The 115343-nt window shown below is 69.6% G+C and carries 97 protein-coding genes, 1 tRNA gene and 2 pseudogenes (2 of these 100 running past the window's edge); 63 read left to right on the top strand and 37 right to left on the bottom strand.

The features are described 5' to 3' along the window. From A176_RS08940 to omp85 (A176_RS08970), 7 genes are all read left to right on the top strand, one after another. Window positions 1-1386, top strand: the 3' portion of a protein-coding gene (locus A176_RS08940; RefSeq protein ID WP_002634189.1) for a sigma-54-dependent Fis family transcriptional regulator. Its footprint begins 1014 nt before the window's first position; the window shows 1386 of its 2400 coding nt (coding positions 1015-2400); the start codon falls outside the window, past its left edge; its stop codon occupies window positions 1384-1386. 190 nt (window positions 1387-1576) lie between these two features. Continuing rightward, on the top strand, window positions 1577-3097 hold the full coding sequence (gene exaC / locus A176_RS08945; RefSeq protein ID WP_002634190.1) for an acetaldehyde dehydrogenase ExaC: 1521 nt from the start codon (window positions 1577-1579) through the stop codon (window positions 3095-3097). After that, a complete protein-coding gene (locus A176_RS08950; protein WP_002634191.1) occupies window positions 3097-3534 on the top strand; it encodes a DUF779 domain-containing protein in 438 nt (145 codons plus the stop codon). Before exaC ends, A176_RS08950 begins: the two co-directional genes overlap by 1 nt. A 274-nt stretch (window positions 3535-3808) precedes the next feature. Continuing rightward, window positions 3809-4879, top strand: a complete 1071-nt coding sequence (locus A176_RS08955; protein ID WP_002634193.1) for a TauD/TfdA family dioxygenase — start codon at window positions 3809-3811, stop codon at window positions 4877-4879. 45 nt (window positions 4880-4924) lie between these two features. Next, complete coding sequence (locus A176_RS08960) at window positions 4925-6244, top strand: pyridoxal phosphate-dependent decarboxylase family protein (RefSeq protein WP_226994256.1); 1320 nt, start codon at window positions 4925-4927, stop codon at window positions 6242-6244. Next, on the top strand, window positions 6241-7371 hold the full coding sequence (locus tag A176_RS08965; protein ID WP_002634195.1) for a DUF819 family protein: 1131 nt from the start codon (window positions 6241-6243) through the stop codon (window positions 7369-7371). Before A176_RS08960 ends, A176_RS08965 begins: the two co-directional genes overlap by 4 nt. 18 nt (window positions 7372-7389) lie before the next feature. Next, window positions 7390-8715 carry an Omp85 family outer membrane protein gene (gene omp85 / locus A176_RS08970; RefSeq protein WP_002634196.1) on the top strand — a complete coding sequence of 442 codons (1326 nt, stop codon included), beginning with the start codon at window positions 7390-7392 and terminating at the stop codon, window positions 8713-8715. A gap of 24 nt (window positions 8716-8739) precedes the next feature. Here omp85 (A176_RS08970) and A176_RS08975 read toward each other — a convergent pair whose 3' ends face one another. Further along, complete coding sequence (locus tag A176_RS08975; RefSeq protein WP_044890624.1) at window positions 8740-9084, bottom strand: hypothetical protein; 345 nt, start codon at window positions 9082-9084, stop codon at window positions 8740-8742. 40 nt (window positions 9085-9124) lie between these two features. On the opposite strand from A176_RS08975, the gene A176_RS08980 reads away from it, so the two are divergent. After that, window positions 9125-10450, top strand: coding sequence for a tetratricopeptide repeat protein (locus tag A176_RS08980; RefSeq protein ID WP_044890623.1), 1326 nt, complete (start codon window positions 9125-9127; stop codon window positions 10448-10450). On the opposite strand, the gene A176_RS08985 is transcribed toward A176_RS08980, so the two are convergent. Further along, window positions 10431-11762, bottom strand: a complete 1332-nt coding sequence (locus A176_RS08985; protein ID WP_002634199.1) for a M16 family metallopeptidase — start codon at window positions 11760-11762, stop codon at window positions 10431-10433. The two genes, A176_RS08980 and A176_RS08985, sit on opposite strands and share 20 nt — an antisense overlap. Continuing rightward, entirely contained in the window at window positions 11759-13306 is a 1548-nt protein-coding gene (locus A176_RS08990; protein WP_044890622.1) for a sensor histidine kinase, read from the bottom strand. Before A176_RS08990 ends, A176_RS08985 begins: the two co-directional genes overlap by 4 nt. Before the next feature lie 469 nt (window positions 13307-13775). Between A176_RS08990 and A176_RS08995 the strand changes: the two genes are divergently transcribed. Beyond that, a complete protein-coding gene (locus A176_RS08995) occupies window positions 13776-14258 on the top strand; it encodes a hypothetical protein (protein ID WP_044890621.1) in 483 nt (160 codons plus the stop codon). Window positions 14259-14346: 88 nt separating this feature from the next. Here A176_RS08995 and A176_RS09000 read toward each other — a convergent pair whose 3' ends face one another. From A176_RS09000 to A176_RS09010, 3 genes are read right to left on the bottom strand one after another with little or no spacing between them, the layout of a single operon-like run. Then, window positions 14347-17493 (bottom strand): efflux RND transporter permease subunit, encoded by a 3147-nt coding sequence (locus tag A176_RS09000; RefSeq protein ID WP_002634205.1) that lies wholly within the window; start codon window positions 17491-17493, stop codon window positions 14347-14349. Between the two features lie 22 nt (window positions 17494-17515). Further along, on the bottom strand, window positions 17516-18676 hold the full coding sequence (locus A176_RS09005; protein ID WP_002634206.1) for an efflux RND transporter periplasmic adaptor subunit: 1161 nt from the start codon (window positions 18674-18676) through the stop codon (window positions 17516-17518). After that, window positions 18664-20052 carry a TolC family protein gene (locus A176_RS09010; RefSeq protein ID WP_002634208.1) on the bottom strand — a complete coding sequence of 463 codons (1389 nt, stop codon included), beginning with the start codon at window positions 20050-20052 and terminating at the stop codon, window positions 18664-18666. The genes A176_RS09005 and A176_RS09010 overlap by 13 nt, the downstream gene beginning before the upstream one ends. A gap of 136 nt (window positions 20053-20188) precedes the next feature. Here A176_RS09010 and A176_RS09015 point away from each other — a divergent pair, with 136 nt between their 5' ends. Next, complete coding sequence (locus A176_RS09015) at window positions 20189-20626, top strand: MarR family winged helix-turn-helix transcriptional regulator (protein WP_002634210.1); 438 nt, start codon at window positions 20189-20191, stop codon at window positions 20624-20626. Window positions 20627-20707: 81 nt separating this feature from the next. Here A176_RS09015 and A176_RS09020 read toward each other — a convergent pair whose 3' ends face one another. The 4 genes and pseudogenes from A176_RS09020 to A176_RS09035 form a co-directional block, all read right to left on the bottom strand. Further along, complete coding sequence (locus A176_RS09020; protein WP_002634211.1) at window positions 20708-21760, bottom strand: coiled-coil domain-containing protein; 1053 nt, start codon at window positions 21758-21760, stop codon at window positions 20708-20710. A 160-nt stretch (window positions 21761-21920) separates the two neighbouring features. Continuing rightward, window positions 21921-22903, bottom strand: a pseudogene (locus tag A176_RS09025) (zinc metalloprotease HtpX). Between the two features lie 109 nt (window positions 22904-23012). Beyond that, window positions 23013-24458: an HTTM domain-containing protein gene (locus tag A176_RS09030; protein WP_044890619.1), complete on the bottom strand. Its 1446-nt coding sequence runs from the start codon at window positions 24456-24458 to the stop codon at window positions 23013-23015. Further along, complete coding sequence (locus A176_RS09035) at window positions 24451-25689, bottom strand: imelysin family protein (protein WP_044890618.1); 1239 nt, start codon at window positions 25687-25689, stop codon at window positions 24451-24453. The genes A176_RS09030 and A176_RS09035 overlap by 8 nt, the downstream gene beginning before the upstream one ends. 189 nt (window positions 25690-25878) lie before the next feature. Here A176_RS09035 and A176_RS09040 point away from each other — a divergent pair, with 189 nt between their 5' ends. Beyond that, window positions 25879-27366 (top strand): NHL repeat-containing protein, encoded by a 1488-nt coding sequence (locus A176_RS09040; protein WP_002634215.1) that lies wholly within the window; start codon window positions 25879-25881, stop codon window positions 27364-27366. A gap of 128 nt (window positions 27367-27494) precedes the next feature. After that, complete coding sequence (locus A176_RS09045; RefSeq protein ID WP_002634216.1) at window positions 27495-29891, top strand: TonB-dependent receptor family protein; 2397 nt, start codon at window positions 27495-27497, stop codon at window positions 29889-29891. A gap of 35 nt (window positions 29892-29926) precedes the next feature. On the opposite strand, the gene A176_RS09050 is transcribed toward A176_RS09045, so the two are convergent. After that, a complete protein-coding gene (locus A176_RS09050) occupies window positions 29927-30364 on the bottom strand; it encodes a hypothetical protein (protein WP_420811427.1) in 438 nt (145 codons plus the stop codon). 134 nt (window positions 30365-30498) lie between these two features. Between A176_RS09050 and fni the strand changes: the two genes are divergently transcribed. The 8 genes from fni to A176_RS09090 all read left to right on the top strand — a co-directional run bounded on the left by fni (window position 30499) and on the right by A176_RS09090 (window position 39600). Beyond that, window positions 30499-31557, top strand: a complete 1059-nt coding sequence (fni, locus tag A176_RS09055; protein ID WP_002634219.1) for a type 2 isopentenyl-diphosphate Delta-isomerase — start codon at window positions 30499-30501, stop codon at window positions 31555-31557. 33 nt (window positions 31558-31590) lie between these two features. Next, window positions 31591-32919, top strand: a complete 1329-nt coding sequence (locus A176_RS09060) for a hydroxymethylglutaryl-CoA reductase, degradative (protein ID WP_002634220.1) — start codon at window positions 31591-31593, stop codon at window positions 32917-32919. A gap of 4 nt (window positions 32920-32923) precedes the next feature. Continuing rightward, complete coding sequence (gene mvk / locus A176_RS09065; RefSeq protein WP_002634221.1) at window positions 32924-33856, top strand: mevalonate kinase; 933 nt, start codon at window positions 32924-32926, stop codon at window positions 33854-33856. An 8-nt stretch (window positions 33857-33864) separates the two neighbouring features. Further along, complete coding sequence (mvaD, locus tag A176_RS09070; protein WP_002634222.1) at window positions 33865-34851, top strand: diphosphomevalonate decarboxylase; 987 nt, start codon at window positions 33865-33867, stop codon at window positions 34849-34851. Next, window positions 34851-35930: a mevalonate kinase family protein gene (locus A176_RS09075; RefSeq protein ID WP_002634223.1), complete on the top strand. Its 1080-nt coding sequence runs from the start codon at window positions 34851-34853 to the stop codon at window positions 35928-35930. The genes mvaD and A176_RS09075 overlap by 1 nt, the downstream gene beginning before the upstream one ends. A gap of 147 nt (window positions 35931-36077) precedes the next feature. After that, the gene (locus A176_RS38620) at window positions 36078-36542 is read left to right on the top strand and encodes a hypothetical protein (protein WP_144429519.1); all 465 of its coding nucleotides are present in this window, start codon (window positions 36078-36080) and stop codon (window positions 36540-36542) included. 149 nt (window positions 36543-36691) lie between these two features. Next, window positions 36692-37426, top strand: coding sequence for an endonuclease/exonuclease/phosphatase family protein (locus tag A176_RS09085; protein ID WP_002634225.1), 735 nt, complete (start codon window positions 36692-36694; stop codon window positions 37424-37426). Window positions 37427-38118: 692 nt separating this feature from the next. Then, window positions 38119-39600 (top strand): glycosyltransferase family 39 protein, encoded by a 1482-nt coding sequence (locus tag A176_RS09090; RefSeq protein ID WP_226994258.1) that lies wholly within the window; start codon window positions 38119-38121, stop codon window positions 39598-39600. A gap of 3 nt (window positions 39601-39603) precedes the next feature. On the opposite strand, the gene omp85 (A176_RS09095) is transcribed toward A176_RS09090, so the two are convergent. Then, complete coding sequence (gene omp85 / locus A176_RS09095) at window positions 39604-40791, bottom strand: Omp85 family outer membrane protein (protein WP_002634228.1); 1188 nt, start codon at window positions 40789-40791, stop codon at window positions 39604-39606. Between the two features lie 104 nt (window positions 40792-40895). Here omp85 (A176_RS09095) and A176_RS09100 point away from each other — a divergent pair, with 104 nt between their 5' ends. Both A176_RS09100 and A176_RS09105 read left to right on the top strand, forming a co-directional pair. Next, complete coding sequence (locus A176_RS09100; protein WP_420811428.1) at window positions 40896-42521, top strand: alkaline phosphatase family protein; 1626 nt, start codon at window positions 40896-40898, stop codon at window positions 42519-42521. Further along, window positions 42518-43606 (top strand): lysylphosphatidylglycerol synthase transmembrane domain-containing protein, encoded by a 1089-nt coding sequence (locus A176_RS09105; protein WP_044890615.1) that lies wholly within the window; start codon window positions 42518-42520, stop codon window positions 43604-43606. Before A176_RS09100 ends, A176_RS09105 begins: the two co-directional genes overlap by 4 nt. A 56-nt stretch (window positions 43607-43662) precedes the next feature. Here A176_RS09105 and A176_RS09110 read toward each other — a convergent pair. From A176_RS09110 to A176_RS09140, 7 genes are all read right to left on the bottom strand, one after another. Then, a tRNA-Leu gene (locus tag A176_RS09110) sits at window positions 43663-43746 on the bottom strand. A gap of 83 nt (window positions 43747-43829) precedes the next feature. Continuing rightward, window positions 43830-44207, bottom strand: coding sequence for a 2Fe-2S iron-sulfur cluster-binding protein (locus tag A176_RS09115; protein WP_002634231.1), 378 nt, complete (start codon window positions 44205-44207; stop codon window positions 43830-43832). A gap of 1 nt (window position 44208) precedes the next feature. After that, window positions 44209-46056 carry a Fe-S protein assembly chaperone HscA gene (gene hscA / locus A176_RS09120; protein WP_002634232.1) on the bottom strand — a complete coding sequence of 616 codons (1848 nt, stop codon included), beginning with the start codon at window positions 46054-46056 and terminating at the stop codon, window positions 44209-44211. Beyond that, the gene (gene hscB, locus A176_RS09125) at window positions 46053-46610 is read right to left on the bottom strand and encodes a Fe-S protein assembly co-chaperone HscB (protein WP_002634233.1); all 558 of its coding nucleotides are present in this window, start codon (window positions 46608-46610) and stop codon (window positions 46053-46055) included. The genes hscA and hscB overlap by 4 nt, the downstream gene beginning before the upstream one ends. 109 nt (window positions 46611-46719) lie before the next feature. Further along, window positions 46720-47118, bottom strand: a complete 399-nt coding sequence (locus A176_RS09130) for a HesB/IscA family protein (RefSeq protein ID WP_002634234.1) — start codon at window positions 47116-47118, stop codon at window positions 46720-46722. Window positions 47119-47143: 25 nt separating this feature from the next. After that, the gene (gene iscU / locus A176_RS09135) at window positions 47144-47545 is read right to left on the bottom strand and encodes a Fe-S cluster assembly scaffold IscU (RefSeq protein ID WP_002634235.1); all 402 of its coding nucleotides are present in this window, start codon (window positions 47543-47545) and stop codon (window positions 47144-47146) included. 98 nt (window positions 47546-47643) lie between these two features. Then, a complete protein-coding gene (locus tag A176_RS09140; RefSeq protein WP_226994380.1) occupies window positions 47644-49005 on the bottom strand; it encodes an IscS subfamily cysteine desulfurase in 1362 nt (453 codons plus the stop codon). Window positions 49006-49353: 348 nt separating this feature from the next. On the opposite strand from A176_RS09140, the gene A176_RS09145 reads away from it, so the two are divergent. Both A176_RS09145 and A176_RS09150 read left to right on the top strand, forming a co-directional pair. After that, window positions 49354-51252 (top strand): SPFH domain-containing protein, encoded by a 1899-nt coding sequence (locus A176_RS09145; RefSeq protein ID WP_002634237.1) that lies wholly within the window; start codon window positions 49354-49356, stop codon window positions 51250-51252. Window positions 51253-51309: 57 nt separating this feature from the next. After that, window positions 51310-52752: a protein-disulfide reductase DsbD family protein gene (locus tag A176_RS09150; protein WP_002634238.1), complete on the top strand. Its 1443-nt coding sequence runs from the start codon at window positions 51310-51312 to the stop codon at window positions 52750-52752. 31 nt (window positions 52753-52783) lie between these two features. Here A176_RS09150 and A176_RS09155 read toward each other — a convergent pair whose 3' ends face one another. Further along, window positions 52784-53242, bottom strand: a complete 459-nt coding sequence (locus A176_RS09155; protein WP_002634239.1) for a thiol-disulfide oxidoreductase DCC family protein — start codon at window positions 53240-53242, stop codon at window positions 52784-52786. A gap of 192 nt (window positions 53243-53434) precedes the next feature. On the opposite strand from A176_RS09155, the gene A176_RS09160 reads away from it, so the two are divergent. The 3 genes from A176_RS09160 to A176_RS09170 all read left to right on the top strand — a co-directional run bounded on the left by A176_RS09160 (window position 53435) and on the right by A176_RS09170 (window position 56389). Further along, window positions 53435-54334 carry a lipase family protein gene (locus A176_RS09160; RefSeq protein ID WP_002634240.1) on the top strand — a complete coding sequence of 300 codons (900 nt, stop codon included), beginning with the start codon at window positions 53435-53437 and terminating at the stop codon, window positions 54332-54334. Between the two features lie 109 nt (window positions 54335-54443). Continuing rightward, complete coding sequence (locus A176_RS09165) at window positions 54444-55343, top strand: VanW family protein (protein ID WP_002634241.1); 900 nt, start codon at window positions 54444-54446, stop codon at window positions 55341-55343. Beyond that, complete coding sequence (locus tag A176_RS09170; protein WP_002634242.1) at window positions 55340-56389, top strand: hypothetical protein; 1050 nt, start codon at window positions 55340-55342, stop codon at window positions 56387-56389. Before A176_RS09165 ends, A176_RS09170 begins: the two co-directional genes overlap by 4 nt. A gap of 50 nt (window positions 56390-56439) precedes the next feature. Here the strand turns inward: A176_RS09170 and A176_RS09175 are convergent, their stop codons facing one another. From A176_RS09175 to A176_RS09190, 4 genes are all read right to left on the bottom strand, one after another. Then, entirely contained in the window at window positions 56440-57024 is a 585-nt protein-coding gene (locus A176_RS09175) for a tRNA-uridine aminocarboxypropyltransferase (protein WP_044890614.1), read from the bottom strand. Next, window positions 57021-57569, bottom strand: a complete 549-nt coding sequence (locus tag A176_RS09180; protein ID WP_002634244.1) for a hypothetical protein — start codon at window positions 57567-57569, stop codon at window positions 57021-57023. The genes A176_RS09175 and A176_RS09180 overlap by 4 nt, the downstream gene beginning before the upstream one ends. A gap of 101 nt (window positions 57570-57670) precedes the next feature. Then, a complete protein-coding gene (locus A176_RS09185) occupies window positions 57671-58537 on the bottom strand; it encodes a DMT family transporter (RefSeq protein ID WP_002634245.1) in 867 nt (288 codons plus the stop codon). Window positions 58538-58826: 289 nt separating this feature from the next. Beyond that, window positions 58827-59585 carry a helix-turn-helix transcriptional regulator gene (locus A176_RS09190; RefSeq protein ID WP_044890612.1) on the bottom strand — a complete coding sequence of 253 codons (759 nt, stop codon included), beginning with the start codon at window positions 59583-59585 and terminating at the stop codon, window positions 58827-58829. An 87-nt stretch (window positions 59586-59672) separates the two neighbouring features. Here A176_RS09190 and A176_RS09195 point away from each other — a divergent pair, with 87 nt between their 5' ends. The 7 genes from A176_RS09195 (at window position 59673) to A176_RS09215 (ending at window position 68189) form a co-directional block, all read left to right on the top strand. Then, window positions 59673-60431 (top strand): alpha/beta fold hydrolase, encoded by a 759-nt coding sequence (locus A176_RS09195; protein ID WP_002634247.1) that lies wholly within the window; start codon window positions 59673-59675, stop codon window positions 60429-60431. A gap of 40 nt (window positions 60432-60471) precedes the next feature. After that, on the top strand, window positions 60472-62079 hold the full coding sequence (locus A176_RS09200) for a sensor histidine kinase (RefSeq protein ID WP_002634248.1): 1608 nt from the start codon (window positions 60472-60474) through the stop codon (window positions 62077-62079). A 127-nt stretch (window positions 62080-62206) separates the two neighbouring features. Further along, window positions 62207-62812: an RNA polymerase sigma factor gene (locus tag A176_RS09205; protein WP_044890611.1), complete on the top strand. Its 606-nt coding sequence runs from the start codon at window positions 62207-62209 to the stop codon at window positions 62810-62812. Beyond that, window positions 62809-65823: a CHAT domain-containing protein gene (locus A176_RS09210; RefSeq protein WP_002634250.1), complete on the top strand. Its 3015-nt coding sequence runs from the start codon at window positions 62809-62811 to the stop codon at window positions 65821-65823. Before A176_RS09205 ends, A176_RS09210 begins: the two co-directional genes overlap by 4 nt. Window positions 65824-65919: 96 nt before the next feature. Then, entirely contained in the window at window positions 65920-66102 is a 183-nt protein-coding gene (locus tag A176_RS37850) for a hypothetical protein (protein WP_002634251.1), read from the top strand. A gap of 245 nt (window positions 66103-66347) precedes the next feature. Continuing rightward, window positions 66348-66506 (top strand): hypothetical protein, encoded by a 159-nt coding sequence (locus tag A176_RS39285; RefSeq protein WP_021781469.1) that lies wholly within the window; start codon window positions 66348-66350, stop codon window positions 66504-66506. 279 nt (window positions 66507-66785) lie between these two features. Beyond that, on the top strand, window positions 66786-68189 hold the full coding sequence (locus A176_RS09215) for a M24 family metallopeptidase (protein WP_002637523.1): 1404 nt from the start codon (window positions 66786-66788) through the stop codon (window positions 68187-68189). 9 nt (window positions 68190-68198) lie between these two features. Here A176_RS09215 and rtcR read toward each other — a convergent pair whose 3' ends face one another. Continuing rightward, on the bottom strand, window positions 68199-69833 hold the full coding sequence (rtcR, locus tag A176_RS09220) for an RNA repair transcriptional activator RtcR (protein WP_002637524.1): 1635 nt from the start codon (window positions 69831-69833) through the stop codon (window positions 68199-68201). A 145-nt stretch (window positions 69834-69978) separates the two neighbouring features. On the opposite strand from rtcR, the gene A176_RS09225 reads away from it, so the two are divergent. The 6 genes from A176_RS09225 (at window position 69979) to A176_RS09250 (ending at window position 77953) form a co-directional block, all read left to right on the top strand. Then, the gene (locus A176_RS09225) at window positions 69979-71214 is read left to right on the top strand and encodes an RtcB family protein (protein ID WP_002637525.1); all 1236 of its coding nucleotides are present in this window, start codon (window positions 69979-69981) and stop codon (window positions 71212-71214) included. Between the two features lie 160 nt (window positions 71215-71374). Further along, on the top strand, window positions 71375-72391 hold the full coding sequence (rtcA, locus tag A176_RS09230) for an RNA 3'-terminal phosphate cyclase (RefSeq protein WP_002637526.1): 1017 nt from the start codon (window positions 71375-71377) through the stop codon (window positions 72389-72391). Between the two features lie 136 nt (window positions 72392-72527). Continuing rightward, on the top strand, window positions 72528-73382 hold the full coding sequence (locus A176_RS37855) for an Fpg/Nei family DNA glycosylase (RefSeq protein WP_002637527.1): 855 nt from the start codon (window positions 72528-72530) through the stop codon (window positions 73380-73382). A gap of 358 nt (window positions 73383-73740) precedes the next feature. Further along, window positions 73741-76257: a CARDB domain-containing protein gene (locus A176_RS09240; protein ID WP_002637528.1), complete on the top strand. Its 2517-nt coding sequence runs from the start codon at window positions 73741-73743 to the stop codon at window positions 76255-76257. A 24-nt stretch (window positions 76258-76281) separates the two neighbouring features. Then, a complete protein-coding gene (locus A176_RS09245) occupies window positions 76282-76560 on the top strand; it encodes a hypothetical protein (RefSeq protein ID WP_002637529.1) in 279 nt (92 codons plus the stop codon). A 16-nt stretch (window positions 76561-76576) separates the two neighbouring features. After that, the gene (locus A176_RS09250; RefSeq protein WP_002637530.1) at window positions 76577-77953 is read left to right on the top strand and encodes a sigma-54-dependent transcriptional regulator; all 1377 of its coding nucleotides are present in this window, start codon (window positions 76577-76579) and stop codon (window positions 77951-77953) included. Window position 77954: 1 nt separating this feature from the next. On the opposite strand, the gene A176_RS09255 is transcribed toward A176_RS09250, so the two are convergent. Continuing rightward, entirely contained in the window at window positions 77955-78677 is a 723-nt protein-coding gene (locus A176_RS09255; RefSeq protein ID WP_044890651.1) for a hypothetical protein, read from the bottom strand. A 201-nt stretch (window positions 78678-78878) separates the two neighbouring features. Between A176_RS09255 and A176_RS09260 the strand changes: the two genes are divergently transcribed. The 5 genes from A176_RS09260 to A176_RS09280 all read left to right on the top strand — a co-directional run bounded on the left by A176_RS09260 (window position 78879) and on the right by A176_RS09280 (window position 83880). Beyond that, a complete protein-coding gene (locus A176_RS09260) occupies window positions 78879-80042 on the top strand; it encodes a response regulator (protein WP_002637532.1) in 1164 nt (387 codons plus the stop codon). 85 nt (window positions 80043-80127) lie between these two features. Further along, a complete protein-coding gene (locus A176_RS09265; RefSeq protein WP_002637533.1) occupies window positions 80128-80877 on the top strand; it encodes a YebC/PmpR family DNA-binding transcriptional regulator in 750 nt (249 codons plus the stop codon). 24 nt (window positions 80878-80901) lie between these two features. After that, window positions 80902-81477, top strand: coding sequence for a crossover junction endodeoxyribonuclease RuvC (gene ruvC, locus A176_RS09270; protein WP_044890609.1), 576 nt, complete (start codon window positions 80902-80904; stop codon window positions 81475-81477). Further along, a complete protein-coding gene (gene ruvA / locus A176_RS09275; RefSeq protein ID WP_002637535.1) occupies window positions 81474-82082 on the top strand; it encodes a Holliday junction branch migration protein RuvA in 609 nt (202 codons plus the stop codon). Before ruvC ends, ruvA begins: the two co-directional genes overlap by 4 nt. Window positions 82083-82353: 271 nt before the next feature. Continuing rightward, complete coding sequence (locus A176_RS09280) at window positions 82354-83880, top strand: ELWxxDGT repeat protein (RefSeq protein ID WP_044890608.1); 1527 nt, start codon at window positions 82354-82356, stop codon at window positions 83878-83880. 9 nt (window positions 83881-83889) lie between these two features. Here the strand turns inward: A176_RS09280 and A176_RS09285 are convergent, their stop codons facing one another. Further along, on the bottom strand, window positions 83890-84969 hold the full coding sequence (locus A176_RS09285; protein WP_002637537.1) for an MBL fold metallo-hydrolase: 1080 nt from the start codon (window positions 84967-84969) through the stop codon (window positions 83890-83892). A 201-nt stretch (window positions 84970-85170) separates the two neighbouring features. Here A176_RS09285 and ruvB point away from each other — a divergent pair, with 201 nt between their 5' ends. From ruvB to A176_RS09315, 6 genes are all read left to right on the top strand, one after another. Then, a complete protein-coding gene (gene ruvB / locus A176_RS09290; RefSeq protein WP_002637538.1) occupies window positions 85171-86202 on the top strand; it encodes a Holliday junction branch migration DNA helicase RuvB in 1032 nt (343 codons plus the stop codon). A 6-nt stretch (window positions 86203-86208) separates the two neighbouring features. Further along, the gene (locus A176_RS09295) at window positions 86209-87684 is read left to right on the top strand and encodes a hypothetical protein (protein ID WP_002637539.1); all 1476 of its coding nucleotides are present in this window, start codon (window positions 86209-86211) and stop codon (window positions 87682-87684) included. 471 nt (window positions 87685-88155) lie between these two features. Beyond that, the gene (gene lpxC / locus A176_RS09300) at window positions 88156-89100 is read left to right on the top strand and encodes a UDP-3-O-acyl-N-acetylglucosamine deacetylase (protein WP_044890607.1); all 945 of its coding nucleotides are present in this window, start codon (window positions 88156-88158) and stop codon (window positions 89098-89100) included. A 47-nt stretch (window positions 89101-89147) separates the two neighbouring features. After that, window positions 89148-90230 (top strand): thioredoxin domain-containing protein, encoded by a 1083-nt coding sequence (locus A176_RS09305; RefSeq protein WP_002637541.1) that lies wholly within the window; start codon window positions 89148-89150, stop codon window positions 90228-90230. Window positions 90231-90257: 27 nt separating this feature from the next. Then, a complete protein-coding gene (locus A176_RS09310) occupies window positions 90258-91493 on the top strand; it encodes a DUF4388 domain-containing protein (RefSeq protein WP_002637542.1) in 1236 nt (411 codons plus the stop codon). A 54-nt stretch (window positions 91494-91547) separates the two neighbouring features. Then, window positions 91548-92165 carry a hypothetical protein gene (locus A176_RS09315; protein WP_002637543.1) on the top strand — a complete coding sequence of 206 codons (618 nt, stop codon included), beginning with the start codon at window positions 91548-91550 and terminating at the stop codon, window positions 92163-92165. A gap of 41 nt (window positions 92166-92206) precedes the next feature. On the opposite strand, the gene A176_RS09320 is transcribed toward A176_RS09315, so the two are convergent. After that, window positions 92207-93802: a leucyl aminopeptidase gene (locus A176_RS09320; RefSeq protein ID WP_002637544.1), complete on the bottom strand. Its 1596-nt coding sequence runs from the start codon at window positions 93800-93802 to the stop codon at window positions 92207-92209. 135 nt (window positions 93803-93937) lie between these two features. Between A176_RS09320 and A176_RS09325 the strand changes: the two genes are divergently transcribed. The 3 genes and pseudogenes from A176_RS09325 (at window position 93938) to A176_RS09335 (ending at window position 96179) form a co-directional block, all read left to right on the top strand. Next, window positions 93938-94831, top strand: a complete 894-nt coding sequence (locus A176_RS09325) for a hypothetical protein (protein WP_002637545.1) — start codon at window positions 93938-93940, stop codon at window positions 94829-94831. A gap of 90 nt (window positions 94832-94921) precedes the next feature. After that, a pseudogene (locus A176_RS09330) lies at window positions 94922-95703 on the top strand (sulfite exporter TauE/SafE family protein). After that, on the top strand, window positions 95700-96179 hold the full coding sequence (locus A176_RS09335) for a DUF1634 domain-containing protein (protein ID WP_044890605.1): 480 nt from the start codon (window positions 95700-95702) through the stop codon (window positions 96177-96179). Before A176_RS09330 ends, A176_RS09335 begins: the two are co-directional and overlap by 4 nt. 44 nt (window positions 96180-96223) lie before the next feature. On the opposite strand, the gene A176_RS09340 is transcribed toward A176_RS09335, so the two are convergent. The 3 genes from A176_RS09340 to fabF form a co-directional block, all read right to left on the bottom strand. Beyond that, window positions 96224-97099 carry a tetratricopeptide repeat protein gene (locus A176_RS09340; protein ID WP_002637548.1) on the bottom strand — a complete coding sequence of 292 codons (876 nt, stop codon included), beginning with the start codon at window positions 97097-97099 and terminating at the stop codon, window positions 96224-96226. Between the two features lie 8 nt (window positions 97100-97107). Then, window positions 97108-98751 carry a helix-turn-helix domain-containing protein gene (locus A176_RS09345; protein WP_002637549.1) on the bottom strand — a complete coding sequence of 548 codons (1644 nt, stop codon included), beginning with the start codon at window positions 98749-98751 and terminating at the stop codon, window positions 97108-97110. A gap of 310 nt (window positions 98752-99061) precedes the next feature. Beyond that, the gene (gene fabF, locus A176_RS09350; RefSeq protein WP_002637551.1) at window positions 99062-100324 is read right to left on the bottom strand and encodes a beta-ketoacyl-ACP synthase II; all 1263 of its coding nucleotides are present in this window, start codon (window positions 100322-100324) and stop codon (window positions 99062-99064) included. 183 nt (window positions 100325-100507) lie between these two features. Here fabF and A176_RS09355 point away from each other — a divergent pair, with 183 nt between their 5' ends. From A176_RS09355 to A176_RS09380, 6 genes are all read left to right on the top strand, one after another. After that, complete coding sequence (locus A176_RS09355; protein WP_002637552.1) at window positions 100508-101032, top strand: PaaI family thioesterase; 525 nt, start codon at window positions 100508-100510, stop codon at window positions 101030-101032. 15 nt (window positions 101033-101047) lie between these two features. Then, window positions 101048-101668: a TetR/AcrR family transcriptional regulator gene (locus tag A176_RS09360; protein WP_002637553.1), complete on the top strand. Its 621-nt coding sequence runs from the start codon at window positions 101048-101050 to the stop codon at window positions 101666-101668. Between the two features lie 127 nt (window positions 101669-101795). Beyond that, window positions 101796-103208: a M61 metallopeptidase family protein gene (locus A176_RS09365; RefSeq protein WP_002637554.1), complete on the top strand. Its 1413-nt coding sequence runs from the start codon at window positions 101796-101798 to the stop codon at window positions 103206-103208. Window positions 103209-103262: 54 nt separating this feature from the next. After that, complete coding sequence (locus A176_RS09370; RefSeq protein WP_002637555.1) at window positions 103263-103508, top strand: hypothetical protein; 246 nt, start codon at window positions 103263-103265, stop codon at window positions 103506-103508. Window positions 103509-103597: 89 nt separating this feature from the next. Then, entirely contained in the window at window positions 103598-104446 is an 849-nt protein-coding gene (gene bufB, locus A176_RS09375) for an MNIO family bufferin maturase (RefSeq protein WP_002637556.1), read from the top strand. After that, a complete protein-coding gene (locus A176_RS09380; RefSeq protein ID WP_002637557.1) occupies window positions 104443-105177 on the top strand; it encodes an HvfC/BufC N-terminal domain-containing protein in 735 nt (244 codons plus the stop codon). Before bufB ends, A176_RS09380 begins: the two co-directional genes overlap by 4 nt. Window positions 105178-105195: 18 nt before the next feature. On the opposite strand, the gene A176_RS09385 is transcribed toward A176_RS09380, so the two are convergent. The 5 genes from A176_RS09385 to A176_RS09405 are packed head-to-tail and all read right to left on the bottom strand — an operon-like array spanning window position 105196 to window position 112150. After that, on the bottom strand, window positions 105196-107985 hold the full coding sequence (locus A176_RS09385; protein WP_002637558.1) for a hypothetical protein: 2790 nt from the start codon (window positions 107983-107985) through the stop codon (window positions 105196-105198). 4 nt (window positions 107986-107989) lie between these two features. Beyond that, on the bottom strand, window positions 107990-109114 hold the full coding sequence (locus A176_RS09390) for a carboxypeptidase-like regulatory domain-containing protein (RefSeq protein ID WP_002637559.1): 1125 nt from the start codon (window positions 109112-109114) through the stop codon (window positions 107990-107992). Beyond that, on the bottom strand, window positions 109114-110754 hold the full coding sequence (locus A176_RS09395; RefSeq protein WP_021781467.1) for a caspase family protein: 1641 nt from the start codon (window positions 110752-110754) through the stop codon (window positions 109114-109116). Before A176_RS09395 ends, A176_RS09390 begins: the two co-directional genes overlap by 1 nt. 10 nt (window positions 110755-110764) lie before the next feature. Next, window positions 110765-111568, bottom strand: a complete 804-nt coding sequence (locus A176_RS09400) for a hypothetical protein (protein WP_002637561.1) — start codon at window positions 111566-111568, stop codon at window positions 110765-110767. 6 nt (window positions 111569-111574) lie between these two features. Beyond that, window positions 111575-112150, bottom strand: a complete 576-nt coding sequence (locus A176_RS09405) for an RNA polymerase sigma factor (RefSeq protein ID WP_002637562.1) — start codon at window positions 112148-112150, stop codon at window positions 111575-111577. 158 nt (window positions 112151-112308) lie between these two features. Between A176_RS09405 and serC the strand changes: the two genes are divergently transcribed. The 3 genes from serC (at window position 112309) to A176_RS09420 (ending at window position 114425) form a co-directional block, all read left to right on the top strand. Beyond that, a complete protein-coding gene (gene serC, locus A176_RS09410) occupies window positions 112309-113397 on the top strand; it encodes a 3-phosphoserine/phosphohydroxythreonine transaminase (RefSeq protein WP_002637563.1) in 1089 nt (362 codons plus the stop codon). A 41-nt stretch (window positions 113398-113438) separates the two neighbouring features. Further along, window positions 113439-113996 carry a chalcone isomerase family protein gene (locus tag A176_RS09415; RefSeq protein WP_002637564.1) on the top strand — a complete coding sequence of 186 codons (558 nt, stop codon included), beginning with the start codon at window positions 113439-113441 and terminating at the stop codon, window positions 113994-113996. 180 nt (window positions 113997-114176) lie between these two features. Next, the gene (locus tag A176_RS09420; RefSeq protein ID WP_002637565.1) at window positions 114177-114425 is read left to right on the top strand and encodes a GlsB/YeaQ/YmgE family stress response membrane protein; all 249 of its coding nucleotides are present in this window, start codon (window positions 114177-114179) and stop codon (window positions 114423-114425) included. Between the two features lie 21 nt (window positions 114426-114446). Here the strand turns inward: A176_RS09420 and A176_RS09425 are convergent, their stop codons facing one another. Next, a protein-coding gene (locus A176_RS09425; protein WP_002637566.1) for a PA0069 family radical SAM protein crosses the window boundary here: on the bottom strand, window positions 114447-115343 show its 3' portion. 141 nt of this gene lie beyond the right edge of the window; the window shows 897 of its 1038 coding nt (coding positions 142-1038); its start codon lies beyond the right edge, outside the window; its stop codon occupies window positions 114447-114449.

The raw sequence follows: 115343 nt of genomic DNA on the forward strand, positions 1-115343 counted from the left end.
GTGGAGCGTGGGGAGGATACGCTTGGCGCGGCTGCTTCGCAGCGTCCTCCGTACGACGCGCTCGGCGCAGGTGCTCCGTCGCCTTTGCTGCATGACGCGCTCGGCGTAGGTGGTCCGTCGCCTTCGCTGACTGAATCGCTCGGCGCGGCTGCTTCGCAGCGGCCACCGCGTCAGGGCGAAGGTCCATGGGCGCCGCTCCAACAGGGGCGCGAGGCGCCGCATCGAAAGACTCCCTCGTTGATCGGACCCTGGGCCTCGCTTGTCCCGGGCCGCGACGTTGCACACGGTTCTTCATCGAGCGGCCCGGGTCGTGCGCCCACCCAAGGTCACGACGCGCGCTCCCGCTCCACGCCGCTATCGGAAGCGCCGTGGCGAGCGCTCACGGGCAACGACGCGCAGCACCGCGCCACGCTGCGAGAAGCGGAGCGCTTCTCTCCCACGAGCCTGCCCGTGCTGCTGTTGTCGGAGACGGGCACTGGCAAGGAGTTGCTCGCTCGCGCCATTCACGCTGCCAGCACCGTCGCCACGGGCCCGTTCGTCGCGGTGAACTGCGGCGCGCTGTCTCCGGCGCTGCTGGAGAGTGAGCTGTTCGGTCATGCCCCCGGCGCCTTCACCGGGGCGCGGATGGGCGGCGCGGATGGGAAGCTCGCGGCGGCGGATGGCGGGACGCTCTTCCTGGACGAACTGGCGGAGATGCCGCCCGCGCTCCAGGTCCTTCTGCTGCGCGTCTTGGAGGACGGCAGCTACTCGCGCGTGGGCGAGTCCCGCGTGCGCCGCAGTCGCTTCCGTTTGGTGGGGGCCACCTGCCGGGACCTCGATGCCGCCGTGCGCAGCGGCGCCTTCCGTTCCGACCTCTACTTCCGGCTCCAGGGTGCCGTGCTGCGGCTGCCACCGCTGCGTGAGCGCACCGACCTTCCAGAGCTCGCCCAGGCACTGCTGGCCCGACTGGCGGAAGAAGAAGGACTGCCGCCGCCCGTCCTCACCGCCACCGCGCTGGCCCGCCTCGCCACGCATCGCTGGCCCGGCAACGTGCGCGAACTGAAGACCGTGCTGCGACTCTCCCTGATTCGCGCTGGCGGAGCGCCGCTGCTGGACGCGGACGCGCTCCCGCCGAACCTCGGCACTGTCTCCATGACCTCGCCGCACGTCGCGGCGTCGCGAGCCCCGGGCGCGCTGTTCCCTCTGGAAGGAACGCCCTCCATCCCACGGGGCGAGAGCGGACCGACTGCCCGTCCGCTCCGTGAGCTGGAAGCGCACGCCATCCAGGAAGCCCTGGCGCTCAGTGGTGGCAACGTGGCGCAGGCCGCCCGCCGGCTGGGCATCGCCCGGAGCACGCTCTACCGGATGGCGGAGCGCTTCGGGCTCGTGCTGCCCTCGCGTGGTTGAACCGTTCACTCCCTGACGGTGTCCGCGTTGCGACGGACGTGTCGCGCCCTGCACCACCCGGGTTCGGACACGTGTCGCAGAGCGCGACACGACGCGCCGCGCCGTCGACGGAAGCGGGCCGTGGCACGCGTGCTGCTGTGGAGGTGCCGAGTCCACATCGCAAGCACCCCACTCACCGAAGGAGAGCGCAGTGATCTACGCCGCCCCCAATCAGTCCGGCTCCAAGGTCCAGTTCAAGCCCCGGTATCAGAACTTCATCGGAGGACGCTGGGTCGAGCCCGCGCGCGGGCAGTACTTCGAGAACATCAGCCCCGTGACGGGCAAGCCCTTCTGTGAAGTGGCGCGCTCCACGGCCGAGGACATCGAGAAGGCGTTGGATGCGGCCCACGCGGCGCGGCTGTCGTGGGGACGCACCTCGCCCACCGTCCGGGCGAACATCCTCAACAAGATCGCCGACCGGATGGAGCAGAACCTGGAGATGCTCGCCGTCGCGGAGACGTGGGACAACGGCAAGCCCGTGCGCGAGACGCTCGCCGCGGACGTCCCGCTGGCCATCGACCACTTCCGTTACTTCGCCGGCTGCATCCGCGCGCAGGAAGGCGGCGTGAGCGAGCTGGACCACGACACTGTCGCGTACCACTTCCACGAGCCGCTCGGCGTCGTGGGGCAGATCATCCCCTGGAACTTCCCACTGCTGATGGCGGCGTGGAAGCTGGCGCCAGCGCTGGCCGCGGGCAACTGCGTGGTTCTCAAGCCCGCGGAGCAGACGCCCGCGAGCATCCTGCTGTGGACCGAGCTCATCCAGGACCTGCTGCCGGAGGGCGTGCTCAACGTCGTCAACGGCTTCGGCGTCGAGGCGGGCAAGCCGCTGGCCAGCAGCCCTCGCATCGCGAAGGTGGCCTTCACCGGTGAGACGAGCACGGGCCGGCTCATCATGCAGTACGCCAGTGAGAACCTCATCCCCGTCACGCTGGAGCTGGGCGGCAAGAGCCCCAACATCTTCTTCGAAGACATCATGGCGCAGGACGACGACTTCCTGGACAAGTCGTTGGAGGGCTTCGCCATGTTCGCCCTCAACCAGGGCGAGGTCTGCACCTGCCCCTCGCGCTCCCTCATCAGCGAGCGCATCTACGGCCAGTTCATCGAGCGCGCGCTGGAGCGCGTCCGCAAGGTGAAGCCGGGCAACCCGCTGGACACTGACACCAAGGTCGGCGCGCAGGCGTCCAACGACCAGCTCGAGAAGATCCTCAGCTACATCGACATCGGCAAGAAGGAGGGCGCCAAGGTCCTCATCGGCGGTGAGCGTGTGGAGCTCGCCGGCGACTTGAAGGGCGGCTACTACGTGGCGCCCACGGTGTTCCAGGGCCACAACCGGATGCGCGTCTTCCAGGAGGAGATCTTCGGTCCCGTGGTGAGCGTGGCGACGTTCAAGGACTTCGACGACGCCATTCGCCAGGCCAACGACACGCTGTATGGCCTGGGCGCCGGGGTGTGGACGCGAGACGGCAACACCGCCTACCGGGCGGGGCGCTCCATCGAGGCGGGCCGCGTGTGGACCAACTGCTACCACCTCTATCCCGCGCACGCGGCGTTCGGCGGCTACAAGCAGTCGGGCATCGGGCGTGAGAACCACCGGAAGATGCTGGACCACTACCAGCAGACGAAGAACCTGCTCGTCAGCTACAGCCCCAAGGCCATGGGCTTCTTCTGATGAGCGGCGCCGGTGCCGGCTCCGGCACGGGCGGGCAGGCCGAGACGGCGGGGGTGGCCCGGGTGGACGTGACGCCCGAAGCCGCCGCCGTCATCCGCCAGCTCCGCGCCACGCACGGACCGCTGATGTTCCATCAGTCGGGTGGCTGCTGCGACGGCAGCGCGCCCATGTGCTACCCGGTGGGGGAGTTCCGCGTGGGCCAGCGGGACGTCTTCCTCGGCGACGTGGAGGGCTGCCCCGTCTACATCGGCGGTGCGCAGTTCGAGCTTTGGCAGCACACGCACCTCACCCTGGACGTGGTGAAGGGGCGGGGCGCGGGCTTCAGCCTGGAGTCGCCGCTGGGCGTGCGCTTCCTCACCCGCAGCCGCATCTTCACGGATGACGAATACGCACGCATGAAGAACGCACCGCCACCCCGGCGCGGACCTCCGGAGTAGCGAGCGACAGACGGGCCCGGCATGCCAGACGGCGCGCCGGGCCCGGTGTGTTTCACGCGGCCGTGCCTGACATTGACGCGTCCCGGCACAGTCAGTAGCCTCACCCTCAATGCGTTCTACGTGCGACCGGTTCCTGACCACCGCCTGCGGCCTCTGTTGCCGCGGCGAGTGTTGTTAGTCGAGCCGCCGCCCGCCTGAAGCCAGCACCCGAGCACTGACGCCCGCCTGAGTCGCGGTGCGCACGTCCTTGTCCGTTGCCGTCCGGAGTCCCTTCATGACGATTCACCGACTCGAGTCGCACGCCGACTTCGTGCGCGTCCACTTCCATCCCGGCTCGGGCCCGCGTCACGCGGACTTCCACTGGTTCTGGCTCCGCCACAACTCGGAGCTGGACCGGCACCCGCTGACCCACGAGCGCATCGTCTGTTCCTCCGAGCTCCCCTTCGAGCTGCGCCCCAGGGACGTGCGTGTCACCTCGGACGCGACGGCCTTGGAGGTCGACTGGGGAGACCGCGCGGACGGGCAGGTGAGCCGTTACGACAGCCAGTGGCTCCAGACGCATGCCTATGCGATGGGACGCAGCCCGGCTCCGGCGCCGCCTTCCGATGTCTCCGCGCTGGCCGTCGACCCGAAGCGCCTCGACGGGCCGCTGGGTCGCGCGGTGCTGCAAAGGCTCCAGGACACGGGCGCCGCCGTGGTGCGTGGCTTTGGCAATGACACGGAGGCGCTCATCGAGGCCTTCGGCCGCGAAGGTCTCTCCGTCATCGAGACGCACTTCGGCCGTATCGAGGACTTGCGCACCGACAACACCACGAACCTCCACACGGACCAGTTGGGGTACACGGACAGCGCCGTGCAGCTCCACACGGACCAGCCCTTCCTGGAGCGGCCGCCGCGCTACCAGTTGCTGCACTGCCAACGGCCCGCGGAGGTGGGCGGCGAGAACAGCGTGGTGGATGGGCTCGCCGCCGCGCTGCATCTGGCGGACGTGGACTCGCACGCGTTCGACCTGCTGCGCACGGTGCCGGTGACGTTCCATCGCAAGCAGCGGGACTTCGAGAGGGTGCTCACCGCTCCACTGCTGGACTTCGCCGCGCCAGGGGGCTTTCGCATCCGCTACAGCTACTTCACGCTGGCACCGCACCGCGTGCCCTTCGCGGAGATGGAGGCGTGGTACCGCGCCTACAACCGCTTCGCGAAGCTGGTGCGCGACGAGCATCACCAGTACCGCTTCCGGCTCGGAGAGGGGGACCTCCTCGTCTACGACAACTGGCGGATGCTGCATGCGCGGACCGCATTCTCGGGGGCGCGGTGGTTGAGAGGGGTGTACTTCGACGCGGAGTAGGCGACTCTCTCTTCCCGGGCCGCTCCAGGCCCCATCACAGGAGCCATGATGCCGAAGACGCCCCGTCTGACCTCTCAGGGAATGAGCCACCAGGACGTGCTCGCGAAGATGCGCGAGCTGCGCGCGGATGACGCGAACTGGAGGGAAGGGCGGACGTGGAGTCTTGTCTATAACGCGGGCGAGGACATCCGCCGGTTGCTCGCGGAGGCCTATACGGAGTTCATGTCGGAGAACGGCCTGAGCCCGCTGGCCTTCCCCAGCCTGCGCACCTTCGAGTCCGAGGTGCTCGCCATCGCCGCGGAGCTGTTCCAGGGCGAGACGGCCGCGGGCACGATGACGTCGGGTGGCACCGAGTCCATCCTCATGGCCGTGAAGACGGCCCGTGACTTCGCGCGCGCGGAGAAGGGCATCACCGCGCCGGAGATGGTGCTCCCGGCCTCTGTCCACCCGGCCTTCCAGAAGGCCGCGCACTACTTCGACGTGAAGCCCATCAATGTCCCGCTCGCGGCGGACTTCCGCGCGGACGTGGCCGCCATGCGCGCGGCGGTGGGCCCGAACACCGTGCTCGTGGTGGGTTCGGCGCCCGCGTATCCGCACGGCGTGGTGGACCCCATCACCGAGCTGGCCGCCATGGCACAGGAGAAGGGAGTCCTCTTCCACGTGGACGCCTGTCTCGGCGGCTTCCTGTTGCCCTTTGCCCGCAAGCTCGGCCACGACGTGCCCCCGTTCGACTTCGCCGTGCCGGGCGTCACCAGCATGTCCGCGGACCTTCACAAGTATGGCTATGCGGCCAAGGGCGCGTCGTTGGTGCTCTACCGGTCGGCGGAGCTGCGCCGGTATCAGTTCTTCACCTATGCGGACTGGTGCGGCGGCATCTATGCGTCGCCGTCCATGGCGGGCACGCGGCCGGGTGGGGCCATCGCCGCCGCGTGGGCCATCCTCAAGTACCTGGGCGAGGAGGGCTACCTGAAGCTCGCGGGCACGGTGCTGGACACCGCGCGCACGCTGCGCGAGGGCATCGCCGCCGTTCCGGGCCTGAAGCTGCTGGGCGAGCCGAAGCTCAGCGTCTTCGCCTTCTCCTCCGACACGTTGGACATCTACGCGTTGGGCGACGCGATGGAAGCCCGGGGCTGGAAGCTGGACCGGCAGATGGGGCCCCCGGCGTTGCACCTGATGGTGACGCCCGCGCACGCGAAGGTGGCCGAGCCCTTCCTGGCGGACCTGCGGGAGTGCGCGGCCAGTCTGGCCAGCGGCGCCCCCGCGCCCGAGGGCAGCGCGGCCATGTACGGCATGCTGGGCGCCATGCCGGACCGCCGTGAAGCGGCTGACTTCATCCGCCAGTTCATGGACGCCATCTACGAATGATGACGCTCATCCAGGTCCTGGTCCTGGTGGGCATCCCGGGCCTCACCCTGCTGGCGGCGCGGTACGTGAAGCCCGTGGCCTGGGTGGGGCCGGTGGTGGTGTGCTACGCGGCGGGCATCGTGCTGGCGAACCTGCCCGGCGTGCCCTTTGTCCCGGGGGTGAGCCTCTCGGTGAGCGAGGCCGCCGTGCCGCTGGCCATTCCGCTGCTGCTCTTCACCACGGACGTGCCCCGGTGGATGCGGCTGGCGCGCTCCACGCTGCTGTCCTTCGTGCTGGCCTGCGTCTCCGCCATGGTGAGCGCGGTGGTGGTGGGCTACGCCGTCGCGGAGCACTCGGACGAGTGGTGGAAGATGGCGGGCATGTTGACGGGCGTCTTCACGGGCGGCACCGCCAACATGAACGCGGTGGGCCTGGCGCTGGGCGTGCGCGAGGAGACCTTCGTGCTCCTCAACACGGCGGACATCGTCGTGGGCGCGGTGTACCTGCTCTTCCTGGTGACGGTGGCGCAGCGGCTGGCGCTCCTCTTCCTGCCGCGCTTCCAGAACACGGCGGGCTGGGATGAGCACGGCACGCCGGGGGAGGGCACCACGCTCCGGCCCACCTGGGCCCAGGTGCGAGGCGGCGCCCTGGCCTTGCTGTTGGCCGTGTCCATCGCGGGCCTGTCCGCGGGCGCCTCGGTAGGGCTTCTGGGTCGGCTGGATGTGACGCTGGTACTGCTGCTCATCACCACATTGGCGCTGGCGGCCTCGTTCCAGCCGGCGGTCCGCGGGTTGCCGGGCAGCTACGCGCTGGGGGACTATGCGCTGCTCGTCTTCTGCGTGGCGGTGGGCACCCTGGCGGATGCGAGCCGGTTGCAGGCGGCGGGGGTGTTCGTCTTCGCCTTCTGCGCTGCGGTGATGGTGCTGGCCGTGGTGCTCCACTTCGGGCTGGGGGCGCTGTTTCGCATCGACGCGGACACGGTGCTCATCACGTCCACGGCGACCATCTTCGGGCCCGCCTTCATCGGTCCAGTGGCCCGTGCATTGCGCAACCGGGAGCTGATGGTGTCTGGTGTCACCACCGGCATCATGGGGTTCGCGCTGGGAACCTACCTCGGCCTGGCCGTGGCCTGGTTCCTACGTCCCTGAGACGCCCCGGAGACAGGCATGTACGCGATTCGGACAACGTGGGCCGTGGTGCTGGCAGTGCTGTTGGGTGGAGTGACCGCGCGGGCGCAAGAGGGGCTTCCTCCTCCCACGCCCGGGCCCCCGGTGCAGCCGCCGGCCAAGACGGGCTGGCGCATCCAGGGGCTCCCGCTGCTCAACTTCAACAGCGACGAGGGCCTGGGGTATGGCGCGCGGTTGATGCTGGTGGACGCGGGGGATGGAACGCAGGCGCCCTACCGTCACGCCATCATCGCGCAGTTCTTCCAGACGACGCGCGGCAACGCGGTGCACCGGTTCATGTTCGATGCGCCCACGTTCCTCGACTCGCAATGGCGGCTCGGTCTGGACGTGAGCCTGCTCAACGACCGCTTCTCCCCGTACTACGGCGTGGGCGGCGGGGCGGAGTTCAACCAGGACTTCTCGGCGTGTGACGACCGGAGCGCCCTGGAAAACGCCCCGGACGTCTGCCCCGGCAACCCGTCCTTCCGCGGCTTGCGCTACTACAACTTCGAGCAGCGCACGTTGCCCAGCGTGGTGCTGAACGCGCGCCGGCCGGTGAAGGGGCCCTTGCAGGTGGCCATGGGGTACCGCTTCCGCGCGACGCGGGTGGGCACCCGCTACGCCCCGGACGACCTGGGCCAGTCACGGGCCTCGCGGCTGGAGGAGGACGTCCAGGCGGGGCGGCTCAATGACGGCGGTCCCGTGACGGGGACGTTCCGCACGGCGGAGCTGACGGCCGGGCTGTTGTTGGACATGCGGGACAACGAGCCCGCGCCCATTCGCGGCATGTTTCATGAGCTGGCGGTGCGCGGCGCGGCGGGCGCGACGGGCAGCTCGTTCAACTACTGGGGCGCGACGGCGAACTTCCGCTTCTATCACCCGCTGGGGAGCGAGCGGCTGGTGGCCGCGTTGCGCATCATGGGCGACGCGATGGGCGGCGATGTGCCGTTCTTCCTGCTCAGCTCGTTCGGCGGCGTGGAGTGGCGTGACGGGTGGGGCGGCGTCGGTGGCGTCTTCACCGCGCGGGGCATCCTGAAGCACCGGCTCCAGGGCGAGGTGAAGGCCCTGGTCAACGGCGAGGTGCGCTGGCAGTTCCTCTCCGTGATGCCGTGGAAGCAGCGCCTGGACTTCACGGCGGTGGCCTTCCTGGACGCGGGGCGGGCGTGGTCGGACCTGTCCTTCCAGGACAGCGGCATGGGCCGTTATGCCGGCGGCGGCGGACTGCGGGTCGCCTGGGAGAAGAACTTCATCGTCCGCATGGACTACGGCGTCAGCCCCCAGGACGGGACGACGGGCTTCTACCTGGACTTCAACCATCTGTTCTGAGCCGGGGCGCCGGGCTCGGCGGGGCTAGGCCGCTTCGTCGAGCACTTCCAGCGCGTCACGCACGCCGGGCAACGCGGTGAGCAGCTCGAACTCATCGGACTGGAGCAGGGACATGCGGCGGCCGGAGAGCCGCTCCATGAGCAGCTCGATGCGGCACTCGCCCTTCCCACTCGCCCGCCGGAAGATGCGCGCGCGATAGCCCTCGGCGTGGCACGCCAGGATGTCCTTCTGCAGGCTGCGCAGGCGGCGGACCACCTTCAACGCCGCTCGACCCTCGGGGGTGTCGAACGTGTGGAAGTGCCGGTTCCGGGACAGTGGCTGGCTGGGGTCATGGAGCCTCTCCACGAGGCGCCGAACGAATGGGTCCATCGACGAAGGAGGATAACATCCGGTACCCTGCCGCTCAGCGATGCATCGTCTTTTTCGAATCAGACCGTGGACCCTGGCGCTCCTCCCTCTGCTTGCTTGCAAGGAGCCGGAAGTAGCTGCCGCGGAGAATCAAGCCAAACGGGCCCAGGCCGCGTTGACAGAGGCCCGTGGCCATCTGTCCAGCGGCCAGGCCAGTGCCGCGCTTGGCGCACTGCGCAGAGCCGCCACCGCCGCTCCCGACAATCCAGAGCCGCACCTGCTCATGGCGCAGGCGCACCGCATGGCGGGAAACCAGGGGGCGGCCATCCTCGCGCTGAAGCAGGCCGCGTCGATGGCGTCGTCGACAGACCCGACGATTCAGCGCCAGTTGGCCGACATCTACCTTCAGCAGGGCCTCACCAAGGACGCGCTCGCGGCGCTCATCACCATGCGAGACGCGGGCAACCTGCCGGACGCGGACGTCCTCCGGCTGGCCCGGCTCCAGGCGCGCGAGGGGCAGATTGATGCCGCCTTCAAGACGCTGGAGAGCATCCTTCGGGAGAACCCCGACGACGCCGAGGCCAAGTCCGTGGAGGCCGAGGTGCTCTGGCTCAAGGGCGACGAGCTGCTCGCCGCCAACCTCATGGACCGGCTCCTCACGCAGGACCCGTCGCTGGCGTCCGCGCGGCTGCTGCGGGCTCGGTACTTCCTGGTCAGCGGCTTTCCGGACCTGGCCGAGGCCGACCTGAACGCCGTGAAGGGCGAAGAAGGGGAGCGCTCCGACGCCGTGACGCTGCGGGCGCGGGTGCTCCTGGCGCTGAGCCGCCCCCAGGACGCGGAGGAGGCCCTCCGCAAGCTGGTGGACGCCCAGCCGCAGAACGCCGACGCGTTGGCCTGGCTGGCGGAGACGGTGCTGCTTCAGGGCCGGCGGACGGACGCGCAAGCGCTGGTGGATCAGGCGCTCCAGCTCAACCCCCGGCTCGCCCGCGCGCTGTACGTGCGGGGCCGCTCCCTGGAAGAGCAGGGTGACCGCCGCGGCGCCGAGGAGGCCTACCGGTTCGCGCTGTCCGCCGAGCCCCGCTTCGCTCCGGTGCACTCGCGGATGTGGCGCATCCACCTGAAGGCGGACCGCGCCACGGATGCCCAGGAGTCACTGGAGCGGCTGCTCGGCCTGAGCGAGGCCACCCTGGAAGAGAAGGCCCAGCTCGCGGCGCTCTACGCGCGGATGCAGACGAAGGTGACGCAGGGCCTCAAGCTCATCGAAGAGGCCCTGAAGCGGGAGCCGGAGAACGCGGACTACCTCCGCACCCAGAAGACGCTCACCGGACTGTTGCCCAAGCCCAAGAAGAAGCCCTCGGGCCCGGTCATCATCCGCGGCCGCCGTTGACGGCCGCCGGCGCGGGAGCCTCGGGCGCGGGAAGGCCCGGGGCTTCCGCCACCACGCGCTCCAGCGCCTTGAGGCCCTTGCGCTGGCCCACCGCCACCACCGTGAGGTTCTCCCGGTTGAGGTAGCGCCGGGCCACCTCGCGCACGCGGGCGGCGGACTGGGAGTCCACCAGGTCGGCGCGGTGGTTGAAGGACTCGGGCGTGCGGAACAGCTCCGTGCCGCCGAACCACCCGGCCAGCTCGCCCGGCGAGTCCTGGGAGAACTCCAACAGCATGCGGTGCCGGCGCTTGGCGCGGGCCAGCTCCTCGTCGCCCACCAGGTCGTCGCAGAGCGTGGCAATCACGCGGAGGCACTCGGTGACGACCGTCGCCGCCTTCTCCGGGGCGCTGGCCGCCTCAATCTCGAGCAGGCCCGCGTCGTGGTACGCGTCCAGCGACGCACTGACGGAGTAGGCCAGGCCGCGCTTCTCCACGATTTCGAAGGGCAGCCGCGAGGACAGGCCGTCATCCAGCACGCGCCGGATGATTTGCAGCGCGGGGTAGTCCTCGTGCTGCTCGGGGACGCCGCGGAAGTTGAGGCGGAACTCCGTCTGGGATTCGTCGTGGTTGACGAAGTGGAGACGGGGGCCGGGCGGGGTGAGGGGCGGCGGCGCCTCGATGCTGGCCGGGCCCTTCGGGAGCCGGGCGAAGGCGCGCTCGGACATCTCCAGGACCTCGGAGTGCTTCACCCGGCCCGCGGCGGTGACGACGATGTTGCCGGCGACGTAGTGCTGGACGAAGTGCTTCAGAATCTGGTCGTGGGTGAGGTTCGTCACCGACTCCCGCGTCCCGGCGATTTTCAAGGCCAGCGGGTGGCCGGGGAAGAGGATGTGCTTGGACAGGTTGTCCAGGTCGATGTCCCGGCCCTTCTCATCCACCTCGTCGAGCATCTCCTCGAGGATGATCTGCCGCTCCACCTCCATGTCGGTGAGGCGGGGGCGGGTGAGCATGTCGCCGATGATGTCCAGGCCCACGCGCAGGTGCGCGGGGTGGATGGGCGTGTAGTAGTACCCGTGGTCCCGGGTGGTGACGCCGTTCAGGTTGCCGCCGACTTCCTCGACGGCGGCGTTCATCTTCACCGTGTCCGGCCAGCCTTCGCTGCCGCGGAAGAAGAGGTGCTCCAGGTAGTGGCTGACGCCGTTGCTGACCAGCGTCTCGTGGCGGCTGCCCGTCCGGACGTAGACAGCCAGCAGGGCCGTGTGGAGGTGGGGCGTCTCGACGGTCACGACGCGCAGCCCCGAGGGCAGCACGTCCCGGTACGTAGTGAAGCTCATGCGCGAGGAAGCCTTAACACGAAGGCCGTGCCCTGGCCGGGAATACTCTGGCAGGCGAGCGAGCCGCCGTGCGCCTGGAGGATTTGCTGACTCACGGCCAGTCCCAGGCCCGTGCCGCCTTCCTTGGTGGTGAAAAAGGGCTCGAAGAGGTGCCGCCGGACCTCCTCCGTCATGCCCTGTCCTGTATCCTGCACGGTGACCTCCACCGCGTCCTCCAGCGGACGGGTGCCGACGGTGAGCCGGCCCCCGGAGGGCATGGCCTCGCGGCTGTTGCGCAGGAGGTTGAGGAAGACCTGGCGAAGCTGGCCCTCGTCCGCGAGGACGGGAGGAGTGTCCGGTGCGAAATTCCGCACCACGTCCACGCCCGCGCGCTCCAGCTCTTCCCGGGTGAAGTCCAGCACGGTGTCCAGCACGGCGACGACGTCGCGCGGGTCCAGGTCCGGGTTGGGGGGCCGGGCCATGCGCAGGTACTGCTCGGTGACGTCGGCCAGTCGGTCCACTTCCTGGGTGACGGCGGAGATGAGGTCCTTCACCTCGGCGGCGTCCTCGGGGGTGGCGAAGCGGGCGTGCTCCAGGCCGTCCTGGAGCAGCTCCACGTTGAGGCCAATGGAGGACAGGGGGTTGCGCACCTCGTGGACGATTTGCGCGGAGATGCGGCCCACGGCGGCGAGCTGCTCGGCGCGCATGAGGGCCTCGGCCTGGGCCTTGAGCTGGGCCTCGCGGGCCTGGAGCGAGCGCGCCATCTGGTCGAACTCACGGGCGAGCACGGCCACCTCGTCGTCGCCGCGCACGCCCAACTGGGCGTTGTAGTCACCCCGGCCAATGCGGGACACGCCCTTGATGAGGTTGCGCATGGGGCGCAGGGTGCGGGCGGACCAGGCGGTGGCGCCCACGCCCACGGCGATGGCGGCCACGGAGAAGCCGATGATGAACAGGCCGGTGGTGCGCTCGCGCTCCTCGGCGCCGTCCACGCGTTCCCGGATGCGGTTGGAGAGGGCGGCGCGCAGCACGCGAATCTCGCGGCCGATGGAGTTCTCTAACTGCCGCAGCTCGGCGGTGGCTTGGGCGACCCTGTCCCGGTTGGGGATTTCGGCGGACAGGGCTTCATAGACGGCCTCGGCGGCGCGGCCGTAGTCGCGGTAGCGGGCCTGGAGCTCGCCGAAGCGCGTCTCCAGGCCGCGGATGAAGGGCACCTCGCTGTCGGGGGCGGAGTTCAGCACCTCATGGGCCTTGGCCTGGGCGGCGGCGAGCCGCTGGGACATGAGGGGCGGGTTGTAGAGCCGGGCGAGCCGGATGAAGGCGCGGCGGGCCTCGACGCTGCCTTCCTGGAGGAGGCGCTCGGTGTCCTTCTCCTGGGTGGCGTGGAAGGTCTCCAGCTCCGCGGCGTCCTGGGAGAGCTGGAGGTAGCCCTGGCTGACCAGCCGGATTTCGAGCCGGTTGCGGTGCAGCTCCGTCACGCTGAACAGGGACACCAGGCCAAAGGTGCCGAGCACCACGGCGTAGCCCAGGAAGATGCGCGTCGCGAGGGAGAGCTTCACGGGCATTCCTCGCTATGGGGCGGGCCATCCAACCGCAAGTCTCGTCTCCAGGGGGCGCGGACGCCTGCTCGGGGGCCGCCGAGAGGAGGGGATACCTCCGGTGGGCCCAGCGTACTCCAGAGGGGCCCTTTGGACACGGCTCTGCGGCCCCGCCGCCACCGCCTGTCAGGTCGGGCGTGCTTCGGTGGAATGCGGAACCTGTTCAGGACCCGGTCGCGGTGGGACGTCGCCTCGTGAAGGCACGGGCGGGTGCGAGTCTTTGGCGTGCCTTGGCGTCGTGCGAGTTTGAATTGATGGCTTGTCAGGCATTGTTCGCGAATTGCGTAGGGATTGGGCGTTCGCGGGCCGGGGCGGAACGGCGGTGCGCTTCGCTGCACTTTTGGAGTGTTTGTGAAAGGCGCTGGGGCGTTTGTCTTTTGAGTCAAGGGTCCGCTGCCCATGCGTCTATCAACGCGAGCTTGTTCAAAGGAGGAGCATGATGAATCTCAAGAGTTGGGTCGGTGCGGTCGTGACGGTGTTGATGGTGGGCTGCGGGCCGATGGAGGCCGCGTCCGTCGATGAGGGGGCCCAGGTGTCCCCGCTCTCGCAGGAGGAGTTGGCGAAGCTGCAGGCGTCGATTCCGGTGCCTGACGCGGAGATGCTCCAGTCGCTGCGGGCGGCGTGCGGCACCCCGCTGGAAGGCGCCTGTGTCGCCGCCGGGTACGGTGCGTGTACGGGCTGGTCGGCTGTCGTGGACTGCGGCGCCATCAGCGCGTGCGACCCCGACGACATCACCTGCAAGCAGCGCGTCTGCAACCCCGAGCGTCCGAACGACTGCGAGTGGTACACGCGCGGCACGCAGTACCAGGCCAGCAACCAGTACCGCGTCTGCTCCAACACGCTGGGCCAGTCGTGCACGGAGTACCGCCAGACCAGCCGCTTCATCTGCGGCTGCGGCGGCAACGGCATCCCGTTCTGAGCGCGCCGTCCTCGTCCCTGAAAATCACTCGGCCCGGCTCCTCGCATGAGGGGCCGGGCCGTTTTCATTCATCCGCTGAGCGACGTCCTCAGTGGGACGCGGCGGGCGCGGGCACCACTTCGTCCTCGCCCGTGGACCGCTTCGCGTCACCGCGCAGCTTCTGCATCAGCACGTAGAGCCCGGGGATGAACACGAAGTTCACCACCGTGGACACCAGCATGCCGCCGAACACCGCGGTGCCCAGCGAGTTGCGCGAGGCCGCGCCAGCGCCCGACGCCGTCATCAGGGGCACCACGCCCAGGAGGAAGGCGATGGACGTCATCAGGATGGGGCGCAGGCGGACCTCCGCCGCCTCCACCACCGCGTCGACGGCGCTCTTGCCGCCCTCCCGGAGCTGCTCGGCGAACTCCACGATGAGGATGGCGTTCTTGCTGGCGAGACCCACCAGCATGACGAGCCCCACCTGGCAGAACACGTCGTTGGCGAACCCACGCGCCAACTGCAGCCCCAGCGCGCCCATGATGGCCAGGGGCACCGAGAAGATGATGACCAGCGGCAGGCTGAAGCTCTCGTACTGGGCCGCGAGCACCAGGAAGACGAAGAGCAGCCCCAGCGCGAAGATGATGGCCGTCTGACCGCCGCTCTCCTTCTGCTCCAGGCTGATGCCCGTCCACTCCGCGCTCATGCCCTGGGGCAGGTGCTGGCTGGCCAGCGCCTCCATGGCCTCCAGCGCCTGGCCGGAGGACACGTCCGGCGCCGGCTGGCCGTTGATTTCCGCCGCGCGGAACAGGTTGTAGTGGCGGATGACCTGGGCGGAGACGGTGGGCTCCACCTTCACCAGCGACTCCAGCGGAATCATGTCCCCGGTGTCGCTGCGCACGTAGAAGGCGCCGATGTCCGACGGGCTGTCGCGGAACTGCTGCTCGGCCTGCACGTACACGCGGTAGGTGCGGTTGGCGTAGTTGAAGTCGTTGACGTACTGGCTGCCCATGTAGACCTGCATGGTGCCGAACACCTGTTCAATCGGGATGCCGAGCGCCTTGGCCTTCTGCCGGTCCACTTCCACGTCGAGCAGCGGCGTGTCCGCGTTGAAGGTGGTGAAGACGCCGCGAAGCTGCCCGTCCTCGTTGCCCTTGGCCACCAGCATCTGGGTGGCGGCGGCCAGGTCGTCCAGCGACTTGGTCCCGTCGATGTCCTCGACGATGTACTGGAAGCCGCCCACGCTGCCGACGCCGCGGATGGCGGGGGGCTGGAAGGGCAGCACTCGCGCGCCGCCAATGCCACTCAGCGGGGCGCGCAGCCGCTCCACCAGCGCGGCCACGGACTGGCCCTTGCCCGTGCGCTCCTCCCAGGGCTTCAGGGACGAGAAGATGGTGGCCATGTTGGGGCCGCTGCCCTGCATGGAGAAGCCGCCGATGGCGAACATGGCGCGCACCTCCGGCTGTGCCTGGAGGATGGCCTCCGCCTCCGCCAGAACCTTCTCCGTCTGGGCCAGCGACATGCCCTCGGGGCCCTGGATGGAGATGATGATGTAGCCCTGGTCTTCATCGGGGATGAAGCCCGTGGGGGCGGCACGGAAGAGCATCACCGTTCCGCCGATGCACATCAGGAAGGCGAGCAGGACCAGGGCCGGGTATTTCAGCATCCGGCGCAGGCCCCGGCCATAGAGGGACTTCGTCCCGTCCAGGACCTTGTCCACCCAGCGGAAGAAGATCCACTTCTCGCCCGCGTGGTGCTTCAGCAGCTTCGCGCTGAGCGCGGGGGTGAGCGTGAGGGCGCAGAAGGTGGACAGCGCCACGGAGGCGGCGATGGTCAGCGCGAACTGGCGGTAGATGGCGCCGGTGGTGCCCGGGAAGAGCGCCACCGGGACGAACACCGCCACCAGCACGACGGAGATGGCGATGACGGCGCCCGTCACTTCCTTCATGCCCTCGCGCGCGGCCTTCGCGGGGGAGAGGTGCCGCTCCACCATCAACCGTTCGATGTTCTCGATGACGACGATGGCGTCGTCCACCACCAGACCCGTGGCCAGCGTGAGGCCGAAGAGGGTGAGGGTGTTGATGGAGAAGCCCATCAAGTAGACGAAGGCGAAGGTGCCCACCAGCGAGACGGGGAGGGTGAAGGCGGTGATGAGCACGCTGCGCCAGCCGTGCAGGAACACGAAGATGACGAGGATGACGAGGATGACGGCTTCCACCAGCGTCTGGACGACCTCGTTGATGGAGGCGCGGACGGCCAGCGTGGTGTCGGTGCCCGTCTCGAACCGCATGCCGGGGGGGAACTGCTTCGACAGCCGCTCGAGCTCGGAGTACACGCCGTCGCGCACGTCCAGGGCGTTGGCGGTGGGGAGCTGGAAGATGCCCAGGCCCACGCCTGTCTTGCCGTTGAAGCGCAGGACGGTGCCGTAGTTCTCCGCGCCCAGCTCCACGCGGCCCACGTCCTTCACCCGGACGCTGGTGCCGTCCGTGGCCCGCAGCAGGACGATGTCGCCAAACTCCTCTGGCTCCACCAGCCGGCCCCGGGCCCGCACGGCAATCTGGTAGGGCTGGTCATCGGTGGAGGGCGGCTGGCCGACCTGTCCCGCGGCCACCTGGAGGTTCTGCTCCTGGAGCGCGCGCGTCACGTCCTGGGGCGTGAGCTTGCGGCGCGCCAGCTCCGTGGGATCCAGCCACAGGCGCATGGAGAATTTGCGCTCGCCGAAGATGCGCACGTCGCCCACGCCGGGCACGCGCTTGATGGCGTCCTTCAGGCTCACGTCGGCGTAGTTGCTGAGGAACTTGGCGTCGTAGCGGTTGTCCGGGCTGAACAGACCCACCGTCAGCAGCATCTGGTTGGAGGCCTTGTTGACGACGATGCCCGTCTGGTTCACCTGCGAGGGCAGGCGCGCCGCGGCGCGGCTGACGCGGTTCTGCACGTCGACGGCGGCCACCTCGATGTCGCGCGTGGCGTCGAAGGTGATGGTGATTTGGCTGGTGCCGTCGTTGCTGCTGGTGGAGGTGATGTAGCGCATGCCCTCCACGCCGTTGAGCTCCTGCTCCAACGGGATGGTGACGGCGCTCTCCACCACCTCGGCGCTCGCGCCCACGTAGGTGCTCGTCACGGTGACTTGTGGCGGCGCCAGGTCCGGGTACTGCGAGATGGGCAGCGTGGGGATGGCAATCAGGCCCACCAGCGTCAGCAAGATGGAGCAGACGATGGCGAAGACGGGCCTACGGATGAAGAAGTCGACGAACATGGTGCTGTATCCGGCCCTTCGTTCAGCGGCTCCCGCCGACAGTGCCGCCGCCATTGCCAGAGGCCCGGGGCGGGCCACTGCCAGTCGGCGCGGAGGGGACGTTGGACTGCTTGGGCGTCACGGCGGTGCCATCGCGCAGGGCCTGAAGCGAGGACACGGCGACCTGGTCACCGGACTGCAGCCCCTTCTCCACCACGTAGGCCATCTCTCCCAGCGCGCCCAGGGTGATGGGGCGGCGCTCCACCACCGTCTTCCCATCCTTCGCCTGGACCACCATCGCGAAGGGCTGGCCGCTCTGACGAATCACGGCGAGCGCGGGAATCTGCAGCGCGTCCCGGGCCGAGTAGACGAGCCGCGAGCGCACCAGCTCACTGGGCCGCAGCCCCACGGTGTTGCGGAAGGCCGCCTTCACCTCCACCAACTGCGTGCGCGGGTCCGCCTGGGGCGCGACATAGAAGACGTTGCTGGTGAGAATCACCTTGCCCGCGCCGTCGAGGATTTCGAGCGCGGTGTCCGGCTTCATCGACCGGGCCCGCGTCGACGGCACGGACACGCTCACCTCGAGCACGTCCGCCTGGGCCACGCTGGTCAGCGGCGTCGCCAGGCCCACGTAGTCGCCCAGCCGCACCAGCACGTCGCCCACGGTGCCGGCGAAGGGCGCGCGCACCAGGTGGTACTGCAACTGCACCTGACGCTGCGTCACCTGCGCGGCGGACGAACGCGCCGCAGCCTGCGCGGCCTCCACCTGCGCGCGGCCCTGCTCCAGCTCCTGGGCGCTCGCGAGGCCTTCCTTGTACAGCGCCTCGGTGCGCTCCAGCGTGCGGCGCGCGAGCTGCAAGTTCACCTGGGTGGAGCTGAGCTGCGCCTGCGCGCTGTCGAGCGCGGCGGTGCCTTCACGCGAGTCCACCTCGAGGAGCGGCGCTCCCTGCTCCACCTTGTCACCGGGGCGCACGTGAATCTTGCGCACGTAGCCCACCACCTGCGGCAGCACGCTGACGCTCTGCCGCGACAGCAGTGAACCCAGGTACTCGCCGGTGTCCCGCACCTCGCGGGGCGTGAGCGTCACCACCTCGATTTCGCGCGGCGGCGGCGCCGGCGGGGCGGCCTTCTGCCCCGAACAACCCGCCACCGTCGCCAGCAGGGTGACCCCCCACATCGCCTTCATCGGATTCACCAGTCGCACCGCGCCTCCGTCAGGAATGCGTCCAGGCGCGCCTGGACGAGCTCGAATTCACGCAGCACCAGGTTCAGCTCCGCCTGGCGCAGGGCCGCTCCGCTCTGCACCAGCTCGAGGCTGCTGCCGCGGCCCACTTCAAAGGAACGTCGCGTGAGGCGGTCGGTCCGGTCCGCGAGTTCGCGGGACGCCACCGCCGTCGCCACCAGGGCCTCGGCCACCTCCACGCCGCGCCGGGCCTGGGCCACCTGGATGGACACATTGCGCCGGATGTTCTCCAGCGTCTGCTCCGCCTGGCGCTCCACGCCTTCGCGCTCGCGGATGAGACCGCCGCGCAGACCGCCCTCCCAGATGGGGACGGAGAGCACCGCGGACACGCTCCAGATGGCCACGCGGCCAAAGCCCGGGTCCGTGGTGAGGCCAATGGCGGTGCTCGACAGGCCCAGCGTGGGCAGGTAGCCGGCGGTGGCCTGCTGGCGGCTGTCGCGCGCCGACTCCACCTGCGCGCGCGAGGCCACCAGGTCCGGGCGCTCGCTCACGTCCTTCAAGGGGACGCAGGCCTGCCGCGTCTCCTCGACCAGCCCCTGGAGGTTGAAGTCCCGGGTGACGCCCACCGCGGCGTCGAAGCCCACCGCGAGCCCCAGCGCCTCGCGGCTGCGGCGCAGTTGCTCATCGCCGGCGACGAGCGCGCCACGCGCCACCGCCACGTCCTGCTCCACGCGCACCACGTCGAGCTGGTTGCCCGCGCCCAGTTCATAGGTGCGCTGGGCGAGCGCGAAGCGCTCCAGGGCCTGGCGCAGACCCACGCGGTTGATCTCCGCGGCCCGCTCCGCCGCCACGGTGGAGACCAGCACCTGCGCCAGTCCGCGCGTGAGCAGCCGCCGCGTCTCGGAGAGCGTCGCCACCGCGCTCTTCTCGGCGGCCACGGCGGAGGCGCGGCCACGCCAGGCGCTCACGTCCACCAGGGACTGCGACAGGTTCGCGTTGGCCGTGACGAGCGGCGAGGAGGGGCCGCCGTTTTCGCCCCCACCAATGCCGAACAGGGGCATGCCACCCGCGCCGACGGGCAGGTCGGGGTTGAGGAGGTCCATGCCGACACTGGACGACAGCCGCGCATTGGGGAGCAGCGCGGACAGGGCCTGCCGGGAGCGGCCCGTGGCGCGCTCGACGCCGGCTTCGGCGGACCGGAGGTCGGTGGAGCGCTGTTTGAGGAGGACGAGCGCTTCGTCCCAGGACGTCACCTGCCGTGCGGCGGGGGCGACCGGGGTGAGCATCGCGTCCTCCACCTTCGGCTGGAAGGGGACGGGCGCAGGAATGGACGATGACGGCTCGGCCAGCGTCGACGCCGCGACGAGCGCCATGAGGATGACGGAAGGGGATGCCATACCAGGAGGAAGAGTTGGGTGAACCGCGTGTGGGCTGAAAACTTCCCCCCGTTGCGACGAATCGCGTCGAGTCGATGTAATTGACAACAGTTGTAGTCTGCAACCATCTTTAGGTGAGATGACTGTTCCGGAGCAAATGGCCTCTCTGCGCCGCGCGATTCGCCGCCTCATCACCGAGCGACTGGGCGAGCAGACGGGCAGGCCGTTCATGCAACTGTTGGCCTTGAAGGCGATTTCCGACGGAGTGCGGAGTCAGTCCGCCATCGCGGAGCGCCTCTTCGTGGACGCACCCGCGGTGAGCCGGCTGGTGGCGCGTCTGGAAGAAGATGGGCTGGTGAGCCGAGGCACCAGCGATGACCGCCGGTGTGTGCGCCTGGAGCTGTCCGCCGCGGGGCGGGACGAGCTGGGGCTCCTGGACGACGCGCTCGTGTGGACGGACGAGGAGATTCTCCGTCACATCACGGGCGCGGAGATGGCGGAGTTCAAGCGCATCATGGAGAAGCTCCAGACAGGGCTCATCCAGGCCCGCGGTCCGCTTCCCGTGGACGGCTGCGGCGTCGCCCCCGAATCCTGAAGCGGTGAAACGGCGAAGGGCCCGGCCCTGGAATCTCCAGGAAGCCGAGCCCCTCGTCCTACCCGTGGACGGGTGATTGCGTCAGGCCTGCGCGGGCTTCGACTCGGTGTCGGCCGGCGCGTTCTCCGGGGCCTGCTCGGCGTCCGGCGTGGACTCGGGCTGCTGCGGGGCGGCGGCCTGGGCCTCCACCTCGGCGCGCACGCGCGAGGTCTCCTCGGTCCGCTGGTCGCTGGCGGCCACTTCTTCCGGCGTCAGCTCGGTGCGGTCGGCCAGCATGCCCGTCTTCTTCTCCAGGTCCTTGATGGCCCGGCGAAGCAGGTCGCGCTCCAGCAGCGTGCGGTTGAGGCGCTTCTCCAGGGCCTTGTACTTGTCGCGGCTCAGGTCGAGGTCGTGCTTGGTGGCCGTGTAGACGCGCTGCTGCGTCTCCTGGCGGCCCTTCACCCGGCGCAGCTCCTTCTCGGCCTCCGCCGCGCGGTTGCGGTCCTTGTTCGCCGAGTGCTCCAGCCGCTCCATCTTCTCTCGGTCGGCGTCGTTCAGCTCGCGGAAGCGGCGCTGGCCACGCTCCTGGGGCACCGTCTCCGTGGCGGTGGGCACCACCGGCACGACGGCGGCGATGACGGACTCGCCCTCCTGCGCGGGGGCGGCCACCTGCGCGGCGGGCTCGGGCACGGCGGGAGCGACCGGCGCGGGCGCCACGGGCGCGGGCTGCGGACGGCGGCCCTTGTTCTCCACTTCGGCCTTCAGCCGCTGGTTCTCCACCAGCGCGTGGGACAGCTCCTCGCGGGTCCGCTCGAGCTGCGTGGAGGCGCTGCGCTCCACCTCGGCGCGGGCCTTGGCCAGCTCCTGGGCGCCCTTGTCGGTCTCCTTCTGCTCGTAGAGCTTGCGCTTGGCCTGCTTCAGTTGCTCCTTCACGTCCTGGAGCTGATTGCGTTGCTCATCCAGTTCCTTCTGCTTGCGCTGGACCTCCGCTTCGGCCTTGGCGCGTGCCTGCGAATCCGTCACCAGCTCGGCGCGGGGCGCGGACGAAGACGACGCGGCATGCGAGGGGAGCGCGGCGGCCTTGGGGCCGGCGAAGAGATTGAAATAGAGCGAGATGGCGAGCCCGACAGCAAGGGCGAGGACCAGGACCAGCACGGGAACGACCTCCACGGGGAAATGCAAAAAGCGGGGCAGCCTACCGTCAGCCCCCGGCGCGTCAAGGGTCCACTGCTGGACGTGCTCCGCTTCACTCTGTGAATCCCACGGGCTGGCCCGGGCGGCGGCCCGGCGGACGGCCCGGTGTCCGGCGGCCCCCTCAGTACCCGGACTCCCAGCCGCCACGCCCCGCGCCGCGAGCCCCCCGCTGTGCGCCCATCTGCCGCAGCCGCCGCACCCGTTCCGGGATGGGCGGGTGGGTGGAGAACAGCGCCATCACCCCGCCATGGTGGAGCGGGTTGACGATGAAGAGGTGGGAGGTGGCGGGGGCCTTGTCATAGGGGATGGCCTCGGCGCCCCGCTCCAGCTTCAGCAGGGCATCCGCGAGCGCATCCGGATCACCGGCCAGCTCGGCGCCCGTCTGGTCCGCGCCGTACTCCCGGGAGCGGCTGACCGCCAACTGCAGCAAGGTGGCGGCGATGGGGCCACCAGCAGCAGGCCCAGGTTGGCGAAGGCGCTGCCCAGGCCGCCCCGGTTGTCGTTGTCGCCGCGGCTCAGCATGGAGCCGCCGAACCAGAACAGCATCTGCGCGGCGTAGCTGATGATGCCCGCCAGGGTGGCCGCCACCGTTCCAATCAGGGTGTCCCGGTTGCGCACGTGGCCCAACTCGTGGGCCAGCACGCCCTCCAGCTCGCGCCGGTCGAGGATGTCCAGGATGCCCGCTGTCACCGCGATGGCCGCGTGGCTGGGGTTGCGGCCGGTGGCGAACGCGTTGGGGGCGGCCGTGGGCAGGATGTAGACCTTGGGTTTGGGCATTCCCGCTCGGGCCGCCAGCCGCTCCACCATCTCGTGCAGCCAGGGGGCCTGTTCACGGGGCAGCGGCTTCGCGCCATGGATGGCCAACGCGATGCGGTCGCTGAACCAGTACGAGCCGAAGTTCATCACCACGGCGAAGAGGACCGCGAACATCAAGCCCTGGGGGCCGCCCAAGCGGTCGCCGATGACGAGCACCAACGCCGTCAGGCCCGCCAGCAGCACCGTGGTCTTCAGGGCGTTGCCCAGCCGGTGCCACCCGCCGCCGCCGTGCAGCGCCGGGCGGCTTTCGCCAACGTGGGGTGCGTCAAAGGTGTCTGTGCTCGCCATGGCCGCCTCGCCTCCAGGCCCCGAGTGGGACCTTCCACCCGGAAACGTAAACAGGCGTGCGGCCGCGGCAATGAAGGCGCCCCCCGGTGGGACTGCACCGGGGAGGCGGCTAGGGTCGCTCGGCCGTCGCGGAGCGCAGGGGAGAGCGCAGGCGGATGGGCGGCGAGTCGGGCGCCGGGCGAATCCAGCGCTTGGGCGCAAGCCCGTCCACTTCGCGAGCCAGGTCCACGTCCGGGTCCAGCAGCAACTCCGCCGGGCGGCCGTTGAGGGAAACGATGGCCTCCGCGTGGACCGTCACGGCCCCCTTGCCCTGGGCCTCGAAGTCCCGGGCGATGTGCCGCGCGAGCTGGAGGATGAGGTCGGGCTGCACGGACATCTCCCGCTCCTGCAGGCGCGTGAGGTACTGGCTGGGTGACACGTGCCACTCGTGGTCCGACGCCGGGGCGCGGACGATGAACGTCACGCTGCCGTTCTTCTCCCGTGCCATCACCCGCCAGGAGAAGCGCATGCCCTGCTCGTGCCAGAGCACGTTGCCACCATAGAGGTGCGTGCGGAGGGGCACGGCGACCTGCACGACGGCGTAGGCCACGGCCAGTCCGAGCGCGGCCCGGCCCTTCCAGCCCGGCGGCGTCACCTCGGAGGTGGCGGGCACGGACGCGGGCGGAGCGGTGTTCCTCGCGAGGCGCGCGCGCAGTCCATGGATCAGCCGCCGCGGCCACGAGGCCTCGAAGAACACGAGCGCGCCGGTCACCATGATGACGGGGAACATGCCAATGGGGAACAGCGCGGAGGTGGCCGCGTGGAACCCGAGCACGACCACGTAGGCGAAGGGCCGCAGCTTCCGCGTGAGCAGGAAGGCGACGATGGTGGTGTCGAAGAGGAAGCCCGACCAGGCCGCGACGTAGGCGACCCACGGCGCGTCGAGCCAGGGCCCTACGACGGGCAGGCTCGTCCGCGCCGACAGCCAGATGCTCAGCGGCTGCGCGTGCAGCAGCCAGTCGCTGGTCAACTTCGCGAGCCCCGCGAAGACGTAGACGACGCCGACCTGGAAGCGCAGCAGCCACGTACACCACGCGGGAAGCGCGTCACCGCGCAGCGCGGGCTTGCGCCACGCGTCCACCGAGAAGGCCCGGTGCGTGGGCACGAAGAACATGAGCCCCAGCAGCAGGCTCACCAGGTAGTAGTGGTTGAGGTAGTTGCTGACGTCCACCAACTGGACGTAGCTGAAGGCGACGAACAGCAGGGCCACCGTCACCCGGTAGAACAGCCCCACCGCCATGCACAGCCCGAGCACCGCGAGCAGCGCGAAGACCCCGTGCATCCACGGCGCGGGCAGCGCGGGCACCCAGCCGAAGCCCCAGTAGGTGAAGTGGAAGCGGGGGCCGGTGAACAGCACGTCCACCCACCCATAGGCGAGGAACCGCACCGCCGACACGAAGACGAGCAGTCCCAGCGCCACGCGGAACGCCACCAGCGCCGCGATGTCTCGCGGCGCCAGCAGCGCCTTCCAGAGGCGCCCGGACGCGGGGCGCTCGCCGGTCGCCACTTCAGTCATTGTCCCCCTCGACGGACTGGGGCAGCTCCAGGTCCAGCACCGTGACGAGCTCCGTCTTGAGCACGTCCGTCACGCCCTTGACGGACTCGTACATCGCCCGCACCGCGGCCTTGTCCTGCGCCAGCACCGTGGTGACGTCTTCACCCGGCAGCGCCTCGATGCCCGCCGCCGCCGCCACGTTGCGCTCGCGCAGCTTCGTCGCCAGCGCGTTGGCGCCCGAGGCCTCGAGCAAATCGTCGAAGCCCGTGCCGGAGAAGTTCTCGCCGCAGCCCTCGGTGATGCGCCGGTAGCCCGTCAGGTTGGCCCGGATGTTGGCCTTGGAGCGCGCCGCGAACTGCGACTCCAGGTGCTCGGGGCAGGTGGACGTGGTGCAGTCCCGCATCCCCAGGGGACGCGCCAGCTTGAGGTCCTTCACCTCGCGCTCGAAGTAGAAGATGGCGTCGCTGATGGAGTTCAGCGCCGCCTGCGTCGACGGGTACACGGCATTGCCCGAGCCCGCCGTCGTCAGCGTCTGGGTGAAGTTGCCCTGGTCCGCGGCCCACGCGTTCACCAGCGCGTCCGCGCGGCGGTGGACGTCGGCGGCCACCACGGCGGCGTAGGCCCGCTTGCGCGCGGCCCGCTCATCCGCGGAGAGCGCCGCCCAGGTGCCCTGGGCCACGATGGCGGAGGTGCTGGGGCACGCGGTGTCGTTGCCCTCGAAGAAGAGCAGGTACTCCAGCGCGTACAGGCCGCGGCGGCTCACCAGCGCGTTCTCGAAACCCGCGGACTCGTAGCTGCGGTTGACGATCTGCTCCTCGACGGCGCACCGGCTGACCAGGGGCCACGAGTAGATGTTGTCGCGAATCTCCGCGCCGCCCGACACGCTGCGGGGCGCGGCCGGACCGAACTGCATCACCTCCGCCACCTGCCACGCGTCCATGGCCTCGTGGAACGCCGCGCGCGCCGCGTCCCGCGTGGTGGCATCCGGCGTGGCCGCGTGGGCCGCCACGGCGGTCTCCAGCGCGGTGGCCTCGGTCTGGAACTCACGCGACGTCTGCAGCACACAGGCGGCGGACGACGCCAGCAGCGCGGCCCGCGTGGTGGCCACCGGGTTGTCCGGCGTGTCGGTGCCCGCATCCGGAGGCTTCGGGCTGTCTGACTTGCAGGCCGACAGCGAGAGGAGGGCGGGGACCACGAACGCGAAGGCGCTCGCACGCAGGACGAAAAGGGGGCGCGAAGACACTGTGTTCATGGCCGGGCTCGGTAACACGGCGATGTTGTTAATGACAATCAACTTCAAAATTTTCCCCGTATAACGTGCAGGCCAGCACAGCTTGGGTGTTGACCCACGGTGCGAATCCGGAGTAGGAGGCTGCCACGTCGAAACTGATAACGATTATCGTTTGCAGTTAGAGATGATCCCGAGGAGGGGAAGAACATCATGTTGAAGACGGTGAAGAACCGCGGCTTCCTGGTGCGTGGAGCGGCCCTGGCCCTCACGCTGGCGTGCATGACGGGTTGTGGCGACGACGAGCCTACCCCCACGCCGATTCCGGATGCGGGCACCAACACGGACGCGGGTACGGACCCGGTTCCGGACTCGGGCACGGACCCCATCCCCGACGCGGGCACGGGCACGGGCGGCCTGGACAGCGACATCGCGGTGGTGCGGTTCAACGAGGACGGCACGCAGGACACGACGTTCGGCGCCGGCGGCGTCACGCACGTGGACTTCGGCACCGGCCGCGACGGCACGCGTGACTCCCTGTGGGATGTGCGCGTGGACGGCTCGGACCGCATCGTGCTGTTCGGTAACAAGCGCGCGGATGGTGCGCGTGCGGACACCGACCGCGTGGTGGCGCGGCTGACGGCGGCGGGCGCCCTGGACACGACGTTCGGTACGGGTGCGACGCCCAACGGCATGAGCATCCTCAACATGTCCAACCTGAACGACAGCATCCGCTACGGCATCGTTCAGCCGGACGGGAAGATCCTGGCGTCCGGTTACGCGTCCATGCCCACGGGCGTGGGTGCGCAGGGTGCCAACCGCATCGTGCTGCAGCGCCTGAACGACGACGGCTCTTCGGACGCCACGTTCGGCTGGCAGGGCGTCGTGACGTCCGCGCCGTTCCAGGCCCAGAGCGAGACCAACCCGGAGTGGGGCATGGTCGAGGCCTACGCCGTGGGTCTGCAGTCCAACGGCAGCTACGTGACGACCGGCTACGGCCGCACGGCTTCCTCCGGCACGGTGGACCTGGTGTCCTTCCGCTACACCGCCACGGGCGAGCTCGACCCGACGTGGGGCACGGGCGGCTCCGTGGTACTGGACCTGGCCGGTGACAACGACCGCGGCCGCAACCTGGTCGCGCTGAACGACGACCGCCTGCTGCACGTGGGCAGCTCGACGCTGGGCGCGCAGAACACCCAGGCGCTCCTGCTGATGCACACGCCCAACGGCCAGCCGGACACGACCTTCGCGCCGGAAGGCTACAAGACGTACAACCTGGAGCGCCCGGACCAGGCCTTCTTCGGCGTGGCCAAGTCGGCGGACGGCAACTGGGCCGCGGCGGTGGGTTACCGCGCCGGTGGCAACCAGAACGATGACGCCATCCTGGCCATCGTCCCGACGGGCGGCACGGGCACGGAGGTGGTCAAGGCCACCCCCATCTCCACCACGGAGAACGACCGCTTCTGGTCCGTCACCTTCGACTCGCAGAACCGCATCTACGCCGCGGGCTTCGTGACCGAGGCGGGCGACAACCGCATGGTGGTCGCGCGCTTCACCACCGACGGCAACCTCGACCCGACCTTCGGCGAGGCCGGTATCGCGAAGATCAACGTCGCGGTCGGCGCGACCGAGGAGACCGCTCGCGGCATCGCCATCCAGACGGATGGCAAGATCGTCATCGGCGGTCCTGTCGAGAAGTAGTCTTCACGGAAGTCGTGTAGGAGCAGGAGCCGGGGAGGGCGGTCCGCGCGCGGGCGGGCCTCCATCCCCGGCTCCTGGCTTTTTCAATCGTCGAACATCCCGGTCGAAACAAGGTCGAAACGCTTCAGATGGCACTGTTCGAGCACAAGAAGATGCGGGCGCGGAGCTGGACGCTTCCAGCGCTCTTGCTGGCATGGGCATCCCCTGCCGCGGCGCAGACCGAGTCGTCCCAGGCCCCCGAGGCCGCCACGGTCCCCGAGGCGCAGGACGCGGCTCCGGCGCAGGACGCCGGCGCGGAGGTCCAGGCGCCCACGGAACCGGCCGCCGAGTCCGTGACGGGCACCGAAGCGCCCCTGGCGGGTGATGCACCCCTGGCCACCGGAACCCCCACGGGCGCGCCGCTCGTGCTGGAGCCCTCGCCGGAGGCCGTCGAGAAGAAATTCGAAAGCGTGGTGGTGGGCACGTCGGAGGCGCGCACGAGCGGCTCCATCCACGTGCTGAAGCCCGCGCAGTTGGAGCGCTTCGAGCGGGATGACCCCGAGGCCATCCTGCGGACGGTTCCCGGCGTCTACGCGCGAGGCGAGGACGGCTTCGGCTTGCGGCCGAACGTAGGTCTGCGCGGCGTGAACCCGGACCGCAGCAAGAAGGTCACGCTCCTGGAGGATGGCATCCTCTTTGGTCCCGCGCCGTACTCGGCGCCCGCGGCCTACTACTTCCCGCTCGCCACGCGCATGCAGGGCATCCGCGTCCTCAAGGGCCCCTCGGCCATCCAGCAGGGGCCGCAGACGGTGGGCGGCTCCGTGGAGTTCCTCACCCGGGACATCCCCGCGTCGGAGTCCATCTGGCTGGACGTTGCGGGCGGCGGGTACCTCTACGGCAAGGCGCACGGCGTCTTCGGCGCGAGCACCGAGCGCGCGGGCTTCCTGCTCGAAGGCGTCCACCTGCGCAGCAACGGCTTCAAGGAGCTGGACACGATTGGCGGCAACACGGGCTTCAACCGCAACGAGTGGATGGCCAAGGGCCGCTACCTGCTCGTCCCGGAAGGTCCGGTCCGCCAGACGCTCAACGTCAAGCTGGGCTACTCCGACGAGGACTCGAACGAGACCTACCTGGGGCTCAGTGATGCGGACTTCGCGGCGAATCCGCTGCGCCGCTACGTCTCCAGCGCGCTGGACCACATGAAGTGGCACCGCACGCAGGTCGTCCTCAGCCACGAGCTGGAGGCGGGCTCCCTGGCGGTGACGACCTCCGTGTACCGTCACGACCTGACGCGCGCCTGGCGCAAGGTGAACCGCTTCCGCGGCACGTCCGTCGCCAGCGTGTTGGCGGACCCGACGAGCGCGCGCAACGCCATCTATTACGGCGTGCTCACCGGTGAGCTCGACAGCTCGTCCACGCAGGACGCGCTGATGATTGGTCCCAATGACCGGACCTACGTGTCCCAGGGACTCCAGAGCGTGGCCCGCTGGAGCGGCACCACGGGGCCGCTGAGTCACAACGTCGAGTTCGGCGCGCGCTACCACTTCGACAGCATCGACCGCCTGCACACCGAGGACGCGTTCCTCATGCAGGGCGGCCGGCTGGTTCACGCGAACGAGCCCACGTACACCACCGCCAACAACAAGGACTCCACGAACGCCTTCGCCCTGCACGCGACGGACGCCATCGGCTGGGGGCCGCTGGTCCTGACGCCGGGCGTCCGGATGGAGATCATCCGCTCGCACTCCGTGAACCGCCTGACGGACACGGAGTCGCGCGGCGCGGTCGAGGTGCTGATGCCCGGCATGGGCGTCTATGGCGCGCTCACGCGGGAGCTGGGCCTGTTCGCGGGCGCCTATCGCGGCTTCTCGCCTCCGGCGCCCGGTCAGCCCGACACGGTGCTCCCCGAGAAGAGCATCAACTACGAGGCGGGCGCCCGGTGGACGCGGCGGGGCGAGCGGTTGGAGGCGGTGGGCTTCTTCAACGACTACTCGAACCTCACCGACATCTGCACGTTCTCCAGCGGCTGCCTCAACGACGACCTCGACCGGCAGACGGACGCGGGCAAGGCGTACATCTATGGCCTGGAGGTCTTCGGCGAGAAGACGTTCCGCCCGGGCGGCGGGCTGACGTTCCCCACCTCGCTGTCGTACACGTTCACCCGCACGCGGCTGCGCGAGGACTTCCAGTCCGCGGATCCGCAGTTCGGCAACGTGCGCGCGGGCGACGAGCTGCCCTATGTGCCGCGGCACCAGCTCTACGCCACCGCGGGCGTGGAGACGTCCTTCGGCGGCCTGTTCCTGAGCGCCCTTTACGTGGACTCCATGCGCGAGCGCGCGGGGCAGGGTGAGGCGGCTCCGGGGGATTTGACGGACGCGATGCTCACGTTCGACGCCAACGCGAACTGGAACTTCTCGCGCTGGGGCCAGGTGTACCTGAGCGTGCGCAACATCCTGGACGAGCAGGTCGTCCTGTCCCGCCGTCCGTACGGTGCGCGGCCCAACGCGCCTCGCACCTTCATCCTGGGCTTCAAGCTGAACGTGTGACGCCGGGAAGGCCACCGTGGGCGGCGGCCGCTTCGTCAGAGGTAGAAGCGGTCCGTCACGCCCGCGGTGCGCTGGAGGATGGCGCTCCAGCCCAGCCACAGGGGAATGCCGCTCGCGTCCGCGCGGGCCTCGGCACCCAGGGCGCCCAGGGAGCCCGTGCACCCGGCGAGCGTGAACAAGCCGGAGTCGTCCAAGTGTGCGAGCAGCGCGCGCAACGTGGGCATGCCTCGGGCTTCAAAGCGGTCCGTGACGTCATCGCGACCCATGAAGTCCGGTTCATCCAGCGCGTCATCGAGGAAGCGCTCCAGGGCCCACCAGAAGAGGTAGACCTCGACCCGCCGGCCTGATGCCACTGTTGCCGCGGCGATGGACAATCCCTGGTGCACGCGGTCGTAGTCGCCGCTGTGCAGGAAGACAACCACGTGGGTCAGGGAGGCGCTCACGCGGGGCTCATACCGCTCAAAAGGAGGCATCGTCCACCCACATGGCGGAGGCGACCGTCCGGGCCCTTTGGCTTGCACCTCGGCCGCTCAGCTTGCTAGGAAACTCCGGTCATTCAGGTACTTACGAGCCTTGCCACCACGGGGGCGGACCGGACTTCAGCGAGATGGGCGACGACCTCACAGCCAGACGCAAGGACGCGCATCTCGACCTTTGCAGCACCGGCGACGTCGAGCCCGCGGGCAACAACACCCTGCTCGAGTGTGTGAAACTGGTCCACTGCGCCATGCCAGAGATGGCGGCGGATGATGTCGACCTGTCCACCCCTTTCCTGGGCAAGCGGCTGCGCTACCCCTTGCTCGTCACCGGGATGACCGGCGGCACGGAGCGCGCGGGCGCGGTGAATTGCGACCTGGCGCGGCTCGCGGAGAAGCACGGCCTGGCCTTTGGCGTGGGCAGTCAGCGCGCCATGTCCGAGGACGCCTCCCGGGCCGCGTCGTTCCAGGTCCGGCAGGTGGCGCCCACGGTGGCGCTGCTGGGCAACATCGGCATGTTCCAGGCCATCTCGCTGGGCGTGGATGGCACGCGCCGTTTGGTGGATGGCATTGGCGCGGACGGCCTGGCCTTGCACCTCAACGCGGGGCAGGAGCTCACGCAGCCCGAGGGCGACCGGGACTTCCGGGGCGGCTACCAGGTGGTGGAGCTGCTGGTGCGCGCCTTTGGGGACCGGCTGCTCGTGAAGGAGACGGGGTGCGGCATTGGCCCGGACGTCGCCCGGCGGCTGGCGGACCTGGGCGTGCGGAACATCGACGTGTCCGGTCTGGGCGGGACGTCCTGGGTGCGCGTGGAACAACTTCGCGCGTCGGGCGTACAAGCTCAATTGGGTGCGGAATTCAGTGCGTGGGGCATCCCCACGGCGGCGGCGGTGGCCTCCGTGCGGCGGGCGGTGGGCTCGGGCGTTCAGTTGGTGGCGAGCGGAGGGCTCCGGACGGGCCTGGACGCGGCCAAGGCGCTGGCGTTGGGGGCGGACGTGGCGGGGTTGGCGTTGCCGTTGTTCCGCGCGCAGCAGGCGGGCGGATTCGAAGGGGCGGAGGCGGCACTGGAGCTGCTCCTGGGCGGGCTGCGGCAGGCGCTCATCCTGACGGGAAGCAGAAGCTGCGCTGAATTGAGGCAGCGGCCCCGGGTGGTCACCGGAGAGTTGAAGGATTGGTTGGCGGCGCTGTAGAGGGTGGCCTCGCCGAAGTTTGGAAGGAAGAACATGTCTGACACCGTGACGTCCCGGCTCCCCGGGTTCCACAAGCTTCCGATGGAGGAGCGCCACGCGCACCTCTCCCGCATGTTCCGGCTCACGCCCGAGGACGTGCAGCAGCTCCTGGGCTCGGAGGCGCTGCAGCCCGTCCTGGCGAACCAGATGATCGAGAACGCGGTGGGGACCTTCTCCCTGCCGCTCGGCCTGGGGCTCAACCTCCAGGTCAACGGGCGCGACTACCTGGTGCCCATGGCGGTGGAGGAGCCCTCCGTCGTGGCGGCGGTGTCCTTCGCGGCGAAGATCGTCCGCGAGGCGGGCGGCTTCATCGGCGAGGCGGACGCGTCGCTGATGATTGGCCAGGTGCAGGTGTCCCGGTACGGCGACCCCACGGTGGCCACCGAGCGCATCCTGGCGCACAAGGAGCAGCTCCTCGCGCTGGCCAACAGCTTCCACCCGGCCATGGTGGCGCGTGGCGGCGGGGCGAAGGACGTCGAGGTTCGCGTGCTGCCGGCCCCCGAGGGCCCGCGCGGCGAGCCGCTGCTCATCGTCCACCTCATCATCGACGCCCAGGAGGCGATGGGGGCCAACCTCATCAACACCATGGCGGAGGGCGTGGCGCCGCTCGTCGAGCAGATCACCGGCGGCAAGGTGTACCTGCGCATCCTCTCCAACCTGGCGGACCGCCGGCTGGCGCGCGCCATGTGCCGCATCCCCGTCCCGCTGCTGGCGGACTTCGAGATGCCGGCCGAGGAGATCGCCGAAGGCATCACCCAGGCCAGCCGCTTCGCGGAGGCCGACCCGTACCGCGCCGCCACGCACAACAAGGGCGTGATGAACGGCATCGACTCGGTGGCCATCGCCACGGGGCAGGACTGGCGCGCCATTGAAGCGGGCGCGCACGCGTTCGCCTGCCGCAACGGTCAGTACCGGCCGCTGTCCACCTGGTACCTGGAAGAGGGCCACCTGGTGGGCCGCATCGAGCTGCCCATGGCGCTGGGCACGGTGGGCGGGCCCATCAAGATCCACCCGGGCGTGCAGATGGCGCTCAAGCTGATGCAGACCACCAGCGTGCGTGAGCTGGCCATGGTGTTCGCGGCGGTGGGACTGGCGCAGAACTTCGCGGCGCTCCGAGCGCTGGGCAGCGTGGGCATCCAGAAGGGCCACATGGCCATGCACGCGCGCTGCGTGGCGGTGACGGCGGGTGCTCGCGGCGACTGGGTGGAGAAGATCGCCAACCTGCTCGTGAAGGCGGGACACGTGAAGGTGGAGAAGGCCCGCGAGCTGCTGGCCAGCCTCCCCGCCGAGGATGCCGCGGCCGCGACCGGCACCACGGTTTGACGCCGTGGCCCCTTCTTCTGAATCCCTGTCGGCCTTTGGCGCCGGCAAGGTCATCCTGCTGGGCGAGCACAGCGTCGTGTACGGACACCCGGCCCTGGCCGGGCCGCTGTCCCAGGGCGTGACGGCGCGCGCCGTGCCGTCGAAGTCCTGCCAGCTCGCGTTGCCCGCCAGGCTCAACCGGTTGCAGCGCGAGCAGCTCACGGCGGCGTTCGCCCGCGCGGCCGAGGCCACGGGGGCGCCCCCGGTGAAGGTGTCCCTGGAGGCGGACCTGCCGCTGGCGGTGGGGCTGGGCAGCTCGGCCGCGTTGTCGGTGGCGTGCTCGCGGCTGTTGCTCCAGGCGGCGGGGAAGGCGCCCTCGTCGAAGGACGCGGTGCGCGTGGCGTGGGCCATGGAGCAGGAGTTCCACGGCTCGCCCTCGGGCCTGGACCACACCACCAGCGCGATGGAGCAGCTCGTCCTCTACCGGCGCAAGCCGGGGGCGGCCAAGGGGACGGGGCAGGTGGTGGACAGTCCCCGGCCGCTGCACGTGGTGGTGACGCTCGCGGGTGAGCGCAGCCCCACGAAGAAGACGGTGGGTGCGCTGCGGGAGCGGCAGGCCCGCTGGCCCGCGCGCTATGAGCGCTTGTTCACGGAGATTGGACGGGTGTCCGCCGAAGGCGCGAAGGCGGTGTCCGCGGGCGACCTGGAGGCGTTGGGTGACGCGATGAACGTCAACCAGGGACTCCTGGCGGCGCTGGGCCTGTCGTCGCCGCCGTTGGAAGAGATGATCTACCGGCTGCGGGAGCTGGGGGCGCTGGGCGCCAAGCTCACCGGCGCGGGTGGAGATGGTGGGGCCGTCATTGGCCTGTTCCTCGAGCCCAAGCCGGTGGTGACGAAGCTCACCCGGATGGGCGTGCGCTGCTTCAGCAGCCAGCTCGCGGGTCCGCGGGCGTCGTGAGTCTTCCCATGAAAGCCACAGCTCTGGCGCATCCCAACATCGCCCTGGTGAAGTACTGGGGGAAGCGGGACGACGCGCTGATTCTTCCGCACCAGTCCAGCCTGTCCCTCACGCTGTCCCCGCTGTCGGTGACGACGACGGTGGAGTTTGGCGTGGCGAGCGACCAGGTGGAGCTCAACGGACACACCGCGAAGGGCAGCGAGCGCGACCGCGTGCTGCGCCTCTTGGATGTGATTCGGACGCAGTCGAAGGCGGAGCTGGGCCCGTCCAAGGTGGTGTCGCGCGGCGACTTCCCCATGGCCGCGGGCCTGGCCAGCAGCGCGGCGGGTTTCGCGGCGCTGGCGGTGGCGGGACGCGCGGCGGCGGGCCTGTCGTCGGAGCCTCGCGAGGCGAGCATCCTGGCGCGGTTGGGCAGTGGCTCCGCGTGCCGCAGCGTGCAGGGTGGTTTTTGCGAGTGGCAGCGCGGCGAGCGTCCGGATGGTGAGGACAGCTTCGCGGTGCAGCGCTTCGACGCGGCCCATTGGCCGGACCTGCGCATGGTGGTGGCGATTCTCGACCGCGGCGAGAAAGAGGTGAAGTCGCGGGATGGGATGAAGCTCACGGTGGACACCAGCCCGTACTACCCGGCGTGGGTGAAGGACGCCGAGGCGGAGGTGGTCCAGTCCCGTGCGCTCATCGCCCAGCGAGATTTGCAGGGCCTGGGCGAGCTGTGCGAGCGCAACGCCTGGCGCATGCACGCGACGTCCTTCGCCGCCAATCCGCCGCTGAGCTACATGAACGCCGGCACGCTGGGGCTCATCCAGCACCTGAAGGAGCAGCGCAAGAAGGGCATTCCGGTGTGGTTCACGCTGGACGCGGGCCCGAACCCGGTGCTGCTGACGGACGCCGCGCACGAGGTCGCCGCGGAGGCGCTGGCTCGCGCGTGCGGCGCGGTGGATGTGATTCGGTGCACGCCCGGTGGTGACGCGGTGCTGAAGCAGGAGCACCTGTTCTGATGGAGCGCGCGCTCTCCGCGCCGGGCAAGCTGTTCCTCTCCGGTGAGTACGCCGTGCTGTGGGGCGGCGTGGCGAGGCTGGCGGCGGTGGCGCCGCGCACGGCCGCGTATGTCCGCCGACGCGCGGATGCCCGCGTGCACGTGTGCCTGGAGGAGGGGACGCTGGCGGGGAGCACTACGCCGCTGGGCGTGCGCTGGGAGCGCGAGGTCCCGGCCGGGTTCTCCTTCGTGGCGCGGGCGCTGGACGAGGCGCTTCGAGCGCATGGCCGCGCGAGCGCGGGTTTCGACCTGGCCGTGGCGCCGTCCGCGGTGGGACCGAATGGTCAGAAGCTGGGCATGGGTGGCAGTGCGTGCGCGACGGTGCTGGCGGCCGAGGGCGCGCGCTACGTGCTGGAGGAGCGCTACGACGCGCTGAAGCTGGCGTTGCTGGCGCACACGGCAGGGCAGGGCGGCAAGGGCAGCGGCGGGGATGTGGCGACGAGCTTCGCGGGGAGTGTGCTGCGCTACCGGCGCTACGACGTGGCGCCGCTGATTGAGGCGAGCAACACCGGACGGCTGCGCGCGGCCCTGGCGGAGTCGCCCTCCGTGGATGTGTGGCGACTGCCTTCGCCCCGGGTGTCCATGGCGTATGCCTTCACGGGTGAGAGCGCCTCGACGCGGGTGCTGATTGGCCAGGTGGAGGCACGGCTGGAGGCCTCGGGGCGGCAGCACTTCGTGGAGCGCTCTGATTTGCTGGGGCACGCCATCGAGGATGGGCTCGCGGGCGGTGACTTCCGGGCCTTCTCCGAGGCGGTGAAGGCGCAGCACGCGCTGCTGTTGGAGCTGGGGCCGCTGGAGACGGAGGGCATGCGCCGCGTGCTGGCCCTGGCGGCGAGCTACGGCGCGGCGGGGAAGCTGTCCGGCGCGGGTGGCGGCGACGGCTGCATCCTGTTCGCTCCGGATGCCCAGGTCCGTGCGGAGATGTGCAAGGGATTGGAAGCCCGGGGCTTCCACACCTTGCCGCTGGATGCCGAGCCCGGCGTTCGCGGTGAAGCCCAGGCGGAGCCTCGCCTGCGGACGTGGGTTGACGCGCTGAGCTGATTGCCTGTCTGTCGCGGCGGGAAAAGCACAGGAACAGTGTCTGTGATTTCGTAAGGCAGTCATCAGTTGCCGTGTCATTCCGGACGCAGCTATCGCGCCTCTCGCAACGCCGACATACTCGCGCCTCCCAACAAGGAGGCTTCCCGAATGCAACGACTTGCACGGCGTGCCTGGGTTCCAGTGGTGGCTGCGGGTGTCTTGATGACCGCCTGTGGTGGGGCGGAGTCAGACGACCTCGTCGCGCATTCTGCCGAAGACGCCCAGTCGCAAGCTATCGCGCCGCCTTCGGTGGATGCGGCGCTGTCGACTCCAGTCGTTTCTGTCTCGTGTGCCAGGACTACGGTTGAGGGCGTTTCCTGTACGACGAACGTTACTGGCGGCGTTCCTCCCTATTCCTACTACTGGGGAGTGCGCCTGTTCCTCCACTGGAACAACCGGACGTACGACTCCAGCTTCAATCCCGGCGGGGCCACCAGGTTTTCCTACTGCCACGAACCGGGCGAGGGAATACCCGCCTCGGAAGACATCAAGCCCAAGGTGTACGTCACCGACGCGACGGGCGCTCGGTCGAACACCGCGGACAACATTCACTGGTTCTCGTGCGCATTGTGACCGGCCGCGCCGTCTAGGGGACATCTCGGCAGCCGAACGCCTGGGTGCCCTCGTGGGCCTGTCACATGGGCGGGATGTAGGGCGCCAATGCGGCAGGGCTCACGTGAGCTTGCTTCATTCAACGTCGTTCATTCTTGCGTGAGAAGCCCGTGTTCAAGCTCGTATCCTCTGTCGTCCTCAGCTTCCTGGTCTCCATTGGCGTCTTCTCTCCCGACGAGGTAGAGAGGGTGTCGCTCGTCGCCACGACCACCACCGTCGCGACGCACAACACCCTGCGCGGGGAGGCGAACTTCAGGCCACTCGCGGACGTCATTGGTTGGCAGGAGGTGAGCACAGCGGAAGGACACTCCAAGCTCGAGGCGCTGGAGTACTACGACCACTATCGGCCCGGCGCGGAGCGGCTCGGAGCCCGGAACTCCATCGCCATCTCGTGGCGGAAGAACAAGTACGACATGACGGGGCAGGGCTCCCGGCTCACCCACGAAGGCGAGGCAGGGGTGACGCCTTCGCGGTTCGTCAATTGGGTCGTGCTGAAGAACAAGCAGTCCGGCGCGAAGCTGGCATTCATCAACACCCACTACATCTCCGGCGCATGGAATGGTCAGCACCCCGAGCGTCAGGCGCGTTGGCATACGCACAACGCAGTGGTGCGAGAGGTGGTCCAGGAGTTGCGCGGCCGAGGGCTCCCTGTCGTGCTGGTGGGTGACTTCAACCGTGCGGTGTCTCAGGACATCGCCGGCATGAACCACCTGCGCACGGCGGGCGTTTCCGGAGTGCCCATCGATCAAATCTACGTCAGTCAGGGCATCGGCACCGGCCCCGCCGAGCGCCTGGAGAAGTACGGCTCCGACCACTTCGCCTACTCCGCGACCGTGAGCTACTGAGTGAATGGCTGCATCTCCCCACGTTGAGGATGCTCTCTTATGCGAATGTTTTTACGTCGTGCCTTGCTGCCGGTTGCGTTCGCGGTTTCGATGACCACTGCCTGCGGAGGCTCGGAGATCGACGGTGGCGTCAACGCTCCCTCCGAAGACGCTCAGGAACACGCTGTCGCGCTGTCTTCCGTTGAATCGGACCTTGCCGTTCCGGTTGTCTCTATTTCCTGCGTCCGAACGTGGGTGACAGACCTGAGCTGTACCGCGAGTGTCACCGGAGGCGTTCCGCCCTATTCCTACTCCTGGGGCGACCGTACGTATTTGATAGAAAACCGCCAGACGTATGAGTCCAGCTTCAGTCCTGGCGGCGATACGGAGGGCTATTATTGCTTCAGGCCGACACGGGATCGCCCCATCGTTGAGCACCTTACGCCCAAGGTCTACGTCGTTGATGCCCTGGGGACTCCATCAGCCATTGTCTACAACGCAAGTTGGTTCCCCTGTACATAGCCCGCCGCAGGGGCCTCGGCGTTTCAACTCCACCCTGCCGCAGCCGGGACAACGCGCCTCGGCACGAAGCATCTGAACGTTGGCCTGCTCCGGTAAGTGGTCCGGGGCAGGCCTCGCTCGCATGTTCTCACCACGATTGACGGCGTCTGGTGCATGCTGGCGCGGTGAGCACCGGCGACCGCTTGACTCCCGTGACAACCATTTTGCGGCATCCCTGGGCGCCCTTGCTCCTCGTGGGCGTGGGGGCGTGGCTCCTTCGCGTCGCGGCGTTCTTCAACCGGAACGGGGCGCTGGGCTACCCGGTGGACTTCGACGAAGGGGTCTACTTCAGCGCGGCCGCGCTCCTCGCGCACGGCGTGCTGCCGTACCGCGACTACTTCTTCGTCCATCCGCCCGGCATCGCCGTGCTTTGGGCTCCGGTGGCGGCGTTCGCTCGCGTCATGGACGTGGATTCGGTCCTCGCCGCGGTGCGGTGGTGTGTTCCCGCCCTGGGGGCGCTGAGCACGGTGTTGTCTGGCCGCATCGTCCAGGAGCGATGGGGAACACGCGCGGGTGTGGTGGCCGCGCTCGTCTACGCCGTCCATCCCGAGGCTTCCGCCTCGGACCGCGCCATGGTCCTGGAGCCGGTGCTCAACCTGGCGTGTCTGGGAATGGCCTGGGTGTTGTTGCGCCCAGCGGAAGGACGCGAAGCCTGGCGCCGTGATGTCGGCGCGGGCGTGCTGCTCGCGACCGCCTGTGCCGTCAAGCTGACGGCGGGCGTGTGGGTGCTGGCCACGGTGTGGGCGCTCGGAGGGGGCGGCGAGTGGCGACGGGCGCTGAGGACGGTGGGCGCCGCGGCGGTGGCCGGGCTCGTTTGGATGGGGCCTTTCCTGGTGATGGCGGCGGAGCCCCTGTTGGAAGGGCTCCTCCGGTTTCAAGTGCTGCGGCCTCCCGACGGGGTGCTGGAGCCCTCGATTCGCCTGCGCCTGCTGATGGGAGAGAGCCACTGGGGCGTTTCGGTGCTGAGCCTCTTGGGACTCGCCGTTGCCCTGGTGCGCTCCAGGCGGCGCGATGCGGTCGCGGAGCGGTTGTTCTCCGTGGCAGGGCTCCTGACGGTCGCCGTCTTCCTGTCGTCCAAGAGCTTCTTCAGCCACTACAACGCGAGCCTCGCGCCCGTGACGGCCGTGCTCTCGGGACTGGGCGCTTCGTGGGTGCTGGCCTGGGCGGACCAGCGCTCCCGGCGCTTCGCGGTGGCCGCAACGGGGGTACTGGGGCTCACCGCGCTCTCGACGTTGTCCGAGGCCATCCGTTTGTCCAAGCAGCGCGACCGTGGGCTCCTGGTCATCGGCGGTGCGATTCGCGCCGCCGTGCCGGCGGATGCCTCGCTCTGTGCCTTCGAGCCCGGGTGGGCCATCGCCGCGGGCCGCCTGCCCGGCGTGCCCTTGGGAAACCCCATCCTGGTCGACCCCTACGGCTTCATGCTGCACGGCGCGGTGGGCGCCACCGCGCGCTTCGCCACGGCGGCCGCGGCCTTCGAGGATGAAAGCACCCAGCACACCGTGAAGCCCCTGTTGGAGCGCTGCGACTACCTGGTCCTCCTCGGTCGAGGCGAATGGCAGTTGTCCGCGGCCAGCGAGCGCTGGGTGGGCGAGCGCTTCACGCGTGAAGGCGACGTGTGGAAGCGCCGCCCGTGAGCGTCAGAACATGTGGCCGAAGGTGACGTAGAAGCGCTGGCGTCCGGAGCCGGTGGACACCGCGTAGTCCGTGCGGACCACCGCCGCGCGTCGGGAGAATCGCAGGCCTCCGCCGACGCCCGGGTGCCAGTGCCACCACTTGCCGTCCGAGACTCCCGGGTGCCACACCCGGCCCAGGTCCACGAACGCCACCGCGCCCACCTTGAGCTGTTGCCCGAGCACCTGGAACCGAGCCGCCTGATAACGCAGCTCCGTGTTCATGAACGCCTTGATGTTCCCGGCGAAGCGGTTGCGCTCGATGCCGCGCACGCTGTTCATGCCACCAATGCCTTCGGACACGTTGACGCCGCCCGTGTTGCTCCATTCGTAGAACGGCACGTCGCCAAAGAGCATGTCCAACGTCATCCGGTGCGCCAGCGTCAGCCGGGGAGACAGCGCGAAGTAACGCCGCTCGCTCAGCGTGAGGCCCACGTAGTGATAGCGGTTGCCCGTGGCGTTGCCGGACACGCGCAGCGAGAACTCCTCCACGCCGCCGCGTTGGGGCTCTGATTCGGAGTCGCGCGTATCCCAGAGGAAGCCCGCGAGGAGCTGGCCCATGTTGCCGCCGTCCATGCCCAGCGGCTTCTCCATCGACAGCATGGACCGCTCGTAGGCTTCCACGCGCATGTGCCGCCAGCCGTAGCCCACGTAGGACTGGAGCGGGTGTTCGTCTCCGAAGGGGTGCCCGCGCAGCCGGAGCCAGAAGCCCGGCGTTCCCTTCTCGAAGTTGTACAGCTCGTTGTTCACGTCCCCTCGGAAGTCCGGCGCGGACTGGTTCCCCGCGCCGAAGAAGGGGCTGCGAATCTCGCGCCGGTAATCCAGGCGGCCTTCCACGCGGAGCGGGCCCAGCAGTCGAGGTCCGTCGTACTTCAGGGAGTGGTTCTGCACGCCCCGATTGCTGAAGAAGAACTGCGCGCTGATGGCGTGTGCATAGGGCTTCTTTCCCGGCGCGTAGAGGTACATGCCGCCCACGGCGCCGTAGCCAAAGCCCTGGTCCGAATTGAAGCTCACCAGCGGGATGGCAATCGCGTCGAAGCCCGTTGTCTTCACAGGCTCCAGTCCGGGCGCCACGCGTGCGCTGGCCGCAGGGGTTGCGCTCAGGCTGGCGATGAGGACGACCGCGACGGGAATGAACATGAGGGGGGCCGACATGGACGCCCCGCCACCTGTTTTTCTTCCCCGGGCCATCAGTCGTGACGCCCGCTCGGCTGCTGTCCGGGAGGGCGATGTTCACTCCAGGGCGGCTGCCCACTCACATGGCCATCTTGCCTGCCGGAGGAGGGGAGGCGACACGCGTGAGCGCTGTGATTCCACCGGCGATGCACCTTTGGGCGCATGGACTCGTGCGTCGGGTCCGAGTGCAGGTGCCACCATCGCCCGCTCGCAGGGCGAGGAAGCTGCTCATCGTCCACCTGGACGGAGTGCCCAAGGGCTTGCTCGACGAAGCGCTCGTCGCGGGCCGCATGCCGTTCTTGTCGAGGCTCATCCGCTCAGGACAGTTCCACCTGGACGAGGCCTTCTGGGGGGCGCCCACCTCCACGCCTTACTTCCAGGCAGGGCTGCTCTACGGAATGCGCCACTCCAACCTGCCGGCGTACTCATGGTTCGATCGTGAGCTGGGCCGCAAGGTCCGGATGAACACGCCGACGGACGCGCTGACCATCGACCAGCGGCTGCGTGGCGCGGGCCGTACCAGCCTGCTCGACGGCGGCGGCCACGGGTACTTCTCGCTGTTCCGCGCGGGGGCGGAGAACGCGCTCAGCATGAGCACGCTGGCCAGCTTCGAGCAGATGTCCCGCGCCTTCTCCTACGAGATGATGGGGCTGCTCAGCGCGCGCACGCGGAGCGTCTGGGACTACCTGCGCTCCCTGGGCATGGACACCTGGGCCGCCGCGCGCGAAGTCATCCACTGGGCCCGCGGGCTTCACGACTGGCGTCACGAGCCCGCGTTCCTGTTCAGCCATGTCTTCCTTCAGCGGTTGGGCTGGAGCTTCGCCTTCACCAAGGCCCTGGTGGACATGGCCCGGGGAGTGCCCGTCGTGTATCTCGTCTATGGCAACTACGACGAGGTCGCCCATCGTCGTGGGCCGCGCTCCCAGTTGGCGCAGGCGGAGCTCCACCGCGTGGACACGTACCTCGCGGAGCTCTACGCCGTCGCGGGCGCGGCGGAGCAGCCCTACGACGTCGTCATCCTCTCCGACCACGGACACGTGGACTGTCTCCCGTGGGAGCAGCGCAAGGGGCAGTCACTGACGCAGTGGCTGCTGGCGCCCCACGGCGACGGCCCACTCCATGACGACCTCGTGCAGGGCCTGTGCGAGGGACGGCCGCGCCCGGCTCCGGACTCCACCCCACGCGCCCCCTTCACGCCCGTGGCCATCGAGTGCGGCAACTTCGCCCATGTGTATCTGTCCGGTGAGCCCCGGCCCCTGGACGCCAGGGCGTTGCTCGCGCGCCATCCCGAAATCCTGGCGCGCGTGACGCGGAGCCCGGACATCGGCATCGTGGCCCTGCGCCGAGGCAACGGGGCCGTAGCGCTCGTGCGCGACGGCGTCTACACCGTGGACACGCTGGACCGGGCGCCCCTGTCCTCCGAGTTCAGCAAACGCGCGGTGGCGGACTTCCTGCGAGTCCTCCCGACGATGTCGACCGCCGGGGACCTGGTCCTCTTCGGCGAGGCGGTGCAGCGCGGAGGCACGGTGGGCTTCGCCTGGGAGTTCGGCTCACACGGCGGGCTGACGCGCACGGAGGCCAACAGCCTGGTGTGCTGGCCCGCGAAGGCGCCCGTGGACCTGTCCAATCTGTCCCACTGCGCGCAGCTCCATGAACGGCTCGCGGCGACGTACCTCGACTCCACCCCTCGACTCCGGTTGGTGCCGTGAAGGGGCGGGCGAGGCATCCCGGAGGCCGGGCGTTGCTCAAGGTGCTGCTCGCCGTCTTCGGGCTCGTGCTCTCCGTCGTCCTGCTGTCCACGGCCTTCTTCAAGTGGCATCTGGGCGGGCCGGGGCCGTTGCTCACGCCGCGCTTCCCCCTGGGGCAGTTCGTGAGGGACTTGCCCGGCCACCTCGTGTGGCTGGTGCCCTTCATGCTGCTGCAGGCCTCCCTCATCCCGCTGCGCGCCGTGCAGTGGCAGCGCACCCTCCGCCGGCCGGTGCCGTTCAAGGAGCGCTACCACCTGGTGGCCATTGGCGCCTTCGTCCACAATGCGCTGCCGGGGAAGCTGGGCGAAATCATGCGCTCGTTCCTCCTGTCCCGGACGCAGCGCATCCCCTTCCTCCGCTGCCTGGGCTCGGTGGGCGTCTGCAAACTGATGGAGTTCGCGGCGCTGATGTTGCTCGTCACGCTGTCGCTGCTGGGCCCCTTCGGCCAGACGCTGTCCCGCTTCGAGGGCGAGCTGAAGGTGGCCGTGTCACTCTGCGTGGGGCTGGTCGCTCTGGTGGTGCTGCTGGCGCACTGGTCCGGGCCGCTCGCCTTCGCCCTGCACAAGCGCCACAAGCTGCCCCGGGTGGAGGGATTCCTCCACCACGTCAGCGAAGGCCTGGGCACGGCGCGCTCCTTCACCGGCATGGCGAAGGTGTTCGTCTTCTCGGTGGGGCCGGTGCTGGCCTCCGCGCTCGCCTACGGACTGGCGCTCCACGGCATCGGCATCTCCGGGGGCCTCTTCGCGGGGGCGGTGGTGCTGGGCGCCATCTCCCTGGGGCAGTCGCTCCCGGGTGTCCCGGCGGGCATGGGCATCTACTACTTCGTGACGAGCTGGGCGGCCCGCAGTCTGGGGGCCTCGCCGGAGGACGCGGCGGCCTTCTCCACGCTCACGCACCTGGGGACCGTCATCAGCCAGGTCACGGTGGGGGCCATCTCCGTTCACCTCCGGAAGATTCGCATCCGGGATTTGCGGAAGGGCGGCAGCCTCGCGCGGGAGGCGGCGAACCACGTGGCGCATGACGCCGTGGAGCCCGCGAGACCCTGACCCCTGAAAAGCGAAAAGGGGCCCCGGTTTGAAACCGGGACCCCTTCTCAACTTCATGCCCAGGAGAGGACTCGAACCTCCATGCCCTTGCAGGCGCTAGACCCTGAATCTAGTGTGTCTACCAATTCCACCACCTGGGCGGGCGGTGCATCGCGGTGCGGCGCTGCGATGGGCCGGACGTATAGAGCCACTGCTCCGCCCCGTCAAGCACTACGTAACAACCTCACTTCTTCAGCGGCCATTTCCCCTCGGCTTCGAGGGAACGGCGCAGGACGGGGTTCTCGTCCATGAACGCGGTGAGGGACTCCTCGGTGATTTCGACGAGGATGTCCTGGCTGCCCAGCTCCGTCTGGCAGGACAGGCGGGAGTACGGCCGGACGTCGAAGCCCATGTCCAGGCGGTCCGCCTCCGCGTCCGTCTGCTCGCTCAGCGAGTCCAGGCCCTTGCGGACCCAGATGTGACAGGTGGAACAGCCGCAGACGCCGCCACAGCTATGACCCACCTGGGCGCCGCAGGCCTCGGCGGCGTCCAGCAGGGTGGTGCCGGTGGGCACGTCGGCGCTGACCTCGGCCAGGGGGCTCTTGAAAGTCACCTTCGGCACGTCAGTAGTCCTCCACGGAGTGGCCGGCCACCACCTGGGTGATGGCCTGGTTCATCACCCGCTCGATGAAGGGGCGCGACGCCTCGTCCAGCGCGTGCACGGCCTCCTTCAGCTTCAGGTGGTCCTCGCCCTTCATCCGCTCGCGCACCTGGGCGATGGCCGCGTCGATGGTGGCGCGCTCCCCGTCCTGGAGCAGGGAGCCGTGCTCCCCGAGCTGCCGGTCCGCCTCGGCCAGGACGCGCTCGGCGTCCACCCGCTGCTCGCGGACCTGCCGGGCCTGGATGTCGTCCTCGGCGTAGTCGATGGAGTCGAGCAGCATCTGCTCGATCTCCTCATCCGTGAGCCCGTGGCTGGGCTTCACGGTGATGGACTGGCTGACGCCGGTGCTCTGCTCCTGGGCGCTGACGGAGAGGATGCCGTCCGCGTCCACCTGGAAGCGGACCTCCACCCGGGCCATGCCGGCGGCCAGGGGCGGAATGCCGGAGAGGGTGAAGCGCGCCAGGCTGCGGTTGTCCTCCACCAGCTCGCGCTCGCCCTGGAGCACGTGCACGTCCAGGCCCGTCTGCCCGTCCTTGAACGTGGTGAACACCTGGCCCGCGGTGGTGGGGATGGTGGAGTTGCGCTGAATCAGCTTCTCCACGATGCCGCCCATCGTCTCCAGGCCCAGGGAGAGGGGAATCACGTCCAGCAGGAGCACGTCGTCCTGCCGGTCCGCCGTGGTGAGCAGGTTGGCCAGCACGGCCGCGCCCATGGCCACCACCTGGTCCGGGTTGATGTCGCCCAGGGGCTCGCGGCCGAACAGCTCCGCCACGTACTTGCGCACCGCGGGCACGCGCGTGGCGCCGCCCACCAGGATGACGCCGTCCAGCTCCCCGGCCGTCACGCCCGCGTCCTTCAGCGCCCGGCGGCACACCGTGCCCGTCTTCTGGACGTAGGGCTGAATCCACGCGTCGAAGTCCTCGCGCGTCACCGTGTGCGACTTGCCGCCCGCCGTCAGCTCCACGGACGCCGCGTCGGTGAGCGCCTCCTTCGCCTTGCGCGAGGCGGCCAGCACCTCGGCCACCAGCGCGGGCTCGGGCGCCTCGGAAGCGCCCAGCGCCTCCAGCACCCGCTGGGCAATCGCGCGGTCGAAGTCGTCGCCGCCCAGCGCGGAGTCGCCGCCGGTGGACTTCACCTCGAACACGCCGTCCACCAGCTTGAGGATGGAGATGTCGAAGGTGCCGCCGCCCAAATCGTAGACGGCGAAGGTGCCCTGGCTGCCCTTGTCCAGGCCGTAGGCCAGCGCGGCGGCGGTGGGCTCGTTGAGCAGCCGTAGCACCTCCAACCCGGCGAGCCGGCCCGCGTCCTTGGTGGCCTGACGCTGGGCGTCGTCGAAGTAGGCCGGCACGGTGATGACGGCTTGCTCCACCTTGGTGGAGAAGTGGGCCTCGGCCCGTCGCTTGAGGGCGCGCAGCACCTCGCCGGAGACCTCGATGGGCGTCACCGGCGTGCCGCCGGCCACATCGAAGCGCACCACCTTGGCGCCGGGCACGAACTTGTAGTGCCCCAGCTTGCGCGTCTCCGCGTCGTCCGGGCTGCGGCCCATGAAGCGCTTCACGGAGGCGATGGTGTCGGTGGGGTGCTCGGGCGCGAGCTTCCGGGCCCGGCTGCCCACCACCACGCCGCCGTCCTTGGCGTAGTGGACCACGGAGGGCAGCAGCAGCGAGTCGCCTTCGTCCACCGGGACGCAGACGGGCTGGTCCTTGACCACCGCCGCCACCAGCGAGTTCGTCGTGCCCAGGTCGATGCCCACCGCCTGCCCCTTGGGCTTCAGCGGGTCGTGAATCTGAAGGTATCCGTTCTTGCTCACGCCTGAATCTCCTCCTCGAACGCGTCCACCTGCTCGAGGAAGCGCGTGAAGTAGCGCACCCGCCCTAGCGCGTGCGATGCCTTTCTCACCTCATCCTGCCCGCCAGACCCCGGCTCGCTGGCCTCCAGGGTGCGGAGCACCCCGGCTGCCTCCGTGAGCGCCGCCTTCTTCCGGGCCTCCACGTCATCCGCCATGCTCCGGGCGCGGCCCAGGTCCTTCTTCGCCATGGCGGAATCCAGCGCCTCGCGCAGGTCCATGACCTCCTCGAGAAACGCCAGCGGCATGTCCTTCTGGGCGCCCGCGTCCTCGCGGTCCAGGTCGATGCCGTGGAGCTTGAGCAGGTAGAAGGCCCGGCGCACCGGGTCCTTCAGCGTCTTGAAGGCCTCGTTGAGGGCGGTGGTGCCTTCCAGGGCCTGCAGGCGCTCGCGCGCGCTGGCCTGTGCCACGCGGTCCGGATGGAGCTGCAACGACAGCTCGCGGTACTGCTTCTCCAGCGCCGGCACGTCCACGTCATAGGCGCGCTTCAAGCCGAAGACGTCGAAGTGGGTCCTCACGGGGGCTCTCCAATGCGGGGAGGGGACAAACGAAAAGGGCCCGGCGGCTGGCCGGGCCCGCGTGGCGGCGGCTCCACCCGAAGGGACGGGTGGAGCGCGTGCTGCCGCGTCAGACGGAGAAGCTCTCTCCGCAGCCGCAGGCCGCCTTGATGTTGGGGTTGTTCAGCTTGAAGCCCGAGGCCATGAGCGTCTGCTCGAACACCAGCTCGGTGCCAATCAGGTACAGGTAGCTCTTCGGGTCCACGAAGACGCGCACGCCGTCCTTCTCGAAAATCTTGTCGCGCTCGCGGGACTTCTCCGACCACTCCATCGAGTACTGGAGGCCCGAGCAGCCGCCGCCCTTCACGGCCAGCCGCAAGCCCGCCTCGGGCGTCTGCCGCTGCTCCAGCAGCTCCTTCAGGCGGGCCACCGCGCTGTCCGCGATGGTGATGCCCTTGGGGGGCTTGGCCACGGGCGCGGTGGCAGGCGCCTGGCGCTGCGTCGTCTCCTGGGTCGCCTGCTCGCTCATGGTTCGCCTCTCCCTTTCCCGGACGTCAGGACGCCTTGGCCTGACGCGCGGCGCGCTTCTTCTTGAAGTCCTCGATGGCCGCCTTGATGGCGTCCTCGGCCAGCACGGAGCAGTGAATCTTCACCGGCGGCAGCGACAGCTCGCGGGCCACGTCCTTGTTGGAGATGGTCATCGCCTGGTCCACCGTCTTGCCCTTCACCCACTCGGTGACGAGCGACGACGAGGCGATGGCCGACCCGCAGCCGAACGTCTTGAAGCGGGCGTCCTCGATGAGCCCGTCCTCGGAAATCTTGAGCTGGAGCCGCATCACGTCACCGCAGGCGGGCGCGCCCACCAGGCCGGTGCCCACGTTCGGGTCTTCCTTGTCGAGCGTCCCGACGTTCCGGGGGTTCTCGTAGTGCTCGATGACCTTGTCGCTGTAAGCCATGCCTGCTCCTTCAACGGATGCTTCTCACCAAAGGTTCCGGAGGGCAACGCCCACCGGGCGAGGGGGCCGGGGCCCCCCTGTCTGCCTGGGAAGGCGCGCTAATGCGCCGTCCACTCAATGCTCTTGAGGTCGATGCCTTCCTTGGCCATCTCGTAGAGCGGGCTCATGTCGCGCAGCTTGCGGACCTTGTCCACTACGAGGTTCACCACGTAGTCGACCTCTTCCTCGGTGGTGAACCGGCCCAGGCCGAAGCGGATGGAGCTGTGCGCCATCTCCTCGTCCACGCCCAGCGCGCGCAGCACGTAGGAGGGCTCCAGGGAGGCGGACGTGCACGCGGACCCGGAGGACACCGCCACGTCCTTGATGCCCATCATCAGGGACTCACCCTCCGCGTGGGCGAAAGAGATGTTGAGGTTGCCCGGCAGCCGGTGCTCCAGCGAGCCGTTGAGCGTCGTCATGTCCAGCGCGTCCGTCAGGCCCTTGCGCAGCTTCTCGCGCAGGCGAAGGATGCGCGCCGACTCCTCGGGCAGCTCCTTGCGCGCGATTTCGGCCGCCAGGCCAAAGCCGACGATGGCCGACACGTTCAGCGTGCCGGAGCGCATGCCGCGCTCATGCCCGCCGCCGTCGATGATGGGCGCGATGCGCACGCGCGGCTTGCGGCGCACGTACAGCGCGCCAATGCCCTTGGGGCCGTACATCTTGTGGGAGGTGATGGACGCCAGGTCCACCTTCATCGCCTCCACGTCGAAGGGCACCTTGCCGATGCCCTGCACCGCGTCGCAGTGGAAGAGCACGCCCTTGGAGCGGCACAGCTCGCCAATCTCCGCGACCGGCTGCACCACGCCAATCTCGTTGTTGACGAACATGATGGAGACCAGCACCGTCTTCGGGGTGATGGCCTCGGCCAGCTTGTCCAGGCTCACCCGGCCGTCGGGCTCCACATCCAGATAGGTGACGCGCGCGCCGCCGGTGGGCAGCTCGGCCCACTTGCGGTACGTCTCGTCAGAGTCCACGTCGTACTTGGACAGCAGCTCCGCCTGGTTGTCCTCGGTGACGTCCTGGCCGGCGAGCTGCCCCAGCCGCAGCAGCTTCAGCTCGTCCAGGCGCTCCTGCCGCACGCGCTCCAGGCGCTTGCAGGTGTCCAGGATGGCCTTGTGCTCCGTCTTCAGGGTGATGATGTGGTCACCCTTGGACTTGTAGTACTCGATGACCCCCTTGATGGCGAGGTTGTCGGACTCGGTGGCGCCGGACGTGAAGACGATCTCCTGCTCGGCCGCGCCGATGAGCTCCGCCACCTGCTGACGGGCCTTCTTCACCGCCGCCTCGGCCTTCCAGCCGAAGACGTGATTGCGGCTGGAGGCGTTTCCGAAGTCCTCTCGCAGGTAGGGCAGCATCGCCTCCAGCACCCGCGGGTCCAGCGGGGTGGTGGCGTGGTTGTCCATGTAGATCGGCAGCTTCACCATTGCTTCCAACACCTTCCTGGAGGGGACGTCGACCGGCGCCCTGAGAGGGCCTTTGCCGCGGGGGGCCTACACCGGCACACCTTGAATGTGGACCGGACTGGTCAAATATAAAAAGGGGCCCCTTCGGGTCAAGCGAACATCCGGAGCGCGGGCGGCGCCGGTGCGTGCTCCCAACAGGCCGTCTTAAGTAACGCTGCACCGGCACGGGGCAGTCCGCGTGCGCCGTCCTGGTGCGGGGTGCTCCGGAATGGCGCGGCCCTCCTGGCCAACCTCTTGATTTCCCGGCGAGCGCCCCTCTGGCCGGCTGCCTGCACCGGGGGGGAGGCACTACAGGGAGGCAGGCACATGAGCGCGAAGCAGACGGCCCGGTCCAAGGAAGCGCCGGAGACCCCCGAGGGGGGCGCGAGGACGCACCTGGTCCGGATGGAGGGAGGCGGCGGTTCTCTGGAGCAGCCGCGCTACGCGGAGGGTTGGCGCGCCGGGAAACCCACGGAGGACCCGGAGAAGATCAAGCGCTGGGGCCTCATCACCGCCCGGCCCAGCGAGTTCCTGGTCCACATGCGGCGCGGCCGGGTGCGGGAGATCAGCGGCCAGGGCGCGAGCTGCTTCAAGCTGCCCGGGGACTCGGTGGCCATCGTCCCCACCAGCATCCAGCGGCTCCAGTTCTCCGCGGATCAGGTGACGCAGGAGAAGGTGGGCGTGCAGGTGACGGGGCTGGCTGTGTACCGCATCGCGGATCCGCTGGTGGCCTTCCGCATGCTCAACTTCTCCTTTCCGGAGCGCGCGCAGGAGAAGCTGGCGGAGCTGCTGCGGGAGATGTTCGTCGGCGCCGCGCGGCGGCTGGTGGCGAACCTGACCGTGGAGGAGTGCCTCTCCAAGCGCAAGGAGGGCATCGCCGGGGAGCTGATGCGGGAAATCGCGCCGGTGCTGTCCGGCCGGGGCCGCCCGGAGGATTCGACGGACGCGGGGTGGGGCGTCCTCCTGGACACGATTGAAATCCAGGACGTGCGCGTCCTGTCCTCCACCGTCTTCGGCAACATGCAGGCGCGCTTCCGCCACGAGCAGGAGCGGCAGGCTCGCGAGGCGGAGCTGGCCAAGGAGCGCTTCGTCCACCGCGAGGAGACGGAGGCGGAACGGCAGCTCAGCCTCCAGCGGCTGGCGGCCGAGGAGGAGGTGCGTCAGAAGAAGCAGACGTCGGAGGAGCAGGCCCGGCTGGAGGCGCTGGCGGTGGAGGCGCGCGTGGCCGAGGCGAAGCTCGCCCAGGAGCGCACGCTGAAGCAGGAGCAGGCCAGCGTGGAGCGCGAGGTCGCGCTGGCGAAGATGGCCGCCGAGCAGGAGGTGCGCCAGAAGAAGCAGGTGGCCGACGAGCAGGCGAAGCTGGACGCGCTGTCCGCCGAGTCCCGCCTGTCCGACGCGAAAATCGTCTCCGAGCGGGCGCTGGCCGTCAGCCGCGCGCAGGTGGAGATGGAGAAGCTCCAGCGTGAACAGGACGCTGAAGTCGCCCGCCAGCGCGTGGCCCTGGAGAAGCTCAAGCGCGAGCAGGAGTCGGAGGCGGGCCGCGCGAAGCTGGAGCTGGAGAAGCTGAAGCTGGCGCAGGAGTCCGAGGCCGCGCAGGCGAAAATCGAGCTGGTGCGGCTCCAGCGCGCGCAGGAGGCGGAGAACGCCAAGGCGCAGCAGGAGCTGGCGCGGCAGCAGCGTGAGCAGGAACTGGAGCTGTCCCGGCAGCGGCACGAGCAGGAAGTGGAGCTGGCGAAGCTGCGCCGCGAGCAGGAGGCGGCCGCCGCCAAGGCCGAACTGGAGCTGGAGCGCCTGCGCCTCGAACACGAGCATGCGACCGCGTGGAACGACGTGCAGATGGCCTCGCACCAGCAGGAGGCCGCGCGGCTCCACGCGGAGCTCCAGGTGGTGCAGGCCCGGAAGGCCATCGTCGAGACGGAGGTGGCCATCGCCGAGCTGAGCGTGCGCAAGGACCAGGCGCAGCAGGAGCTGGAGCTGGGCAAGGCCCGGGCGCTGCGCGACATCGAGAACAGCGTCAGCGCGGAGGTCATCCAGATGACCCTGGCGCGGCAGTTGCCGCAGGTGGCCGCCGCGTTCCAGCAGAAGATGGGCGAGGTGCATGTCACCGCGGTGGATGGGGCCAACCCCTTTGGCTACATCGCCGCCGCGGTGGAGGGCGTCATGGGGCTGGCGCGCTCCGCCGGACTCAAGACGCCTGCCTCCCCGCCTGCTGCTCCAGCACAGTAGCCCGGGGGCCCGGGCCTGCGTATACAAGGAGGCCTGCGACCACGGAGTCACGCGCGCATGGATGCGAAGAAGCTGGGAGTGATGGCGGTGCTGGCCGGAGTGGCGGTGGCCGTGGTGCCGTGGCTGCTGCCCGCGGGCCCCACCGCCAACCTGGATGCCGCGCGGTTCCTGGAATCCGGAAGTCTCGCGGTGGGCGCGGCGGTGGTGTTCGCCGGCGGATTGCTCACCGCGATGACTCCCTGTGTCTATCCGCTCATCCCCATCACCGTGTCCGTCTTCGGCGCGCGCAAGGCGGAGGGCCGGGGGCGCGCGCTGCTCCTCACGTCGTCCTACATCGTGGGCATGGGCGTGGTGTTCAGCGCGCTGGGCGTGCTGGCCGCGAAGACGGGACAGGCGTTCGGTTCGATGCTGGGGCACCCGGCGGTGGTGACGGGGCTGGCGGTGTTCCTGCTGTTGCTGGCCACGTCCATGTTCGGCGCCTTCGAGCTGGCGCTGCCGTCGTCCTTGCAGACGAAGCTGAATGACGTGGGCGGCGCGGGTGTGGCGGGCGCGTTCTTGATGGGTAGTGTGTCGGGCTTCCTCGCCGCGCCGTGCACCGGGCCGGTGCTGACGGGCCTGCTGGCCTTCGTGGCCAAGACGGCGAACACCACGCTGGGCGCGTCACTGCTGTTCGTCTACGCGTTGGGCATCGGCGTGCCGTTCTTCCTCATCGGCGTCTTCACCGTGCGGCTGCCGCGCGGCGGCGTGTGGATGGAGTGGGTGAAGAGCGTGCTGGGCATCATGCTGGTGGCGCTGGCCTTCAGCTATCTGAAGGATGCCTTCCCCTGGGCGCGTGACGTGGTGAAGGGGCTGGGGCTTCAGGTGGGCCGGGTGCCGGGCGCCATCATCGCCGCGGTGCTGGTGACAGTGGGTGTGGCGCTGGGCGCGGTGCACCGCTCCTTCAAGGAGGGCTCGCGTGAGTTCTTTTTCAAGGCGCTGGGCGTGGTGCTCGTCGTCGGGGCGCTCGTGCTGCGCGGCGGCGCGCTGGACGGCGGGCAGGTGGGCACGTTGTGGGTGAACCTGGGGCTCGCCAAGCCGCCGCGCGCGCCGAGCTGGCAGTGGCATCACGTCATGCCGGCGAAGCAGGCCACATTCTCTCCCGAGGCCTTCGACCAGGTGCTCGCCCAGGCGAAGGAGGATGGGCGGCCGGTGCTCATCGACTTCTTCGCGGACTGGTGCGCGGCCTGCAAGGAACTGGACCGCGACACGTATCCGGCGCCGGTGGTCATCTCCGAGTCCGACGCGGGGCGCTTCCTCAACATCAAGATTGATGCGACGAACAGCGAGGACTCGTTGGACGCGCTGCTGGAGCGCTTCGGCGTCGAGGGCCTGCCCACCGTCGCGTTCATCTCGCCGGAGGGCAAGGTGCTCACGAAGCCTCGGGTCACCGGCTTCCTGGCTCCGAGTCCCTTCGCGACGGAGATGAAGAAGGCTCGCTGCGAGGACGTCAACGCCTGCTGAGGGCGCGGCCGGGGTCGTCCCGACGCGACCGTCAGGTGGACGATTCGGGGAGGAAGCGGGCCCGCAGCGCGGGCGTGGGGATGCGGCACTGCGCTTCACGGCCGAACCAGCGGTAGCGGTTGCGCGCGATGATTCGGTAGACGAGGTCGCGCAGCGGCCGGGGCACCACGATGAAGGCGTAGAGAAAACGCCACGGCCCCTTCAGCATCCGGGCGACGCGGAGCGCGGCCGTGGACCGCTCGTACAGCTTGCCGTCCTGCAGGAGGACGAAGCTGTCAGGCTCCTCCTTGGGCACGACGCCGTGGGGCGCCAGCAGCGCGGCGGCTCGCTGGGATTGCAGGGCGGTGAAGCGGATGCGCGCCTGCGGGTCCCGGTCGATGATGAAGAGGACCGTGCCGTTGCACAAGTTGCACACGCCGTCGAAGAGCACCACCGTGTCCGAGGACTGCGCGCTGGCTGCTTCGGTTCCTGAGGGAGATGCACCGGCCATGATGCGGCAAGCCTAACAGCCGGTGCTACCGGGTGCCTCCGAAGCAGCGGGGAATTCCTGGTGTCACGCTTCGCTGCCAGGCTCGTTTGGGCGTGTCTACAAACCGCGCGCCTTTTTCTCTGCCTGCTGGAAACTTTTCCCGGCTGGGTGTGACAACATTCGTAGTCCCTCCATTCCCCCCAGGAGCCACCATTGACGCAGCCCATCTCGGCCCGGACGCGTCCGAAGACGACTCCTGCCGCCCGCGCGGCCACGGAGTCGTCGGCCCCCGTGGAGGTGACGAGGGACTCGCGCTTCTCGTCGGACTTCAAGAGCTGGCTGCAGCAGAACGGCTATGGCGGCTACGCCTTCGCCCAGGGGGATGTGCCCTCCTTCGGAGGCCGCGCTCGGCCCGGCGAGAAGCTCGCGAACGAGCCTGTCGTCTTCATCCACGGCAATGGTGACAGCGCCGCCGGGTGGGAGAAGTCCATCGAGCACTTCGCGTCCCAGGGTTACAAGCCCTCGGAGATGTACGCGATGACGTGGGGGCCGCAGAATCCGATGCTCGCCAGCCAGCAGCACCACTCGCGCGAGTATAAGGAAGAGGTTCGTGCCTTCATCCAGGCGGTGAAGGAGTACACCGGGGCGGAGAAGGTGGACGTCATCGGGCACTCCATGGGCGTGACGCTCGCGCGCAAGGCCATCCAGGGCGGTGACGGCTTCGACCCCTATCCTGGAGGGGGCTCCTACGACCTCGGCGCGCCGCTGACAGGCTCCGTGGACACCTTCGTGGGCATCGCGGGCGCCAACCAGGGCCTGGCCTCGTGCGTCCTCACGGGCGACCTCCTGCCCACCTCCAACCGGCAGACGGGCCTGCATCCGCAGTCAGCGTTCCTCAAGGACCTCAACGCCGAGTCGGGCTTCGAAGGCGAGCACGTCTACAGCATCTGGTCCCAGTCGGATCAGGTCATCGGCATGGGGCTCGCGAAGTACACCTCGCCCATTCCGGGGCAGGACGGCCAGAAGGTCTACAACACCTATGGCCACTTCGGTTCGAGGGACCTGAGCGTGGAGACGCAGTTGGAGATGATCAAGGACCACAAGGTCCGCTGAGGCGCGCTCCCGCTGGGGACGACGGCGTGCCGGTCCCTCCACGGAGTGTGTCTGCGCGGCCGCAGTGCCTGCGGAATGGCCCGGCGTTGGCTTTGCATAGCGTCCGGCCATGCCCTCATCTCCCATCGCACCCCGGCTCCTGGAGTTATCCGCCCACGCGCTGCTGTGGCGGCGCAGCAAGCAGGTGATGCACCAGGCGAACCGCCTGGTGCGGTGGTCCGCGACGCCCGAGCGTTGGCCGCGCCCGGTCCTGGCGCCCATGCATGAGAAGGGCGTGCTCCTCGGCTCGCACACGGTGAATCTGGAGCGCGCGGACGCGGATGCGGATCCGGTGCTGGAAGCGGGGAAGAAGCACAACGTGCGTCTGGCGGCTCCGGCCTTTGATGGCCTCCTCCTCGCTCCGGACAGGCCCCTCTCATTCTGGCGCACGCTGGGGCGGCTGTCCGCGCGCAAGGGCTACCGACATGGGTTGGCGCTGAGCGGCGGCTGTCTCACGCCGTCCATCGGTGGCGGTATCTGTCTGTTGGCCAATGCGCTCTTCGAGCTCGCCGCGCGCCAGGGCTGGCACATCCTGGAGCGCTGGGGGCACACGATGGAGGCGGTGCCCCCGCCGCCGGGCACGCTGTGGGGAATGGATGCCACGGTGGCCTGGCCCTATGTGGACCTGGTGGTGGCTCCGCGCGAGGGGCCCGTGAGGCTCGGAGCCCGCGTCCTGGATGGGAAGCTGCGGCTGTCCCTCCACGGGGCGCATGCTCCCCGGACGCGCTCACGTCTGTGGTCCGAGGACGAGTCCCTGCTCGAACTCCCCGAGGGAACCCTTCGTATCAACCGCATCGTGCGCAGGGTCGAAGACACGGGCTCTGGTGCCGTGCTCGAGGAGCGCACCATCGCGGAGAACCGGCGACGCCTGCTGAACCCCGAAGCGCGGAAGCGGACGTGCATCACGTGCGGGGAGACCGCCTGTCACGCCCGCGTCGAGGTTCCTCGGTCGGAGGTCCCGGCGCCATGAATCTGGTGCTCGCACCGGAGCCCGCTCCCTGGCTTTCTCATCTGGAATCGCTGCTCACGCACGAGGCGGAGGTGCTGGCGCCCTGGGCACGGCCGAGACTGCCCGGTTGGGCGCCACTTCCCTCCCGTTTGCACCGTGCCTGGACTCGCCGGACGCTGCGGGTGCCCGATGGCTACCGCGTCTGGGGCCTGCCGGGCTGGGGGGCGATGGAGGTGGGGTTGCGCGTGGTGGCGCGCTCGACGGCGGCGACCTTCCAAGCCCGGTTCTCCCTGCGCAGGCGGTGGGCGCAGTCGGCCGCGGCGCTGCTCCCGGTGTCGGTGGAGACGGTGCTCGCGCCAACGCTGGGCGCCCGGGAGGTCTTCGCGGCGGCCCGCCGCCGGGGTGCGCGCTGCGTGTTGGTGGAGGACCTGCCCTCCTTGAGGGCGCTGCACGAGGACCTGGACGCCGCGGCCGTGAAGCACCCGGAGGAGGCCTTCCTGCGCAACCACCGCGCCTCGGCGGAGGACGTCGCACGGCAGGAGGTGGAGCGCGTCCTCGCGGATGAAATCTGGGTGCGGAGTGAACTCGCTTTCGAGCGGCTGAAGTGGGCCGGGCACGCTCCGGAGAAGCTCCGCAGGCTGCACTTTCCTCCGGACCGTGAGTCGACCCAGGTGGCCCAACTGCGTCGTCACCCAGGGCCTCACGTGGCGCTGCTCGCGGGGCCCGCACTCGCACGCTGCGGCGTGCGAGAAGCCTTGGCGGTGCTCGACGCCCGGCCCCAGTGGACCCTCTGGCTGCGCCCCGCGGAAGGCACGGACCCTCTGCACTTGAATCACCCGCGAGTGCGGACCGTCACCGCCGAGGTCCAGCGCACGCTCCAGCGGGTGGACGTGGTGCTCGCGCCCGCGTGGTGTGAGAGTCATGTGAGTGAGCTGGCGCACGCGCATTCACGCGGCATCCCCGTCATCGCCACGGACCGCGCCGCGGGCTTCGAGCCGTGTCGGACGATTCCTCGGGGCGATGTGCCCGCACTCATCGCGGAGCTGGACGCGCTGACGGAACGCTGAATCCCGGCGCCCCCCAGCGTGGAGGTTTCATGCCGAGGGCGTCGAGCGCTCTAGATGCTCCGGCCCCGGCTCGCCATGACGCGATCAATCATGTGTTCGTGCAGCGCATAGAGCGGCTGCGCGACGTGCTCGCCTTCGAGATGCGCGAGCGCACCGGCAATGGCCTCCAGCGTCGACATGCCATCCGGATGGGGCGGACGGCGCAGTCGCCGGGAGTCTGGGGCCGGTGGGGGCAGCTTCAATCCGGGCAGCCGTCGCAGCGCGGGGACGCGCTGCACCATTCGCCGTGCCTGTCCCCAGCTCCCATCCAACACGATGAGCCTTGAGGGAAGGGGCGCACCGGGTTCGGGCGTCTGATGCGCGTCCGGAAAGAGCAACCACGTGTCATCGCCCTCCAGCACCGAGGCATCGAAGGGCACCCCCGGCGAGCCATAGGAGACGATGCGACAACGCGGCATCGCGAGCTCCGCCATGCGCGCCGTGTTCGTCGACTTGAGCGTCTCCTTGTGGTGCCGGACGATGAGCAGCTCCGTGCGCGTGGTGATGCACGGCACGTCGGCACACAGACACAGGGACAGGGGGAGGAAGCAGCGAGGGCAACGGCCCGCGAGGTCCTCGGGCGTTCGAGACCTCATTTGCCCTGACGGTAGCGCTCCATGAGGACCTTCGCCTCGCGCAGCTTCTCCTCGACGAAGCGGTCATCCGCGTCCGGCTCGTATTCCGCGTCGGGCAGGTCGAGGTGGAAGAGGGCGGAGAGGCTCACGGGGGTGACTTCCAGCCACTCCGCGGTGCGGTTGAGCGCGGCCTGACGTCGCCCCGCGAAGGTCTCCGGCCCGTCCTCGGGGCCACAGCGACAGATGCGCGCGGAGTCCCCGGACACGTCCACGTAGAGACCCAGCACTTCCGCGTCCAGCTCCGCAGCCAGCGCGCATGTGGCCTCGCTGACGTAGGCCGCCATGGCCTGCGCGGCCGAACGCTCCGTCAGCGAGCGGACGAGAAACACCTGCCAACCGGCCTCGGTGAGCGCGCCGGCTTCCTGGAGCGGCGCCAGCTCCGCGGGCGGCGCGTGGATGCGAGAGAGCAGCCGACGCACGGGCGCCTCCAGCCGCTCGAGCCGGGCGCTCGACGCGGGACAGAAGAAGACGACGCGGTACTCACGGCTGTCGGCTGCGGTTTCCATAGGCATACGGCGTCGCCAGGAACGGTGGAAGGAGTGTGTGCGGGGACCCAAGAGGACCAAAGGACTCCCCACGCATGCAAGCGGTGATTTGGAGCGCGCCGTCAACGTGTGTCGGCAGGCACGGTGACGGGCGGGAGGGTCGCACGTCGCTCGGCCGCCACCCAGGCGCCCGCCACCAGCACCAACACGCCTCCGCCCAGCGCCAGCGGCGTCAGCGTCTCCGAGAAAAAGGCCCAGCCCACCAGCGAGGCCGTGAGCGGCTCCAGGTACGTCAGCGCCCCCGTGGCCGTGGTGGGGACGTGTCTCAGACCGGTGTGGAAGAGGATGTTTCCAATCAGGCCACAAACCACGCCACCGACGAGCACGAGGAGCGTGCCTTCATCCACCGTGGGTGGCAGTGCACGTGGACCGAAGCCGAGCAGAAGGACGCCCACGGAGATGGGCGCGTGCAGCGATGTGACGGCCATGGGGGAGTACGCCCGCGCCGCCTGTTTCGCCGCGAGGACGATGACCGCGTAGAAGCAGGCACTGCCCGCGCCCAGCAGGGCCGTCATGCCCGAGAAGTCCCGGTCCGGACGGCCGATGAGCAGCGAAAGACCCACCAGCGTCGCGGGGACCCCCACGAGGGCCCGCGTGGAGCGCTCTTCACCCAGGACCCAGGGGGCCAACAGCGCGAGCAACAAGGGCGCGAGGTAGTGCGTCAACACGGCCACCGAGACGGGCCCGCGCTCCATGGCGGCGAAGAAGAGGGCGGTGTTGGCCGCGTCCGCGAGCGCCACCACGAGCAGGGCCAGCGTGGCCCGTCGGTCACGCAGTGCGTCGCGTCGGAACAGGAACGGCGCCGGAAGCGACATGGCCGTGAGCACGAGCACGGCGTTCTGCGGTCCGGTGAACCCCGCGGGACGGAAGAAGAGCGCCCAGCACCCCCAGAGGGTGGCCCCGGCCGCGACCATGGCGAAGTACCGCACCGTGTGACTCCTGGCGACTCCGGCGCGCACTCCGGCTCCGGCGGGCGCGCAGCCTACCCGCGGACGTTGTTGGAAGCACAGTCCGGTGACGGCCTCGGTGGACGCGGCGTACGGAGAGTCTGCTCGCGCGGACGTCGCTGGACGCACGGGACACGGCGAACCGAGAGCCTCCTCGGCCCGATGCCTGACCGTGCAACGCGCTGCTCGGGCGGACAGGGGCGCCAGCGCCCTGACTTCGAGCGTCCCGTGGCCGGGGAGCGGCTCGATGGCCGGAGAAGGCCGATGGGCTTCACTTCGGCGGATTGGACGGACGGTCCTCTCGGGCATGCACGCGGGCCTGCTCACGCTGGGCCTCGACCTGCGCATGAAGCCCGTCCATGTCCGGCGTGAAGGGGCGGTCGGGGACGATGCGGGCGCGGCGGATGCGGTCCATGCGGAACATTCGCGCCGCGGACTTCTCCACGTCCCGCGCGAGCACATACCAGACGGGAGACTCGACGAGCAGGCCGTGCGGCTCCACGCAGCGTCGGCTCGAGTTGCCGTGGCGGTCGCGGTAGTCGAAGGAGAGGCACACCTGCTCGCGGAAGGCGCGTTCAAAGACGGCGAGCAGCTCCTCGGGCGGCTTGCCGACGTCCGCCAGCACCCGGGCGCTCGCGGGGCGGCTCACCACCACGCGGCGGATGAGCTCGCGCATGCCTCGGGAGCGCTCCTTGGGGACGCTGGCGAAGAGCTTCTGGAGTCCGGAGCGCGCCGCGTTGCCCCACGGAAGCGTGGAGCCGGTGGAGGAGAGACTCGCCGCCAGCCAGAGCGCGACGACTTCCTCCTGGGACAAATGCACGGCGGCCACGCCACGGTCCCTCTCGAGCCGGACGCCACCTCCCGGCCCGGTGTCACTGCTCACGGGAATGCCGCGCTGCCGGAGGGTCGCCAAATCCCGGTGAACGGTGCGCCCGCTCACGTCGAGCGCCTCGGCGATCTCCGCCACGGTCGTCGCCTCGCGGCCCCGCAGGAAGTCCATCAGACGCATCACCCGGTCGACTCGTGTCATTGCTGACAGTTTCTGTCAGGGATGGGCCGTACTCCACAAGCATCACGTCGCGGGAAACCGCGCGCTTCCAGGCCGGAGGAGGCCGTCATGATGGGGTCCCAGGGAATGCTGAATGTCGACGACGGTGGGGTGGGTGGGCTGCCGGTCGTGTTCGTCCACTCGAGTGCCGGCAACACCACGCACTGGGCGGCCCAGTTGGCGCACTTGCGCAAGCGTCGGCGGGCCGTCGCGTTGGACCTGCGCGGGCACGGCAAGTCGGAGTTGCCGCGCGATGGCGGGTTTTCGGTGGAGGACTTCGCCCAGGACGTGGGCAGCGTGGTGGAGGGGCTGGGCCTCCAGCGCTTCGTGCTGGTGGGGCACAGCCTGGGCGGCGCCGTGTGCGTGGCGTACGCGGGCGCGCACCCGGAGCGGGTCGCGGGGCTGTTCCTGCTCGACCCGGCGTCGGACGGGCGGATGATTCCGGAGGAGCAGGCCCAGGGGTGGATGGGAGTGCTCGCCACGGAAGCGTGGAGCGCGGTGGTGGAGGAGGCCTGGGCCCCGATGCTGGCGCCCTCCCGCCCCGAAGTGCGGGAGCGGGTGCTCGCCGAGATGCGAGCGACGTCGCAGGCTAGCGTTCGAGGTGGGCTCGGCGCGCTGCTGACCTTCGACCCCGTGGCGCCGCTGCGGGCCTACCGAGGTCCCCGCCTGTCCGTGGTGACGGCGTTCAACGAGGATCCCGGCTCGTACCATCGCCTCGTCCCGGCGTTGCCCCACGAGAAGGTGGAGGGCACGGGGCATTGGGTCCAGTTGGATGCGCCGGACACGGTGAACGCCTTGCTGGACGGGTTCCTCTCGACCGTTCGCTGAGCGTCGAGCGCTCGGGCCCCAGGTCTGTCACAGTGCGCGCATGGGGCCTCTGTTCGCCTACAGCCTCGTGCCGGTCCTCTCTGTCTCGTTGCTGCTGTGTTTCACGGCCGCGATTCGGGGACACAACGCTCGGGGACTGGCGCTCTACTGTCTGGCGACGGCGGTGTGGACCGCGGCGCTGCTGCTCCTCTGCATCCCATCCCTGTCCTGGGTGGGCGAGCGCTTCGTGGCGAGCGGCGCCTTCGTCGCGGCGGCGTACCTGCACTCCGCCTATGACGTGACGGAGCAGCGCTCCTATCGCCTGGTGGTGCTCGCGTACGGCGTGGCGGTGGTGGTGACGGGCATTGGCGTCTTCCTGCCCGACACCCTCCATGGGCCGCTGGCGATGCATCGAGGGCCCTTGTTCTGGCCGGCCATGGCGTTGGCCGTGGCGTCGGCGCTGGTGCCGCTGGCGCATCTGGCGCGCTCCTACCGCAACGCGGCTCCCGAGCGGCGGCCCGTCCTCCTCAGTCTGGGCATCGCGGGCTTGCTCGCGTACCTCGGTAGCATCGGCAACGCCACGCTGCTGTCGGGCGGGTATGCGTTGCCGTTCGGCATGTATCTGGTGCTGGCGGCGCTGCTGGTGCTGGTGCATGTCATCAACGCGCATCAACCCTCCGCGGACCGGAAGTTGTTGGAGCGCAGCCTCTTGTACTCCGCCATCGCGGCGGTGCTGTCCGCGGGTTTCCTCTTCGGTGTGCTGACGTTGCTCGCGGGCAGCGGGCAGCCCTTCCTGGCCGAGTACCGCGCGGGCGCCTTCTTCCTGCTGGTGCTCTCCGCGCTCGCGTTCGAGCCGGTGCGACAAGCGCTTCAGGAGTGGTTGGGCCGCCGATTCTTCAAGGACCGTGCAACGGGCACGGACCTGGCGGTGGCGCTCGCGAGGGAGGAAGCACGCGCGGACCAGGCCTCACGTCTGGCGGAGCTGGGCCAGTTCACGTCCGCCGTGGCCCACGAGGTCCGCAATCCGCTGGGCGTGCTCGCGGCGCACCTCAAGCTGCTGGAGCGGAAGGGCGGAGACCCGGACGCCGTGGCCGCCATGCGGGAGCAGATCGACCGCGCCAGTCATTTCGTGGACGAGCTGCTTCGTTATGGCCGGCCGCGTCCGCTGGACCTGCGCCACGTGGACCTCGCCGCCACCGTGGCCCTGGCCTACTCCACCGCGAAACAGGGACTGGGCGAACTGGCGCCCGAAGTTCTTTTCGATTCGGAGGGCGACACCTCCCTGACGTTGGAGGCCGACCAGTCGCAGATGTCCCAGGTGTTGGTCATCCTCATCGAGAATGCCTTGCTCGCCCTGCGTGACGTGCCCTCGCCCCGGCTGAAGGTGACGTTCGAGGCCTCGGCTGGTCGGCTGCTCGTCAGGGTGGAGGACAGCGGGCGCGGCATTCCTCCCGAGCTGCTGCCGCGTCTCTTCCAACCCTTCGTCACGGGTCGCAAGCGGGAGGGGCCTCGGCCGGGGACGGGCTTGGGGCTGGCCATCGCACGGGGAATCATCGAGCGGCATGGCGGTGATGTGCGTGCGGGGCAGTCGGACGTGCTGGGGGGCGCGGCCTTCGAAGTGACGCTGCCCCAGGCCCAGCCCGCATCGATTTCCGCCGCCGTCGCCTAGCTGGCCCGCGGGGTGGAGGCGGTGTCCGTGAGGCATCGCAACTTGACGCGATTAAGTCTGCTTCACGACGGCTTCCCAAGGATCGACACCGACCACGTTTCGAGAGGCGTGGAAGGAGGCCGGGTCGATGAGCGGCCATCGCATTGCCACAGTCATTCGTATCCCTGTGGCCTACACTACGGGTGTGCATCCCGACGGGTTCGAGGAGTTCGCGCATCGTGTCAGGCCCATGTTGTTGGCCCTGGCGAAACGGTTGTGCGGTCAGGGGGGCATTGATCCCGAAGATTTGGTGCAGGAGGCGCTCACGCGAGGACTGCTGCACCACGGTCTGCTCTCCGCGCAGCCGGAGCCCGTCTACAGGGCGTGGTTGTGTCGAGCGCTCACCAATCACTTCCTCGACCAGTGCCGCAAGCGGCGCTCCGAGTTGCTGGAGCAGGACCGCCCGGAGCTGCGGCTGGTGCGCGACGCCGTGGCGGCGCCCGAGCCGCAGGCGAAAGAGTCCTGGGAGCACATCTCCGAGCAGGACTTCCGGAACGCCATCGCTCAGCTCGCCAACCCCCGTGTTCGCGAGGCGTATTCGCTGCACGCGTCCGGGCTGCGCTACCGCGCCATCGCGCAGCGCATGGGCGTCCCCGAAGGCACGGTGGGAAGCTGGCTCTATCAGGCACGCAAGGAGTTGAAGGCGCTGCTGCTGCCGCTCATCGGGAGTGGTGATGGCGGAGGCGGCGCATGATGAGCCCGTTATGCAACCGCCTGTCCCTCTTCCTCGACGGCGAACTGGCGCCGGTGGATGAGGAGAACTTCCGACACCACCTCGCCCGTTGTGACCCCTGTGCTTCCGGCCTGCACGAGGCGATGCAGTTGGAGCTCCTGGGTTTCAACTCGATGGGCGACCCGGTGGCATTGGAGGAGGACGCAGACGAGGCCACCGCGCCCTGGGATTGGGTCCCGCTACCGCCACCGCCACCAACGGCACCCGAGCCGAGCCGTCTTCCGTCGCGCTCTCGAGGCCCATGGGCCCTGCTCGGAGCAGGGGGCGCGCTGGCGACGGCGGTGCTCCTGCTGCTCTTCTTCCGTCTGTCCGCGCGAGACGCACAGGACGCGGTGTGGCTCGCGAAGTCGCCTTCACGGCGCATCGAAGCCCGAGTCGCTTACGCGCGCGCGGATGGCCACAGGCCCTTCGTGCCACTTCGCTCCGGGGGCGTCCGTGGGGTGAGCGTGTCCGCTGTCTCGCCCGTGGTTCCGCTGCGGGCGCTGGCGAATCTGGAGGACCAGGGGGACCTGCACGGCATCGCCGCCGCGTACCTGGTGCGTGGGGACTGGCGGCAGGCCTCGGACTTTCTTCAGCGGTTGCCACCGTCGCCCGACAGGGACAGTGACCTGGCCATCATCGCGTTGGAGCAGGGCCACTCCGAGACCGCGCTGGCGCTGCTGGAAGGCGTGTTGCGGCAGGCTCCGGACCACGCCCAGGCGCAGTGGAACCGGGCCCTGGTGCTGCGGGAGATGGGGTTGACCTTGCTGGCCGCGGACGCTTTCGACGCGGTGGCGAAGCAGGGCGCGCCGGGCTGGAGCGAGGAGGCGCGAATCCGCGCGAGGGCGCTTCGGCAGCAGACGCAGGCGCGGGGCCGGGCGTGGAAGGGCGCGCGGGCGGCGGTGCGGGACCTGATGGTGGATGCCCAGGCGCGGCTGCCGTTGGACGAAGCGAAGCAGTTCCCAGGCATCGTCCGGCTGGCCTTCTACGATGCGGTGCGGGCCGCGCCCTCGCGCGAGTGGGTCGTGCGCCTGCTGCCACTGGCGGACGTGCTGGATGGCGTTCAGGGCGGTGACGTGCTCCGGCGCTACGTGCTTCGCGTGGCGGCGAAGGACTTCAGCCATCGCGGGCCGCTGGCTCGGGACTACGCGAAGCTGGTGCGTGGAGAGCTGGCCTCACCGGGGCGTTTGCTGGAGACGCTGCGCCTCTCGGGTGAGGACGACCTGTATCTCGGCGCGCTCATCAACACGGTGTCCGCCGCTCGCCACCTGGAGGACTTCACCCGGCTGTCCCAGGCGGCGGAGGACCCCTGGTTGTCCCTGCTGGCCGAGCGCGAGCTCGCGAGCGAGGACGAGCGCAATGGGGCGTGGTGGAAGGCGGAGGCCCGGCTCCGTGCGGCGGTGAATGCGTGTCAGGGCAAGGGGCTCTCGTACCGCTGCGCCACGTTGAAGAAGCGGCTGTCGGACCTGTACCTCGCGCTCAACCGTCCGGCGGAGGCCTTCGAGCAATCCTGGAGCGGCTGGCGGGCCTCGCGCGAAATGGAGGAGTGGGAGCTGGAGCAGCAGTTCCTCCAGGAGCTGGCGCACATCGCCCGTTACCGGATGGATGTCGCCAGCGCGCGTGCGTACCTGCGTGAGTCGCTGTCCCGCATGCCGGATTCCTGCGAGCAGCGGACGTACGTCCACCGCAACCTGGCGTACCTGGCCTGGTCGGAGTTCGACACGCAGGGGGCTCGGGACGCGTTGGAACTCGCACAATCCTGTGGCCGTCCGCTGGGGTTGCCCGGTGCGTTGCTCCTGTCCTACCTGGCGCGCTTCGGCGCGGACAGTCAGGACGCGGACCTGCTCCGGCGCACGCTGGCCGAGTTGCGCCGGACCGAGCCCTCCGCTGGAAAGCTCGCGCAGATGGGCTTCGCGGAGGGGCAGTTCCTCCTCGAACGCGACCGCGCGACGGGGCTGGAGCTGCTGCGGAGCGCCATCTCACAGGCGGAGGCCTTGCCCGACGACGTGGACGCCCGGAAGACGCGCATGGGCGCCTACAACGTGTTGGCACATGAGGCGGGCCGCGGTGGTGACTCGGGGGAGGCCCTGTCGCTCATGGGGGCCGCGTTGCGGGTGGACGTGCCGGACCGCTGTGTGCTGGGCGTGGCCGTGGATTACGAGCGCTCGGTGGTGGCCCTTCGTGATTCCCAAGGCGCGCTGCGAGGCCACTTCGACGCGGGCCGCAAGGCGCACCTGGGCAAGGATGCCGATGGACTGGTGCCCCCCGCGCTCCAGTCCGCGCTGCGCGGGTGCGAGCAGGTGGATGTGCTGGCGCTGCCGCCCGTTCACGGCCTGCGGGGATTGCTCCCCGCGGACCTCGCCTGGACCTACCGGGTGGGCCGTCCCCAAGTGCTTCCGCCAGGGGGCGGCTCGGGTGAGGGCCCGCATCTCGTCATCAATGGAGTGGAGGCCCCTTCGGCCCTCGGCTTGCCCCGGTTGCCTCCCTTGGCGCCGCCCTCCATGAAGGACCCTCGGCGCGTGGAGCTCTCGGGGATGCAGGCCACGCCGTCCCGCGTCCTGGCCGCCATGGAGCAGGCGAGCGAGGTGGAGATCCACGCCCACGGCGCCTTCAGTCCGGAGATGTCGGACGCTTCGTTGGTGGTGCTCGCACCTGAAACGGATGGCCGCTACGCGCTGTCCGCCGCGCAGGTGCGTGCGTTGAAGCTGGCCCAGTCCCCGCTGGTGTTGCTGGCCACGTGCAGCGCGGCGCGGGCCATGCCCTTCCTTCATGAGTCTTTCAGCCTGCCGGTGGCCTTCATCGAAGCAGGCGCCGCCACGGTGCTGGCCTCCACCGAGGAAATCCCCGACTCCGCGGGCCGTTTCTTCGAGGCGGTGCGCGAGCGCATCCGGACGGGGGCCCCCGCTGCCCTGGCGCTCCGGGATGAGCGGCGCACCTGGCTGGCCACCCAGCCCGGCGCGGACTGGGTCCACGGCATCCTCCTCTTCGAATGAGCGCCAAGGAATCCGACTCGGTGCGTTGTATCGGGCGTGGAGGCCGCGGGCAGGCATGCCGCCGGGCCCGGCCGATGCCGCACAGAGGGGGATTCGATGGTGACGAAGGGCGCGAAGCAGCCGAAGCGGGATGGCGCGGTGGTGAGCATCAATCCACATGACCCGCCGCCGGAGCCCACCCCGGGCCTGACGGGTCCACCGCCGTACTCCTCGAAGATGTCCGTCACGCTCCCTGTGAATACGCCGATGACACCGGGTGGTTCAGACGAGACACCCTGATGTCAGGCAATGCGTTTCCCAGATTCTCCTGAATCGTTACGGCGATACAGGTTTCACGGGGTGCTCTCAGTCGGGGCGCCCCGGATTTTTTTGAACAGAATACACAAGAAAAAGGGCTGGCTGCGTATTTGAGATGGGGGGGCAAGGGTGGCGCGCCTTCCCAAGGGGGAGCGATGTTTCGTGGTGACGCGCGGGGTCGTGGGGATGCGAGCGGTATCTGGGCACCTGAGGAGGGGCGGGGCGCCATGGGCGGCGGTTGGGGGGCGCGCACGGACGGGGGGGCCACGGGGGTTGGGCAGGCGGGTGGACAAGGTGATGTCGTCGAAGTGGGGGGGAACGCGGAGGACCTGGGGGGGATGGAGCTCGAGGCGTTCGACTTCGAGTTTCAAATCGCCAGCTTCTGAGGTTGGCGCGCGGGGGGAAGGCCCCGCTCTGGTGGACGGCGTTGGGGGACTGCCGTCATCTCAAGGGATGGACGCGTCGGGACCGGGGGGGACCGACGCCTTATGACTCGGGCGTTGGTGCCGAGTCCATCCAGAGGGCTGGAGCGCGGAATTCCAGGGAGGAGGGGAGGAAGCGCGCCCCAGGCCCTCCGCTTCCAGAGACTCCAAGGGCTCTGGAGGCGGAGGCCTCCTGGTGTTCCTGAGGTACGGTGGGGGCTCCTTCTTGATGGGAGTCCTCGCATGAAGTGCGTGAAGTGGGCGGCCTTGCCGCTGTTGTTTCTGGCCGCTTGTTCCACCACGGGACGCAACACCCCGGCTGCCACGATGCCGGCGCTGTTGCCCTGGTCGGCGCAAATCGCCGAACGCGAGAGCTGGCTCGAGCTGCGTCACGGCCTGCTGCTGGAGATGATGCGCCGCCACGACGTGGGCATGTGGGTGGTCGTCAACGAGGAGTTCCACGACGACCCGCTCACCCAGTTCGTGGCCCCGCCGCGGCCCTACGCCGGCAACCGGGACGTCTTCGTGTTTGTCGACGCGGGCGCGGAAGGCCTCAAGCGCGTGGCGCTCACCGGCTACTCCGAAGCCACGCTGGAGCGTTTCTTCGAGGTGCCCGCGGAGGGCCGCAAGCCGCAGGAAGTCCTCGCGGACCTGAATGCGCGCTACCAGCCCAAGACGATTGCCCTGGGCATTGGCGGCAAGCGCGGCGTGACGCGCAGCCTGACGCGGGACAGCTACGCCTTCCTGGTGGAGTCCCTGGGCGCGGAGGCGGAGGCGCGCTTCGTGAGCGCGGCGCCGCTCATCGAGGAGTACCTGGACACGCGCCTTCCCGAGGAGTGGAAGCACTACCAACTGCTGGTCCACCTGACGGACAAGGTGGTGCAGGAGGCGTTCTCACCGAAGGTGGTGGTGCCCGGGAAGACGACCGTCGGTGACGTGCGCCGGTTCCTGTACGACAGGCTGTGGGAGCTGGGCGTGGACACCTGGTTCCAGCCGGACCTGCGGGTGCAGCGCAAGGGCATGGACCGCGCCACCTCGCGTGGCTTCCTGTCGCCCTCGAAGGAGGACGTCGTCATTCAACGGGGGGACCTGCTGCACGTGGACTTCGGCATCACCTACATGGGGCTGAATTCCGACTGGCAGAAGATGGCCTACGTGTTGAACGAGGGTGAGACGGATGTGCCGGATGGCTTGAAGCGCGCGCTGGCCAACACCATGACGCTGCAGGATGCGCTCATGCTGCGCGCCTCCCGGCCGGGCCGCTCGTCGGCGGACGTCTACGAGCAGGCGATGGCGGAGATGAAGGAGAAGGGCATCGAGGCGATGATCTACAGCCACCCACTGGGCAACCAGGGCCACGCGCTGGGCGCGAGCATCGACTTCCGCGCGGCGACCCGCCAGGAGGCGCCCAAGCTGCTGCGCAAGGGCTCGTACATCTCCATCGAGCTCAACACCGCCACGGCGGTGCCGGAATGGGACGGGCAGAAGGTGTTCGTGATGATGGAGGACCCGGCCTATCTCACGGAGGACGGCTGGTTCTTCTTCGTGCCCCGGCAGGAGTCGTTCTACCTGCTCGGCGGAAAGGCCGGCGCCACCGCCGGGCCGCAGGGCAAGGGCGTGACGACGCGCGGCATGCCGATGCTGTGAAAGGCTGGCTCACACGCCAGCCGGTGCGCCGCGTCCGCTGACGTCCGTCCACGTGAGGCCGAAGCGGGCGAGGTACTTCTTCAACCGGTCCGCGTCGTTGACGCTCTTCTTCTGGGCGCGTGACTGTGCGAACAGCACGCGCCCCGCGTCCGACAGCGAGCGCGAGGCCCGGCAGACGCTCAACACATCCGCGAGCTGGACCCGGTCGAAGCGGTCCAGCTCCGCGGCGAGGTTGTCGCCCAGCAGCTCCGCGACCAGGTCCACCGTGGGGGTTCCTGCCTTCGCGCCCGCGGGACGCCACTGCTCGCGCAGGCGGTCGAGCTCCTCGTCCACCACGTCCCGGGTGATTCGCCCACCCTCCGCGAGCGTGGCCATGCGGAGCACCGCCGCGTTGAGGTCGCGGAAGTTCCCCGACCATCGCGCTTCTGGCGTCGTGGCGAAGCCGAGGAACCGCGACTGCGCCTCCTTGTTCATGGTGACGCGGGTGCCCACGGCCTCGGAGGCCTGGTCCAACTCGAAGAGGAGGTTGGGGGCGATGTCCTCCGGGCGTTCGCGCAGCGCGGGCAGCCGGAAGGTCCACAGGTTGATGCGCGCGAGCAGGTCCTCGCGGAAGCGGCCCCGCTCGACCTCGAGTTGCAGGTCGCGGTTGGTCCCCGCGATGAGCTGGAAGTCACTCTCCACCTCACGGTCGGCGCCCACGGGGAGGAAGCGCTTGTCCTCCAGCGCCCGCAGCAGCATGGCCTGCTCGTCCGCGCCCAGCTCGCCGATTTCATCCAGGAACAACACGCCGTTGTTCGCCTGTCGCAGCAGTCCGGGCCTGTCACCCAGCGCGCCCGTGAAGGCGCCCTTCACGTGGCCGAAGAGCGCGGACATGGCGCCGTCGCCGCGGAGCGTGGCGCAGTTGAGGTCCACGAAGGGGCCCTCCACGCCGCGCCGGGCCTTCTTCAGTGCGTAGATGCGGCGCGCGAGCTGGGACTTGCCCGCGCCCGTGGGGCCCGTGATGAGCAACGGCGCGCGGGACTGCACGGCCACCTGTTCGATGCGCTCGATGAGCCGGTTGAAGGCGGCGTTGTGGGTGTCGATGCCGGACTTGAGGAAGGCCAGGCCCTCGCGCTGCTCCTGTCGGAAGCGCGCCGCCAGCGTGTCGTAGCGGGACAGGTCCAGGTCGATGAGGGTATGCGTGCCCGCGCCCGCGCGCTCCCTCGGGTCGGGCGACACCTGCACCAGCCGGCCCGGGATGAGCCGGCTCTCCACCAACAGGAACATGCAGATCTGCGCGATGTGCGTGCCCGTGGTGATGTGGACCAGGTAGTCCTCCGTGTCGGGATTGAAGGGATAGCCGCGCACGTAGTCGAGCAGCGCGCCGTAGGTCTCCTCCAAATCCCAAGGGTTCCGCATGGGCAGCGGAATGCACCGCACCTCCGTCTCGGGTGACACCTGACGGATGTCGCCCGTCAGAGTGGCCGCGAGCGCCGTCGCGTTGGGCGGGTGCAGCAGCTCCAGCCGGTGCACCAGCAGGTCCTCTTGCTGGCACAGCGCCACCGTGGGCCGCCACCGCGCCCAGCGCTGCGGGCCCTGTCCGTTGTCCAACGTGGTCCCGAGCATCCCGAGGACGACCGTCTTGCGTGCTCGTGGTTTCGCCATCGAGATAGGCTTTTATCCTAAGGGATAGAGATTTCCACCTCGCCCGGCGCGCTCCCCTCGAAAGGGGGCTTGGCACGCCGGCTGCTCTACGTCCGCCACGTGACCGGGACACAGCGCCCGGCGGACGACTGGAAAGGTGGAAACGATGAGCCGCATCAACGGGAACCATGAGGTGCTGTCGGACGAGGCGGGCCGCCCCATCAAGGCGTGGACGGTGGGGGTTCCGTTCGAGGACGAGGCGAAGAAGCAGCTCCGCAACCTGCGCGGCCTCCCCTTCATCCATCAGTGGGTCGCGGTGATGCCGGACGTTCACCGCGGTTACGGCGCGACGGTCGGAAGCGTGGTCCCCACGGTGGGCGCGGTGGTGCCGGCGGCGGTGGGCGTGGACATCGGATGCGGGATGATCGCCGTGCGCACGACGCTGCGCGCGGACCAGTTGCCGGACTCGCTGCGTGGGGTGCGGTCGGCCATCGAGCGGACGGTTCCTCACGGCCGCTCGGATAACGGTGGCCGGAACGACGTGGGCGCGTGGCGTGTGGCGCCGGCGCGGCACCAGCAGGCATGGGCGCGGCTCGTGGAGGGGTACGACCGCATCGTCGCGAAGCACCCGCGCATCGGCCGTGGGCCGGAGCTGGCGCACCTGGGGACGTTGGGAACGGGGAACCACTTCATCGAGCTGTGCCTGGATGAGTCGGATGGCGTGTGGCTGATGTTGCACTCCGGTTCGCGTGGGGTGGGGAACCGCATCGGGAGCTACTTCATCGAGCTGGCGAAGGAGGACATGCGTCGCTGGTTCATCAACCTGCCCGACGGCGACCTGGCGTACCTGGCGGAGGGGACGGAGCACTTCGACGACTACGTCTTCGCGGTGAGCTGGGCGCAGGACTTCGCGGCCACGAACCGCGACCTGATGTTGCATTCCGCGGTGGAGGCGCTGCAGTCGAGCGGTGAGCTGCCGCCGTTCGAGTTGAAGGACTCGGCGGTGAACTGCCACCACAACTACATCGCCCGTGAGCACCACTTCGGGAAGAACTGCTTCGTGACGCGGAAGGGCGCGGTGCGGGCGCGCGAGGGTGACCTCGGCATCATCCCCGGAAGCATGGGGGCGCGTTCGTACATCGTCCGCGGGAAGGGGAACGCGGACAGCTTCCATTCGTGCAGCCACGGCGCGGGCCGGGTGATGTCTCGCGCGGCGGCGAAGCGGCAGTTCACGGTGGAGGACCACGCGAAGGCGACTGAGGGCGTGGAGTGCCGCAAGGACATTGACGTCATCGACGAGACGCCGGCTGCGTACAAGCCCATCGACGCGGTGATGGCGGCGCAGGCGGACCTGGTGGAAGTGGTCCACACGCTGAAGCAGGTCGTGTGTGTGAAGGGATGAAGCCAGCGAGGTGACCATGCCGGGATGAAGACACCGAGGCGCCCGTATTCCCCCAGAGGCCGAAAGGCCGCCAAGATGGGGAGTGCGGGCGCCGCTATTTTCACGAGGGTGTCAGTGCAGGCCGGGTGGTTCGTGAGTGGCGAGCAGCAAGGAGGCGGTCATGGTGCGCATCGATGGGTCGAAGGGAGAGGGCGGTGGGCAGGTGCTGCGCACCTCGCTGGCGCTGTCGCTGGTGACGGGGACGCCGTTCACCATCGAGAACATCCGCGCGGGCCGGAAGAAGCCGGGCCTGCTGCGCCAGCACCTGACGGCGGTGAAGGCCGCCGAGGCGGTGGGGGCCGCGGAGGTGTCGGGCGCGGAGCTGGGCTCGCGGGAGCTGACGTTCCGTCCCCGCGCCCTGGCCTCGGGGAACTACCGCTTCGCGGTGGGCACGGCGGGCAGCGCGACGCTGGTGTTGCAGACGGTGCTGCCCGCGCTGCTCCTTGCGGAAGGCCCGTCCACGCTGCTGCTCGAGGGGGGGACGCACAACCCGATGGCGCCGCCGTTCGATTTCCTCCAGCGCGCCTACCTGCCGTTGGTGCACCGCATGGGGCCGTCCGTGGAGGCCACGTTGACGCAGCCCGGCTTCTTCCCCGCGGGGGGAGGGAAGTTCCGTGTCGACATCAGGCCCGCTCCGCTGAAGCCGTTGCACCTGCTGGAGCGTGGGCGTGTGCTCCGCCGCGATTTGAAGGCCGTCATCGCGATGGTGCCGTTCGACGTCGCGAAGCGGGAGCTGGACGCCGCGGGCACCGCGCTGAAGTGGCGGCCCTTCGAATGCCGGACGGAAGAGTTGAAGCGTTCGGCATGCCCCGGAAACGTGCTCGTCGCCGAGGTCGAGAGCGAGCATGTGACGGAGGTCTTCACCGGCTTTGGCGAGCGCGGGAAGCGGGCGGAAATCGTGGCGGAGGAGGTGGCGGCGGAGGTGAAGCGCTATCTCGACGCGGAGGTGCCGGTGGGCGAGCACCTGTGCGACCAGTTGCTCCTCCTGCTGGCCCTGGCGAAGGTGGGCGCGTTCCGCACGTTGCCGCTGGATGGGCATGCGCGGACGCAGGTCGAGACGATGGCCCACTTCCTCGACGTGAAGGTTCAGGTCCGGGACGTGGCTCGTGACGTCTGTGAGGTGGAGGTCCGCGCGTAGGTGGCGCGGGCCTCGCGGCACGCTGGGGGAGCGGCGTGTCCTCGCCTCGGTGGGCGTCCAGGCGAGCCTCAGTGGGAACGTCTTCGTGGCGCCGCGGCCCGTCTCCGCACCATGCATGTGCGGAGGAGACGTCCGCGTGGCCGAGGTTCCCGAAGTCGAAATCATCACCCGGGATTTGCGGCAGGCCGTCGTGGGCCGTCGCTTCACCGGCGCTGAAATCTGGGTTCCATCCGTTGTCCGCTTCCCGGCGCCCGCGGCTTTTGTCGAAGCCTTGGTGGGGCGTCAGGTCACCTCCGCCTCCCGGCGGGCGAAGTTCATCCTCATGCCGTTGGATGACGGCACGGTGCTCGCGCTGCACTTCATGCTCTTTGGCGAGCTGGCGTTGCGGCCCGCGGGCAGTGAGCGTCCATCGTCGACGCTGGTGGTGCTGGGGCTGGAGGGCGGTGAGGAACTCCAGCTCACGGACACCTTGGGCTACGCGCGCATCGCGCTGGCACGGGGAGATGAACTGTCCACGCGCTTGAAGCTGGACGAATTGGGGCCCGAGGCGCTCGATGAAGGCTTCACGCCGGACGTGCTGGCCCTGCGACTGCGGCGGCGCAAGAGCCCGTTGAAGACGGTGCTCCTCAATCAGCGCGTCGTCGCGGGGCTGGGCAACCGGGACGCGGATGAGAGCCTGTGGCTCGCGGGGGTGGATCCTCGGCGCCTGGCCACATCGCTCACGCCCACGGAGAGCGTTCGGCTGACCCACGCCATTCGCGCGGTGCTCGATGAGGGCTTGCGTTTGCGCGGGACGCAGCGTGACCTCTTTGGCGTCCAAGGGCTTGCGAAACACCGTCGCAATGTCTTCGGCCGCGCGGGGGCTCCGTGTCCACGCTGCGCGACGGTCGTCGCTCATGAGCGGGTTGGCGGACGAAACACCTACTGGTGTCCCACGTGCCAGCCGGCGACGGCGCGGCCCGAGCTCCCCGCGCAGTCCTCGCTGTGGTGACGCGCAACGGTGTGACGCGTCGCGAACCCGTTGAAGCAGGAAAGTCCTCCTGCGCTTCCTGTGACGTCACGCGTGGGGCGTAGGTGACACCCACCTCCATGGGATGCATTCCATGGACGGTAGCAGCGGCGGTCATGCCCTTGTGCTAAAGCGCGTCCTGGGGCCGCCAATGTCACAGTCCGAGAGGCTTGCGTCGGACGTGCGGGGAGTCATGGCGACAGGAATCGCGTTGAAGAGGTCGTTTGCGTTGTGCGGCGTGTTGTGCGCGCTGTTTTCATGGGAAGCACTTGCCGCGCCTCCGGTCCAATTCGAGACGTGCAACCGCCCGCCTCCGGCGGCGCGTGGTGTCTCTGGGGCCGTGAGTGGAATTCGCGCGGGCGACTTGCCCGACTTCGTCATCACCGGCGTGGTCGCACCGGCGCGGGTTCACGGTGCGATGCCGTTCCAGGTGAACGTGACGGTTTGCAACGAGGGGCGCCGTGAGGCGCACTCCGATGTGACGTTGTTCATCTCTCGGGATGCCTGCTTCTCCGAGGATGACGCGCTGCTTGAAACCGTGCCGACGGGACCGTTGGCCGCGGGGGCGTGTGTCTCGGTGCCGGTCGCGGTTCAGGGCGACTTGGCTCGGACGAGCACCTGGTTTGTCGGGGCGCTGGTGGACAAGGAGGCACGGGTTCGCGAGCTGTCGGAAGTGAACAACGTCCACGACGGCGTGCCCGTGACGTTCGACTCGCCTCCGGACTACGTCGTCGAGTCACTGGTGGTGCCCTCCGTGGTTCATCCCCATGGGTTCTTCACGGCCACGGCACGTGTGTGCAACCGGGGTGGGGGCGCTGGCACGGCGCAGGTGGGGCTGTACCGATCGAACGACAGCCACGTCGATACCGAGGACACCCGGATGGGCTGGCTGTTCGGTGTCCCGCTCGAGCCAGGGGCTTGTGATCAAGTCTCGTTGGGCGCGCAGGCGGGACTGTCGGGCCGCGGGTACCTCGCGTTCATCGTGGCCTCGGCGGACGGGCGGCTCGAGGAGGACGTGACGAACAATGCCAGCGCGGTGTCAGCTCAGGTGGTGGGCATGGTTCCTGACTACGTCGTCGCCGCATTGAAGGTTCCGGCCGTGGAGCCGGGCGACGGAAACCTTCCTGTCCGAATCACGGTCTGCAATCAGGGCACGGCGCGCGCACACGCCACTCAGGTGCATTTTCAACTCCAGTCCCTCGAGTCCGCGAACCAAGGCGCGCTGAACGTCACGCATCGCAATGTCCCGGAGCTGGCCGCGAACCAGTGCACCGAATGGAGCGACGCGGTGGGCTCCTCGGGGAACGCACCGGGGCGCTGGCGATTGACGGCCACGGTGAATCCGGCGGGGGCCCAGCTCGAAGCCCATGCGGACAACAACAGCAGGTCTCAAGTGCTTCGCCTGGGGGATTGGGTGGAGCTGGGGGTCACCCGTGTCACGCCGCTGACGCATGCGTTGGTCCCTGGTGCTCCGTTCACCACGGAGGTCAAGGTCTGCAATACCGGTAGCATTCGCGCCGAGCGGTTGGCGCTCCATGTGTCGCTGTCGGACGGCCTGGACGCGGGGGCTGACACTCGCGTGGGAACCCGCGTGTTCGGGGCGCTCGAGAAGGGCTGTGTGGTGCTTCCCGTGACGGGCACGGTGCCTGCGCAAGCGATGAGTGGAAGGCTCTACGTGAAGGCAAGCACGGAGCTCATCACCCCTGCGGGGCAGGAACTCAACCTGGACGACAATGTGCTCGTGGGGCCGGAGGTGGCGATTGGCAGAGGGCTCGACCTGGTGGTCACCCATGTCCAGGCCTTGGTTCCAGTCGTCTCGGCGCGGGCGACAATGGAGGTCGCGGTCACTGTCTGCAACAAAGGCAGTATCGCCTTGCCCCACGTGCCGATACCGGTATGGGTGTCTTTCCTTCCGGAGCCGAACACCCAGGGCTTGCCGCTCCTGGTGGGCGCGCAGCCGACCGTGGAACCGCTGGGGTCAGGCGAATGCAGCACGTTGATCGCGGAGCCGATATCCCCCCCGGAGGCGGGCGCCTGGCGGCCTACGGCCTGGGTCGATGAGTCGAACACGTTTCCAGAGGTGGTGGAGTCCAACAACCTCGCACGAGGCGAGGTGTTTCATGTGGCTTCCATCACCGGGCTGCACATCACCGCCTTGCAAGCCCCCACGGTGGTTCGCGCGAACACCAGCTTCAATGCGACTGCGACGGTGTGTAACCGGAGCGCGCTGCCTCAGAATGGGCCCCAAATCAGATTCTTTTTGCGCACGGAGGATGGTTTTCCCGTGGCTGAGTTCCCGAGAAGGAGCCAGCCCGGGAGACTCATGAGTGGTGCCTGTGCGTCGGTGAGGTTGGATGGCTCCTCCGAGATTCCTTACGACACGAGCCCGTGGCAGGACGGGAGCTATCGGCTGGTGGCGGAGCTCGAAGCGCCCTGGACCTTCGGGTCCCTGGGCGAGCAGAAGGTGCTGTCATTCTCCGCTCCCCTGGGCGTGGGGCGCGGGGGCGACTTCGCTGTCACATCGGTCCGCGCTACCGACAGCGTCCCCAGGGGAGGTCTTTTCCTTCCGACGGTGCGTGTCTGCAATCAGGGCCTGACGTCCGGGGGCGCCACGCTGACAACCTACCTTTCGCGGGACGAGCACATCGAGATGCCGGGAGACATCAAGCTGCGCGAGGTCAACATGTCGCTCGGGCCCGGTTCGTGTCGTGACGTGCTGGTCGAAGCGTACGCCAACGTGGATGCTGGAGATGTCTGGTACGTGGGCGCGCAGGTGAGGGCCCTCCCCCTCTCCACCCCGGACCACGTGAAGTCGAATGACACACGGGTGGGGGGGCGTATCATCGTCACGCCCTGAGCCTCTCCCTGGCGTGCGGGACGGGTGGGCAGCGGGCACGGTGGCTGTTATGTCTCCACCGTGTCCGACGTCACCAACGCCTCGCCGCCGCCGTTCGAAGCCGCGCTGGTTCGCGCCAGCGAGGAGCTCGGCTTCCCCAGTTACTACCAGTCCTGTGTGCGGCCGTTGCTCCGCAACCCGGAAGGCCGCTGGCCGCGCTGCTGCGGCGGTGGGTGCGAGCCGTGCGCCCAGACGCTCATCCAGGTCGCGCTGCGGGCGCTGGAGCTGATGGGGACGCCGCGGCAGGCGCCGCTGCCGGACTGACGCGGGAGCGACACGCATGTCCACTCCGCACCCGTTGCTGCTCGTGGATGACGACGCCGCCTTCCGCAAAATCTACGGCGGGCTGCTGCGGGAAGCAGGCTTCGAGGTGGTGGAGGCGGCCGACCGGCCTTCCGCCCGCGCCGCGTTCAACGCCCGCGACTTCCCCCTGGTGCTGCTCGACTTGATGCTGCCTCCGGATGGCAGCGTCTCCGCGGGGCTGGAGTCGCTCGCGACGCTGCTCGGCGCGAAGCCGGGCACCAAGTTCATCGTGGTGTCCGGGGCAGGGGACACGCGGCACACGCTGGAGGCGGTGCGGCTGGGCGCCTATGACTTCCTCACCAAGCCGGTGGACCCGGACGTCCTGCTCGTCGTCGTGCAGCGGGCGCTCGCGCGGGTGACGCTGGAGCGGCAGGTGGAGACCCTGCGCACGTCGCTCACGCGCGCGGCCGGCGGTGTCTCCATGGTGGGGCAGAGCGCGCCGTTCCTCGCGGCCACGACGATGGCGGAGCGCGTGGCGGCCAGCGACCTGCCGGTGCTCATCACCGGGGAGAACGGCACCGGCAAGGAGCTGCTCGCGCGCGCCGTCCACCTCAAGAGCCGGCGTCACGCGGGGCCCTTCGTCCCCATCAACTGCGGCGCGCTGCCGGAGTCGCTGCTGGAGAGCGCCCTGTTCGGCCACGTGAAGGGCAGCTTCACCGGCGCGACGAAGGACCACCGGGGCCTCTTCGCGGAGGCCGATGGCGGCACGCTCTTCCTGGACGAGCTGGGCGACATGACCCCGTCGCTCCAGGTGAAGGTCCTCCGAGCCCTGGAGACGGGCGACATCCTCCCCGTGGGCGCGGACCTGCCTGTCCAGGTGGACGTGCGGCTCATCTCCGCCACGCATCGGGATTTGGGCCGCATGCTCCAGGAGGGCGCCTTCCGCGAGGACCTCTACTGGCGCGTGAAGGGCGTCGAAGTCCGCCTGCCACCGCTGCGCGAGCGCGCCGCGGACCTGCCGCTGCTCGCCAAGCACTTCCTCAACCAGTGCGCGCACCTGTGCCCGGACGGACGGGCCCGGCTGCTGTCGGACGCGGCGGCGGAGTCCCTGCTCGCGCACGCCTGGCCGGGGAACCTGCGAGAGCTTCGCCACGAGATGCAGCGCGCCACCGTGCTGGCCGGTGAGCGGCGCGAAATCCAGCCTGAAGACCTGTCCTTCACCGGCACCGAGCGCCCTCGGCCGAGCACCACGCCGGGCGCCGCCACGCTGGCGCAGAAGGTGGAAGCGCTGGAGCGGCGTGAAATCGAGGACGCGCTGCGGCGGCTGAATGGCAACCGCACGCACACGGCGGAGGCGCTGGGCTTGTCACGCCAGGGCCTGCTCAAGAAGCTGGAGCGCTTCGGGCTGACGTGACTCAGAACAGCCGGGCGCCCAGGCCCAGCCGCACGTTGAACCCCAGGCGCGTGTGGCTTTCGCCCGAGCGCTCCTGGAACGACTCCACGCCAAGCTGTCCCGCGGCGATCACCGACAGGCTGTTGCCCAGGTACACCTCCACGCCGCCGCCACCGAGCGCCTGGAGGCGCCGCGACTGGCCATTGGACAGGCCGATGTCCACCGGGACGTCCACCAGGCCCAGCACGGAGACCGTGTCCGCCACGCGCCAGCCCGCCACCAGTCCGGGGGACACGCGCAGCAGCACGCCGGAGAAGTTCCGGTCGTCCATGTACGTGGCGCCGGAGTTGAACACCACGCCCAGCCCCAGCGTGGGGGCCAGCGCCAGCACGCCCTGATCCAACACCTTGCGCCGCACCGCCACCTCCAGGGCCGCGGACAACTGGAACCACTGGAGCCGCACGCGGGACTCCAACTCGAAGCCGGAGATGCCTTGCCGGAAGCCCACGCCAATCTCGGGCGCTCCCACGAAGCCGTAGAGGGCCGTGGCGCCGTCGGGCAGCGTCACCGGGGCGAGCACCGCGCCCAACGGGTCCTCGCTCGTGCCTCGCAGGAGCGCCATGTCGGTGCCGCCGTCGCGCGGCGCGGCATCAACGGCCGCGGCGTCGGGGGCCTGCGCGGCGGACTCCAGGGACACCAGCAACAGCGTGGACACGAGGGGGCCAAGGCAGCCAGGACGCATCATGGGGTCCACCCTACCCCGCACGGAGGCGGGCGGACACTCAACGATTCCAGGGGCTTGGGGCCTCCTTGCGTATCTGTCTGGCTTGGCGCGAAGATTCTGAAATTCATGGCTACCGCGCTCCCACAACCTTTCAAGTGTGTCGGACTGGACGTTCCGTCCGAGCCGGTTCCGCGTCGTCGTGCGTCACGCGGCAGGACGCGGGTGCTGCTCGTGGATGCGGAGCCTGGTGGCCAGGCGGCACTGGCCGCGGCGTTGGCGGAGGCGGGTTTCGAGGTGCTGCTGGTGTCGGGCGCGCTGGCCGCGTTGGAGGCGCTGGCGGATGGGGGCATGGCGCCGCAGATGGTCATCGCCTCGGTGGAGTTGCCGGACGGTGATGGCTTCAGCCTCTGCGGTCAGGTCCGCGCGGATCCCCGGACGGCGCACCTGCCGGTGGTGTTGCTGGCGAAGCGCGAAGAGGACTTCCACCGGGACCTCGCGGGCGGGGTGGGTGCGGATGACTACCTGGCGCAGCCCGCGGACGCGCGGGACGTGGTGGCGCTCGCCCGGCTCAAGGCGGGCCGGTGCACGGGGGACGCGTCCTTCGACGCGAACACCGAACAGCTTCCGCTGACGGACGTGTCGCGCGCGTTGCTCGCGGGCGTTCGCTCGGGCCGCGTGGTGATGTCCGAGGGCCAGGGCTGGTTCGCCTTTCGGCACGGCCTGGTGGTGGATGCCGTCTTCAACGGCGAGCGCGGCAGCCTGGCCTTCCGGCGGATGCTCTGCTTCGGCGGCGGCGACTACGCGTTGGTGCTGGGCCCCGAGCTGCACAAGGGCTCGTTCTCCATGGACCGGCCCTACCTGTGTGAGACGGTGCTGCAGGGGCTGGAGCGTTTCGACGCGCTGCGTGCGCGAGGCCTGCCGCTGGCGTCGCGGCTGACGGTGGACTTCGCGCGCCTGGCGGAGGTGCTGGCCTCCCTGCCCGAGGACGTGGGCGAGGTGGTGCGCCTCTTCGATGGCCGCCGCACGCTGCGCGCCATGCTGCTGGAGTGCCCGTTCCCGGAGGCGGTGTCCTACGAGGCGTCGACGCGGCTGTTCGCGCTCGGCGTGCTCGTGCCGGCGTGCCTCGTGGAGGAGCGCGAGCGGGCCCGCTGCGGCGCGACGGTGCCGGGCTTCTTCGAGCCCGAGCCCTCCGTGGAGGCCGTGCCGGTGGATGCAGAGGGTGCCCGCGCACCCGCACCTCGTGTGGATGGTGCCGTCGAACCGTTCACGTTGGTGGGGAGCACGCAGCCGCCCGTCATCCTGGATTTTCCCAAGAAATCCCCAGGTGTTCCGAGCGTCGCGGGTGGGGCGGACGTGGCTGTCCGGTCCGACGACGCGGGCGTTTGAAGGGTTTGACTCGGCGGCCCCCGGTGGGGGACAAGGCCCGGCGCGAGCGCTCCAATCGCTGAGCGCCCTTCGAGGCACACCCACCATGTCCGGTCATAATCGGTGGTCGAAGATCAAGCGCCAGAAGGCCGCGATGGGCGCGACCAAGGGGCGGCTGTACTCCAAGGTCATCAAGGAAATCACCGTCGCCTCGCGGTTGGGCGGGGGAGAGCCTTCCGGCAATGCGCGCCTGCGGGTGGCGCTGGGCCTGGCCCGTGAAGCCAACATCCCCAAGGACACCATCGAGCGCGCCATCAAGAAGGGCACCGGTGAGCTGGAAGGGGAGAGCTACGAGGAGGTGACGTACGAGGGCTACGGCCCCGGTGGCGTCGCCATCCTGGTGGAGTGCCTCACCGACAACCGCAACCGGACCGCGGCCGACATGCGCTCCACCTTCAACGCCTATGGGGGCAACCTGGGCGCCGAGGGCGCGGTGGCCTGGATGTTCCAGAAGAAGGGCGTCATCAGCGTGAAACACGGCCCCACGGAGGACCAGTTGATGGAGCAGGCCATCGACGCGGGCGCCGAGGATGTCATCATGCTGGGGGACGAGGGCGCCGAGGTGCGCTGTGCCGCGGCCGACCTGCACACGGTGGGCAGCCGCCTCCAGGAGACGGGCCTGCCGCTGGGGCAGCAGCGGTGGGTGTTCATCCCGCAGAACACCGTGGCGCTGGACATGGACACCGCGAAGCGGCTCCTGAAGCTGCTGGACGCGCTCGAGGAGAACGACGACGTGCAGAACGTGCACGGGAACTACGAGATTGAAGACGCCGTGCTGGAGTCGTTGTTGCAGTAGCGGTGGCCTGGAACGGAGTGGAACGTGCGCGTGCTTGGCGTTGACCCGGGAAGCCGGTTCATGGGCTTCGGGGTGGTGGAGGAGAAGCGGGGCCGGCTGGTGCACGTGGGCCACGGCGTCATCAAGGGCGACCCGGCGCTGCCGCTGTCGGACCGCTTGAAGGACCTGCACGGCGCGCTGACGGCGGCCCTGGTGAGCTACCGGCCGGAAGCGGTGGCGGTGGAAGGCGTCTTCACCTTCCGCAACGCTCGCAGCGCGCTGGTGCTGGGGCACGCGCGGGGTGTCGCGCTGCTGGCCGCGGCGCAGGCGGGGTTGCCCGTCTTCGAGTACGCGCCCGCGAAGGTGAAGAAGTCGGTGGGGGCGGGCGGCGCGGGCGGCAAGGACGCGGTGGCGCGGATGGTGCGCACGTTCCTGGATTTGGATGCGTCGGTGCTGGAGCGCGCGGACGCGAGTGATGCGCTGGCGGTGGCGTTGTGCCACCTCAATCATGGACGGGCCGCGGTGCCGGCGGCGTCCGCGGCGGGCAAGAAGCGCAAGGGCGCGGCGTCGCTGCTGGCGGACCGGCTGGCGCCCGCGTACCGGCGCCCGGAGGCGAGATGATTTCGCGGTTGCGCGGGACGGTGCTGGAGAAGGACCTGGAGGACGCCACCATCGACGTGGGCGGCGTGGGCTACCGGGTGAACTTCTCCACGTTGTCGCTGGGGAAGCTGCCCATGGACGGGCAGCCGGTGGACGTGCGGGTGCGCACCGTGGTGCGCGAGGATGCCTTCGAGCTCTTCGGCTTCCTGACGAAGGGCGAGGAAGAGGTGTTCCTGCTGCTCAACAGCGTGTCGCGCGTGGGTCCCCGCCTGTCGCTGATGGTGCTGTCCGGCATGGAGGTGCCGGAGCTCGTGACGGCGCTGGCCCGGGGCGAGGTGGCCCGGCTGGCGAAGATTCACGGCGTGGGGAAGAAGACCGCCGAGCGACTGGTGTTGGAGCTCAAGGACAAGGTGAAGACGATTCACCTGGAGGCGGTGTCGCGAGGCACGGTGGCGGCGGCGCCCAGCGGCGCGCGCGACGACCTGGTCTCCGCGCTGCTCAACCTCGGCTACAAGCAGCCCCAGGCGGAGAAGGCCGCGGACCTGGCCGGCGAACGGCTGGGCGCGGACGCCAACTTCCAGGCGCTCTTCCGCGAGGCGCTCAAGGCGCTGCGCTCCGGCGGCTGATCGCACGGAAATCCGGTGTGACGGCGCTGTGACGGCGAAATCCAGCCGGGCCGCCGGTCCGTACTGGGTTCTCTCCTGTTGAGAACTTGAAGGGGTCTGGGGCCAGACGGCCCCAGTGTCACCCTGTCGGCATAAGTCGTCACGCGTCGCGTGATGCCGGACAGCAGACGCGGTTTCCTACCAGGGGCCGACGAAGGGTGTGCGGCGTGGGTGACACTTTCCAGTTCCAGCGGCGAGGGCCGGCACGGCGCCGAGGACGAGGGTTGGGTTCATGACGTCATGGCGTTCGACGCCCGTGTGGGCGGTGTTGGCCTGCGGGGTCTCGTTGGGGTGTGAGCCGTCGTTGGAAGACGCTGCGGGCTGGGAGGAAGCGCGCGTCGTTCCGGAGTCGGAGGCTTCTGTCGACGCGGTGACGGAGGGTGACGCGGCGCTGTCGCCGTGGATCTTCTCCCAGCCGTGGGCCGTCTGCAGCGACACGGCGCAGCGGGTGATGGACATCCGTCCGGGCCCGCTGGGTTCGCAGCCGCAGGGGCTGGCGCGGGCGGGTGAGGTGCTCGTCTTCAGCGCGGATGATGGCGTGAGCGGCCGTGAGTTGTGGGCGAGCGCGGCCGACGCGCGGAGCATCTCGCGTCTGCGGGACGTGCGGCCGGGGCCCGCGGGCTCGCAGCCGCGCGACCTGACGCAGGTGGGGCGGTGGGTCTACTTCGTCGCGGACGATGGCCAGCATGGCGCGGAGCTCTGGCGCACGGACGGCTCGACGGCGGGCACCGCGCTGGTGCGGGACATGCGGCCCGGGCCGGTCGGCTCGGCCCCTGAGTTCCTCACCCACGTGGACGGCACGTTGTACTTCACGGCGAATGACGGGCAGTCCGGCCGCGAGCTGTGGCGCAGCGACGGCACGGAGCGGGGGACGGTGCGGGTGCACGAGTTCCTCCCCGGGCCGGGAGACCTCGCCCTGAACCAGCTCACGGCGTGGGACGGGGGCCTGGCGCTGGTGTCGTCCGAGGCGCGGGAGACGGTGGTGTGGTGGGTGGGCCCCACGGGGGCGCCCCGGCGCGTATTCTCACGGGAAGGCGCGGGCGTGATTTTCGGGCTCACGGCGGCGGGCCGGCACCTCTTCTTCCTGTTGGATCCCGGCACGGAGGTGGGCGAGCTCTGGGTGGTGCGGGACACGTCACTGGCCGCGGAGCGGGTGCGCTCGTTCCCCGGCGATTACCCGGCGTACCTCACGCCCATGGATGACGTGCTGTACTTCATGGCGGGGGCGGCGGACTGGTACGGCAACCCCGGGGACGCCGTGCACGGCGGCGAGCTGTGGCGCAGCGATGGGAGCACGGCGGGGACGGAGCTCGTCGTGGACCTCCGGCCCGGGGCCCTGGGCTCGATGCCCAAGGACCTGGTCGTCATGGGGGACGCCTTGTACTTCTCCGCGGATGACGGCGTGCACGGCCGCGAGCTGTGGCGCAGCGATGGGCGCGCGGCGGGGACGGAGCTGGTGAGGGACCTCGAGCCGGGGCCGGTGGGAAGCGCGCCCGCGGGGCTCACGGTCGAGGAGGGCTGGCTGTTCTTCTCCGCGGAGACGGCGGGCCACGGCCGCGAGGTCTGGTACAGCGCGGGCCGACCCTGGGGAACGAGCCGGCTGGCGGACATCGCGCCCGCGGCGGCGTCATCGAACCCGTTCGACTTCGTGCGCGCGGGCTGGCGCCTCTTCTTCGTCGCCTCGGATGGGGCGCGGGACCAGGAGCTGTACTCGGTGCCGTTCCGGCCCTGGTTCTTGTGTTTCAGCAAGGACTGCTGAACGTCCGCGCTACGCCGCCCGCCGTGAGGCGGGGGTGGGCCGCACGTCTCCGAAGTTGGGCGCGGGCAGGACGACGGTGGGTGACAGCCCCGGCGCCATGACGTGCGCGGTGAGCTGCGAGGACGGGTGGAAGTTGACGAACGCGCCGTCCACCGTCGAGGTGCCCGCGAACAGCTTCTCCACGACCATGGAGGAGTACTGCGCCAGGGAGTCTTCGCGCGTGTTGCCGTTGAGGACCACCTCCCAGCCCATGTGCTCGGCGAAGCGGCGCACGCCGGGGATGGCGGACTGCAGCGGCGTGTAGCTCTCCGTGGCCACGCCGTTTTCACTGGTGACGAACACCTCGCGCGAGGTGGCCACCGCCAGCGACATGTTCCCCCGCGTGTGGCCCGGCGTGCTGAGGAGCGCCGCGCCCTGGCCCAGCCAGACGTCTCCGTCCAGGAGCACCACGCGCTCGCGGGGGATGTCGGCACCGCCGGGGACGAACCACACCGCCTGCATGGGGTGCAGGTCCATCACCACCTCCCATTCGGCGCGCTGCACCAGCAGCCGGGCCCGGGGGAAGCACGCGGGCATGCCGTCTCCGCCCAACCAGCCCCGCAGGTCCTGGATGTGGAGGTGGTCGAAGGCGAGGTAGTCCACGTCCGCGGGCGTGAGGCCCAACGCGGCCAGGTGGCTCTGGACGGAGCCATGCCGCGTGGACATCACCTTGTCGGAGACGATGGCGCCGTAGCGCTCGCGCAGCGCCCGGTAGAAGGGGGCAGAGACGCCGCGCTCGTAGTCGGACGGGTTGAAGAGCAGCGTGCGCCGCGCGCCTTCGCGGTCCACGAACTGCACCACCTGCATCCGGTTGGTCAGCATGGCGTAGGGCGCGGGCGACAGCGCGGCGCCGCTGAAGGCGAACTGTGCGGGGTAGGGGAAGGTGACGAGGTCACACGTGGCCACCGCGGCCACCGGCCCTTCCTTCACGAAGGCTTCCCGCGCGTCCAGCGCCGCCCGGCGGAGCTTCTGCAGCCGGAGTCCAGGGACGGATTCGGCGCGGGCGCCGGCGAGCGAGGGGAGGGGACGGAACGCTGGGCTCGTGTTCATGGGGTCACCTGGGCGGAATCTCGCACACGCCGGGAGCACTTCAATCGCCTCCGGGTGACTCCGCGGCCAATGTGTTGGAAACGCGAGGGGAGGCGGCCGCCTTCCCCTTCCCGTGCCCGGCTGGCTGGTGGGGCCGGTGGCTCCCGAGGTATCGCCACCAGATGTGCGGCGACAGGCGCGCCCTTCCTGTATAGGGTCCGGATGGTCATGGCGAGGAAGTCCGACACACTCTCGGAAGACGTCCTGCCCGAGGACGTCCGGCTCGAGGCCTCCCTGCGTCCGCGCTCGTTCGACGAGTACGTGGGGCAGGGGCCCGTCGTCGAAAAGCTCAAGGTGTACGTGCAGGCCGCGCGCAGCCGGGGTGAGGCGCTGGACCACTGCCTGTTCTCCGGTCCGCCGGGCCTGGGCAAGACGTCGCTGGCGCACATCATCGCGAACGAGCTGGGCGTGGGAATCCACGTCACCAGCGGCCCCGCCCTGGAGCGCAAGGGCGACCTGGCGGGCCTGCTCACCAACCTCGACGCGCGGGACGTGCTCTTCATCGATGAAATCCACCGCCTCAACGCCGCCGTGGAGGAATACCTCTACCCGGCCATGGAGGACTTCCGGCTGGACATCACCATCGACACCGGGCCCGCCGCCCGGGCGATGAAGATTGATTTGCCGCCCTTCACCCTGATTGGCGCCACCACGCGCACCGGCCTGCTCACCTCGCCGCTGCGCGACCGCTTCCAGATTCAGGAACGGCTGGAGTACTACGACGCCAAAGCATTGGAGAGCATCCTCCACCGTTCGGCGCGCATCCTCGGCATTCCCCTGGAGCGCGACGCGGCGCGCGAGGTGGCCAGCCGCTCGCGGGGCACGCCGCGCATCACCAACCGGCTGCTGCGCCGCCTGCGTGACTTCGCGCAGGTGGAGGGTGATGGCAGAATCACCCTGGCGCTGGCGAAGTCGTCGTTGGACCGGCTGGGCGTGGACGCCAGCGGGTTGGACGCCATGGACCGCAAGATCCTGCTGACCATCCTCGACAAGTTCGGCGGCGGCCCGGTGGGGGTGGAGACCATCGCGGCCAGCGTGGGCGAGCAGCGCGACACCATTGAAGACGTGTACGAGCCCTTCCTGATGCAGGAGGGCTTCCTCCAGCGCACGCCGCGTGGCCGAATGGCGACGCACCGCACGTACCAGTACTTCAAGAAGCAACCCCCGCCCACGCCGCAGGGCAGCCTCTTCTGAGATGCCATGAGCCAGGACACGTCCGCCGCCACGTCCCGCGTCCCCCGCGACTTCTACGCCGACCTGATGCGCGCCTCGCAGGCGTCGCGCGCCGGCTTCCTCGCAGAGCGCGAGCGCTGGCTGCGGGGCGTCCCGGTGGAGGGGCGTGAGGAGCTGCTCTTCGAGTTCGAGATGCTCCTGCGCGCCGTGGAGCGCTACCTCAACCTGAACACGGTGGTGGACGCCCGGGACCGGCCGCTCGTCACCCGGGACTTCCGCGAGGAGCTCGCGGACGTCCGCGACGCCATGGACCGCGCCATCCGCGTCGCGCGCCATCTTCAGGACCCGGACAGCGACCAGAAGATGGTCTTCCGCAAGTACGTGGAGACCCAGCTCGCGGACGACCGCGTCCGGCGCGCGCTCATCGAGGAGGAGCTGGACCAGGAGACGCCGCCCGAGAGCCTCTTCGTGTTGCGCGAGGCCTTCGACGCGCTCAAGAACCTGCTGGACCACCTGCTCAAGCTGCCGGCGGCGAACCTCGGCCTCTTCCAGGACGTGGGCAAGCTGTCGCTGCGGGAAATCGTCCTCAACCGCTACTTCCGTCCCTTCCGCCCCCTGGAGTTCCGCGTCGAGTACGACCGGCTCCGCTCCGTGCGGCTGTTGGACACGCTGGCCACCTTCCCGGAGGAGCAGCGCGCCGTCTTCACCACCGCGTTCCTCGGTCTCTTCCGGCTGCTGCACTACCTGGCCTACGTGGACGCCGAGGAGCAGCCGCCCTTCTCCCGGCGGGTGCGGGTGCTGCTGGCGCTGGTGCGCAGCGAGGCCAACTCACTGGCGTCGTGGATGCACTCGGAGCTGTCCCCGAAGGCTGGCTCCAAGTCGCTGCAGGCCGCCACGTTGCGCGCCGCCCGTGACATCGCGCGGGAGACGGAGCGCGTGGCGCGCGAGGTGCTCGTCAACCTGGACCGCGACGCGGAGGCCCCGCTGCGCGCCGCGTCCGCCTTCACCACGGTGCTGCGCACGCAGGTGGTGGTGCTGGTGGAGGCGCTCGCGCCCAACGGTGGCCTGTCGGACGGCGTCTTCGACGAGCTGATGAGCCCCCAGGACGGGGCGCTGCGCCTGCGCAAGGACTTGTGGGTGTACGCCCAGTTGTGCCGCGCCGCGGAGTCGCACCTGCGCGCCGAGGACGTGTCCGCCGCCGAGCGCGCGCTGGACGCCCTCAAGGTGTTCCTGGGCTACTTCCACGACGGCAGCTACCAACTGCTGCGCTACGGCGACTACGACGCCTTCGACCGCTTCACCTCGCTGCTGGTGGAGCTGCCGTGGCCGCCGGAAGGGCCTGGCATCCGCGCCCGGCTGGGAGAGGACCTGCGCCGTTTCATCCAGACGCTGGAGTCCACCTTCCACGCTGTCAGCCGGCGCACCCTCCTCCAGGGCAGGGGGTTCGATCGCCAGGATGCAGAGGCCCTGCGGGACCGCTTCCTCTCCGCCCCGGCGCGCTGATACAGCCTTTTCGCGTAGCTACTGCCCTCCCGTGCCGCCAGTCCTCCTGTGAGGGCGGCTTTCACGGGGGGTGTTTGCTTCGTTGGGTTCCTTGCGCTATGGACCCGCCCGTGTTGCATGGAAGACACGGGTTGGTGGGGATGGGGTGGAGGGGAGGGGGCATCAAGGACGGGGGTGGCGAATCCCCGACATCGGTGTCGCGGTTCGGGAGGGTTTCCGCAGCCCGCTGAAAAGGGAGGGGTGCCTGGCCGGAACCGGCACCCCTGACGACGCACGAAAAAGCCGAGTGATTCCCAAGGCTTGAAGCATGTTTTGGGGGGCTCGGAGTTGCAGGGAATGTCACGGGCAAGTGGCATGCTGCTTGCTCAAATCGCGCGTCGCATCAGACCACTGATGAACGATTCTGACCCCTCCGGCGGGGTCTGGAGCGGAAGTCCCGCAGTACCGAGCAGCCACGAGGCGACACCCACAATGCGACCGTCCTCCTACAACCAGCGCACCCTTTCGAAGACCGCCTCTCTGCAGGGCGTCGGGCTCCATTCGGGTGCCCGGGTGACGCTCACCTTGCGGCCCGCGCCCGCGGGCCACGGCATCGTCTTCGTGCGCACGGACCTGGCCCGCCCGGTGAGCATCCCCGCGCTGGCCGAGTACGTCGTGGACACGTCGCTGGCCACGACGCTGGGGCGGGACGGCGTTCGCGTGGGCACGGTGGAGCACCTGATGGCGGCGCTCGCCGGCATGGGCATCGACAACCTCCGGGTGGAGCTGGACGGTCCGGAAGTCCCCATCATGGATGGCAGCGCGGCGCCCTTCGCGGCCCTCATCCAGAGCGCGGGCGTGCGTGAGCAGGAGGCTCCCAAGGAGCTGCTCGTCATCCGCAAGGCCGTGTCCGTGGTGGACGGCGACAAGCAGGCCTCGCTCACGCCGGCGCGGCACTTCCGCATCAGTTGCACCATCGACTTCGAGCACCCCGTCATCCAGGGGCAGTCGTTCGACCTGGACTTCGGCGACCGCGACTTCGCTCGTGAGATTTCGCGCGCGCGCACCTTCGGCTTCCTGCGCGACGTGGAGAAGCTGAAGCAGCTCGGCCTGGCGCGGGGCGGCTCGCTGGAGAACGCCATCGTCGTGGACGAGGTCTCCATCCTCAACCCGGACGGGCTGCGCTTCCCGGACGAGTTCGTGCGCCACAAGATCCTGGATGCCATTGGCGACGTGTCGCTCTTTGGCCGTCCCGTCATTGGCCACATGACGGCGTACAAGACGGGCCACGCGCTCAACCACAAGCTGGTGCGCAAGGTGATGTCCGACCCGAGCTGCTACGAAATCGTTCCCGCTCGCCGTCGTGAGCTGGAGGGCATGGGATTGGGCTTCTCTGGACTGGCGGGCGCGCTGGACCTGGAGCCTCTCGTCGCCTGACGTCATTAACTTGCAGGACCGGGAAGGCTCGGCTAAGTCGGCGGGCTATGCTCAACCGTCCCACCCGCGTCATCCTCGCCGCGCTCCTGGCGGCCACCTTCACCGCCGGCTGCAACAAGGAGAAGGCGCCGGCCACCGCTCCCGTGGCGCAGCAGGCGGCCGGTGAGCCTTCGCCGGACACCGTCGTCGCCACCTTCGGCGACGGTCAGAAGATTACCTACAAGGAACTCAACGAGCGCCTCCAGGAGCCGCTGGCCAACCTGGAGAAGCAGAAGTCGCAGCTCCTGAAGCGTGGCCTGGACGGCATGGTGACGGAGAAGCTCGTGGATGCCGAGGCCAAGAAGCGCGGCATCACCCAAGAGGCGTACCTGAAGGCGGAGATCGACGACAAGGTCCCCGCGCCCTCCGACGAGCGCGTCAAGGAAGTCTACGACGGCGCCGCGGGGCAGCTCCCGGAGGGTTCCACCTTCGAGGCGATGAAGCCGCAGATCGTGGAGTTCCTGACGCAGCAGCCGAAGCAGGAGCGCGCGCAGGCCCTCTTCGAGGAGCTGCGCAAGGCCGCCAACGTCAAGGTGACGCTGCCGGAGCCGCCGCGTCCTCCCGTCGTCCGCAAGCAGGTGGCCGCCACGGGCGCCGCCAAGGGTGGCCCGGAAGGCTCGCCCATCACCATCGTCGAGTTCAGCGACTTCCAGTGCCCGTTCTGCGGCCGCGCCAACCCGGTGCTGGCGCAGGTTCAGCAGGAGTACGGCGACAAGGTCCGCATCGTCTTCCGCCACTTCCCGCTCGACTTCCACAAGGAGGCGCCGAAGGCCTCCGAGGCCTCGCTGTGCGCGCAGGACCAGGGCAAGTTCTGGGAGATGCACGACCTGCTCTTCGAGAACCAGCAGGCGCTGGGCGTGGACTCGCTCAAGAAGTACGCCGCCGACCTGAAGCTGGACACGGCGAAGTTCAACGCCTGCCTCGACTCCAACGAGAAGGCCGCCATCGTTTCGAAGGACCTGGCCGACGGCAAGGCGGCGGGCGTGTCTGGCACCCCGGCCTTCTTCATCAACGGCATCCTGCTGTCCGGCGCGCAGCCCTTCGAGGAGTTCAAGACCATCATCGACGGCGAGCTGAACGCCAAGAAGTAGTCACCGTCGTTCCCGGGGAGACGGGCAGTGGCGACACGACCCAAGGCCACGCCCCGCCTCGTGGGTGATGCGGCGACGCTCGAACTGGAGCTCCCGCTCACCCAGGGCTTGTCCCCATCCCGTCCCCTCCAGGCCTGGTTCAACGGGCCGGAGGGGATGGTGCTCCTCCAGGAGCCGCAAGGCTTCGCCGGCTTCCTGGCCGGCAGCCTGCGCACCCTGTCGATGGAGGAGGTCTTCGCCAACGTCCTGTCGGGCATCCGCAGCGGGCTGTTGGCCGTGCAGCACCCCACCGGCCGCCGCACGGTGTCCTTCCGCGACGGGCAGGTGGTGTTCGCCACCTCCACCGAGCGCTGGGAGCGGCTGGGCTCGGCGCTGCTCCGGCTGGGCCTCCTGACGCAGGTGCAGCTCACGCAGGCGCTCTCGCGCGTGACGCCGTCGCGGCGCATTGGCCAGGTGTTGACGTCCGAGGGGCTCGTCTCCGAGGCGAACCTCTACAGCGCCATGACGTACGTGGTGCGCGAGGTGGTGCTCAGCCTCTTTGAATTGGAAGAGGCCAGCTTCATGTTCGTCGAGGGCCCCGCGCCCATGGCGGACGTGGTGAAGCTGCCCGAGCGCACGAGGGACCTCGTCCTCACCGGCATCAAGCGCTCCGAGGTCGTGGCGCGCCTGCGCCGCCGCTTCCCGGACGACATGCACGCGGCCGTGGGGCCCGAGGGGGCCCTGCCTGGCGACGAGCGCCTGTTCGCCCGGCTGGCGGATGGGCTGGCCGTGTCCGCCTTGCGTGGCGCCTATGAGGGCGGACCTCACGCCTTCTACACGTGGCTGGAGGAGGCCGTTCGCGGGGGCAACGTGGCGGTTCATCCCGCGGAGCCGCCTCCCGCGAAGACGCCCGCCGTGGAAGGCATGGCCTGGGAGCTGCTCTCCGCGGAGGAGCGCTACAACCTCCTGTTGTCGCTGGTGCACCGCGCGCTGCGCGACGCGGGGAATGACACGGACCTGCTGCGCGGCTTCCTGGACGCGCCGCCGCAGGGGCTCGAGGACGCGTACGCCGGCGTGACGCTGAGCGCGGAGGGCCGCGTGGACGTGGCGCGGCTGAGGGCCAACCTCTCCTCGGGGGACGAGGCCGTGGGCCGCGCCCTCACGCTGGAGGCGCTGGACGCCTTCGTGTCGTACGCGTTGTTTTCAGCGCGCAACGTCTTGCCTCCCGACGTGGCGGAGCGCTTGTCCAACACCTACCGCACACTGCAGGGTGGACTGGCCTAGCCACGGGCCCGTGCCCACGTTCGTCCCTCTGGCAGTCGGGGGCGGGGAGTGGGCATGGGCGCGATGAGCAGGTGGGCGTGGGGACTCCTGGTGCTGTCGACGGCCTGCGCTGGCTCGCGCGCGGGAGTGAAGGACGCGGGCACCGGAGGTTCGGGAACGCAGCCGGCGGTGGAGGCCGCGAGCGCGGACAGCCGCTCCACGACACGGCGCTACGTCGACGAGGACCTCGGCTTCGAAATCGTCCGGCCCACCGCGGACTGGCAGCTCGATGAGACGAACGAGCGCACGCCGGAAGGGCTCGCGATTCCCGTCATCCTCCGCCACAACATCTCCGGCGCGCAGGTGGTGTTGCAGGTGGCGCCCGCGGTGGCCTCGCCCACGCAGTTCGCCGAGCGCCTCACCGAAGGACTCCGCCAGCACCCGGGCTTCACGACGTCGGACCCGGCGCCCATCCCGCTGTCGGACAACGCGGTGGGCTTCGACTTCCAGGTGGGGGAGGGCGTGCACGGGAAGGTCGCCGTGCGCGACGGCAGCCCGGGCCGCGTGCTGATGATGCTGGCCACGTGGCCGGCGCAGGCCGCCGCCGATGTCCCCCGGAGCGTGGACGCCCTCATCCAGGGCGTCCGTCCGCTCTCCGGCCCGGCCACGGCGTCGCGCACGCCACGGCCGTGAGGTGAGGGCGCCTGTCGAAGGCGCCCTCGGTGAGACAGGCGTTACTTCGCGCGCTTCCGGGCCGGCTTCGCCTTGGCCTTCGGAGCGGGAGCTTCCTCGGCGGCGGGCGCGGTGTCCTGCGTCTGCGAGCGCAGCCGGACCCACTCCACCAGGGTGCGCACGCCCACGCCGGTGCCGCCCTTGGAGAGGTAGCCGCGCTCCTTGGGGCTGTTGGACGGGCCCGCGATATCCAGGTGGACCCACGGCGTCTCGCCCACGAACTCGCGGAGGAAGAGCGCGGCGTTGATGGAGCCGCCCCAGCGCTCGCCGGAGTTCTTCATGTCGGCGACCTCGGAGCGCAGCGCGTCCTTCTGCAGGTCGCTGATGGGCATGCGCCACATCTCCTCGCCCGCGGTGCGCGCGGACTGGAGGACCTGCGCCATCGTGTCCTCGTGCTCGCCGAAGGCGCCGACGATGTAGTTGCCCAGCGCGACGACGCAGGCGCCGGTGAGCGTCGCCAGGTCGATGATGGCGGACGGCTGGTGCTCGTTGGCCCACGTCAGGATGTCACCCAGCACCAGGCGGCCTTCCGCGTCGGTGTTGGTGATTTCCACCGTCTTGCCCAGGCGCGAGGTGAGGATGTCACCCGGCTTGTAGGCGTTGCCCGCGGGCATGTTCTCGCACGCGCCAATGAAGGCGTGCACGGGGAAGGGCGGCTTGAGGGCGGCGATGACCTTCATGGCGCCCAGCACCGCGGCCGAGCCCGCCATGTCCGTCTTCATGTCCACCATGCCGTCCGTCGGCTTGAGCGACAGGCCGCCCGAGTCGAAGGTGACGGCCTTGCCCACCAGCGCCAGCGGCGCGCGCTTGGCGTCCCGCGCGTTCTTCGGCGTGTACGCCAGGTGGATGAGCCGGGGCTCCTCGGTGCTCCCCGCGGTGACGCCGAGGAACATGCCCATGTCGAGCTTTTCAATCTCGCGGCGGCCACCGATGGTGACCTTCATTCCGCCTTCCTTCGCGGCCTGACGGGCGGCGTCCGCCAGCACCGTGGGCGTCACCGCGTTGGGCGGCTCGTTGACCAGATCCCGGGCCCAGTTGGTGGCCTCCGCGACGCGCTGCGCCAGCGTCAGCGCATCATCCAGCTCGCGCGTGCGCTCCGTGCCCTCGGGCAGCAGCAGCGACACCTTGCCCAGCTTCGGCGCGCCCTTCTTCTCCTCGCGGGCGGACGACTTGTACTTGTCGAAGCGGTAGGCGCCCAGGCCCAGGCCTTCCACCGCGGCGCGCACCGCGTCGTGCGCGGCGTTCGTGGCGGGCAGGGTGAAGACCAGCGAGGTCACCTTGAGGCGCTGCGCCGTCTTCGCGGCGCGGCCCGCGGCCAGGCGCAGCACTTCCGGGTGGAACCGGGCGCGGTTGCCCAGGCCCAGCAGCAGCACGCGCTCCGCGGACGTGTGTCCCAGGGTGTGCATCACCAGGCTCTGGTCGGCCCGCGCCTTGAAACCCTCCTGGGTGGCGGCGCCGCGCAGGCGCCCTTCCAGTGCGCCATCCGCCGCGGTGAGGGAGGACGGAGCGCTGTCTCCCAGCTCGCCCTCGAAGAGGGGGATGACGAGCAGGTCGCCGCTCGTCCGCGTGGCATCGCCGGAGACGAAGCTGAAGTTCATGGGCCGTGGAACTCCTGAACGGAGGTAAGGGCTGCGGAAAGGGCGCGGACTGTAACGCCCGCCCTGTTACGCGCAAAGCGTTGGATTTCATTCGAGCATTGCATTGCTTCGTTGCACTGGGTAGCAGTGAGGCGAATGCCCACGCTGCTGATGCATCTGACCGCCATTGAACGGATGGCCGCCAACCCGGGGGAGCTGCCGGCGGATTGGGTGCGTGCGTTGTCAGAGGATCTGCCGTACGCGCGCTTCGGCGCGGCGCTGCCAGACCTGCCGTTGTGCGAAGGACTCCGGGGCGGGCTCTCCGCCTTCCTGCCGGAGCGGGAGCTGCCGCACTTCGCCCGGCTGTATCACGAGCGCGCGCCGGTGGGCTTCGGCTTGAAGATGGCGGAGCTCGTGGCCTCGGGCGCGCTCGTGGGCACCGAGCCAGGGCTGGCCGTCCTCGCGGGTTACTTCACGCACCTGTGCCTGGACCGGCGGCTGTATCCGGTGGTGGACAGGCTGGTGGTGCGTCACCGCCGCCGGGGCGAGCGGGCCCTGGAGGCGCACCGCGACATCGAATGGGCCCAGACGCTCTTCTACCTGCGCGAGCTGCACGGCATGGACCTGCTGGGGACGTCGCGGGTGCGTGAGAAGTGTCAGGTGGTGAAGAGCCCGGGCTTCCCATGGCGAGGCATTGGCGGCGGCCTCTACGAGCTGGTTCGTTTGTCCTCCCAGGAGCGCGTGGGCCAGGCGCCCAGCAAGGCGGACGTGGATGGCTGGGTGCGCGGCCTGTACGTCTCAGGCCTGTTCCTTTCAAGCCCCGTGGGCAGGGCGCGCGCGTTGCCAGCCTATGCGCGGCTGTCCTTCCAGGAGCTCTACCGCAACGACGCCTTCGACTTCGCGGCGGAGGTGGAAGGTGCGCTGGAGACCGCGCGTGGAGTCTTGCGTCGGTTGAATGGTTACATGGCACGAGGCACCTTCACGCCTCGGACGCGGGCCCGCTTCCTGGAAGTCTTCCCGGAAGGGACGCTGGGCGCGCGAGCGGCGTGACACCCGCAGAGCAGGCGTCCTGGCGAGCCCGGCGCTGCTTGGGGAATGACGCTGTCCGATGCGCGAGGCCGCTCCTATCCTCGAAGAGGAATGACGGTCCTCCTCCTCATCGCTGTGGGCGCGCTCGCGGGCACTCTGGGCGCGATGCTCGGCATCGGAGGCGGAATCGTGCTGGTGCCCGCGCTGGTGCTGGGGTTCGACATCCCGCTGGAGCAGGCGATTCCGGCGAGCCTCATGTGCGTGGTGGCCAGCTCGTGTTCCGCCGCCGCGGGTTACGTGCACAACCACCTGAGTGACATCCGCCTGGGTCTGTCGCTGGAGCTGGCGACGGTGCTGGGCGCCATCGCTGGCGGCATGGTGGCGGCCATGGTGGCGCCGGCCATGGTGGCGGTGGTGTTCGGGCTCTTCACGCTCTACGTGGCGCTGCAGATGCTGCTGCTGCGCTCGCCGCGCCAGGAGCCCGGGGCGCTCGACGACTACGCGCCCGCCAACTACCCGCTGGGCATCTCCGGCTCGTTCGTGGCGGGCGGCCTGTCCTCCCTGCTGGGCGTGGGCGGAGGGCCGCTCAAGGTGCCGCTGATGACGTACGGCATGCACGTGCCCTTCAAGGTGGCGAGCGCGACGAGCAACCTGATGATCGGCGTCACCGGCGCCGCGAGCGTTGCCGCGTACGCGTTGAGGGGCCATCTCAAACTGGCGCTGGTGTCGCCGCTGGTGGTGGGTGTCCTGGGGGGCGCCTACGTGGGCAGCCGGTTGATGCCGAAGGTACCGACCGTGGTGCTCAAGCGGCTGTTCGCGGTGGTGCTGCTGGTGGTCGCCGCGCAGATGCTGTGGAAGGGGGGGAGGGATTGTGGCCGAGCATTCTGAAATGAGTGAGCCCGAGGAAGCGCGAGCGGCACGCACTTCCGTATCCGTGGTGGTGGCGGCGGAACACGCCGGCGCCGTGTCCAACGTGGCGGTCTCGGGAGGGGCCGCCTCGCTGCGTTCCCAGGAAGGCCAGGCGCCCCCGGACGCGGGCCCCGCGGAGCAGGTGCAACACCATCACCGGGAACGCGCGGTGGCGGGAGACCGGTGGATCGCGCGGGTGTTGCGAATCGGCGGGGTGGTCAGCGGCGGCATGTTCGTCTTGTCGCTGGGCCTGGAGTCCCTGCCGCAATCCGAGCGTGTCCACGTCGCCATCGACTTATTGCGCAAGGGCGCCGCGTCACTGCTGCTGGTGACGCCCGTGGCGCGGCTCGCGGTGTCGGGGACGTTGCTGGGCCTGCGCGGTGAGTGGCGCTACACGATGATGGCCGCGGGCGTGCTGGGGCTGCTCGCGCTCGCCGTGGGCGCCGGCATCCAAGCGTAGGGAAGCGCGCGTGGGGCGCTCTCCCCTTCGCCTGGGAAGAGCGCTCACACGCCGCGCGCGGTGAAGTGGGCGAGCACGTTCTGCACCTTCGCGACCTCGCCCGTCTGGCCCAGGTCCTCGTAGAGCGGAAGCAGCGTCTCGAACTGCTTGCGGGCCGCCGCGTAGTCCTGCTGGTAGTAGCAGGACAGGCCCAAATCCCAGCGGGCGCGGGCTTCATACGCGTGGTCGTGCAGCTCCTGGTACAGCTCCACCGCGCGGAGCAGGTGCGGACGCGCGCCCTCATGGTTCCCCAAGAGGCCTTCCGACTCGCCCAGCAGCAGGTGCCCCAGCGCGAGCGTCTCCGCGTCGTCGCCCTGCTCCAGCAGCGGCACGGCCTCCAGGAAGCGCTTGCGCGCGGGCTCGTACTCGCCCTTCTCCATGCGGATGTCGCCGATGTCCAGGAGCAGGCGCGCCACGCGGTCCGGGTTGCGCGTCTGGCGCAGCAGGATGAGGGCCTCCTGGTACTTCTCCTCGGCGCCCTCGGGCTGGCCCAGCGAGCGCAGGGACTCACCGATGCAGGCGCGGGCCAGGGCCTCGCCCTCGCGGTCCTTGGACTCGTTGAAGAGCATGGCCGAGCGGGCAATCAGCTCGATGGCGCCGCGGTGATCCTCGAAGTTCGCCTTCACCACGCCCAGGCCCATCAGGGCCTGCGCCTGGCCGGGCTTGTACTTGGCCTCCTGGAACTTCTCGAGCGCCTCTTCGTAGAACTGCCGGCTGGCGGCGTGGTCCTCCAGCAGGCCGTGCAGCTCGGCCAGGTTCACCAGCCCATGGCCCACGTCGGTGGGCGAGCCGGTGATGCGCAGCGGCGCCAGCGCGTTCTTCTGCTTCTGGATGGCGTCGAGGATGTGGGTGCGTTGGGAGTCTTCGGGCGGGTGGTGCATGTCGAGCCTCAGGCGTCGCCACCCTTGCGGCGGCGGGAGGTCTTGTCCAACGAATCGTCCTTCTCGCTCCCGACAGTCCCGTTGGCGTGCTCGGCGCCGTTTCCGTTGCCGTGGACGGCCAGGGCGGGGACCCCGGGGGCCCGCTCCTTCTCCACCTTCTCGGCCTTCTCGTGGACGAGGATGGGCGAGAAGAAGCAGTCCTTCTTCGTGTACTCGTCGAAGGCGAAGGCGAAGCGGTAGCTGGCCGCCGCGCGCTGGTTGCAGTCGGTGCGCTCGCAGAAGCGGCAGGAGATGCCGGAGGGGATGGCGTCCTTGCGCAGGTCCGTCGTGGGCAGGCCGTAGGCCAGGTACTTCGCGTTCTCCGCGTGCGTCCCCAGGCCAATGGAGTACGCGGTGCCCTTGACGATGGAGCCTTCAATCGGCTGGAGCTGCACCTTGGCGAAGCAGAAGTACGAGGTGCCGTCCGGCATGATGGAGTACTGCCGCGTGAGCTGGGACGGGTTGAGGAAGGCCAGGTGGACGGCCCACTTGGCGCAGCTCCCGCCGCCCGAGGCGAAGCGGATGCCGGTGCCGCTGTAGCGCTTGGAGATGTTGCCGGCGATGTCCGCGCGCAGGAAGTGGAAGGGCAGCCCGGGCCGCTTCGGGTCCGACAGGTTGCACAGGCGGTGCGCCACCGTCTCGTAGGTGGAACCGAAGATGCTCGACAGAAGCTCCACGTCGTAGCGCGTGCGCTGGACCTCCTTGAAGAAGTCCCCGTAGGGCAGCATCAACGCGCCGGCGAAGTAGTTGGCCAGGTTCACCTTGATGAGCCGCTGCGTTTCGCCGTGGCGCATGCGGCCCGCGTCGAGCACGCGCTCCAGCAGCTTCTCGCGGTCCATCACCAACAGGCCAATGGACGCGGCGATTTGGAACTTCAGGGGCTGCTCGGTGAGGAAGGGCGACAGCGTCAGCGTCCGCTCCTCGGGGTCCAGGCGCCGCACCACGGACGAACCGGACGGGGACGGGTCGTCGAAGAGGACGCGGTAGCCGAAGCGCTCCTCCAGGAGCCGGATGAGCTGGCCGCTGGTGAGCTGCCGCTCCAGCCGCACGTCGCGGCGCAGCGCGTCCGCCTGCTCCTCCAGCTCCGGGAAGTAGTTGCGGTGCTTCTCCAGGAAGTCGCTGACCTCGTCGAAGGGCGAGTAGTCGAAGCGCACGCCCGGCGACATGCCGTGGACCGTGCCTCCCTGGGCGCGCGTGCGCTCCTCCACGTTGAGCTGCGCCAGCACGTTCTCCAACTGCGTGCGCGTGTTCTTGTAGAGGTTGAAGAGCGCCGCCACCGTGCCCGCGAGCTTCGGCTCCGCGGAGAGCGACTGGAGCGACTCCGGGTCGATGTCGAGGCTCTTGAGGAGCGGCTCGTCCAGCAGCTTCGCGAGCGCTTCATCCACGCGGCCTTCGCCCAGCGTGGACATGAACTGCTCGGGGTCCTGGTCGAAGTAGCGAAGGGCCTTCCAGAGCAGCGGGAAGGGCATCACCCGTTTGCCCTTCTCGATGAGGTTCAGGTACGCCGGGGAAACGCCCAGGTCCTTGGCTGCGTCCGCTTGCTTGATGTTCCGGGCAAGGCGCAGTCCTCGAAGCTTCAGGCCCACGTTGGCGTTCAGTGCGTTGTCGTTCATGGCCAGATGCAGAGGCACCTTTTGCGATCGCGAATGGCCGCGCGCGCCACGGGTGCCTCACCCACTTTGCAAATCGATTTACCGATTTGCAATGACGGATTTCGGGCCGGGGGACCCCTGTCGGCCCGGCGACGGGCCGGGTGCCCTGGAGGCGGAGAGGGCGCCTCCGGCCGCGCCAACTCCATGGAATCATTGTCCTTGCGGGCAGCCCATCGGACAGGCGGCCTCGGCGTCGCCGGGTCCTGTCAAGCATTTACTGATGCGATGCGGCATCCCCGGGTGACACTTCGGTAAACGCGGAAACGGCGGTTTACAGACCCGTCACGGGGGCGGGGCGCGATCGGCGGAATATCAGGGACACGTTCGTTCCGCCAAAGCCGAACGAGTTGTTCATGACGGCGTCCACGTGGGCGGTGCGGGCCACCTGGGGCACGCAATCCAGGTGGATGCGCGGGTCCTTCCGCTCCAGGTTGATGGTGGGGGGAAGCACGCCCCGGGTCAGGGCCAGCACGCTGATGACGGCCTCCGCGGCGCCGGCCGCGCCGTTCATGTGGCCCGTCATCGACTTGGTCGAGGACACGGCGACCGTGCGCGCGGCGTCGCCGAAGACGTGGGTGATGCCCTCCATCTCCAGCACGTCGCCAATGTCCGTCGAGGTGCCGTGGGCGTTGATGTACCCGATGTCCGCGGGGGAGAGCGCCGCGTCGGCCAGGGCCGCCCGCATGCTCCGCTGCGCGCCTTCGTGTCCCGGTGCGGGCTGGGTGACGTGGTACGCGTCGGAGCTGGCGCCGTACCCGGCGAGCTCGGCGTGGATGTGCGCGCCCCGGGCCTCGGCGTGTTCCCAGGCCTCCAGGACGAGCATGCCGGCGCCCTCGGCGAGCACGAAGCCATCCCGGTCCTCGTCGAAGGGACGGCTGGCGGCCTGGGGCGCGTCGTTTCGCGTGGACAGGGCCTTCATCGCCGCGAAGCCGCCCACGCCCAGAAGGGAGATGGGCGCCTCCGCGCCGCCCGCGACGGCCACGTCGAAGTCACCGCGCTGGATGCCGCGCATCGCCTCGCCCAGGGCGTGGGCGCTGGTGGAGCACGCGGAGTTGGTGGACCAGCTCGGCCCCTTGATGCCGTGGCGCATGGACACGTAACCCGGCGCCAGATTGATGATCATCTGAAGGATGAAGAAGGGGCTGATGCGGTCCGGCCCTTTCTCCAGCGCGCGGCGGTACGTCTCCTCCATGCTGGAGAGGCCGCCAATGCCCGAGCCGATGATGGTCGCCACCCGGTCGGCGTTCTCCGGGGTGATTTTCAGTCCGGAGTCCGCCAGCGCCATGTCCGCCGCCACCACGGCGAACTGCGCGAAGCGGTCCATCCGCCGCAGCTCCCGCCGCTCGATGAAGTCCTCGGGCTTGAAGTCGCGCACCTCTCCCGCGATGCGGCAATCCAGCCCGCTCGCATCGAAGAGGGTGATGGGCCCCACACCGCTCTGTCCGCGGACCAGGGCCTCCCAGCTCTTCTCCACCCCCGTGCCACAGGGGCTGATGAGCCCCAGCCCCGTCACCGCGATTCGCCGCTTCTGCATGGACGCCTCCCTGTGCGCGCCGCGCGAGACCGGGCGCCGGCCCACACCGCCCTGGCTTCCACTCGCGTTGCGCTGGGGGTGGTATTATGGTCATCATTCAAAAGAGGCAACACATCCTGATGGGCACGATTCATCCATGGATTCATGGGATGACAGCCATCATTCATTGGCGGAGGCGCGGCGATGCGTGAAGAGGCAGGTGGGCAGCGGACCCGGACGGTGACGTGGAAGGACACCCGGGAGGGCGTGGCCGCGGCGAAGTCGTTGTCCGGGCTGGAGTATCTGCGCGCCATCCTGCGAGGCGAGGTGCCGGGGGCGCCCATCGCGGCGGTGCTGGGCTTCGCGCCCGTGGAGGTCTCCGAGGGGCGGGCGGTGTTCGAGGTCCAGCCCGCCGAGTACCACTACAACCCCATTGGCACGGTGCACGGGGGCCTGGCCGCGACGGTGATGGACTCGGCGCTGGGGTGCGCGGTGCACACCACGTTGCCCGCGGGGGCGGGGTACACCACGCTGGAGCTTCACGTGAACATGGTGCGCGCCATCACCCAGGACTCAGGGCCGCTGACGTGCACCGGCGAGGTGATTCACGTGGGCGCTCGCACGGCCACCGCCCAGGCGAAGCTGACGGACGCCAGCGGGAAGCTGTATGCGCACGGCACGACGACGTGCATGCTGTTCCGGCCGCCCGGAGCGGGAGGCCGTGAGTAGGAGAAGGCGGAGACGATGCGGTACGGACCCGAGCACAAGCAGGCCACGCGAGAGCGCATCCTGGCGGCGGCGGAGACGCTGTTCCGCAAGGAGGGCTTCGCGGGCGCGAGCGTGGAGCGCGTGATGCGCGCGGCGGGGCTGACGGTGGGGGGCTTCTACTCCCATTTCGGCTCCAAGGACGTGTTGGTCGCGGAGTCCGTGCGTTCGTTCTTCCAGCGGCAGCAGGACCGGTGGCTCGGCGGTCTCGAGGGACTGCGCGGCGGGGAGTGGCTGAGCCACTTCGTCCGCCGCTACCTCAACCACCACGTCCGGGACAACCCGGAGACGGGCTGCATCCTCCCCTCGGTGCTCTCGGACCTGACGACGCGGGGCCCTCCAGAGGCCCGTGGCTCCTTCAGTGAGGGCGTGGAGGCCTTGGTGGCGGAGATGGGCGCGCGCGTGCCGGGGGAGGGTGGGGTGACGGCCCGCAAGCGCGCGCTGGCGACGCTGGCGTTGCTCTTCGGTGCCATGACCCTGGCCCGCGCGACGCGTCCGTTGCCGCTCTCCGATGAGATTCTGGAGGCCGCGCGAGAGTTCCTGCTGGCGGGCGAGGAAGGGGGCTCGGCGCCGGCCCCGGCTCGGAAGAAGGCGCGCTGAACCCGTGCGCGGCTTGCCCCGCCGTGCCGTCGAGTGTGGGGTACCGCCGGACAAGTGTTGGTCCCTCTCCCGGCGGAGCGCGGGCGGGGTTCTCGTCCGGGCCGCCATGCGTCACGCTGTCACGCCTATGAAGGCTGCGTTCGCCGTCCTGCTGCTCGGCCTGACGCTGGTGTCCTGTCAGGCGTCGGTGCGCCCGCGTCGCGCGGAGGACCTGACGGCGCTCCGCTACCGCCTCACCTACGTCCGCGTGCCCGAGCATGCGGTGGACGTGGAGGTCGTGCTCGTTCGTGACGCGCCTCGGGAGTTCCTCTTCAGCCAGCCCGGCGCGGTGACGACGGTGGCCGTGCACACGGAGGAGGGCGGGGTCCACCCGGTGGCCGTGCGGGAGGGGCGCGTGTCGCTGCCCAAGGGCACCCGCCTGCTGCGCTACCGGTATGCGCTGGATGCCGTCATCCGGGAGCAGGGGCCGGACTTCTTCCAAGGCGCGGGGGATGGCGACGCGCGCCACGTCGCGGGCCGCGCGTACCTCATCCGGCCGCTGACGGTGAAGCCGGGCATGCGGGTGGAGCTCGCGGTGTCGGGGGCCGACGTGTTGTTGCCCTGGCAGGCCGATGAAGATGGCGTGTACCGGCTGCGCGGCGAGGACCTGGTGGACTCGGGCTTCCACGGCTTCGGCGGGCGCCGGTGCCAGGTGCGGTTGCCGGACGCCGTGCTCGACGTGGCGATTCTGGGGCGCTTCACGCACTTGAGCGACGCGGCGGTGTGTACGTGGCTGGGCAAGGCCGCGGAGGAGGTCCGCACCGTGCGGCGCGCCTTCCCGCATCCGCGCATCACCGTGCGCGTGATTCCCGCACCGGGACATCCGGGCCCGAGCGTCTTCGGCATGGTGCGGTGGAGCTCGCCCCCCAGCATCTCCATCAGCGTGGGACAGGACGCGGTGGCCGCGGACTTCGCGCGGGACTGGGTGGCCGTGCACGAGATGTTGCACCTGACGCACCCCGTGTTCGTTCCCCGCGTGCCGTGGCTGTCGGAAGGGCTGGCCACCTACTACACGGAAGTCGCGCGAGCCCGTTCCGGACGGCAGGACGCGCTACAGGCCTGGACGGAGCTGGTGGACGGCTTCGCCCGTGCGCGCGAAGGCCAGGAATCGCGCTCCATGCAGGAGGCTGTGTCTCAAGACGGCTTCTCGCTCGCTGTCTATTGGACGGGAGCGCTGTTCGCGTTGCATCTCGACGTGGAATTGCGCCGTATCACTGGAAACACGCGAGGTCTGGATGACGTGCTGGAGTTGCTCGCGCGGCGCGGGAGTTCTTCCACCTTGGGTGCGTTCGGCGCGGCGGTGGATGCCATTGCCGGACAGCCGCTGTTCAATGCTCTGTTGGAGCGGCACTTGTCGCGGCCTGCTTTTGTGGAACAGGCGGGTCTGCTAGAAGCGCTGGGTGTCCAGAACGGACCCAACGGCGTCTCGCTGGTACCCGCCCGAGACAGTCTGTTGCGTGATTCGGTGGTCGGTCGGCGCAGCCACGGCGAAACACCCTGAATGCACCCGCGACCTCCGCACCCCCCACGCAGTACCGAAAGGAAGTAGGCAGCCATGAACGTCAAGGCTCTCGCAGCGGTTGTCGGCACCCTGTCCCTGGCCTCGCTCGCGACGGGTTGTGCCACCAAGAAGTCGGCGGAAGTCGAGCCGGCCACCACGGAGGAGACGGGCGCCGAGAGCAGCGGCGCGACCGAGGCGCAGGAGGGCGCTCCCGCCGCGACCGAGGAGAAGGGCGCCGAGGGAAGCTGTGGCGCCGGCTCGTGCGGCGCGGGCTCCTGCAACGGTCAGAAGAAGGAGTAGTTCCTTCCGCTGGGCCCGAAGTGCTCCGGGCGGTCGGAGCGTCGCACCGCCGCCCGGGTTGTTTCCTGCTCCTGGAGAGGTTCCCCGCCGTGGCCGTGACGTATGCACAGCGACATGGGTTGAAGCCGCTGGGAGCGGGCATTGGACTGCGAAGGAGTTTCTACGGTGAGTTGCCGCGCACGGAGCGCGCGCTCGACTGGGTGGAGATCATCCCGGAGAACTTCCTGACGTTGGGTGGGCGCTCGCAGCGGGCCGTGGAGGCCTGCAAGGAGCGCTGGCCCGTGTTGCCCCACGGCGTGGGGTTGAACATCGGCGGACCGGACGCGCTGGATGAGGACTACGTCCGCGGACTGACGGCCCTGGTGAAGCGGGTGGATGCGCCCTTCTTCTCGGACCACCTCTGCTATTCGCGGCTGGACGGTGTGTATCTGCATGACCTGCTGCCGCTGCCCTTCAGCGAGGCGGCGGTGGAGCACGTGGTGCCCCGCGTGCGCGAGGTGATGGACCGGGTGGGGCGCCCCTTCCTGTTGGAGAACCCCAGCTACTACGCGCGCATGCCCGGCGGCACGCTCCAGGAAGCGGACTTCCTTCGTCACGTCGTCGAGCAGGCGGACTGTGGGCTGCTCCTGGACGTGAACAACGTCTACGTCAACGCGCTCAACCACGGCTACGACGCGCGCGCGTTCATCGACGCCCTGCCGCTGGAGCGCGTGGTGCAGATTCACCTGGCGGGCCATACGCGCTACCCGGACGTCATCGTGGACACTCACGGAGACCGGGTTTGCGACGACGTCTGGTCGCTGTACCGCCATGTGCTGGCGCGCACCGGACCCGTCGCGACGCTCATCGAATGGGACCAGGACATCCCTTCCCTGGACGCGGTGCTCGACGAAGCGGACGCGGCGCGCACGGTGCTGCGGGAGGCGCCGGGACGATGAAGCCGTCGCTGCGGGCGTTCTTCGACAGCATGGGGGCCTATCTCTCCGAGCCCGGGACGGCGTCGCTCGACGCGCTGTACGCCCGGCACCCGGAGTGGGACGCGCCGCGCGAGCGGGTCTCGCTCTATGGGGACTTCGTGCGTGGCCATGTCCGCGCGGCGCTGGAGAAGGTGTTCCCGTTGACGCGCGACGCGGTGGGGCAGGATGCGTGGGGCGCGCTGGTGCGGGACTTCACGAGGACCCGGCCCGCGCGGCACCACGAGCTCAACCATCTGTGCGAGGGCTTTCCCGCGTTCCTCGCGGACGCCACGGCTTCGCTGGGACTGGCGCCTTTCGCCGCGCCCCTGGCCCGCTTCGAGTGGACGGACTTCGCGGTGTACGCCGCCGAGGACGCGAGCCCCACGTCCGTGGCGCGACTGACGGCCAATCCCACCCTGGTGGTGTTGGAGCACGACTTCCAGCTCTGCGCCTACGTGCGTGCGCGGGGCGCCCTCGCGGCGCCCGAGCCCGGGGCGGAGCTGGCGCTGTTGTGGCGGCACCCGGGGCTGTTGAAGACGTACTTCATGGCCGCGACGTCGCCCGCGCTGCTGGTGCTGAAGATGGCGGTGGAGGGGCTCTCCCTGGCGGAGGTGTCGACGGCCACGGGGATGTCCCAGGCGGAGCTGCGGGCGACGGTGATGCTTCAGGCCCGGGAGGGACTGGTGCTCCTGCCCACCGACGGAGAAGGGTGAGCGCGCGCCTTCGCGTGCTCAGTGCCAGGGGGACGTCACGAGGCCCTGGGCGGTGCCCACGTAGCGAAGCTGCTCCGACGCCACGTGCAGCGTGCTCACGTCCGGGTCTGGCAGGCCTTCGTTCGCGCCGAAGTGGCTGACGATGTCCGCCGTCAAGTCGTAGCGCACCAGCCCTCCCTTCGTGCCGGCCCAGAGGATGTCTCGGGACACGCCGTCCCCGGGGTGCTGCCGTTCGAAGTGGAGCGCGCGAACCTCCTCATCCTGCAGTCCCCAGGGCGCGTCTCGCAGGGCGGGGCCGGGCTGTCCCAGCGCGCTGAACCCCATCCGCGTGCCCACGAAGACCTGTCCCTCGGGGCCCACGGCGACGGACAGGACGTCATCGTCGAGGACGGCGGGCGGCGTATGAAACACCACCGTGACGGTGGCGAGCCCGGGCTCAAAGTCCTCTTCATCCCAGAAGGTGATTTCCGCCAGTCCTCCGGAGGTGGCGGCCCAGGCCGTCACGTGCAGCGGCGTGGACACGGGGGAGATGACGAGCTGCCGCACCTCGCGGCCTTCCAGCAGGCGGCGCCCTCCGACGGTGCCCTCGCGTCCTCCGGCCGACGGGTCGCTCGCGCGGGTGAGGACGAGCCCATGCCGGGTGCCCAGCAGCAGCACGTCTGGTGTCGCCCAGGCGGCCACGGCGGTGACGGCCGCGCTCAGCATCGCCCCCGCGTGGCGTGTGCAGGTGCCGCGCACGCAGCGGTGGAGGGTGCCTCCCTCCGTGCCGACGAACAGCGTCTCATCCTCCCCGTTTCGGAGGGTGAACAGCGAGCGCGCTGGCGCATCCACCTCCAGCCGGGGGACGGTGCTGGACGCCGCATACACCCAAGGCGATGCGCCGTCCGCGTAGCGGAGGCCGTCGGCCGTGAGCGCCATCGCGACCACGGGCCGCTGCGCGCCAGGCACCGCGCTCAACAACTGCGAGTGGCCAGGGGGTAGCACCGTGAAGGAGGTCGCGGCTCTGCCCACCGCGCCTTGTGAGTCCCTGGCCGTCAAGACGGTTGTATGTCGCCCGGAGCTCGGGACGGAGAGCGTCGCGGCGGGGAGCGGCGGCACCGTGAAGGTGAGCAGGGGGCCCGACAGATTGTCGAGCCAGCTCAACTCGGTGATGCTGCTCGAGGTGGCCGCTGCTCTGGCGGAGCCGGTGAGCAGCACGGCCTGTCCCTCGACGCAGGGGCCTCGGCTGCAATCGAGGAGGCCTTGCGTCACGCTCTCGATTCGCACCTCGGGCGCGCCATTCACATTCACGGCCACGGTGGCGGCGCAGGCGAGGCCCCACGGGTCCGTCGCGGTGAGCGTCAGCACATGGCGTCCCGGCATGGACAGGCGCTTCGTGGACGTGTTCGGGCCCTGGGCCAGCGCGCCGTCCCGGGAGGACACCCACGTGTAGCGCAGGCTCGCCCGAGCGTCCTCGGCGTCCGCCGCGGAGCCCACCAGCAAAAGCGGCACGCCCGCGTTCAGGACCGCATCGGGCAGCGGGGACTGGATGGCGCAGTCGTTGGGTGACGTGTTGACGATGACGCGCACGGGCCGCTCCACGCAGCCTCGCAGTGAGGGGTCCTCGGGGTCCACCGCGCAGGCGGACAGCACCTGGGCGCCCGCCACGGACAGCACCGCGTTGATTGTCTCTCCCGCGCCCAGGGGCGTGGGCTCCACGTTGGTGGTCCAGATGGGGGCCAGCCACCGCTCCGTCTCCGGGTCGACGCAGGTCGCGCGCAGCGTGCTCGGAACGCCTTGCCGCAGCCGGGGGCTTTCGCTGGTGGGCAGCTCCATCTCACAGCGCGGCGGGAGGTTGGTGACCAGCCGCACCCGCACGCTGTCCACCGCGGCGTATCCCTGTCCGTCGACCACGCGCGCCGTCACCGCGTAGTCCCCGGGCGTGGTGAAGGTGTGCGTCAGCGCCGGGCCTCGCCCCAGGAGCCGGCCGGAGGGTGCCAGCGCCCACTCCACGACGTCGTCCAGGTTTCCCGGGCCGCCTTCGGCTTGGAAGTCCTGGGCGGTGGCGTGGAAGCGGACGGCCGCGCCATGCGGTGGGGCCTCGCCCTGCTTCACGAAGACCTCGTGGGACTCGGGCTGGGTGATGCGCACGGTGGGGGCCCGGGTGGCGCGCACCGTGACGCGCACGGTGGCGGAGGCGGAGACGCCGGTGTCCGGGTCCACCGCGGTGCAGCGGAGCGTGTCCTCTCCCGCGACGGACAGCGTCGCCCGCACCACGTCACCCGCGGGCAGCGGGCCGGACAGGACGGAGGCCCACTGCACCGCGCGGCCTCTCAGGCGCACGCCCTGCTCCGTCAGCGCCACGCATTCCAGCCCCAGCACCTCGCCCAGGTTGAACACGCTGCCCGGCGCGGGCCGCGCCACGGTGGCCACGGGGGCGCCCCTCGCGCGGACGTTCAAGGCCAGGGACGCGCTGGCGGCCAGCCCGCCGGTGTCCATGACGGACGCCGTCAGCAGTTGCTCACCCGGCTCCTGGAAGACGAGGGTGGCCCGCGCGCCGCGAGCGAGCTGGCCCTCGACGGACGTCACCCACAGCACGCTCGCGTTCAGCGCGGCGCCATCTTCCGCGTCCTCGACGACGGCCTCGACGTCCACGGGCTGGCCCACGCGCAGCGCGGTGATGTCCGAGGTGACGTGGAGCGACAGATGCGGGGCGGTGTTGGTGGGGGAGACTGGGGGCGGACGTCGCCGCGGCTCACAACCCCACACCGAAACGGCACAGAGGGCCACCAGGACGAGCCGCAGCTTCGAGGTGGCGCGATGTGCCACGGCGTTACATCCTTGGCAGGCAGACGCGGCCCGCCGGCGAAGTCCCACAGCGGCGTTGGCTTGGGCAGTCGCTGTCGGTCGAACACGTCACCGTGCAGGCGCCGCGGAGGCAGATGCCTTCCATCAGGCCCAGCTCGTGGCAGCCCGCGTTGCTGGTGCAGGGCGTGTCGAGCCTGCGCACGGCATGGCAACCCGCGAAGCGCGCGGCATCCGGCAGGCACCGCCCCGTCTGGCACGTGAATCCCGGCGCGCAGTGGGCCGCGCAATCCTCGTCTGGCGCGGCATGGGCCGCGGGGCGGCCATCGTCGTCGGAGCTGCACCGGGCAACGCAGGCGGCGGTGCCTTCGGGCAGGACTTCGCAGTGGCTCCCGGGGGCGCATTGCCAGTCGCCGGTGCACGGCGCGCAGAGCGGACCAGGTCCTTCGCAGCGGTTGCCCCTGCACGACAGGCCCGGGGCGCAGTGCGAGTTGCCGAAGCATTCGAGGCACTTCGAGTTGGGAGCGCACACCAGCCCCTCCTCGCAGCCGACCTCCTCGCAACCCAGGTTGAGGAGCTCCTCGTCCACCTCCAGGTCGACCTTGAGCTCCTTGCGCTCACCCGGTCCCGCGCAGGCCTCGGCGCGGGTGGCCGGGAAGCCCGTGGCCGACACATTCACCGTGTAGCAGCCGTCTGGCAGGGGGCCCACGCGCAGCCGGCCCTTCGCGTCCAGCAGGAGGCGCTGGAAGGGGGTGCCCTCCACGGAGACCTCGGCCGCCGACAGGCGAAAGCCGTTGGTCGTCTTCACCCGCATGTCGAAGAAGCCCGCGGGCGTGGGCGCCACCGGTTGCACCTGGATGGCCTGGCCGCCCATCACGTCCACGCGGACGCGCGCGGCCTTGTCGGCGGTGGCGACGATGAACAGCTCGGCGGGGCCCGCGGGGACGTTCTCCAGCGTGAAGCGGCCATCCTCTTCCACATGGCTGCTCATGCCGGGCTGGTCCACCAGGGACACCATGGCCACGGACGCGTCGCTCTCCGTGAGCTGCCCATGCACGGTGCCCACGCGGAAGGGCGCGTTCTCCAGGTTGCCGCAGGCCACGACACCTGACAGCAGCAGGGCGGTCCAGGCGATTTGAAACATCGAGCGCATCAGAAGCGGTATCCCGCGCCGGCCCATCCACCCGTGAAACCCACGGCCTGCCCCTGCCCGTCCACGACGACATACGTCAACATGAGCTGCGCCTGGGACATCAGCTCCAGCCGCTCACCCACGCGCCACACGATTCCGCCCACCACGCCGGGGCTGACGGTGAAATACCGCTGCCCTCGGGTGGCTGCCTCTACGTCAAAGGACCGCCCCAGGTACAGGCCGGCCACACGCGGCCCCGCGAACAGCGTCAGCCGCTCCCAACGCCAGAGGTAGGGCAGGGCGGCGCCCGCGGAGAACGTGGTGTAGCGGAACGGCACCTCGCTCGACGGGGTGAGACGCAGCTCCCGTCTGCCGGTGCTGAAGGCCGCGTCGAAGAGCAGGGCGAAGTCCTGGAGTGGTTGGTCCTCCAAGCGCAGGGACAGCGCCACCTCGGGGGCCACGGGCAGCAATTCGGCGCGGCTGTTCGCGTCCACGAAGGAGAACATCCCGCCCAGCAGCGACAGGGAGCGCCGTGGGAAGGCCTCCGCCAGCAGCCGCTCCAGGGGCAGCCGGTCGCCCACGGCCACGTCCACGTCGCGCCGCATGAGCAGCGAGTCGCCCTTGGTCAGCTCCACCGTGCGCTTGCCGGGCGTCACCGCGGCGCCACCGGGCAGCTCGGTGCGCGGCTCGCCGTCCACCTTCAACGTGAAGCCGTCCAGGCGCGGGTTGTAGGAGAACAGCTCCGGGCGGCCGGTCCGGGTGATGCTGCCGGAGAGCACCACCGGGTCCGCGCCCACCTCCAGGATTTCCGCCGACGGACGCTGTCGTCCTTCCGTGAAGGCGAAGGTGCGGCGGCGTGCGTGGTCATGGGCCTCGGTGGCGGTGACGGCGCCGTCGCCGTTGCGGTCCGCGGCGCCGCTCAAGCCGTCGATGAGGAAGTGGGTGTAGATGTCGTTGCGCAGGCCCTCGTCCTCGCGCGCCGTCTCCCCCCAGTCGCAGGCGGCGAACACCATGGACGCGCGCGACGACTCCTCCAGGGGGCGTGCGTAGAAGCCGGCCTTGATGCCCGCCAGCTCCGCCTTCAGCTCCTTGGGCAGCAGGGACTTGCCGCTGCCGCTGTGGCACGTGGCCAGCACCAGCATGCGCCTGCGGCTGGCCAGCCCGTCGAACTCCGCCTTCAGCGCGTCCATGCTCAGCGCCGTCTGGGGGATGTTGCGGTACGACGCGTCCCGCGTGACGAGGTAGCGCCGCAGCTCGCCCTTCGCGTCGCGCGCCAGCGTGCCGTGCGCGGAGAAGTAGACGACCACCACGTCGTCGGGCCGGTTCGCTTCCTTCTTGAGCTGCCGGAGCGCGGCGAGGATGGCCTCGCGTGTGGTGTCCTCGCGGCGCGTGAGCACGCGCACCTGGTCGAACTTGCCGCGCGCCGGGTCCTTGAGCGCCGCGCCGAGGTCCCTCGCGTCCTTGCCGGTGTAGCGCAGCCCCTGCCAGCGGGGGTCGTCGAACGAGGCGATGCCCACCAGCAGGGCCATCCGGCGCGGCTGATAGGCGCTGGACAGCGCGGACTCATCGAGCTTGAGCGGCACCATGCCGCCCTTCACACCCGAAGAGGGCGCCGCGCACGCGACCAGGCACGTCAGGAGGATGGGAAGGAGTCGCCTCACGAGGAACCGTTCAGGGACGATTCTGGCCGCTTCGGACCCGCACGTCGAACCGGATGATGGCCAGTTCGGAGCGCTCCCACGCCGGGTTTTCGCCCTCCAACAGTTCCCTGACGGCCTCCGCCGGAGGCGGCCGTCCCGCGGACCCGACCAGCCACAGCGTCACCGGCCCGGTTTCTCCCGCGAGGCTCACGCCCGCCAGGCCCTGAGGCCCTTGCAGGTCGTGCGTTCCCGCCACCAGCGGGAACTCGCCCAGCAGCTCCGGACGTTCGCCCTCCCGTTGTTCGAAGAGGAGGGCGGTGCCCGCTTCGGTGGCGTGGTAGCGCAGCAGCAGCACGTCCGAGTCCAGCACCGGGCCGCTCGGGTCCAGGCGCCGGAGCCCTCCACTCTGGTCGCGCGCCACCACGGACAGCTCCAGCGCGATGCGCGCCGCGCCGCCCTTCTGTCCCGTCCAGTTCGCGGACGAATCCTCCGAGCTGGCCACCCGCATGCGCGGGAGCAGGACCAGGGCGAGGACACAGGCCGCGAGGCCTCCCGCCACCAGGCCCCAGCGCCGGAGGCCGGGCCGCTGGGTGTGCAGCGCGCGGCGCACCCGGGCCAGGCCCACCTCGTCCAGCGGCGCCTCCGCGGCCGCGCGAGGGGCCAGTCCCAGAAGCAGCGCATCCACCTGTCCGTCGAGCAGCCCCGGGCCCGCGTGGGCGGCGAGGAACGCCTCGCAGGTGTCGCACGGGTGGGCCAGGTGCTCCGCGAAGTACCTCACGGTTTCGGCGTCCCGGTGGGCCAGGGCGAGCATCGCGCCGTCATCCAGGTGTCTCATGAGGACTCACTCCCACCGGCCGGCGAGGACTCGCCGCAGCAGCTCGCGCTTGATGCGAGACCGGAACCGCTCCAGCCGCATCGTCACCGCGCTTTTTCCCACGCCCAGCTTCTCGGCAATCTCCCGCGCGGACAGTTCACCCTCAATGTAGAAGAGGTGCACCGTCCGTTTCTCTTCGCCCTCCGGCAGCTCCGCGATGAGCTGCCGCACCACCTCGATGTCGCGCTCCAGTTGGAGGGCCTCGGGAAGGTGGGGGACCGTCTCCGGCTCCGGGTCCGCCACGTCCTCCTCCAGCCGCCGGGTGTTCGACTTCCGCTCCAGTCGCGTCCGGGCCCGGTTGCGGGCAATGGACAGCAGCCATGACTCGAAGGCCCCGGGCTCCTTCAGCCGAGGGAGCGCCCGGAATGCCCGGACGAACGTCTCCTGGATGACGTCTTCCACCTCATCCGGGTCCAGTGGAGCGAAGCCCCCCACCAGCCGCGCCACCTGTGGACGCGTGCGCCGGTAGAGCTCGCTGAAGGCAGACGCCTGCCCCAGCGATGCCCGCCGTACCCACTCCGTCAGTCCCTCCGACGCACCCACCTGTCCTCCAGACCCCCGCGAACAGCCTCCGGCCACAGCACCGGTGGGCGCCGCCGCTTCCCCGGAAGCAGGCAGGCAGCCTTCTTCTCGCTGGCACCGAGGGGGGCGCTGGGGGAAGAATGTCTCCGCGGCCGTTCATTTCAAAAAGGGACACTGCCATGCGCATCATCAACTTCAACGCCGGCCCGGCCGGTCTGCCACTGCCCGCCCTCGAGCGCGCTCGCGACGAGCTGCTCGACTTCCAGGGCTCCGGCATGTCGGTGATGGAGCACAGCCACCGCGGCCGGGAATACGAAGCCGTTCACGAGGAAGCCATCTCCTTGTTGACCCGGCTGTTGGGCATTCCCGACACCCACCAGGTCCTCTTCCTCACCGGAGGCGCTTCCCAGCAGTTCGCCCAGGTGCCAATGAACTTCCTGTCTCCGGGCACCTCCGCCGACTACCTCATGACGGGGGTGTGGAGCGAGAAGGCGTTCGACGAGGCGAAGTATTACGGCACGCCGCGCGTCGCGGTGAGCACGGCGCAGCCCGACAAGCGCTACACGCGCGTGCCGCGCCAGGACGAGCTGCGCCTGGACCCGAACGCCGCGTACGTCCACCTCACCAGCAACAACACCCTCTTCGGCACGCAGTGGCACACGTTCCCGGACGTGGGCGGCGTGCCGCTGGTGGCGGACATGAGCTCGGACTTCCTGTGGAAGGGCATCGACGTCAGCCGCTTCGGGCTCATCTACGCGGGCGCGCAGAAGAACCTCGGGCCGTCGGGCGTCACGCTGGTGGTGGCGGACAAGGCGTTCATCGCTCGCGGTCGCAAGGACATCCCGAAAATCTTCCGCTACAGCACGCACGCGGAGAACAACTCGCTCTACAACACGCCGCCCACCCTCGCGATCTACCTGGTGCGCAACGTGCTGGCCTGGGTGGAGTCCGTGGGCGGCCTCGCGCGGCTGGAGGAGTGGAATCGGGAAAAAGCCGCGCTGCTCTATGGTGCCATCGACCGGCACGCGGACTTCTTCCGCGGACCGGTGGAGCGCGATTCCCGTTCAGTGATGAACGTCGTCTTCCAGCTCCCCTCCGAAGCGTTGGATGCGGCCTTCGTCGCTGACGCAAAGCAGCAAGGAATGGTGGGGCTCAAGGGGCACCGCACGGCCGGAGGAATCCGCGTTTCCATGTACAACGCGGTGAGCGTGGAGAATGTGAGGACCTTGGTGTCCTTCATGGACCACTTCGTGAAGACACGCGGCTAGGCTGCGTCCAATCGCACGGATTACCCACACCCGGAGGATTCATGAAAACGACGCTGACCACTGTCGCGCTGTCCCTGCTGCTCGCCGTCCCGGCCTTCGCCAAGGATGTCGCGGGGGTGAAGTACCCGGAAACGGCCACCGTTGACGGCAAGGAGCTGAAGCTCAACGGCGTGGGCTTGCGCAAGAAGGTGGTGTTCAAGGTCTACACCGCGGGGCTCTACCTGGAGACGCCGTCGAAGGACGGCGCGGCCATCATCAGCTCCGATCAGATCAAGCGCGTGCGCATGTACATGCTGCGCGACCTGGACAAGAAGACCATCGTCGAGGCCATTGGTGACGGCTTCAAGAAGAACGCGGGCAGCAAGCTCGCGGAGCTCCAGCCCAAGCTGGACACCTTCAACGCGGCCATCCCGGACGTGAAGAGTGGTGACGAGCTCATCCTCACGTACATCCCCGGCAAGGGCACGCAGGTGTCCAGCAAGACGGGCAAGGAAATCTCCGTCGAGGGCAAGGACTTCTCCGACGCGCTCTTCTCCGTCTTCGTCGGGAAGAACCCGGTGGATGGCAGCCTGCGCGACGGGATGCTCGGCAAGGACTGAGTGACGCGCGCGCCTGACGCGCCGTGGGCGCCCCGTGTCTCCTGGTCGAGGCACGGGGCGTCGTCGTTTCAGGAGGCCGGGTGCAATGGGGCGGGCGCCCGTTCGTAGGCAAGGGTGACGGCCGCCGCTGCACGTGGGCGGGAGGTCTGATAGCAACCGGAGGGTTCGAAGGAGGTCGTCATGGGAATCTGTTCGTGGCTGATACTGGGCGGAATCGCGGGTTGGCTGGCCAGCATCATCAAGGGCACCAACGCGCGCATGGGCCTGTTCGCCAACATCGCCACCGGCATCGTCGGGAGCATGCTGGGTGGTTTCATCTTCAACCTGATGGGCGGCTCGGGTGTGACGGGCTTCAACCTCTGGTCGCTGCTGGTGGCGACGGTGGGCTCCGTCATCCTCATCAGCATCGTCCAGGCCATCCGGAAATGACGCCCGCCGCCGCGCCCCTGCTCAGAAGAGGCTAAGCTGGGGTGTGGGCGGCGGCTTCCGCTCCGGGCGCCGGAAGGTGTCCGGGGCCGTTTCGGTGACCCACGACGCGCGCAGGCCCACCTTCCGGGCCGCCGCGTCGAAGAGGCGGTGGATGGTCTCCGCGTAGAGGCCGTCCCCGCGCATCCGGTGTTTGAAGCGGCTGTCGTTGAGCTCGCCGCCGCGCGTTTCGCGGATGCGGTGGAGCACGCGCTCGGCGCGCAGCGGCAGCTTCGCGCGCAGGCGCTCCGCGAAGACGTCCTTCACTGGCCCGGGCAGTCGCACCAGGGTGTGGTGCGCGCGTTTCGCGCCGGCCTCTTTCGCCGCGGCCAGCACGCGGTGGATGTCCTCGTCGTTGAGGCCGGGGATGATGGGCGCCACCGACACCGCCACGTCGATGCCGGCCTCGGTGAGCCGCTGGATGGTGAGCAGCCTCCGCTGGGGGGAGGCGACGTAGGGCTCCATGGCCCGGGCCAGCTCCGCGTTGTGGAAGGGGAGGCTGATGCTCACCCACAGGCGCGCGTCGCGTGCGAGCCGCTGGAGCACGTCCAGGTCGCGCTCCACGAGCACGCCCTTGGTGATGATGCCCACCGGGTTGCGGTACTCCGCGCAGACCTCCAGGCAGCCGCGCGTCAGGCGCAGGGACGCCTCCAGCGGCTGGTAGCAGTCGGTGACGCCGCTGAAGACGACCGTCTCGCCCTTCCAGGAGGGTTTCTCGAAGGCCTCGCGCAGCAGCTCCGGCGCGCGGGGCTTCACCACCAGCTTCGTTTCGAAGTCGGTGCCCGCGCCCAGGTCCAGGTACTGGTGCGTGGGCCGCGCGTAGCAGTACGCGCAGGCGTGGAGACAGCCCCGGTACGGGTTGACGCTCCAGTTGAAGCCCAC

The organism is Myxococcus hansupus, from assembly GCF_000280925.3.
GTDB lineage: Bacteria > Myxococcota > Myxococcia > Myxococcales > Myxococcaceae > Myxococcus > Myxococcus hansupus.

Bases quoted from the DNA above. Each gene is read 5' to 3' on its own strand.
- A176_RS09175 (WP_044890614.1), bottom strand. From the start codon at position 57,024: ATGAGGTCTCGAACGCCCGAGGACCTCGCGGGCCGTTGCCCTCGCTGC.
- A176_RS09060 (WP_002634220.1), top strand. From the start codon at position 31,591: ATGTCTGACACCGTGACGTCCCGGCTCCCCGGGTTCCACAAGCTTCCG.
- A176_RS09040 (WP_002634215.1), top strand. From the start codon at position 25,879: ATGTTGAAGACGGTGAAGAACCGCGGCTTCCTGGTGCGTGGAGCGGCC.
- A176_RS09225 (WP_002637525.1), top strand. From the start codon at position 69,979: ATGAGCCGCATCAACGGGAACCATGAGGTGCTGTCGGACGAGGCGGGC.
- A176_RS09190 (WP_044890612.1), bottom strand. From the start codon at position 59,585: ATGACACGAGTCGACCGGGTGATGCGTCTGATGGACTTCCTGCGGGGC.
- A176_RS09280 (WP_044890608.1), top strand. From the start codon at position 82,354: ATGACGTCATGGCGTTCGACGCCCGTGTGGGCGGTGTTGGCCTGCGGG.
- A176_RS09180 (WP_002634244.1), bottom strand. From the start codon at position 57,569: ATGGAAACCGCAGCCGACAGCCGTGAGTACCGCGTCGTCTTCTTCTGT.
- A176_RS09365 (WP_002637554.1), top strand. From the start codon at position 101,796: ATGAAGGCTGCGTTCGCCGTCCTGCTGCTCGGCCTGACGCTGGTGTCC.
- A176_RS09285 (WP_002637537.1), bottom strand. From the start codon at position 84,969: ATGAACACGAGCCCAGCGTTCCGTCCCCTCCCCTCGCTCGCCGGCGCC.
- fabF (WP_002637551.1), bottom strand. From the start codon at position 100,324: ATGCAGAAGCGGCGAATCGCGGTGACGGGGCTGGGGCTCATCAGCCCC.
- iscU (WP_002634235.1), bottom strand. From the start codon at position 47,545: ATGGCTTACAGCGACAAGGTCATCGAGCACTACGAGAACCCCCGGAAC.
- A176_RS08955 (WP_002634193.1), top strand. From the start codon at position 3,809: ATGACGATTCACCGACTCGAGTCGCACGCCGACTTCGTGCGCGTCCAC.
- mvaD (WP_002634222.1), top strand. From the start codon at position 33,865: ATGAAAGCCACAGCTCTGGCGCATCCCAACATCGCCCTGGTGAAGTAC.
- A176_RS09170 (WP_002634242.1), top strand. From the start codon at position 55,340: ATGAATCTGGTGCTCGCACCGGAGCCCGCTCCCTGGCTTTCTCATCTG.
- A176_RS08985 (WP_002634199.1), bottom strand. From the start codon at position 11,762: ATGAGCTTCACTACGTACCGGGACGTGCTGCCCTCGGGGCTGCGCGTC.
- A176_RS09165 (WP_002634241.1), top strand. From the start codon at position 54,444: ATGCCCTCATCTCCCATCGCACCCCGGCTCCTGGAGTTATCCGCCCAC.
- A176_RS09130 (WP_002634234.1), bottom strand. From the start codon at position 47,118: ATGAGCGAGCAGGCGACCCAGGAGACGACGCAGCGCCAGGCGCCTGCC.
- A176_RS09000 (WP_002634205.1), bottom strand. From the start codon at position 17,493: ATGTTCGTCGACTTCTTCATCCGTAGGCCCGTCTTCGCCATCGTCTGC.
- A176_RS09010 (WP_002634208.1), bottom strand. From the start codon at position 20,052: ATGGCATCCCCTTCCGTCATCCTCATGGCGCTCGTCGCGGCGTCGACG.
- A176_RS09415 (WP_002637564.1), top strand. From the start codon at position 113,439: ATGAAAACGACGCTGACCACTGTCGCGCTGTCCCTGCTGCTCGCCGTC.
- A176_RS08995 (WP_044890621.1), top strand. From the start codon at position 13,776: ATGATGAATCTCAAGAGTTGGGTCGGTGCGGTCGTGACGGTGTTGATG.
- A176_RS09255 (WP_044890651.1), bottom strand. From the start codon at position 78,677: ATGATGCGTCCTGGCTGCCTTGGCCCCCTCGTGTCCACGCTGTTGCTG.
- A176_RS39285 (WP_021781469.1), top strand. From the start codon at position 66,348: ATGGGCGGCGGTTGGGGGGCGCGCACGGACGGGGGGGCCACGGGGGTT.
- A176_RS08975 (WP_044890624.1), bottom strand. From the start codon at position 9,084: ATGGACCCATTCGTTCGGCGCCTCGTGGAGAGGCTCCATGACCCCAGC.
- lpxC (WP_044890607.1), top strand. From the start codon at position 88,156: ATGCGACCGTCCTCCTACAACCAGCGCACCCTTTCGAAGACCGCCTCT.
- A176_RS09100 (WP_420811428.1), top strand. From the start codon at position 40,896: ATGGCCATCTTGCCTGCCGGAGGAGGGGAGGCGACACGCGTGAGCGCT.
- A176_RS09215 (WP_002637523.1), top strand. From the start codon at position 66,786: ATGAAGTGCGTGAAGTGGGCGGCCTTGCCGCTGTTGTTTCTGGCCGCT.
- serC (WP_002637563.1), top strand. From the start codon at position 112,309: ATGCGCATCATCAACTTCAACGCCGGCCCGGCCGGTCTGCCACTGCCC.
- A176_RS09370 (WP_002637555.1), top strand. From the start codon at position 103,263: ATGAACGTCAAGGCTCTCGCAGCGGTTGTCGGCACCCTGTCCCTGGCC.
- A176_RS09150 (WP_002634238.1), top strand. From the start codon at position 51,310: ATGGATGCGAAGAAGCTGGGAGTGATGGCGGTGCTGGCCGGAGTGGCG.
- ruvA (WP_002637535.1), top strand. From the start codon at position 81,474: ATGATTTCGCGGTTGCGCGGGACGGTGCTGGAGAAGGACCTGGAGGAC.
- A176_RS09295 (WP_002637539.1), top strand. From the start codon at position 86,209: ATGAGCCAGGACACGTCCGCCGCCACGTCCCGCGTCCCCCGCGACTTC.
- A176_RS08965 (WP_002634195.1), top strand. From the start codon at position 6,241: ATGATGACGCTCATCCAGGTCCTGGTCCTGGTGGGCATCCCGGGCCTC.
- A176_RS09340 (WP_002637548.1), bottom strand. From the start codon at position 97,099: ATGCACCACCCGCCCGAAGACTCCCAACGCACCCACATCCTCGACGCC.
- A176_RS09045 (WP_002634216.1), top strand. From the start codon at position 27,495: ATGGCACTGTTCGAGCACAAGAAGATGCGGGCGCGGAGCTGGACGCTT.
- A176_RS09035 (WP_044890618.1), bottom strand. From the start codon at position 25,689: ATGAACACAGTGTCTTCGCGCCCCCTTTTCGTCCTGCGTGCGAGCGCC.
- A176_RS09320 (WP_002637544.1), bottom strand. From the start codon at position 93,802: ATGAACTTCAGCTTCGTCTCCGGCGATGCCACGCGGACGAGCGGCGAC.
- A176_RS38620 (WP_144429519.1), top strand. From the start codon at position 36,078: ATGCAACGACTTGCACGGCGTGCCTGGGTTCCAGTGGTGGCTGCGGGT.
- A176_RS09030 (WP_044890619.1), bottom strand. From the start codon at position 24,458: ATGACTGAAGTGGCGACCGGCGAGCGCCCCGCGTCCGGGCGCCTCTGG.
- ruvB (WP_002637538.1), top strand. From the start codon at position 85,171: ATGGTCATGGCGAGGAAGTCCGACACACTCTCGGAAGACGTCCTGCCC.
- A176_RS09315 (WP_002637543.1), top strand. From the start codon at position 91,548: ATGGGCGCGATGAGCAGGTGGGCGTGGGGACTCCTGGTGCTGTCGACG.
- A176_RS09325 (WP_002637545.1), top strand. From the start codon at position 93,938: ATGCCCACGCTGCTGATGCATCTGACCGCCATTGAACGGATGGCCGCC.
- A176_RS09380 (WP_002637557.1), top strand. From the start codon at position 104,443: ATGAAGCCGTCGCTGCGGGCGTTCTTCGACAGCATGGGGGCCTATCTC.
- A176_RS09145 (WP_002634237.1), top strand. From the start codon at position 49,354: ATGAGCGCGAAGCAGACGGCCCGGTCCAAGGAAGCGCCGGAGACCCCC.
- rtcA (WP_002637526.1), top strand. From the start codon at position 71,375: ATGGTGCGCATCGATGGGTCGAAGGGAGAGGGCGGTGGGCAGGTGCTG.
- A176_RS09195 (WP_002634247.1), top strand. From the start codon at position 59,673: ATGATGGGGTCCCAGGGAATGCTGAATGTCGACGACGGTGGGGTGGGT.
- A176_RS09205 (WP_044890611.1), top strand. From the start codon at position 62,207: ATGAGCGGCCATCGCATTGCCACAGTCATTCGTATCCCTGTGGCCTAC.
- A176_RS09305 (WP_002637541.1), top strand. From the start codon at position 89,148: ATGCTCAACCGTCCCACCCGCGTCATCCTCGCCGCGCTCCTGGCGGCC.
- A176_RS09400 (WP_002637561.1), bottom strand. From the start codon at position 111,568: ATGAGACACCTGGATGACGGCGCGATGCTCGCCCTGGCCCACCGGGAC.
- A176_RS37850 (WP_002634251.1), top strand. From the start codon at position 65,920: ATGGTGACGAAGGGCGCGAAGCAGCCGAAGCGGGATGGCGCGGTGGTG.
- A176_RS09210 (WP_002634250.1), top strand. From the start codon at position 62,809: ATGATGAGCCCGTTATGCAACCGCCTGTCCCTCTTCCTCGACGGCGAA.
- A176_RS09360 (WP_002637553.1), top strand. From the start codon at position 101,048: ATGCGGTACGGACCCGAGCACAAGCAGGCCACGCGAGAGCGCATCCTG.
- A176_RS09390 (WP_002637559.1), bottom strand. From the start codon at position 109,114: ATGCGCTCGATGTTTCAAATCGCCTGGACCGCCCTGCTGCTGTCAGGT.
- rtcR (WP_002637524.1), bottom strand. From the start codon at position 69,833: ATGGCGAAACCACGAGCACGCAAGACGGTCGTCCTCGGGATGCTCGGG.
- A176_RS09345 (WP_002637549.1), bottom strand. From the start codon at position 98,751: ATGAACGACAACGCACTGAACGCCAACGTGGGCCTGAAGCTTCGAGGA.
- omp85 (WP_002634196.1), top strand. From the start codon at position 7,390: ATGTACGCGATTCGGACAACGTGGGCCGTGGTGCTGGCAGTGCTGTTG.
- A176_RS09015 (WP_002634210.1), top strand. From the start codon at position 20,189: ATGGCCTCTCTGCGCCGCGCGATTCGCCGCCTCATCACCGAGCGACTG.
- A176_RS09250 (WP_002637530.1), top strand. From the start codon at position 76,577: ATGTCCACTCCGCACCCGTTGCTGCTCGTGGATGACGACGCCGCCTTC.
- A176_RS09075 (WP_002634223.1), top strand. From the start codon at position 34,851: ATGGAGCGCGCGCTCTCCGCGCCGGGCAAGCTGTTCCTCTCCGGTGAG.
- A176_RS09200 (WP_002634248.1), top strand. From the start codon at position 60,472: ATGGGGCCTCTGTTCGCCTACAGCCTCGTGCCGGTCCTCTCTGTCTCG.
- A176_RS09155 (WP_002634239.1), bottom strand. From the start codon at position 53,242: ATGGCCGGTGCATCTCCCTCAGGAACCGAAGCAGCCAGCGCGCAGTCC.
- A176_RS09265 (WP_002637533.1), top strand. From the start codon at position 80,128: ATGTCCGGTCATAATCGGTGGTCGAAGATCAAGCGCCAGAAGGCCGCG.
- A176_RS09420 (WP_002637565.1), top strand. From the start codon at position 114,177: ATGGGAATCTGTTCGTGGCTGATACTGGGCGGAATCGCGGGTTGGCTG.
- A176_RS08980 (WP_044890623.1), top strand. From the start codon at position 9,125: ATGCATCGTCTTTTTCGAATCAGACCGTGGACCCTGGCGCTCCTCCCT.
- fni (WP_002634219.1), top strand. From the start codon at position 30,499: ATGGGCGACGACCTCACAGCCAGACGCAAGGACGCGCATCTCGACCTT.
- A176_RS08950 (WP_002634191.1), top strand. From the start codon at position 3,097: ATGAGCGGCGCCGGTGCCGGCTCCGGCACGGGCGGGCAGGCCGAGACG.
- A176_RS09050 (WP_420811427.1), bottom strand. From the start codon at position 30,364: ATGCCTCCTTTTGAGCGGTATGAGCCCCGCGTGAGCGCCTCCCTGACC.
- A176_RS09355 (WP_002637552.1), top strand. From the start codon at position 100,508: ATGCGTGAAGAGGCAGGTGGGCAGCGGACCCGGACGGTGACGTGGAAG.
- A176_RS09335 (WP_044890605.1), top strand. From the start codon at position 95,700: ATGAGTGAGCCCGAGGAAGCGCGAGCGGCACGCACTTCCGTATCCGTG.
- A176_RS08990 (WP_044890622.1), bottom strand. From the start codon at position 13,306: ATGCCCGTGAAGCTCTCCCTCGCGACGCGCATCTTCCTGGGCTACGCC.
- A176_RS08960 (WP_226994256.1), top strand. From the start codon at position 4,925: ATGATGCCGAAGACGCCCCGTCTGACCTCTCAGGGAATGAGCCACCAG.
- omp85 (WP_002634228.1), bottom strand. From the start codon at position 40,791: ATGTCGGCCCCCCTCATGTTCATTCCCGTCGCGGTCGTCCTCATCGCC.